Raw genomic sequence first — 115,343 nt, 5'->3', positions numbered from 1 at the left:
TCCGGATGCTGTCGTCGCGGGACACGGCTGAGGGTGCGACGGCCTCGCCGCGCGGGGTCCGTGCGGTCGCGGCGGTCGTCCGGGAGGCCGAGCCGGCGGTGATGGGCTCCACGACGATGCCCGCGGTGCGGCCGAGCACGCCGGCCGGGCAGTCGCTCTGCTCGGCGGGCTCGCCCAGGTAGACGGCCGGTCTGTCGAAGCGCAGGCATGCGTGCGGGTTCTCGGTCAGATCGACGATCCGCCATCCGGCGGGCACTTCGAGGCGGTAGCCGTGATAGGTCACGACTCGCGCGCTCCCGGGTGGGGAATCCGCCTGTGCGGAGCCGGGTGCTGCCAACGCGCCGAGAGCGGCGAGGACCGCCGACAGGGCTGTTCCTGCGCGGGCTCGCCACGGGATGGATGACGACATCGGGTTCTCTCCTGTTCGAAGGCGGGAGGGTGCGGGGCTGCGGGATCGGACCGACTCGGGCCGCGGCGGGCGCCCGCCCGTGGGCGGTGCCACCCGGTCGCGCTCCCGGAGGACGTCGCCGGCCCGGCGTCGCTCCGAGCCGGGACGGCCAGGTCAGGCCGCTGTCCGGGGGTGTCGAGGCCCGCCGTCGGCGGGAGGGGCCTCGCCGTGGTCGCGATGCCCGGCCGCGCGGCCGTCCCCTGGCGGGGCCGTGCCGACGGGATCCCTGCCTTCGGGCAGGGCGTGGCCCCAGCCGTGGCGTCCGTCCGCCCGGGCTTGCGCGGCCGTGGCCGGCACCCGGACAACGAAGCCATGCCCATGACAATCAATGGGGCGAGCGGGAGCGTAACGCCTCAGCACGGCGCCTCCGTCATGAGCCATCCTCGATTCCCCCGGCCGACTGGCTGAGGCGAGTCTGGCCCCGTCTCCGCCGCGTGTCCACACGGCCACCACCCGCCACAGGACCAGACCTCCGGCGCAACTCGCCTTCATCCGAACCACGCCCAGGAACCGGCCGGCTCGGTAGCCGCACCGCCCACCTTTCGGGCCCGACGGCGAAATGCCCCCTTCACCGGGCACCGCCCTCTTCACCGGCCCCCACGCGCTCCACCGCGCGCCGCGCACCTCACCGGGCACCGCACGGACCCGGCGGCGCCCGTCAGGCACAGTCCGGGCACAGACCTCGGTAGGTGATGTCGACCGAGCCCACGGCGAACCCGAACCGCTCCCCCTCGGGCAGGTCGCCGATGGCGTCACCCACCGGGTGGACGTCGCGGACCGCACCGCAACCGGAACACACCAGATGCTGGTGGGGGTGGTGCGCGTTCGGGTCGTAGCGCTTGGCCCGGCCCACGGTGGAGACCTCCAGCACCTCACCGAGCGCCACGAGCTCCCCCAGTGTGTTGTAGACGGTGGCGCGGGAGATCTCCGGCAGTCGCTCGGCGGCCCGCAGATGCACCTCGTCCGCGGTCAGGTGCACATGGTCACCGTCGAGGACCTCCGCCACGACACGCCGCTGCGAGGTCATCCGCCGGCCAGAGCCCCGCAGCCGCCGAAGGAGGTCGCTCATCCCGTCTCACCTGCTCCGTTTTCCGGGGGTGCACTGCCGGTCCGGGGAAGACCCGACGGCACAGCACCTCGGCCGTTATCACTTTTACGCACTTCTTGACTTGGACGAAGTCCATTGTAGGATCGTTCACGGCGACATCCAAGAGACAGGAAGAATCCGGTACGGCAGCAGAGACATGCGACGGGACACCGCCGGTCGAGCGCCGTCCGCGTGGCGCCCGCCCGGTACCGTCTGGTCCAGTGGCCCGCGAGGCGTTCGGGGCCCGCGACGGGACCCGGCAACAGCGTGCCTCTCCTGCGCGGCCCGACTTCTCCTCACCCGTTCAGCGCCCCCACGACCCGCCGGGTCCGGAAGGATTGCGATGCCCGAGAACCACGAGTCACACGTCTTCGACCCCGTCACGCCGGATTCGCCCGAGACGGCCGTCCCCGAGGTGCCCGAGGCCCAGGCGAGCGGCTGCCCCGTGGCCCACGGCCGCGCGCCGCACCCCACCCAGGGCGGCGGGAACCGCCAGTGGTGGCCGGACCGCCTCAACCTGAAGATCCTCGCCAAGAACCCCGCGGTGGCGAACCCGCTGGGCGGGGACTTCGACTACGCGGCCGCCTTCCAGGCACTCGACCTGCCTGCGGTGAAGCGTGACATCGCCGAGGTCCTCACCACCTCGCAGGACTGGTGGCCGGCCGACTTCGGCAACTACGGTCCGCTGATGATCCGGATGGCCTGGCACAGCGCCGGCACGTACCGCATCAGTGACGGCCGCGGTGGCGCGGGCGCAGGGCAGCAGCGCTTCGCCCCGCTGAACAGCTGGCCGGACAACGGCAACCTGGACAAGGCCCGTCGCCTGCTGTGGCCGGTCAAGAAGAAGTACGGCCAGGCACTCTCCTGGGCCGACCTGATGGTCCTCACCGGCAATGTCGCCCTGGAGACCATGGGCTTCAAGACCTTCGGCTTCGCCGGGGGCCGTGAGGACGTCTGGGAGTCGGAGGAGGACGTCTACTGGGGCCCGGAGACCACCTGGCTCGACGACGAGCGCTACACCGGCGACCGCGAGCTGGAGAACCCGCTCGGCGCGGTCCAGATGGGCCTGATCTACGTCAACCCCGAGGGCCCCAACGGCAACCCGGACCCGATCGCGGCCGCCCGCGACATCCGGGAGACCTTCCGCCGGATGGCGATGAACGACGAGGAGACGGTCGCCCTCATCGCCGGTGGCCACACCTTCGGCAAGACGCACGGCGCCGGCCCGGCCGAGAACGTCGGCGCGGACCCCGAGGGCGCCTCCATGGAGGAGCAGGGCCTCGGCTGGCGCAGCTCCTTCCGCACCGGCAAGGGCGGGGACTCCATCACCAGCGGCCTGGAGGTGACCTGGACGAGCACCCCGACCAAGTGGGGCAACGAGTTCTTCCACAACCTCTTCGCGTACGAGTACGAGCTGACGAAGTCCCCGGCCGGTGCCCACCAGTGGGTCGCCAAGGACGCCGAGGCCACCGTCCCGGACGCGCACGACCCGTCGAAGAAGCACAAGCCGCAGATGCTCACCACCGACCTGTCGCTGCGCTTCGACCCGGCCTACGAGCAGATCTCGCGCCGCTTCCACGAGAACCCGGCCGAGTTCGCCGACGCCTTCGCGCGGGCCTGGTACAAGCTCACGCACCGCGACATGGGACCGATCCAGCGCTACCTCGGCCCTGAGGTCCCCTCCGAGGTGCTGCTGTGGCAGGACCCGCTGCCGGCCCGCACCGGTGAGCCGCTGGACGCCGCGGAGACCGCCGCGCTCAAGGAGGAGATCCTGGCCACCGACCTGACGGTGGCTCAGCTCGTCTCGGCCGCCTGGGCCTCCGCCGCGTCCTTCCGCGGCAGCGACAAGCGCGGTGGCGCCAACGGCGCCCGGGTCGGCCTGGAGCCGCAGCGCGGCTGGGAGGCGAACGACCCGGACGAGCTGGCCCAGGTCCTGCGCGCCCTGGAAGGCATCCGGAGTTCCTTCAACTCCAAGGGCTCCAAGCAGGTCTCGCTCGCCGACCTGATCGTGCTCGCGGGTAACGCGGCCGTCGAGCAGGCGGCGAAGGACGCCGGCGTCGAGGTGCAGGTCCCGTTCACCCCGGGCCGGGTCGACGCCACGCAGGAGCAGACGGACATCGAGTCCTTCGCTGCCCTGGAACCCGCCTACGACGGCTTCCGCAACTACGTCGGCAAGGGCACCCGCCTTCCCGCCGAGTACCTGCTCCTCGACCGGGCCAACCTGCTGACGCTGAGTGCCCCGGAGACCACCGTCCTGGTCGGCGGCCTGCGCGTACTGGGCGCCAACTCCGGCGGCTCGAAGCACGGTGTCCTCACCGACCGGCCGGGCACGCTGACCAACGACTTCTTCGTGAACCTGCTCGACATGGGTATCACCTGGAAGTCGACGTCGTCGGCACAGGACGAGTTCGAGGCACGTGACGCGTCCGGCCAGGTCAAGTGGACCGGGACCCGCGCGGACCTGGTCTTCGGCTCGAACTCGGAGCTGCGCGCCCTGGCCGAGGTGTACGCGAGCGACGACGCCCGGCAGAAGTTCGTGACGGACTTCGTCGCCGCCTGGGCCAAGGTCATGGACCTCGACCGCTACGACGTGGGCCAGTCCACGCCGTCCTGACGTCCTGACGTCCTGACGTCCTGACGTCCCGCCGTTCACCGCACCGACCGTGCGGCACCGGGTGACGCCGGGCCGAAACCGCGCCGCCGGGTGCAGGGCATGAGCCCTGCACCCGGCGGCGTACCCGTTTCCGGCACCCAGCGGAGCGTCCCGGCACCCTCGGACGTCCCGCTGACGGCGCCCAGGTGCCCTCGGTTGCCCGGATCCCCCCGCACACCCCGAGCATTAGTCACATTTTCTTCACAAGCACTCCATCTGTTGATCACATTGGATAAGCTCCGGGCGCTCCATCCGCACCACTGAGGGGGGATTCCTCATGAGCTTCCGTCGCACCCTGTTCGCCGGCGCCGCAACAGCCGCCGTCGCCTCGCTCGGCCTCGCCGGGGCCGTCCCGGCGCAGGCTGCCGAGTACACCTCGGCGCTGAGGATCAAGGGCGTGCAGTACAACGCCCCCGGCAGCGATTCCAACAAGTGCTCCGGCGGGAACACCAGGAACGAGTACCTGACGATCAAGAACTACTCGAAGACGAAGTCGGTGAACCTGAAGGGCTACAAGGTCAGGGACGCCGTCGGCAACACCTTCACGTTCACCAACAGCCACACGCTGCAGCCCGGTGACTACGCCGCCCTGCGTGGAGGGCGCGGCACCGACTCGGACAGCGGCAACGTGGTCTACCGCCAGAACTGCAACTTCATCTGGAACAACGACAAGGACACCATCTACCTCTACAAGCCCACCGGCGACCGCGCCGACGTCCACTCCTACACGGAGAAGGCCGACGACCGGGACGGCAACGGTTACATCACCTACCACGGCTGACAGAGGCCGTCCCGGCAAGGGCGTTGCCGCCGTCCCGTGAGGGCCGGACGAGAACGGACGAGGGGGCGCCGCACGCGCCTGGAGAGATCCACGCGCGTGCGGCGCCCCGTGGGCCGTCCGCTCCGGTGACGGCGAGCCGCCCGGTCCGCCGGGCCTACGGGCCGGTGAAGGAGACCTCGGCCTCGGCGGAGCAGTGGTCCTTGCCCACGTCGCACAGCCGATAGGTGTACGAGGGGCGTCGGGGACCGGCGATCAGATCGGTGAAGCGCCCGGTGTTCGGCACCGTCGCCACCACCCGGCCGTCACGGACGACCTCGACCTGAGCGGTGGTTGCTCCGTTCCAGGCGAGGGCGGTCCGGCGCAGGAGGGATCCCTGGCCCGTGGCGGTCAGTTCGTAGCGCGCGCCGACCCGGACCTTGATCACGCGGCCCGGCGCCGTCTTGGAGCCGAAGTACGCGTAGTCGCCGCGCGGGTCGACGACGGCCGAGATGAGGGCGTCCTCCTTCTCGCCGAGGGCGGCATAGCCGGCTGACTCGAAGCGCTCCAGGTCGACCCTGACCACCCTTCCCGGCAGGCTCAGCGTCCCGAAGGCCGCGTAGCGTCCGGTGGGATCCATCACCGCCGAGAAGAACGCCCCACCGCCCGTGGGTGCCAGGACCCGGTCGCGGGCGAAGTCCTCCAGGTCGATGCGGATGATCCTTCCGCTGCTCCCCTCACCGGTGCCGAAGTAGGCGTACCGGTCGTCGGGGGCGATGACCGCCGAACGCAGGGGCCCCTCCCCGGTGGCGAGGGTGACCGACCCGGTCTCACTCATGGCCGCCAGGTCGACCTTGACGACGCGCCCCTGAGGGCTGGTGACGGTGCCCAGGTAGGCGTATTCGCCCTTGGAGTCGATGACTCCCGCGTCCAGGTAGTCCTCCCCCGGTCCGAGCGTGACCGCGCCGATCCGGGTGAATGTCGCCAGGTCCACCTTGACGAGGCGTCCAGGACTGGTGCCCGTGCCGAAGTAGGCGTACCGCCCCGCCGGGTCCATGAGTGCGGAACGGAGGTTGTCCTCCCCCTGGCCCAGGACGAGGATCCTGTTCAGGGTGAAGGTCTCCAGGTCGATGCGGACCACCCGGCCCGGGGACGCGGCGACGACGAAGTAGGCGTATCTCCCGGACGGGTCGATGACGGCGTCCTGGAGCATCTTCTGGCCGACGCCCACGGAGAGGGTGGCGACCCGCTTGAAGGTCTTCAGGTCGATCTTCGTGATGTAACCGGGCAGCGGATCCTGGGGGTTGTCGGTGCCGAAGTACGCGTAGCGGCCCTCGGGGTCGACCGCGGCGGCGTGCAGGCTCTTCTGCAGGCTCGAGGTGGTCAGACCGCCGGTGCGGGCGGGTGTCGGGGTGCCGCTTCCCCGCACCTTCACGGTGTGCGCCCATCCCGCCGCGTTGCTGCGGAGGGTGATCTTCCCTTCCTGGTCCCCCTGCGCGGTGGGCCGGAAGGATATGCCCAGCGTGCAGTGCTCCTTGCGGGCCAGAGTGAAGGGGTACCTGCCGCAGGTACCGGGATCGGAGACGAACGCCTGGTCGTGGTCCGTGAGGTGAAGCACCGTCACCGGCCGGCTGCCGAGGCTGGTGAGTGTGACCGTGACGGGGCCGCCCGTCGTTCCGATGGGTACGGCGCCGAAGGCGGCGTCGTCGGGTGTGACGGAGAGGACCCTGCCGGGGCGTGACGCCAGGGTGAGGTCGGCGGTCGTGTGCGCCGATTCACCGACGGACACATCCGCCTCTGCCGTGGTGTAGGCCGCCTCGGCCGCGGTCACGGTGTAGTCGCCGACCGTGGCGGTCATCGAGTAGCCGCCGTCCGCACCGGTCGTGGCCGGCAGTCCCACCGCTCCCGCCGGCGTGGTGAGCTGCACGGTGGCGCCTCCCACCGGCTCCCCCGTCCGCGCGTCGGTGACGGTGCCGCTCACCGTGCCCGTGGTGCCGCGCGGGGCCTTCTCGACAGCCGCGTAGGCGTCGAGACGCCCCTGCCCGTAGACGTTGTTGTTCCCCGGGGTGCCGCCGCAGGTGACATCGGGTGCGTCGACGGCCGTCTCGTCGAGGAGACGGCGGGTGGCGTCGATGTCCCGGCTGACGGCGGGGGCCGCCGACCACAGCAGCGCGATGGCGCCCGCCACATGCGGAGCGGCCATGGAGGTCCCGCTGGCGACGGCGTACTTGCCGCCCGGGTACGTGGAACGGATCGCGACGCCCGGCGCGGACACGTTCGGCTTGATCAGGTCGTCGCCGTTCTCCGAAGGGCCCCGGCTGGAGAACGAGGCGACGGCGCCCTCCGTGTCGAAGGCACCCACCCCGTAACTCTCCTCCATGTTGGCGGGGTTGGCATCGGTGCCGCACTCGGGTCCTTCGTTCCCGTTGGAGAAGACCGGGAAGATCCCGGCCGCGACCCACGCCTGCACGGTCTGCTCGAACCAGGGATCGTCGCCGGCGGCGGCGCTGCCCCACGAGTTGTTCACCACGTGCGGCCTGAGCTCGGGGCGCGGGTTCCTCCCCCTCGCATCGGTGGGCGCCAGCATGAACTGGCCGGCGGCCAGCAGGGCGCTCTGCGTGCAGGTGCTGGAGGAGCATCCCTTGGCGGCGATCCACTGTGCGCCGGGGGCGACACCGACGTGGTTGCCGGGGCCGCCGTCGCCGACCATGGTGCCGACGGTGTGCGTCCCGTGCCCCACGTTGTCACACGGAACGCTGGTGACGATTCCGCAACTGTGGGTGGGATCGAACCAGTTGTAGTCGTGGGTGAAGCTGCCGTCGGCGTTCGCCCCCCGGTACCTCTTCACCAGCGCGGGGTGGTCGAACTGGACTCCGGAGTCGATGCTGCCCACCACGATCCCCGTACCGGTGGCGTCGAAGTCCTTCCACGCCCTGGACGCGCCGATCCTGTCGACGCCCCACTCGACGTCGTCGACGGTCGGCTCGGCGTCGGTCTCCGGGAGCTCCGGGAGCGCGTACGTGCGGTCGCCGGTGACGCTCTCGACGCCCGGAAGCGCGGTGATCCGCTTCAGCAGCTCCGCGTCGCCCTTCACCCGCACGGCGTTGGCGATCCAGTAGGACTCGTATGTCGCGCCGGTGTCCTCGAGTACGTCGATGAGGGCGGACTGGCCCGCCCTCGCGGTCTCCTGGAGCCGGCTCCGCACCTCGCGGCCCTGGCGCGCCCGGTCCTTGATCTTCCCGGCGCTGCGGAGATCGGCCTTCCCACGCAGGTATACCCAGAAGGTCGAGCTGTCGCCGCCCTTCAGTTCGTCGGCCACCTCGCGCTCGACAGCGGGCGAGGAGAGGCTGCTCGCCGGGGCGGCGGAAGAAGCGTGGGCCGCCGCGGGCAGTCCGGCCGCGGCGAGCCCCGCGGCGAGAAGGAGCGCCCAGGCGCGCGGAAGGACGTGCCTGCGGGCGGCCGCTGCCGGTGTCCCCGTACCTGGTAGGCCTGGTCTCGGTCTCATGCAAGCGGACCCTTCCTCGTCGTGGGGTTGGTCGTCGCGCGGTCCTGCGGGTGGGCGCCGAAGCCGGCACGGCGGGCGGACGCGCGGGTGAGGCCGGCTCGGGGTGACACCGTCGTCGTACGCGGTCGCGCCCCGGATCGACGGGCACGGGCCGCGGCGCCGGCTTCGGACCGCCACCGCGGGCATCCGCGCGGCTCGACGACTGCCATCCTCAGCTCCGTGTCATGGCGGCGACAAGAGTCGACGATGGCGAGCGTGCGACATGTCGCACGCTCGCCTCGCGGAGCCCTGCAGCCAATCGGGGGAGTCACCCTCCCGCGGCGTCCTCCGCCTCCCAGCGCAGCAGGTCGGCCGGCTGGCACTCGAGCACCTCGCAGAGAGCGGCGAGCGTGGAGAAGCGCACCGCCTTGGCGCGTCCGTTCTTGAGTACCGCCAGGTTGGCCGGCGTGATCCCCACGCGTTCCGCGAGCTCCCCCACGGACATCTTCCGCCTGGCCAGCATCACGTCGATGCCGACGACGATCGGCATCAGATCACCTCGTCCAGCTCGGCCCGCATCCGCGTCGCCTCGGCATCGCGCGCGACGGCCTGGGAGAGGAGCATGCGCAGCACCAGCACGATGAGCGCGACGCCGAGGATGGCCAGGCCGATCCCGCCCATGATGACGGTGACGCCCGGGTCCTCCCGCTGGCCCGGCGCGTTGAGGATCGTGACCGTGAACCACACGAGGGCGACCGCCACGATCGCTCCGATCACGACGTCCACGTGCCGGAAGGCCGCGAACGAGAAGACGGTGCCGCGCCGCACCATGGTCACGAGCTTCCATACGCTGCACACGGCGACCTGGACCGCCAGGACGCCCAGGACCGTCACCACGCGCAGCGCGTCCAGCGGAAGCGCCCCTTCCTCCGGGTCGGTGGCCAGCGCCCACACCATCAGCACCTGCACGCCCGCACTTCCGGCGAGCACCACCGCGAGCACGACGCGTAGCGCGCGCACCGCAATTGTTCCCATGACCTGCCCTCCCATCGAATGGCGATGTAAATCTATCGAATTTCGATACCTTGGGCAAGGGTGGTCCGCTCCGGTGCTCGAACAGGGTCCTCCGTCGTGGCCGGACGTCCGCGCGCGGGGGCGTCAGCGCGATCGCGGCGGGTTCTGCCCGTCGAAGGCGAAGAGCGTGTTCCCGTCGGCGGCCACGACCAGGACGCGCCCCGCCACGGTCACTCGCGGGCTCGCCCCCTGTTCGCCCGTCAGCCCGTCGGCCCGCGGGTCCGTCGCCCACAGCCGTCGGCCGTCGTCGGGTGACAGGGCGACCACCCTGCCGGTGGCCGAGCTGAAGTACACCGCACCGGTGCCCGCGACGGGACCCGACGCGCCCTCCACCTCGGTCTGCCGCGACCACTTCTCCCGGCCGGTGGCCGGGTCGAGTGCCGCGACGGAGCCCGTCCGCCCGCTGACGTAGACGGTGCCGTCCGCCATGCCGGGCGTGCCGCCGTACGTCTTCGGCAGCCGGGACCGGGTGACCTCCCGCGAGGCGGGATCGACCCGCACCACCCCGTCGTAGCCGGTCAGGGCCGCGCCTTCCCTGTGCTCCTGGAGGAGTACGAGCCTGCCTCCGGCGGCGCCGACCGGGACGGCGGGGCCGTCGACCGCGACGGGCCCGCCCAGCTCCCCTGTGGCACGGTCGACCGTGCGGATCGTGGGGTGGCGCACCTCCAGGGCGTCCACCTCCGCGTCCGTCGCGCACATCGCGAGGAGCTGCGTGCCCATGGGGACGGGAGCACACTGCGACCCCGCGGGGAACGCCGTCCTCCAGGCCACGTCACCGCTGTGGGCCTCGCGTGCCTCGAAGCGGGAGTTCGCGGCGTCCACCGTCACGACGACGGAGCCCGTCACGACGGCGTCCCTGGTCAGCCCGGTGACCGCGGTCGACTGGGCGCCGGACGGCACCGACCAGAGCTCGCGGCCGGTGACCGCGTCGAGGGCGACCACCTCGGCGGGTGGGTCCTGCGGGGCGTCCTCGGCGGCGAAGCGGTACCCGAGCACCGTGTCCCGCGTCGCCCCGACCAGGTGCAGCCCCTGGACCGGGACACCGGGACTCTTCGCCGTCCACTCGGACGTGCCGTCCAGGGCGCTGATCCGTGTCGCGACGACACTCCCTCCGCCGCAGAAGAGGGCGTCCGCGCGGGCGACACAGCGCAGTTCGTCGGGGATGTCCTCCCGGCCGCCCTCGACGGTCCTGGCCCACGGCTCGAAACCGTCGGGGAGCGCGGGGCCCGGTGTCACGGCACTCTCCGCCTTGCCGCCTTCCCCGCCCTCCCCGACGCCACCCGCCTTCAGCACGGCGGCTCCCCCACCGATCATCGCCACCGCCACCACGGCCGCGAGCACGGGCCGCACGCCACCGCGCAGGCGGCGACGGGCCGGGGCACCCGGTCCGCTCGCCGCGGGCGCGGGAGGCGACACGGACATCCTGTCCCCGTCGGCGACGGGGACGGGGGGATCGCCGGGTGCCGGGGTGGGCGCCTCCGCGAGGTGCGGCTGGGTGGCCATGTCTCGCACCCGGCCCGGGCCGACACCGTTCGTCTCGGCCTCGCCGAGGTCGGCGGGCAGGTCTCTCAGCAGGACGAGGAGTTCGTCCGCCGAAGGACGCCCCTCGGGCTCCTTGTCCAGGCACAGATCGACGATCGCACGCAGGGCCGACGGCACCGCGCCCAACGACGGCTCCTCGTGCACGACCTGATAGGCCGTCATGTAAGGGCTGTCCGAATCGAAGGGGCCTCGGCCGGTCGCGGAGTACACCAGCAGCGTGCCCAGGGAGAAGACGTCGGACCGTGGCCCGACGCCTCGCGGCTCCTGCAGCTGCTCCGGTGACATGAAGGGCGGGGTGCCGATGACCCGGCCCGTCATCGTCAGTGTCTGCTGGTCGGCGGCGCGCGAGATGCCGAAGTCGATGACGCGCGGCCCCTCGGACGAGAGCACGACGTTCGAGGGCTTCAGATCCCGGTGGACGACCCCCGCCCGGTGGATGTCGCGCAGCGCCTCCGCCAGGCCGATGGCGAGGTTCCGCAGCTCGGCCCCGTCCAGCGGGCCGTCGGCGGCGATGCGCTGGGCGAGTGTGTCGCCCGGGATGAACGCCGTCGCCATCCAGGGCTGTCCGGCCTCGGGCGCGGCATCGACCACGGCGGCCGTGAAGGCACCGCTCACCCGCCTCGCCGCAGCCACCTCCTGCCGGAAACGGATGCGGAACTCGTCGTCCGCCGCGAACTGCTGGTGGATCAGCTTGATCGCGATGGGCCGTCCCGAATCCGTACGGGCCAGGAAGACCGTGCCCATGCCGCCCGTACCGAGCCGTGCCTCCAGCGGATAACCGCCGATCTCGACCGGATCGCCGACGCGCAGCGACACTTCCGACCTCCCGCCTCTGTCACCACGGGCCTTGCTGCCCTGCACACAACCTAGTGGCAGGGCGGCCCCGCCCGGTCAGGCGGGTGACCGGCGGCGACGGTTCCCGCCGCGCACACCCCCGGGCCGCGATCGTACGTGCGCGGCCCGGCGGCATGCCCGTGATGCCGGACGAGGAGCTGAGAGGCGCCTCGCACCCGGGGGCGGCACGGTCCGTGGCGTGAACGGCCTGCCCGGCGGAGCGTTCCCGTTCCCTCCTGCTCCCGCTCCTGCTCCTGCGGGCGATCCGGCCCGGAGCCGGCCGGCAGGTTCAGTCCCTCGCCCTCTTCAGCTCGCTGAAGGCGGTGACGGTGGAGAGAGCGGCGACACCGTCGTAGAGACGGGATGCCTCCTCCCCGGTGGGCACGGCGGTGAGGATCGGCCCGAAGAACCCGCGGGCGTCGCCGAACGCGACGACCGGGGTGCCCGACTCCTGACCGACCCGGGCCTGCCCTTCGTCGTGCGATGCCCGCACGGCCTCGTCCCACGCCCCGTCGTCAGCCGCTGCCGCCAGCCCGGCGGGGAGGCCCGCCGCGGTCAGCGCCTGCTGAACGGTGCGGTCGTCCCAGTCGCCCCCGTTGTCGTGCACACGGGTGCCCAGTTCGGTGTAGAGCGCGTCCACCGCCTCGTCGCCCCCGTCCGCGGCGGACGCGGCCAGTACGCGCAGCACGCGCGCCGCACGCCGGTGCGCCTCCCGGTACCTGCCCGGGACGTCGTCCCGGTCCTCGTTGAGGACGGCGAGGCTCATCAGCCGCCAGCTCACCTTCTCGTCCCGGGCAGCCGCCTCCGCCCTCAGCCAGCGCGAGGTGCGCCAGGTGAAGGGGCAGCTGGGGTCGAACCACATCGTCGCGCTCATGCTGATCGTGGGTCCTTCGTCTCGAAGCGTTCGTTCTCGGCCGTACGACGGTCGACGACCGGTCTACGGGGTGGTGTTCAGGAAGGCCGCCGCCTGACGGAGCGTCCCGGCGCGGGAGAGGAAGCGCTCCTCGACCGTGGCCCGTGCGGCCTTGCTCCAGCGGCTCCGCCCCGCCTCGTCCGTGAGCGACCTGAGGACCGTCCCCGCCCAGATGTCGTCGCCTTCGGTGTAGGGGGTGAGGAGGCCGTTGACGTCGTGGTCGATCTGTTCGCCGATGCCGTCGACATCGGCGCCGACGACCACGGCGCCGCGCCACATCGCTTCGGCCACGGTGAGTCCGAAGCTCTCCCGGACGCTGTTCTGCACCACTGTCCGGGCGTATCGGCGCAGCACGTTGAGCGCGAGGTCCTCACCGGTGCGCCGCAGCGGGCCGAACCGCCAGATGTGCACGCGTTCGCGTACCGGTGGCGCCATGGCCTGGCGGGCTCTCATCAGCCCTTCCCACACCTCGCGGTTGACCGGGTAGTTCTGCCGGTCGTCGATGTGCGGGCCGACGAGCAGGAGTTCCACGTCGGGTTCCTGCCGCGCGAGGCTCTCGAAGGCCCGTACGACGCCGAGTTGTCCCTTCAGCGGATCCCAGCGGGACACCTGGAGCACGAAGGGCGAGTCCGGTCCGCGCAGACCGCCGGTTCCCCGGTCGTCCAGGACCACGGCGGCGTCGTCGCCCGTGCCGGGCGGCCCGGAGGTACCGCGGGCCGCGTGGATGTCGGACCAGAGTGCGGCGTACGTCTCCTCCGGGAGGTCCAGGTTCTTGGACGACCGCGGGTCGATGCCCGGTGGGACGACGAGGAGCCTGCGGTCGTCCTCCCAGCCGGGCCAGACCATGCGCCTGTGGGGGAAGAGCAGGTGGTCCACGGCGTCGAGCTGGGGCCGGAGGAAGGAGATCGCTTCCTGGTCGATCATGTCCAGGTGCTCGGAGCCGACGTGGCAGCGCCAGGCGATCCTCGGCGTCACGGGACGGATCGCGGTGGCCAGGGTGAGCACCATGGGGTCGTGGAGGACCACCACGTCCGCTTCCCTGGCGGCGGCGACCACGGCATCGGTGTTCGCGGCGAGGAACTGCTCCACGCCGGCACGCACCCGGTCCTCGGGGAAGTCGCCCACCGGCACGCCGTAGAGCGCGTTGTGCAGGACGAACGCGGCGTCGTGCGCCTGGCCCAGGTCGTTGGCCGTGACCCATCGGGGACGCCATCCGGCCTCCGTCAGATAGGGCAGTTCACTGCGGACGACCTCGCTGACGCCGCCCAGCTTGTCCGTGGTGCTGACATGGAGGATGCGGGGTCCGTCGGGGTTCATACGTCGATCCTCTTCGGCTCGGAGTGCAGGACGTCAGGGGGGAAGGCCCTCTCGCAGCGGACGAAGCCCAGTCCACCGACCGCGACGCAGACGCCCAGCACCAGCCACAGGGCCTGGCTGTTCCACTGGAGGAGGGCGCCCACGACAGCGGGCCCTCCCACGCCGGAGACGGTCCACGACATCTGGAAGACGGACGAGTACCTGCCGCGCAAGGGCACAGGTGCGGCCTCCATCGACAGGGACTGGGCCGGTGGTCCCGCTGACATCTCCCCGACGGAGAAGAGCATCATCCCGACGAGCGCGAGCCCCGTCGCGACGGCCGGGGAGGCCCCCGCGTCCGCTCCCGCCAGCACGGCGAAGGCGAGCAGGAAGGCGCACGCCCCGGTCAGCACCGCCCGGGTGCGCCGCAGGGATGCCAGGGAACGCGAGACGGCCGTCTGGAACAGCACGGTCATCGCGGTGTTGACGGCGAACGCGACGGAGGGCACCCAGGTGGGCAGGCCCAGCGTGTCGACGAAGTAGACCGGCAGCACGACGCTCGGCAGCAGCCACGCCATGGTCAGCGCCGTGTGTGCCGCTGTCATCACGACGTACGGGCGGTCCGCCAGGACCACCCGCCACCCGCCGCGCCCGGTGGCCGCTCCCGCGTCGCGGGGCACGGGCCCGGCCGTCCCTTCCCCGGAGGTCCGCGGGGTCATGCGCAGCCTCAGGAACACCACGGCCGACAGGAACGACGCACCCACCGCGGCGGCGAGTATCCCCCGGAGGGTGCCGACGTCGCCGATCGCGAGGGCCGCGGCGGCGGTCATCGCGCCCAGGCCGAGGGCACCGCTCTTGAAGGCGTTGACGACGGCGAACCAGCGGTCCAGCGTCTCCCCCTCAGCCACCTGTCCGGCGATGAACACGGGCCAGCCGACCCAGTACAGACGCTGCGAGAAGGAGATGAACGCGACCGCCACCACCACCTGGAACCAGCCGTGGATGTCGACCAGTCCCAGATATCCCAGCCCGCAGCAGGCGTTGGCCAGCACCAGGGTCCGCTGGGCTCCCCACCGGTCCGCCACGCTGCCGGCCACCGGGTTCAGCACGAGGGCGACGAGGCCGCCCCCGGTCAGGATCAGACCGATCTGCGCCACCGGCAGATCGGTGCTGAGCGTGAGGTAGAGGAAGGTGAGGGGGTAGAAGGCCCCGGCGGCGACCGTGTCCACGAGCAGGACGCCGAGCATGATCTTCCGCTGCGGGGTGTCGGCCAGGGTTCTCCGGGTGGCCTCGGCCGTCATCCCGGGTCCTTCTCGGAGAAGGCGATCCGCACCTCGCCACCGATCCGGTGTGCTTCGGCCAGGAGGTCCCCGGACCAGCGGCCCCACAGTCCACGCAGCCTCGATGTGATCACCACGAGATCGGCGGAGTCCGTTTCGAGGGCGGTACGCAGTCCGATCGCGTGCACGGTTCCGACACCGTCCGGCTCGGCACCGTCCTGCCGCCGTTCGTCGAAGTCGACGAACGTGCACGCGTCGATGCCGTCGGCCGCGCCGAGGTCCCGGAGGCCACCGGCCCCCATCACCACCACCCGGGCCGGCCGGGCACCACCCGGCAGGGGTTCGGCCACCAGACCGGCCACCTCCCGGCTCACGTCGATGTCCCGGGCCTGCCCGGACCAGTCCAGCAGCCGCCGGTACTCGTGTTCCAGGGGCGGGTCGTAGTGGTTCCTCGAGTACATCGCCCCGTACAGCTCCATGACCGGACCGGGGTGTTTCTCCCACAGAGTCCAGGAGTTGGCGCAGTTGCTGCTGCGGTTGCCGTCGAGATCGCGCTCGTGCGGACTCTCCAGGGCCCACGCGTCCTGCGACATCACGATCCGCATGCCCCGCCGGTGGACGCGGAAGCCGAACTCCAGGTCCTCCCCGCCCCAGGACCGGAAGTCCTCGTCGAAGCCTCCGACCGCGTGGAAGTCCTCGGCGGGCAGTGACATGTTGAGCGCCCACACGTTCATCCAGGGTGCGGCCAGACGCCCCAGGTCGAAGCCGACCTCTTCCAGGTCGTCGTGACGCAGGTCCCGGAACTCGGGGTGATCGGCGTACTTGCGCACCACCTCCTCGGGCTGATGGCCGGTGATGGCCTCCGCGAGCCCCGGGAACGGCCGGTACGGGTTGTAGCCGTACGTGTACCCCAGGACGAGCCGGCCCGTGGCCCCGCCGTGCCGGTGTGCCGCGAGGTGCTCCTCGAGGAAGTCGGGACCGACCAGGGCCCCGGTGTCGAGGAAGACGAGCAGGGGTGCGCAGGCCGACCGGGCGCCGCCGTTGCGGACGGCGGCGGCCCGGAAGCCCAGGTCCTCCTGCTTGTACGAGACCATCCTCAGTCTTGAGGCGAACGAGTCGACCACTTCTGCGGTGTGGTCCGACGACCCGTCATCCGCGACGACGACCTCGAACCGTTCCGGCGCCAACCGCTGCCGTACGAGCCCTTGAAGTTGCTGCCGGAGGAGGTCGGCCCGATTGTAGGTCGGAATCACGACTGAAACCTGCGCATCGGGAAGTTGCGTCATCGCTTTCCTTAGCTGTGGGGGTCCGGGTCCGCTCAGGCGTGGGCGGGTGCCGACGGAAGGGGGCTCGCCGGCCCGAAGACTCCGTCGGGGTCCAGCCGCCTTCGTACGTCCAGGAGGGAACGGGCCGTTCCTTCGGCGATCCGACCGGGACGGTTCAGGTCGGCGGGATCGCTCGCGTAGTTGACGTAGTCGGCGTGCCCCTCCCCGCGGAGGGACCACGGACGGCACAGCCGGCTGACACCGCGGGCCCAGTCCCGCCGGGCGGCGTCCTGCGCGGGGTCCCGCCAGATCGCCATGGCCAGCACGGTGAACGCCGCGTCGCGGAAGGTGATGGTCCCGGGCACCTCGGCGTCGGGCACGGCACCGCCGAGCGGTGTGATGAGGACCGTGTCCTCGACGCCGTCCCCGCAGCCGCCGCGCATGTAGTGGTCGACGAGCCCGTCGGCCAGTTCCACGGGCAGCGCGGTGATCGAGGACGTCGTCCAGTAGTGCCGCAGCCCGAAGTCGGTCTCACCCAGCGAGGCCTGCATGGACAGGTAGGAGCGTGGACCGAAGTCCATGCCCGTCAGCGGCGCGCAGGCCATGATCCGCTCGATCCGCCGTACGGCCTTCTCGTCCGTACCGGAGTAGCAGATGTTGGCGACGACGGAGCGGGCGGCCGGATCTCCCCAGGGTTCGAGCATGAGCTGGCAGGTGAGCTCCGCCGGCGCGTCGTCCATCAGCTCGGCGAACGCCTCCATGACCCTGGCCGCATGGGGCAAGGGGTAGGCGAAGCGGCCTCCGTACACCTGCGACACGGGGGCGAGTGCGAAGGTGAACTCGTCCACCACCCCGAGGCCGTGCCCCGAACCGCGCAGCAGGGAGTTCAGCTCGGGGTCCCGCTCGGCATCGACCTGGCGCCGCATCCCGTCCCCTGTGACCATCCGGTAGGACTCCACCCGGTCGCAGGCCAGGCCCAGACTGCGCGTGAGGTAGCCGATCCCGCCCCCCAGGGTGAGCCCGGCGACACCTGTGGAGCCCACCGTGCCTCCGGTGGTGGCGAGTCCGTACCGCGCGGCGGCGGCATCGATGTCGTCCCAGGTCGCACCGCCCTGGACCCGGGCCACGGAGCGCACCGGATCGACCGTGACGCCCCGCATCAGCCTGAGGTCCAGGACGACTCCGCCGTCGTTCGAGCCCGCACCCGCGACGTTGTGTCCACCGCCACGCACGGTGACGGTCGTACCGGCCTCACGCGCGGCCAGGACGAGGGCGGTGATCTCGGCGCTGTCGGCCGGTGTGCAGATGACGGCGGGGCGGTGGTCGTGCATGCCGTTGAACAGCCGGCGCAGCGGGTCGTACCGGGGATCCTCCGCGGTGACGACCCGCTGGGGGCACGCCTCCTCCAGGAGCTTCACCACGGCCGGGTTCACGAAGCCGTCCCGTGTCCGAGGGCGATCCGGTGCCCGGCGAAGTCCACCTTCGTCCGGAGGTAGTAGTCGTTGAAGGGGTTGGCGTGGCAGCCGGTGGGCACGGTCTCGGCCACTCTGATCCCGTGTTCCGAGAGCTGCCGTTGTTTGTCGGGGTTGTTCGTCACGAGACGGATCTCGTCGTACCCGAGCGCGGACAGGACCGCGGCGGCGATGCCGTAGTCACGGGCGTCGTCGGGCAGGTTCAGTTTCCGGTTGGCCTCGAAGGTGTCGATGCCGGAGTCCTGCAGGACGTAGGCGTCCAGTTTGTTGTACAGGCCGATGCCTCGGCCCTCCTGCCTCAGGTAGAGGAGGATCCCGCCCTTCTCCGCGAACATCGCGAGGGATTCGGCGAGTTGGGGCCCGCAGTCACAGCGCAGTGATCCGAAGACGTCTCCGGTGAGGCATTCCGAGTGCAGGCGGACCAGCGGCAGCGGGCCGGGGTCCTCGAACACCACGGCGAGGGGCTCCTTGTCGACCGGTAAGTCGGCCGGCAGTCCTCGGAAGGAGTAGACGGTGGGAGATGCCTCCGACGCGTCCGGGAGCGCGATCGGGACCTTCACCGCGGTACGGACGGTCAGTGAGGGACGTTCCCGATCGCCTTTGACGGCATGGGTGAGCTGGGTCATCCGGGTTCCTTTCTCATGACGGACTACGTGGTGGCGCGAGCGGACGCGCACGTCGGCGCGTGCCCGCCGGTCGTCGACCGGAGGCACGAGGGATCTCGGGACGGTACGGGGGAGGCGGCGCCGGCACCGTGGGGTCAGCGCCGCCCGGCGAGGAACCGGGCTGCCGCCCGGCCCGTTCCACGGCACGCGGACGCCCGCCCGGACAGCGGGAAACCAGCCCGCCGGACGCCGGGCAGGCGCCGGTACACAGCGATGTGACTCAGGAACAGCGCGCGGAGCGGGGCACGTGACCGGTACTTCCCCCGCCACAGCCCCCAGGGGACCGAGGGGAGATCGCTACGCAGCGGCACATGCCCGTGACGACGCGCCCCGCGACGCGCCCGCACCGAGACCTACGGATACCGGGATGATCGTGATGTCGTGGTGTGGCCATGACAGCGCTCATTTCCCCCGTCGACGAGAAGAAGTGGCGTCGTTGCGGGACGCCACCGTCTGTTCGCATACCGATCACCCCCTGCCACCTGCGGTGCGGGAGCGCTCCCACGAAGAGTTGCATGACCGTTTGCCGCCGTCAACAAGGTCACTCCGGGGCCTCCCGTCGACCACCGGCCCGTCGGACCTCCAGGATCCGGAACGCAGCAGGTCACCGCCGCCCTCGCGGCAGGCTCACGAAACTCCGGCGAAACATGAGGCGAGCCGCGGGCCCCGGGGGACAGTGTTCCCGAAACAACGGATTCAGCGCAGATGCGAAGTGTCGTTGAAAACTCGCATGGATGCCTTCGACCCGGTGCAGGAGAGACCCGAGAAGGACGCCGGTGAGAGCTCCATGGCGAACAGCGACTCCCCCGGCGCCCCGAGCGCCGTCTGGATCAGCACCTTGATCGGGGTGACATGGCTGACCGCGAGAACGGTCCGGCCTCCGTACCGGGAGACCAGATCCTCCTTGACCCGGGCCAGTCGTCCCGCCACGTCGGCGAAACTCTCCGAACTCCCGGTGGGCGGCGTCCGGGCCGACGCGTGCCAGGCCGCCAGGTCATCGGGGAACCGGGACTCCACCTCCTCGTAGGTCAGCCCCTCCCAGTCCCCGAAGTCCGCCTCCCGCAGCCCTTCCTCGATCACCGGTTCCAGACCGAGACACCGGGATACCGCCGCCGCGGTCTCCCGGCAGCGCCGGAGCGGGGAACAGAGCACCACGTCGACACCGGCGCCCTCCAGCAGGGTGGCGGCCGCAGCGCGGTCCGCCTGCCACCTCCCCACGTCGGACAGCCCGGGGTCGGCACCCCCGCTCCCGGAGAAGCGCTTCTCGGGGGTCAGAACGGTCTCGCCGTGACGGAGCATCAGCAGCGTCGTCCGGGGCTCGGCACTCCCGCCCCGGGGGCTCCAGCCGCCCCCTCCCGAGAGGAGACGACCCGGCGCGATGGAGCCAACAGGGCCTGATGTGTTGGAAGTTGATGTCATCCGCTCAGGCTAAGGCGCGTCCGGCCGGCATACGGCACCGCCCGGGACGCCCCCTGCGGACCCTCGTGGATGCCAGATCCACGTGTCGCCGGACCCGCAGGCCACCGGCCGATGCGAGGGCTCTCTCCGGATCCGGACGGTGCGCGGGGACCCCTCCGGACCGCGACGCCTTACCCCGGGCCGGCACGCCCCACCCCGGACCGGCCCCTGCCACCGCGGCGCCCGACCGCACCTTCCGGCCAACTCTCCGGCCTAGATCTTTCGCCCAACTCCCATGCGTCACATGCCTGTTATCTTTCCGGTGCGCGACTCATCCCCCGACCGCGGAACGCGTCCCACCGGGCCGTGGACCAGGGCCCGGTGCGAGTCCTCACAGAAGGGGTGATCCGATGACGAGCCGCCCGTATGTCGTGCTGTCGGCCGCCATGAGCGTCGACGGCCACCTGGACGACGCCGGTGACCGCAGGCTGATGCTGTCCAACGCCGAGGACTTCGACCGGGTCGACGAGGTGCGGGCGGGCGCCGACGCGATCCTGGTCGGCGCGAGTACCCTTCGCCGCGACAATCCTCGCCTTCTGGTGAACAGCGAGCAGCGCCGGACCGCACGGGTGGCGCGCGGGCTGCCCGCACACCCCTTGAAGGTCACCGTCACCGCTTCCGGCCGCATCGACCCCGACCTCAGATTCTGGCGGCACGGGGACAGGAAGCTCGTCCTGACCGTGGACGGCTCGCTCGCGGAGGTCCGGAGGAAGCTGGACGGACTGGCCGAAGTGGTGAGCGTCGGGCCTGAGTTCGACTGGGGGCGGGCCCTGGACGAACTCGGCCGGCGGCGCGTCGAACGGCTCCTCGTCGAGGGCGGGGGCACGGTGCACACCCAGTTGATGGAGCAGGATCTCGCCGACGAACTCCACCTGGTCGTGGCCCCTCTGCTCGTCGGACAGGCCGGGGCGCCGAAGTTCCTCGGCCCTGCCCACTACCCGGGCGGACCCACCGCGCGCATGCGGCTGGTGGAGACGCGGGCCATCGGTGACGTCGTGCTGCTGCACTACGCGCCGAAGCAGCGGCAGCGGGCAGGCGGCCCTGACCGCGACCTCGATCTCCACTGGATGCGCAGGGCGATCGAGCTGGCGGCGAAGTGCCCTCCCTCGGAGGGTGCGTACTCCGTCGGCGCGGTGATCGTCGGCTCCGACGGCACCGAGCTCTCCCACGGGTACAGCCGCGAGGCCGATCCGCACGTACACGCGGAGGAGTCGGCGCTCGCGAAGCTGCCGCCGGGCGATCCGCGGCTGCGGACCGCGACGATCTACACCAGTCTGGAACCCTGCTCGCAGCGCCGGTCGCGTCCTCACCCGTGCGCCCGGCTGATCCTCGCCGCCGGCCTGCCGCGGGTCGTCACCGCCTGGCGCGAGCCCTCGCTGTTCGTGGACGACTGCGTCGGTGTCGAACAGCTCCGGGCGGCCGGTGTGACGGTGGTGGAGTTGCCGGAACTCGCCGAGGAGGCGGAATCGGTCAACGCCCATCTGTTCGGGACCGGCTGAACCGCGAACGCCGCCGCCCCTTCGGACTCGGGCCCGTCGCGATCGACTCCGCGCGCCGCGGACAGGAGGCGGGCCGCCCCGGAGCCCTGACCGAGGAGGCCCGCTGCCCACCGCTCACGCGCCGGCACCTCCGCGCGCCCGCGGCCCCGTCGCCCGGGGGAGGCCGGCCGGCGCGCCGGCCCGTACCGGTGCGGGTGCAGCGGAGGAGGAGGTGCTACCGGGCGGCGGTGGCCCTGGGCCGCAGGACCTCCGCGATCGACTCCTCGCGCCACCGCCGGAGCAGTTCGTGGAACGCGACGGCTCCATGGGGATACGCGCTCGCGGAGTTCGGCCGGCCGAGTCCTTCGCGGTTGTAGTAGCCAGGGGTGCATTCGGCGTGGAACCACTCGTGGTCCGCCGCCCCCTCGGCCAGGACGGCCAGCCAGGCGTCCTCGGCCTCCGGCGACGGTTCGAGAACGGCCCGCCCTGCCTCGGCGGCGGCGACGAGGGCGGCGGCGTGGACGGCCTGTTCGTCGAGTACGTGCGTGAAGTTGACGCTGCTGGCGTTGTGCAGGGACCCCATGTGGATCAGGTTCGGGAAGCCGTTGCCGGTGAACCCGTGCAGGGTCCTCGGCCCCTGTCGCGCCCACGTGTGCAACAACTGGGTACCGCCCCGCCCGTGGACGGGAAGCCTGCCGGACAGGATGCCGGAGACCCCGACGGAGAATCCCGTGGCGAAGATCAGGCAGTCGAGTTCGTACGTGCGGTCGCCGACGACCGCTCCGTGCTCGGTGACGCGCTCGATGCCATGGGTGTCGGCGGTGTCGACCAGCGAGACGTTGTCGCGGTTGAACGCCGCGTAGTACGTGTCGGAGAAGGTGGGGCGCTTGCAGGCGTACCGGTACCAGGGCTTGAGCTTCTCGGCCGTCCCGGGGTCCTCGACCGACCGCTCGACACGGGCGCGCAGCTCGCTCATCTTCACCGCGTCCGCCGCCTCGTACGCGGCTTCGAAGGAAGGTCCCTGCTCCTCACGGCGGAAGCTGGGCAACAGCTTCTCCAGGAGAGCCGCCGAGGCGGTCCAGCCGTCGGACACGAGATCGCGGGCGGCCTGCTCGCCGGAGACGATGCGCAGGAAGTTCTCGCGCCGTTCGTGGGCCCAGCCCTCGCGATCGGCGCCGACGTCCTCGGCCGTGGTCCGGCGATTCGCGCGCACGTCGACGCTCGAGGGCGTGCGCTGGAAGACGTAGACGTGCTCGGCGTCCTCGGCCAGCATCGGGATGGCCTGGACACCGGTGGCGCCGGTTCCGACGATTCCCACCCGCTTCCCCCGGAGGCCGGTCAGACCGCCCTCCGGGGTGCCGCCGGTGTAGGAGTAGTCCCAGCGCGAGGTGTGGAAGGTGTGGCCGCGGAAGGTCTCGATGCCCGGTATCCCGGGCAGCTTGGGCTCGGACATGGTCCCGGTCGAGGTGACGACGTACGTGGCGTGGAAGGCGTCGCCGCGGTCGGTGGCCACGATCCACTTCTCGGTCGCCTCGTCCCAGGTGAGCGAGGTGACGGCGGTGGAGAACAGGGCGTCGGGGTAGAGGTCGTACTTCCGCGCGATGCGCACGGCATGACGGCGGATCTCCTCGCCGGGGGCGTACTTCCACTCCGGCACGTACCCGGTCTCGTCGAGCATCGGCAGGTAGACGTGCGACTCGATGTCGCAGTGGATCCCCGGGTAGCGGTTCCAGTACCAGGTGCCGCCGAAGTCTCCGCCCTTGTCGACGATCCGTACACGTTCGACGCCCTGCTGCCGCATCCGCGCGCCCGCGAGGATGCCGCCGAATCCGCCACCGACCACGGCGACGTCGACCGAGTCCTTCAGCGGCTCGCGTCCGACCGTCTCCTCGGCGTACGGATCGGCGGCGTAGTAGCCGAAGTCCGCTTCCGCGGCACGGTACTGGCGGGCGCCGTCGGGGCGCACCCGCCGTTCGCGTTCATGGCTGTAGCGCTGCCTGAGGGCGTCGAGATCACCGGGTTCGGACAGGTGAGTGGTCGTCATGTGGGGGGGCTCACTCCATTCGTTCGGCCACTCCGGACCGAGCGGCCATCCGCTACGGTAGCAACAACCGGACACCACTGTCCGGTTGCTCCACGGGTGGCCCCCACCACACCCGCCGGGCACCTCCGCGCCCCGGGCGGACCAGGCCGGCCGGGGCATTGCGCAGACAGAGAAGAGTGATCCCCCCATGCGACGACTTCCGTTCCGGTCCCTCGCGGCTCTCGCCGCCGTCGGCACCATGGCCCTCACCGGATGCGGGACGGAGAGGAGCGGCCCGGCCGAGGGCACACCGGCCGCCGCGGGCGCGGGCAGGACCGTCCACGCCCACCAGGTCGTGCGGCTCACGAAGGTTCACCAGGAGACCGGGATGACCTTGCTCGAGGGCCCCACCTTCGACAGCGACGGCAAGCTGCTCGTCGTCGACGTCACCGCACCCGCGGGTGTACCGAAGCTGCTGCGCGTCGACGTGCGGAGGAGGACGTCGCAGGCCGTGTACACGGACGACCGGGGCGCCTACACCTCGGCACAGTCCAGCCCGTACGACGGCCGGCTGTACCTGACCGACTACGCCCACGGCGAGGTGGTCAGCCTGGCCCCGGACGGGAGCGACCCGAAGACCTTCTTCTCGGGCGAGGTCGACGGCGCGAGGATGAATCCCGACGACATCGCCTTCGACCAGGAGGGCAACCTGTACGTCAGCGACTCCAGGAGCCAGTCCCCCGGCGACTCGCGGGGCCGAGTGGTGCGGATCGAGCGCGACGGCGGGAAGGCCACCGTCGTCGCGGACCGGCTGGCCTCACCGAACGGCATCTCCTTCGACGAGGACTACCAGGGGCTCTGGGTGAGCGAGCTCACCCAGAACCGGATTTCCTACCTCCGCCTGGACGGGGCGGGGGCCATGACGTCCCGGCACACGGCGATCCGGGTGGACGGCGGGATCGCCCAGACCGACTCGATCGCCGTGGACGCGGACGGCAACCTCTACCAGGCGCTCCACGGACGAGCCGCCATGGCCGTGTACGGCCGGGACGGTGAGCGCCTGGCGACGGTCGAGATCCCGGCCGGCACCGAAGGGCTCGAATCGGCGACCAACGTGGCGATCACGCCCGGCGGGACCAAGGCGTACATGACCGTCAGCGGACCGGCCGGCGGCTACCTGTACACCTTCGACGCGCTCGCCGAGGGAACCCGGCAGTCCAACGGAGGCTGACCACCCGGCCCCGGCCCGGCTCGGGCGTGCCTGAGCGCTTCCGGCTCGGCTCGTCCCGGGCCCCGACCGAACCGTCCGGTCCCGGCGCGGACGAGGCCTGAGCCGCCTCAGCCCCGTTCAGCCGTCGGATGCCGGCCGCCGAAGGGGCGGACCGGCCCCACTTCGACGCCGAGGAGTCGCCATGCGGCCGCCGCCCGGCGTTCCCGCGATTCGCGTGCGGGGCCGCTGGTGGCGCCGGAGACCATGCCGACGGCGATCATGAGGTCGTCGCCCCCGCCCAGCCGGTGCCGCGCCGGCAGTGTTCGCCGCAGGGCGGCCTCCACCCTGGCCGACAGGACCCGGGCGTGGGCGAGCGTCGCCGCGTGGCCTGCCGCACCGTTGCTATGCAGCAGACCGAGGAAGGCGGCCGAATCCGTCAGGTGCCACGTCAGAACACCGAGGACGTCGGCGAGAAGAGCCCCTTCGGCCGCGGCCGCCTCCTCGACCTGTCGCACGTTCTCCTCCAGGACCGCGATCGCCACGGAGTCCCGGTCCGGGAAATGGCGGTACAGGACCCCCTGGCCGACCCCGGCGCGACGCGCGATCGAGGACAGCGGGGCGTACAGCCCCTGGGACGCGAAGATCTCCCGCGCGGCCGCGATCAGGGCCTCACGATTGCGCGCAGCCGCCTTCGGCCCGTCGTTCGCGGGCCGCCGCCCGGTGGGCACAAGGGGCTGAGTCATCCCGAAAGGGTACCGGGCCGGCCCCGACAACGACGGGTGCCAGGACCCGCGGGAGCCCCTCCGAACCGGCCCCTACGGCCTCCGCCTCCCACTCCGGGCCGGATGCCGAGCACACATCCTTCGGCGAGTGCGCTGCTCGCGGCCGGACGTGCGGGTTCCACTGCTCACCGACGCACCGCCGTTCCCGCTGAACCGCTCGGCCCGTCCGGTCGCTCCCCGGCCCGCCCCGGCCCGTGCCCGAGATCCGCGGCGGGAGGTGCGCCCGGCATGCGCCGATGCCGGCCGTCACGGGACCCTCGGGCCGTACGGGACCGATCCGCGCGCACCGGCACTCCGCACGGCGCCGACCTGCGGACACCACGGAACGTCACCCCTTGCCATCGCGGCTTTCCATGGTCCACGCTGTGCCGAGAGGTCTGGACCACCTGCCCTCTCCTCAGCCGTCCACCCCCGCACGCCGCCGTCCGGAGGCCCCCCATGGACACGCCCTCCCCCGTTCCTTCCCCCACATCCCCACCCGCCCCCGCCTCCGCGGGCCCGCCCCGCCGCGCTCTGGCCGCCGGCGCCGTCGGCAACTTCATCGAGTGGTACGAGTTCGGCGTATACGGCTACTTCGCCACCATCATCGCCGCCAACTTCTTCACCCCGGGCGGAGGCAGCGAAGCCGAAGGGCTCATCGCCACCTACGCCTCGTTCGCCCTGGCGTTCTTCTTCCGCCCCGTGGGTGCCGCGCTGTTCGGCCGGCTCGGGGATCGCATCGGCCGCAGGCCCACCTTGATCACCGTTCTGCTGCTGATGACGGGGGCCACGACCCTGATCGGGGTCCTCCCGACGTACGCGACGGTCGGCGCCCTGGCCCCGTGGCTGCTGACGCTCCTGAGGGTGGTCCAGGGGCTGTCGGCCGGTGGCGAGTTCGGTGGGGCGGTGGCGGTGATGACCGAGTTCGCACCACCCGGGCGCCGCGGTCTCTACGGTGCCTGGCAGTCCTTCACCGTGGCACTGGGCCTGCTCGCCGGGGCCGGAGTGGCAGCGATTCTCGCGACATCGCTGACGGAGGCGGCTCTCCACGACTGGGGCTGGCGCCTGCCGTTCCTGCTGACCCTGCCCATGGGTGCGGTGGCGCTGTGGCTGCGCCTGAAGCTCGACGAGACGCCGAGCTTCGTCAGGGAGTCCACGGACGCTCCGGCCGGACCCGTGCAGCGAACGGCTCCCGCACCGGCTCCGGCCGGTGAGACGGCGAAGGCGATCCTGCTGGGCGCCGGACGGCTGATGGGCTGGTCCGCGGCCGGCTACACCTTCCTCGTCGTCATGCCCTCCTACCTGCAGTCCGTCCTCGACGCCAGTTTCCAGCAGGCCCTGGTCGCGACCGTGCTCGCCAACGCCGGTTTCGCGGCTTCGATCCTCCCCGCGGGCCGGCTCAGCGACCGGGTCGGCCGGCGGGCGGTGATGCTGACCGGTGCCGTGGTGATCGCCGTACTGTCGCTGCCCTTGCTCAACCTGCTCCAGGACCCGGGTTCGTCCGCCGTGCTGCGTGGCGTCGCCGTGTTCCTCGCCGGCGCGGCGGTGGGCATGCTGGCCGGTCCCGGGCCCGCGATGCTGTCGGAGATGTTCCCGACCTCGGTGCGGTACACGGGCCTGGGGCTCGCGTACGCACTGTCCAACGCCGTGTTCTCCGGCTGCGCGGGCCTGATCATCACCGAGCTGGTGGACCGGACCGGGGACGCCGACGTCCCCGGCTACTACGCCGCCGCCACCTGTGCCGTCAGCGTCCTCGCACTGTGGACTCTGCGCGGCGACGACCACGCCCGCCCGCTCCGCGGCGCGGCTGCCACCTCCGACACCGAGGAGTCCCCCGAATGCGCGTGATCGGCCTGATGTCCGGCACCTCCTACGACGGCATCGACGCGGCAGCGGCGGACATCGAACGTGACGGTGACACCCTCGTCGTCCGTCCTCTGGGCATGGTCACCGACAGCTACACGGAGGAGTTGCGCACCGCTCTCGCCGCCGCCATGCCACCGGCGCCGACCACCCTGCGCGATGTGTGCGTGCTGGACACCGGGATCGGCCGGGCATTCGCCGAGGCAGCCGCCCGGGCCGACACGGAACTGTGCGGCGGGCGGGCCGAACTCGCCGTCTCCCACGGCCAGACCGTCTACCACTGGGTCGAAAAGGGCCAGGTCCACGGCACGCTCCAGATCGGACAGCCGGCGTGGATCGCCGAGCGGACGGGGCTGCCCGTCCTCGCCGACCTGCGGACCCGGGACGTGGCGGCCGGCGGGCAGGGGGCTCCGCTGGTCAGCATGGTGGACGCCCTCTGGCTGGCGGGGCGAGGGGGGACACCTGTCGCTCTCAACATCGGCGGCATCGCCAATGTGACGGCCGTCCGGGACGGCGCACACCTCGCCTTCGACACAGGCCCGGGCAACGCGCTGCTGGACGCCGCCGTCAGCCACGGCACCGGCGGGCGTCTCACCTACGACGCGGGCGGCGAGCTGGCCGCCCGCGGCCGGGTGCGGCCGGAGCTCCTGCGGACCCTGCTCGGTGAGCCGTACTACGGCCTCCCGGCACCCAAGACCACCGGCAAGGAGCTCTTCCACCTCCCCTACCTCCTCGACCGGCTGTCCGGTCACGGGCAGATTCCGCTGGAGGACGTGGCGGCGACGCTGACCCGGCTCACCGCGGTCACGGTGGCCGACGCGGTACGGGACCTGGGCGCGAGCGAGGTGATCGCCTCCGGCGGCGGGATCCTCAACCCGGAGCTGATGCGCGCGCTGCGCGAGGAACTCTCCGTGCCGGTGCGGACGTCGGACGAAGCCGGTCTGGCTTCCGCCTCGAAGGAAGCGCTCGCCTTCGCCGTGCTGGGCTGGCTCGGCGTCCACGGTCTGCCCGGCACCCTGCCGTCCTGCACCGGCGCCCGTCGGCCGGCCGTACTCGGGTCGCTCACTCCGGGCCTGCGCGGTTTCCCCGTCCTCGCGCAGGGCGGAGAGGCTCCGCGCTCCCTCCGCGTCGAGGGCGGCTGAGGAGATGCGCCGGGCGCGCTGTCGGCGGCGGGGCTGCCCGCAGCGGCAGCCCACGTCCGGCGGCAGCGTGACGCACCGGATCGGCCGGGGACGGATGTGCCGTGCCCCGCGGGCATGGCGCATCCCGGGGTGCGCGACCGGTCCACCCGTACACGGCATCGTGCGGCGGGCGGCGGCGGCCGGAGAGTGCCGGTGCTCAGGCCGGGCCCGGCCTCGCTCCGGCCGTCCCGCCCGCCACGGTCAGCAGGTCCACGACGAAGATCAGCGTCGATCCGGCGGGGATCGACGGGGAGGGTGACTGCTTGCCGTAGCCCAGGCGCGGCGGAACGATGATCTCGCGCCGGCCGCCGGGCCTCATCCCCCGCACCCCGCGGTCCATGCCTTTCACCACCTTGCCGCCGCCCACGGCGAACTTGTAGGGCCTGCCCCCGTCCCAGGAGGAGTCGAACTCCCTGCCTGACGCGAACGTGACACCTACGTAGTGGACTTGGACGACCCTTCCCGGCAGGGCCTCCGGTCCCTCCCCGACCACGAGATCGCGGATCGTCAGCTCGGTGGGCGCGGCAGCGCCCTCCGGGACCTCGACTCCAGGTTTCACCGGTTCGCTCATCACGTTCCCTTCGCTCGCCACCGGGGTTCCTCGCGAAGCCCGCCGGACACATGGGTCTCCCATGCGGCGACGATCACGCTACCGGCGGCGCCGGGGGCGTGCCGCCGGGCGGCGCCTCCGGCGTCAGGAACGGCTCACGAGCGCGGCGAGCGCGGCCCGGGTGGCGACGCCGGCCTTGCGGAGGACGCGGGAGACATGGGTCTCGACGGTGCGAGGGCTCAGGTAGAGCCTGGCGGCGATCGCCTGGTTGGTGAGGCCTTCGGCCACCAGACCGGCGACCTCCCGTTCCCGCGCGGTCAAGGAGGACAGCCACGACGGAGCCGTGGAGGTGGTGCGGAGTACGGACAGCCGTGTCATCTCCGCCAGACCGGTCAGCAGGCCCGCGCCTCCCGAGACCGCGAGCCGGTGCCCCTGCCTCCACATCGCCACGGCGCGCTCACCGGCCCCGGCGGCCTCCATCGCCGGGGCCGCCAGCAACAGGGACCTCGCCTCCCAGAACACCGCCCCCGAGCGCGCGCACAAGGCTGCCGCCTCGGCCAGGAGCGCCGCCGCCGTCGCTGCGTCGCCGTGGTGCAGTGCCAGCTGGGCCGCGCTCCGCATCGCGGAGGCACGCTGCACCGGCAGGCCGAGCCGCTCCGCCTCCCGGCCTGCCCGCTCGGACCATGCGGACGCCGCCGGGACGTCTCCGGTGGCGAGGGCGGCCGTGACGAGGAGTTCCGAGAAGAGGGGGCGCATCGAGGGTTGCAGGCCGCGCAGGTCGTCGCCTCCCGCCCGCAGGAGCGCGTCCCGGGCACGGTGTGGGTCGCCGCCGGTGAGCGCCGCGTAGCCGAGCATGCACCAGGCCATGGAGGCCCGCCAGTTGTCGCTCGCCCCCACTGCGGCGACGGCCTCCTCGGCGGTCGCCACGGCCCGGGGGTCACCGGGCGCCGACGAGGCGACGCACACCTGTGCCTTGTTGGCCAGGACGAAGGCGAGCAGTTCGGCACTGCCGACGCCGCGGGCGACGTCCTCCGCCTCGTCGGCCAGTTCGCAGGCCGACGGCAAGCGGCAGGTCTGGACCCGTACATGGGCCTTGCACAGCAGCAGGAGGGGCAGGAGATAGATCTGCCCACTGCGGCGGGCCACACCGAGACCCCGGTCGGCATGGCGCTCCGCGTCGGCGTAGCGGCCCAGGAACGCCTCGGCCCATCCCAGCCTGCCGAGCGGCTCGCAGAGCGCCGCGAGGTCGCCGTCGGGCAAGCCGTCCAGTATCGCCGCCGCCTGCTCCGCGCATGCGCTCGCGGCGGTCACGTCGCCTTCGTATGCCTCGCCGAACGCGGCGACCGCGAGCGCCGCCGCCTCACCGCGTTCGTCGCCGAGGAGACGGGCGTCCGCGAGCGTGCGCGCGACTTCGCCGCGCATCAGCGGATAGGAGGCGCTGTGGGGCGCGGACGAACTCAGCTCGATGCCGATCGACACCCGGTCGCGCGGCGACGGCTCCGGTGTCCTGTTCAGCTCACGGCGCAGCAGTGCGAGCGCCTCGGAGAATCTGCCGAGGTGGCGTTCCGTCAGCGCGCACAGCACGACGGCGGACGTCCTCACGCCGCTGTCCTCGGGACCCGCCGCGGCAATCACCCGGTGCAGCAGGTCACGGCTCTCCCGCAGCTCACCGGCGACCCCGAGTGCGCGGGCGCGCCACAGCATCAGGTCACGTCGCTCAGCGGCGTGTTCAGGGGTGTCGGGCAGGATCCGGAGTGCCGCGAGGAGCCAGTGTGCGCAGCTGGTCGGCGCCGTCGACGCGGTCTGCTCGGCGGCCTGCCTCAGCACCGCGTAGGCCTGGGGGTCCCACGTGGTGACCGATCGTTCGATGTGCTGCGCCCGGTCGGCCGCGGGCGCGCCGGTCCGGGCCAGTTCGGCGGCGGCGGCCCGGTGGATCGAGGCGCGCCGTCCGGGGGCGGTGGAATCGTGCACCAGGGTACGGATCACCGGGTGGCGCGGCACCATGCGGCCGCCGGGGCCGGGCCGTACGAGGTCACGTCGCGTCAGCGCTTCCAGGTCGTGGTCCAGCTCGGCGTCGGTGCGTCCCGTCACCTCCCGGATGACCGGGTGGACGGCCTGATCGCCGAGCAGTGCGATCACTTCGAGAGTGCGGCGCTGGGGCTGTGTCAGCGGTGCCAGTTCGTCGAGCAGCAAGGAGGCCAGACCGGTGGGGAGTTCACCGGCACCGGTGCCGGTCGCGGACGAGGCGGGCCTGCGCGCCGCGTCCTCGCGGTACGCGTGCAGGAGGGACAGGAAGTGGAGCGGGTTGCCCTCGCCCGCGGTGTGGAGGAGCGTGGCCCGGTCGTGCGGCAGATCGGGCGCGAGCCCTTCCACGCAGTCCCGTTCCGTGAGGGGAGCAAGAGGAATGCTGAGGACCGCCCCGGTACCGGCCCCGCGGGTGAGCGCCGCGGTCAGCGAGACCGGTGTCTGCCGGTCACGGCGGGCGGTGACGAGGACGACCGGACCGGGTACGGGGTGCCGGACGAGATGGCCGAGCAGTTCCACCGAGGCCGGGTCCGCCCAGTGCACATCGTCCAGCACCAGGACCAGGCCCCCGGACCGGCCGAGCCGCGCCAGCAGGGCCGCCACCGAACGGTGGAGGCCGAAGCGGTCGGTGGTGAGGGGAAGCGGGCCGGCGCTCCGTGGGCCGAGAACGGCGGACAGTGCCTCCGGCAGGTCCGTCGCGTGCGGTGGACGGTGGTCCAGATCGGCGAACGCGTCGGCGAAGGGATGGAACGGGAGGTGCCGCTCGTACTCGGCCGCGCGGCCGCGTAGAACCGTCGTCCCGCGGCGCCGCGCACCGATGACGAACTCCGCGATCAGCCGGCTCTTGCCGATGCCCGCCGCTCCGCTGATGTCGACGAGAGCCGGAGCGTCATGGCCCGGGCGGGCGATCGCCCTGTCGAGGAGCTCCAGTTCGGCCGTGCGGCCGACGAACGGACTTCCGCCCGCGCGACGGGCGACCGCATGGCCCGGTGCGTCCGCGGGTGTGTGCTCTCTGCCGAACTCCACAGCCCTGTGTATCACGTCGGGGCGGACATCCGTCCGGTGGTTCGTGCAGCCGCCGTGACGGGCGGATCTGCGCCGTCCCGCCCGCTCAGCCGAACAGCGCCTGCCAGATCGACACGAGGACGCCCGCGACGACTCCCAGGACGAGGGCGGCCATCTCGGCGACGATGAAGAGCAGGACGTAGTTGCCGTCGTGGCTCCACGTGGCGTCCCGCGCGGCGGCGCAGAAGGACAGCGTGAGGGCCAGGAACGGTCCGATGACGAAGCCCGTGACAGCGACCCACGTGCCCAGCGCGTTGCCGGACAGTTCATGGGCCCTGCCTCGCACCATCCGCACCTCCACCGTGCTGCCGGGACGGTGCGAAGCGGCCTTGTCCAGTGTCACCCGCCGCGCGGGCTCACCCGCCGCGCGCGGGGTGTACATGCCCTGGCAGTCGGTGCCGTCCTCGTAGCCCTCGATGTCGGTGACGGCGTAGCACGAGCTGATCGTCATGACGCCGTCCACGGGGCCGATGCCCAGGACGGCCGCGAGGTGGGGCCCCGGGAGCAGCCAGACCAGCCAGGCCCCCAACGCGATACTGACCACCGCTCCGGTCAGCGCCGTCCGGCGCGCCCACTTCTCCGATGCTCGCACCACTCGCCACCCTCCCCCGGAATGCGGCCGTCCCGGGAGCTCCGTGACGTTCGGCCCGCCCGGCCGGCACCACTCTCCTCCGCGGTCACCGTGCCGCGCATCCGTGGATTCCCTGACATCGCCTACGCGGCCGGGGTGGAGCGTCCGCGTGATCGGCCGTGATTCGCCCGGCCCGGCCGGGGTGCGGCACCTGCCGGGGGGCGGCGCCGCTGATCACTCGGCAGCGGGCGCCTCGAATGCGAGCCACGACGGATCGCCGATGTGTCTCCCGACGCGTGAGGCCGCGTCGCGGACCGCGGCGCCGCACCGGGCCACCAGGGCGTCGTTCCGGTCTCTCGCCGGGAACGCCAGTCCGATGCCGAGGATCTGGCCGGTTCCGGGGTCCCTCACCGCCGAAGCGGTCCCTGCGACGTCGAGCACGAACTCGTCGTGCGAGAAGGCCCATCCGCGCACCCTGATGTCGGCGAGCTGCCCGCACAACTCGGCCTGGTCGCGGGGCGCTTCACCGATCGGTTCGAATGTGGTGCCGACCCGGTCCAGCGCCTCGGCGTCGGTGAGGTGGGACAGCTGCGCCCGCCCCATCGAGGTGGCGTAGGCGGGCGCCCGCGTCCCGACGGGCGTGTAGGCCTGGAGGGTACCGGCCCGCCCGGTGCGCATGTGGATCACCAGCGACTCACTGCCGTCGAGCATGACGACGTAACCGGTGTAGCCGATCTCGTCGACCAGCTTCCCCAGTTCCTCCTCCAGGAGCATGCGCGCCGACCGTGCGGCACGGAAGTGGTAGGAGGCCTCCATGACAAGAGCTCCCGGGCGGTAGGCCCGCGTCACCGGATCGCGTTCCAGGAACTCCTGCTCCGCCATCAGCGACAAGGTCCGGGACACCGAACTCTTGGGCAGACCGAGCCCGTTGGCGATGTCCATGACGGTCAGGTCGCGACGCATCCGCGACATGAGCCGAAGGACATCCTTCGCTTTGACGAGTGAGCTCACAAGCCCTCCCCACCCCTTCGTTCCTTTGCGGACAACGCTCTCACGCGGCACGGACACCGTAAGTCAACCCTTGACATCCCGATCCTCCCTGGCCACTAATGTTCCAAGAAATAGATCTTGGTTGCATTTTTTGCAACTCCGAGGCCTGATCGTCCGGCACGGTCAGCGGCTTGAGGGAGAACCGAGTGACTGACCAGCGGGCAGAGACGCGGACGAGGCCGTCAGCCCCGTCGAGGCACCCACGCGCACTGGCACCGGGCAACCTGATGCTGTCGGTGGCGGTGAGCGTGTTCGGCGCCGTCGTCGGGATCCAGGTACTGACAAGCCTGGGAATCACCCCGAGCACCTCGCTCATCGGCGCGCTCGTCGCGATGACGCTGGCGCGCATACCCCTCGCCGTGTTCCGCCGATACCGGTCCGCGCACGTGCAGAACCTCGTGCAGACCAGCATCTCGTCGGCGACCTTCGGCGCAGCGAACAGCCTGTTCCTGCCGATCGGCATCCCCTTCCTGTTCGGGCTGCACGACATGGTCGTCCCGATGCTGATCGGCGTCTCCTGCGCACTGCTGTGGGACGCCTGGCTGCTCTACCGGATGTACGACACCCCCGCGTTCACCGCGTCCAACCCATGGCCGGTGGGCATCGCCGCGGCCGAGGCGATCAAGGCGGGGGACGAAGGTGGGCGGCGCGCCGCGATCCTCGGCGGCGGGCTCGTCACCGGTGTCCTCGGAGCATGGCTCTTCGCCCTTCCGATGTCGGCGTTCGGCGTCGCCATGATCGGCGGAGTGGGCGCGATGGTCGCCTTCGGCCTCGGACTGCTCACCGTTCGGTACGTCCCGAGCCTGACCGGCTGGGACCTCACCGCCGACTACGTACCGCACGGCATGATGATCGGCGCCGGCCTCGTCGCCCTCGTCCAGGTCGGTCTGCTCGTGCGCAGGGAGAGCCGTACCGCACGTGCCGTCACGTCCGAGGCCGCCACGGGGCCCGGGCACGGCGAGGCGCCCGCAGGTCCCGGGGCGGAAGGCGGCACCCCCGCGCCGGCTGTGGCGGTGAGCTCGCTCGGCCCCACTCTCGGGACCGGGGTACTGGGATACATGGTCATCGCTCTCGGCCTCGCCCTGGGCACGGGCATCGTGTCAGGCATGAGCGTGCCGATGCTGATCGGCTTCGTCCTGTACGCCGGCGTCGCGGCGCTGGTCCACGAGCTGCTGGTCGGCATCGCCGCGATGCATTCGGGGTGGTTCCCCGCGTTCGCGCTCGCCCTGATCACCCTGCTGCTCGGCATCCTCATCGGATTCCCGGCAGAGGCTCTGGTCGTGCTGTCCGGCTTCACGGCCGCGACGGGTCCGGCCTTCGCCGACATGGGCTACGACTTCAAGGCGGGGCACCTGCTGCGCGGCCGGGGGAGCGATCCCGCCTTCGAACTGGACGGCCGTCGCCAGCAGTTGATCGCAGGGATGATCGGCTTCGTGGTCGCGATAGCGGTGGTCCTCGCCTCGTACCGCGTGTTCTTCGACAACGGGCAGACCGCTCCCATCGACGCCGCGTACGTGGCCGCCATCAAGGCGGGCATCTCCTCGGACACCGCCTGGCACCTGCTGATGTGGGCCCTGCCCGGCGCACTCCTCCAGATCATCGGCGGCTCCCGCCGGCAGCTCGGCGTCCTGTTCGCCACGGGGCTCCTCATCTCCACCCCCGGCGCCGGCTGGATGGTCGTCGCCGGACTCCTCGTCCGCCTGGCCGTGACGCGCGTCCGCGGCCGGGACGCCAGGGAGAACCTCGAAGTCTTCGCCGGCGGCGTCATCGCCGGCGACGCGCTCTACGCCTTCGGGAACGGCGTCCATCGCGCCGCCGCTTCCTGAGCCCTCCCACCGCCTACCCGTTCAACGGGCATCCGTCCCTTCACCGGAGGTAGAAACATGAAACGCGATCTGACCCTCGCCGACGTCGAACCCGCCCTGATCGGTGGTGCCATCCTCGGAGGAGGAGGTGGCGGCATCGTGGAGACGGGCAGGGAGGCCGTCCGCGTCGCCATGGAGGTCGGGACCCCGCAGCTGTGGAGCCCCGACGAGTTCGCGGAGGACGATCTCACGGCCACCATCGCCCTGGTCGGCGCGCCGGCCGCGCCCGACCCGCTGGTCCTGCCGCGGCACATGCTGCGCACTCTGGAGCTCCTCCGTGAACAGCTTCCGGCGGGCCGGAAGCTGGCGGCGCTGCACTGCAACGAGAACGGCGCGTACACCACCTTCAACGGATGGCTGCACTCCGCGCTCACGGGTCTGCCGGTCATCGACTTCGCCTGCAACGGCCGCGCCCAGCCCACCAGCGTCATGGGCGGCATGGGCCTGCACCTGGTCGAGGACTTCCAGTCCCTGCAGGCGTTCGCCGGCGGGCACCCGGAGAACTACCTCGAGGGTGTGGTGACCGGCAGCCTGGAGAGCACCTCCTCCCTGGTCCGGCGGGCCTCCGTCGACGCGGGCGGCTGGATCGGCGTGGCCCGCAACCCGGTCACCGTCGGCTACGCGTTGGAGAACGGCGCGCCCGGCGCCATCAGCCAGGCGATCGAACTGGGCCGCGTCCACATCTCCGGCGGGGTCGAAGCGACCGCGAAGCACCTGGGCGGCCGGATCGTCGCCGAGGGACGCGTCAAGGACTACCGGTGCGTACAGTCGGGCGGCCGGGACTACGGACTGGTGGCGCTGGACGACGCCGAGGCGACGACCGTGCACTTCATCAACGAGTACATGGTCCTCGACCACGACGGCGCACGGATCTCCCGCTTCCCGGAGCTGATCATGACCTTCGCCGAGGACGGCCGTCCCGTCACCTCCGGTGAGATCGGCGTCGGCGACCGGATCACCGTGATGGTGGCGCCGGTGGAGAGCCTGATCCTGTCCAGGACGATGTTCATGCCCGATCTGTACGAACCCCTGGAGAAGGCCATGGGCTTCCGCTTCGCACCGGGCACGGAGGACCTCGTCGATGCCTGAGCGTCCGGACTTCGCACTCGATCCCGGCCGGACCCTCGCCTTCTGCCGCGACCTCTGGAACGACTCGCTCCTTGCGGAGCTTTCGGCGTTCATCGAGGTCCCGGCCCTCAGCCCCGCCTACGACGACGACTGGGAGCAGCGGGGGCTGCTCGACCGGACGGCGACCGATCTCGCGCGGTGGGCCCGTTCGACGCCGGTCAAGGGACTGACCGCGGAGGTCCTCCGGGAACCCGGCCGCACCCCCGTGGTGTACGTGGACATCCCTGGCACCGGAGAAGGCACCGCCCTCTTCTACGGCCACCTCGACAAGCAGCCCGGAGGCACGGGCTGGAGTGACGGGCACGGACCGTGGACACCGGTCTTCGACGGCACCCGACTGTACGGCCGCGGAGGTGCGGACGACGGCTACGCGGCGTACGCGGCGCTGGCGGCGGTGCTCGCGGTCGACGACCAGTCCGTACCCCGGCCGCGCTGCGTCGGCGTCTTCGAGACCGGGGAGGAGTCCGGCAGCCCGGACCTCGACCACTGGCTCGACGTGCTCTCGCCGCGCATCGGATCGGTGGATCTGCTGATGTGCCTGGACTCGGGCGCGGGTGACTACGACCGCCTGTGGCTGGTCACCTCTCTGCGCGGACACTGCAGCGGACGACTCGACATCCAGGTGCTCGACGACGGGGCGCACTCCGGCGACGCGGGCGGAGTCGTCCCCTCGTCCTTCCGCGTGCTGCGCATGCTGCTCGAACGTCTCGAGGACAGCGGAAGCGGACGGCTCCTTCCCCCGTCGTTCGGTGTCGCGATTCCGCCGGAGCGAAGGGCGCAGGCCGAAGAGGCAGGAGCGGTCCTCGGACAGCGTGTCGCCGAGCGCTTCTCCTGGCACGGTTCCGCCGGCCCGGTCGTCGACGACCCGGCCGAACTGCTGCTCAACCGGGCGTGGCGGCCGAGCCTCGCGATCACCGGCGCGGAGGGGCTGCCGCCCATCGCCGAGGCGGGGAACGTGCTGCGTCCGCACACGGGCGTCAAGCTCTCGCTCCGTCTGCCGCCGACCGTGTCCAGCAAGGCCGCCGTGCGCGAACTCCAGGCGCTCCTGGAAGCGGACCCGCCCTACGGCACACGGGTACGGTTCACACCCGACACCGTTCTCGCCGACGGATGGAACGCACGGACCATGCGGCCCTGGCTGCATGACGCACTCGATCAGGCGAGCCGAGACCACTACGACGGCGCCCGCCTCGCGATGATCGGCCAGGGCGGCACGATCCCGTTGATGGGGATCCTGCAGCAGCGCTATCCGGACGCCCAGGTCCTGGCCTGCGGTGTCCAGGGGCCGGGCACGAACGCGCACGGGCCGAACGAGTCACTCCATCTGCCCTACACGCACCGGCTCACGGCCAGCCTGGCATCCGTGCTTCCCGCGCTCTGCCGTCGGGCGGCGACGGATACGGCGCAAGGCGGGTAAGCCGGCGCGGGCGCGGGTCGCCGACAGCCGTGTCCCCGCCACCCCCACGCCTGCCGGTGTCGACAACCGCTCCCGTCGACGCCGGCAGGCGCATGCTGTCCGCCGTCATGCCGCATCCCCCGAGCGTGACGCGTCCGTCGGGACTGCGGCCATCGCGGGCCGGTGCCGCCCTCCGGCAAGGCGCCGTGACGGTGCGGCCTCCGAAGCCCTACGGCTTCGGGGCAGGCCCCGTGCTGCCTCGCGGCACGAGTTCCACCGGCAGGACGACGTGGCGCGCCCGGTCCGCCTCCGGGTCCTGGATCACGGCCCTGGCCAGTTCGGCCGCGGTGGAGCCCAGCCGGCGGGCCGGCTGGGCCAGGGTGGACAGGTCCCAGGCCCCCGCCATCGCGTGATCGTCGAAGCCGAGCACCGAGATCCGTTGCGGCACCGCCAGGTTGGCGCCGCGCAGCACGGTCAGCAGGCGGAAGGCGATGTCGTCGGTCTCGGCGAATATCGCCGTCGGCGGCTCCGGGAGGGACAGCAGGCGGCCGACCGCCGCGTCCAGGCTCGGCCCCTGCCACTGCGCGACCTGCCGGACCAGCTCGTCGTCGCGGGGAACGCCCGCCTCCGCCAGGGCGGCCCGGTACCCCTCGAGGCGGGCACGGCTGCTCCAGGCGAAGCCGGAGTCGTCCGCGGGCTCGATGTAGGCGATGCGGCGATGCCCGAGGTTCAGCAGGTGCCGGGTGCCGCGCAGGGCGGCCTCCGCGTCGTCCACGTAGACGCCGGCCCTGTCGTCCTCGTGCTGACTCACGAAGACCAGAGGCATGCCGAGGCCGTCCAGGCGCTCCCGCTCCTGGGGTGAGAGCGCGAAGCTGACGACGAGCAGCGCGTCCGCGTTGCGGCGGGCCGGCAGGCGGTCGAAGAACTGGGCACGCTGTTCGGCGGTGGTGACGCTGTACACGAGCATGTCCAGCCCCGCGGCGTTCAGTCCGGGTGCGAGGCCGGCGAGCACGGCGCCCAGGAACCAGGACTCCAGGTTGGGCACGAGGACCGCGACCCTGCCGGTGCGTCCGGTGACGAGGCTGGAGGCGCTCCGCGAGATCGCGAACGACAGCTCGCGTGCGGCCTGTTCGACGCGCTCACGGGTCTGCGGGGACACCGTCGACAGGCCGCGCAGGGTGCGCGAGACAGTCGAGGGCGACACCCCGGCCCGCTGTGCGACATCCGCCAGTGTGGCGCCCCGTTCACCAGTCATGGAGGGGACGCTAACACAGTGATCTTGCCACTCCGAGAGGCCTCATGGCATCGCTGTCATTCCTGCAATGCCTTATCTGCATCGGAAGAATCCATTGACACTGGATCTTGCAGCTCCCTAACGTGCTAGCGCTGTCATTCGGCAGCGCGAAAGGGGAGGAGCATGCCATGGCCCTGCACCGCAGAAGCCTGCTCGCGGGCGTCGGGAGCGCCGCCGCGGCGGGCCTGTTGTCCGGATGCGGAGGAGGGGATCTCGACGGTCTGCTGACGCAGGCGGCCACCGCACCGAGGAAGCCCGCCCGGCTGACCTGGTGGGTCTCCGAGATTCCCTCGCGTCGGGGAGCGGTCGTCGCGGACCTGATCATCCGGGCCTTCGAGCGACGCCACCCCCACCTCCGGGTCTCGAAGATCAACGCCCTGTCCACCTCGGACGGCAACCGGAGCGCCATCGCCACCCAGCTCGCCGGTGGTTCCCCCCAGCCCGACGTCTACCTGGGCGACACGACCTGGCCCGCGCAGTTCGGTCACGCCGCCCTCGCCCTGCCCGTGGACACGCTGCTGCCCGACGGCTTCTGGGACGCCTACCCGTCCGCGCTGCGGAGCAGTTCCACCTACCGGGGCGCGGAGTACGCGGTGCCGTTCTTCCTCGACAGCACCTACCTCTTCTACCGCAAGGACCTGTTGGTGAAGCACGGCCTGCGGGTGCCCCGCAGCTGGGAGGAGCTGCTGCACACGTCGCGTACGGTGCAGCGCGCCGGGGACGCGGCGGCGGGTTTCCTGTGGCAGGCGGCCGTGACGGAGTCGCTGACGGCGAACGTCACCGAGTTCCTCGCCGACGCGGGCGCCGGCATCCTGGACGGGCGGGGCAGGGCCGCCCTCGGTGGTGCGGGGGCCGAGCGGGCGTTCTCGCTGATGGCGGAGTTCACCAGCAGCGGGGTGACACCCCGGACCGTCACGTCCTACCAGGAGTCGGACTCACAGGACGCGTTCGTCAACGGACGCGGGCTGTTCCTGCGCAACTGGTCCTACGCGTGGGTGAACGCCTCCGCTGCCGGCGTCTCGCGCGTCGCGGGCAAGGTGGGTGTGGTGCCGCGTCCCGGCTTCGAGGGCACCGGCCGCGGTGGCGTCTCCTGCGCGGGCGGCTGGAGCAACTTCGTCAATCCCAGCTCCCAGGAGCTCGGCGCCGCGATGACGTTCGCACGGTTCTGCGCCGGTGAGGAGGTACAACGGCTCCTCGCCCGGGAGGCCGGTGTCATCCCGGCCATGAGCTCGGCGCTGACCGGACGTGAGGCGCGGGCGGCCGGCGATCCGACGGTGCTGCGGGCCGCCGAGGTGCGGCTCGTCTCCCGGCCCGTGCAGACCCCGCACTACCCGCAGGTCAGCAAGGCGCTCTACACACCGGCGAACGCGGTCGTCGGCGGCGACCTCTCGCCCGCGGCGGGGGTCCGTGCCGCGCAGGAGGGCCTTCGTACCGCTCTGGAAGGGAAAGCTCTGTGAGTTCCGCGCTGCAGTCGAAGGCACCGGCGGCGAACCGGGGCGGACATCCCGCCGCGCCGGGCCCCGAGGCCACCCGTCGGGACCCGTCGACGCCACCACCCCGCTCCGGCGCGCGCCGCCGCGCCCGCACCGGATGGCTCTTCGCCTCACCGGCGCTGCTGGTCGTCACCCTGGTGACGGTCTTCCCCGTGGCCTTCTCACTGGCCCTCTCCTTCTCCGACGTACGCCTGGAGTACGGCGGGATGCGCCTCGGCTCCCCCACCCCGGCGCACTACGAGGCTCTGCTGGGGAACCCCGAGTGGTACCACGCACTGGCGTTCACCCTGGGCTTCACGGCCGTCTCGGTCCTGCTGGAACTCGTCCTCGGCACTCTCGTGGCTCTGGTCCTGGAGCGGCTCGGCGCCGCCCGCGGCTGGCTCATCGCCGTACTCCTGCTGCCCTGGGCGCTGATCAACGTCGTCGCCGCCCAGCTGTGGTCGTACCTCTTCAACGGCACCTACGGCGCGGTGGGCTGGCTGTGCGAGCAGGTGTTCGGCACCCAGCCCGACATCCTTGGCCGGCCTGTCCCGGCGATGGCCGCGATGGTCGCGGTCGACGTCTGGAAGACCACGCCGTTCGTCGCCATCGTCGTGCTGGCGGGGCTCATGCTGATCCCGGCGGAGGTGTACGAGGCCGCCGAGATCGACGGCGCCGGGACGTGGACGACGTTCTGGCGGGTCACGCTGCCTCAGTTGAAGCCGATCGTGGCCATCGCGGTGCTCTTCCGCATCCTGCAGGCCTTCGGCATCTTCGACCTGCCGTTCGTCCTGACCCAGGGCGGGCCGGGCACGGCCACCCAGTCGGTGGCCATGCTCGGCTACCGGATCCTCTTCCAGGATCTCGACTTCGGCGGAGGCGCAGCCGTCGCCGTCTCCACCGCGGCCATCGTCATGGCCTGCTGTCTGTTGTTCCTGCGCGTCTTCCGCGCCCAGGCCGATGAGGAGGTCCAGGGATGAGCCGTCACACCCCCCGCCCCGGTGTCCGCCGGTACGTCAACGCCGTCAACGCCGGCGGTCTCCTGATCGCCGTGTGCGCCACCCTGCCGCTGCTGTGGATGGCGTCCGCCTCCTTCAAGGGCCCCGCCGAGATCAGCGCGACACCGCCCACGCTCCTTCCCAAGGAGCCGACACTCGACAACTACACGACGGCGTTCGTGCGCAACGGCATCGGCCACTACTTCCTCAACAGCGTCGTCGTCGCCTGCGTCTCGACCACCCTGATCCTGTCCCTGGCCTTCCTCGCCGGGTACGGCCTCGCCCGGTTCGCCCTGCGCGGCAGGGGCGCGATCATGACGGCGCTGCTGATGCTGTCGGTGTTCCCGCCGATCGCGCTGCTGGTGCCGCTGTTCCTGATGGAGCGGCAGGCCGGCCTGCTCAACAGCTACCCCGGCCTGGTCATCCCGTACGTCGCCCTCAACCTGCCGTTCGCGGTCTGGATCATGCGCAACTACCTCAGCAAGATCCCGCGCGAGCTGGAGGAGGCGGCGACCGTCGACGGCGCCGGCGCCCTGCGCACCGCACTGACGGTGATCCTGCCGCTGGCCCGGCCCGGCCTGTTCACCGCCGGCGTGTTCTCCTTCACCGCCACCTGGTCGGAGTTCCTGCTGGCACTCACGTTCAACGGCGTCGACGACCGGCGCACCGTGTCCGTGGGCATCGCCCTGTTCACCAGCCAGTACCAGGTCCCGTACGGGGTGATCTTCGCGGGGGCGATGGTGGCCACCGTGCCGATCGCCCTCCTGGTCCTGATCTTCCGCCGGTCCGTCGTCTCCGGCATGACCACGGGGGCGGTCAAGGGCTGACCCGCCCCGTCTCCTCATCCGCCTGCCCGCCCCACGACCGCGGCGCGGGCACCGCACGATCCAGAAAGGCCCTCACATGCCCCAGTACCCCCGCCCCGTCGGCACCACGGCCGACGCCGACTGGTGGCGGCAGGCCGTCGTCTACCAGGTCTACCCACGCAGCTTCGCCGACGCCGACGGTGACGGCATCGGCGACATCCGGGGCGTCACCTCCCGTCTCCCCTACCTCGCCGACCTGGGGGTGGACGCCGTCTGGCTGAGCCCCTTCTATCCGTCGGAACTGGCAGACGGCGGCTACGACGTCGCCGACTACCGCGATGTCGACCCCCGGCTGGGCACACTCGACGACTTCGACGCGATGGTCACCGAGGCCGACCGACTGGGCCTGCGGATCATGGTGGACATCGTCCCCAACCACTCCTCGGACCAGCACGTCTGGTTCCAGGAGGCACTGTCCGCGCCCCCGGGATCGCCCGCCCGCGCGCGCTACGTGTTCCGCGACGGCCGTGGCGAGCACGGTGAGCTCCCGCCCACCGACTGGCCCTCGAGCTTCGGCGGCCCGGCCTGGACCCGGGTCCCCGACGGCCAGTGGTACCTGCACCTCTACGCGCCCGAGCAGCCCGACTTCAACTGGGACGACCCCGAGGTCCGCGAGGACTTCCACACCACGCTGCGCTTCTGGTCGGACCGCGGGGTCGCGGGGTTCCGCGTGGACGTCGCCCACGGCCTCGCCAAGGACCTGGCCGAGCCGCTGCGCGACCTGGGCGACGCACTCAGCTACCAGCCGGACGAACTGCCCGACGACGGCAGCCACCCGCTGTGGGACAGAGACGCGGTGCACGACATCTACCGTGGCTGGCGGCAGGTGTTCGACGAGTACGAGCCGCCGCGCTTCGCGGTCGCCGAGGCATGGGTCCGCTCCTCGCGGCGCGCCCCGTACGCCTCCGCCGACGAACTCGGCCAGGCGTTCAACTTCGACTTCCTCAACACGGCCCTCGACGCGGGAGCGATGCGGGCCACCATCGACGCCGCGCTGGCCCACGCCCGCGAGGCCGGGGCCACCAGCACCTGGGTGCTGTCCAACCACGACGTGGTGCGCCACGCCTCGCGCTACGCGCTGCCCACAGGGGCCGGAAAGGCCGATCTCGAGGCGTGGCTCATGGCTGACGGCCGGGAACCGGTGGCCGACGGGGACCTGGGTCTGCGCAGGGCGCGCGCGGCGACCCTGCTGATGCTGGCGCTGCCCGGGTCCGCGTATGTCTACCAGGGCGAGGAACTGGGCCTGCCGGAGGTCGCCGACCTGCGCACGCAGGACCTCCAGGACCCGATCTGGGTGCGCAGCGGAGGACGCGTCAAGGGCCGTGACGGCTGCCGGGTACCGCTGCCGTGGACCCGTGACGGGGCGAACCACGGCTTCGGCTCCGGCGGTTCCTGGCTGCCGCAGCCCGCCGGCTGGGGCTCGTACGCCGCCGACGTCCAGGCCGGCGACAAGGACTCCGCCCTGGAGCTGTACCGCTCCGCGCTGCGCCTGCGCCGCGAACTGGTCGCGGACGAGGCACTGGAGTGGGCCTGCACCGGCGCGGACACCGAGCGGGGCCTGCTGCACTTCACCCGCGGCGGGGGCTGGCACATCCTGGCCAACCTCTCCGACGCGCCCGTACCGCTGCCGCAGGGCACCGTTCTCCTCTCCTCCGGCTCGCTGCCCCGGGACCTGCTGCCCGCGTGGACCACGGTCTGGATGCGGGCTTAGGGCAGGCGGCTGATGAGCGCACCAGGGGTGCCGACCGGACGCCATCGGTCGGCACCCCTGGTGCCTGCGCCGCCTACCGCGACTCGGAGGGGAGCCCCTGCCGCCAGCGCGCCGCGTCGATCCGGCCCGCGTACAGGGGGAGTTCGATCGCGGCCTGGCCTGCGGTGAAGGGGTCCCAGACACGGGTGAGCCCCGCAGTGCCGTGGGTGCGCACCCGGCGGGCCTCGCCCAGCTCCAGGACGTCCGTGACGACCTGTTCCGTGGCGGAGTCCGCTTCGGCGCGCACCCGCCCCTCGGGGTCGACCACGATGCTGCGGCCGATGCCGTCCGGCTGCGCGGCGTTGACGCTGGCCATGGCGACCTGGTTCACGATGGCGTTGGCCCGTGCCAGGACCAGTTCCTGGGCGCGGTCGACGGTCGGTGTGCGGACCAGGTTGAGGACCAGGTCGGCACCCTGCCACGCCAGGTGCCGGGTGACCTCGGGGAACCAGGCGTCGTAGCAGATGGACAGCCCCACGCGCCCGTATCCGTCCATGTCGAAGACCACGAACTCCGATCCGGACGCGGTGGTTTCGTAGGGCAGCCAGGGAAAGACCTTCCGGTACGAGGCGACGCGTTCGCCCCCGGGCGAGTACACGGGGGCGGTGTTGTAGATCAGGCCGTCGTCGCCACGCTCGTAGACACTGCCGGGCACGAGCCACACGCCGGCGTCGCGCGCGAGGCCGGCGAGGCGGGCGCCACGGGGTCCGTCCAGCGGCTCCGCGGCCGCCGTCATGACCGTCCCCGGGTCCTCGTCCGGCCGGTGGCCGCACAGGTGCAGTTCCGGGTAGACCAGCAGCCGGGCCCCCGGGTGGGTCCGGGCCGTGCGGCGCACATCCGCCTCGAACGCGTCGAGGCCGTCGTCGTCGGCGTGGTGGTGAGCGGCCGACTGGACGAGACAGATCGACAGGGGGCTGGTCATCGGCGGGAGGGCCTTCCGGGCTCGGGCGGTGTACGGGTGAGCCCGCACGAGCCAATCACCCCGGTGACCATGGGACAAGCCCTCTGTTTCCTGCGACAGCCACAGGAATAACCTGTGGGCTCGGCCGGAACCGTCACACCCGACACTCGGAGCAAGGCAGATCACATGACCCTCAATCAGCTGAAGGCCTTCGTGGAAGCGGAGCGGCTCGGGTCGTTCACGGCCGCCGCGCGGGTCATGGACATCGCCCAGGCATCCGCCTCGGAGCTGGTGCGCCGCCTGGAGGCGGAACTGGACACGGAGTTGTTCGTGCGGGGCAGCCGCACGCTCACCCTGACCTCGGCAGGACGGGAGCTGCTGCCCTACGCCCGGCAGTCCGTGGACGCCGCCGACAACGGCACACGGGCCGTGCACTCGCTCGGTTCGCTGGGCGGCGGCACCGCCACCTTCGGGGTCCTGCGCAACGCCGACTACTACCTGCTCTCCAACCTCGTCCAGCTGTTCCACGCCCGCTACCCGTCGGTGCGGGTGCGGCTCGTGGGGCAGAACTCCGCGGAGACCGCGGCCGCCGTGGCGGCCGGGCACATCGAGGCCGGCCTGGTCGTGCTCCCCGTCGACGACGAGGAGCTCCAGGTGACCCCGCTGCTGCGCGACGAGGTGTACTTCGTGAGCGCGCGCGAGGAGCGCGTCCGTACGCCGGTGACCATCGACGACTTCGCGCGGGCACCTCTGGTCCTTTACGACGCCCACTACGGCTGGCAGGACCCGACCCGGCGGCAGCTCGCCGAACGCGCCCAGTTCGCCGGGGTCCGCATCGAGCCGCTGATCGAACTCGAACACGTCGAGGCGGCCCTGAAACTGGTGGCCACCGGGGTGGGCGACACGATCGCCAGCCGGGCCGTGGTCGACAGCCCGGCCTTCCCCGCGGGGCTGCACAAGGCGCCCTTCGCCGACCCCCTGTACGACACCATCGCGCTGGTGCGGCGCCGGGGGCACCCGCTCTCCCGGGCCACGCGCGAACTGGTCCGCATCGCGGAGGACACCCTGCGCGAGATCCGCGTCGCACGCAGCCTCTGACGGCCCGCCCCCGCGCCCCCTGCGGGCGCCCCTGACCCGCTTGCACAGGACAACCCTGTGGATCGGACAGGAATCGCCCCTCTGGTCCTGTGGCACCGGCCGGTCTAGCGTCCTCACCATGCAGATCACGCACGACGAAGCACAGGCCCTCCCTCCCCTCAAGTGGCTCAAGAAGCCGTCCGTCGACGGCCCGCCCGCCCAGCGCGACCCCAAGGTCGTCGAGCGCGTCTCCGAGATGCTCAAGGAGATCGAGCTCAAGGGCATGGACGCCGTCCGCGCCTACGCCCAGGAGCTGGACGGCTGGTCCGGTGACCTCGAGGTCACCGCGGCGGAGTTGAAGAAGTCGGGGGACGCCCTGCCGCCGGACGTCCGCACCGCCCTGGAGATGGGCTACGAGCGCACCCACCGGTTCGCCGCCGCGCAGCGCGAGCACCTGACGGACTTCGAGATCGAGCTCGCCCCCGGCGTGCGGGGCGGCCAGCGGTACGTGCCGGTCTCCCGCGTCGGCGCGTACCTCCCGGCCGGCCGGTTCCCGCTGCTCGCCAGCGCGTTCATGACGGTCAACGTCGCGAAGACCGCGGGTGTCCCGACGGTGGTGGCGTGCACACCGCCGTCGGGTGAGCACGGCGCCCACCCGGCGGTGCTGTACGGCGCCTACCTCTCCCGCGCCGACCGGGTGTTCGCACTCGGCGGCGTCCAGGCGCTGGGCGCGATGGCCTTCGGGCTGCTGGGGGAGGCTCCGGTGGACATGCTGGTCGGCGCCGGCAACGCGTTCGTCACCGAGGCCAAGCGCCAGCTGTTCGGCCAGGTCGGCATCGACCTCCTGGCCGGCCCGTCCGAGGTCGCTGTCATCGCCGACGGGAGCGCCGACCCGGAGTGGGTGGCGGCGGACCTGCTGGGACAGGCCGAGCACGGCCCCAACTCCCCCGCCGCGCTGATCACCACCTCCGAGGCTACGGGGCAGGCCGTCATCGCCGAGATGGAGCGCCAGCTCGCCTCCCTCACCACCCGCGACATCGCGGGTCCGGCGTGGCGCGACTTCGGGTCCGTCATCGTGGTGGAGGACCGGGACGCCGCCGTCGCCGTGGCGGACGTCATCGCCCCCGAGCACCTCGAGATCCACACCGAGGACGACGACTTCTACCTGGAGAACCTCTCCAACTACGGCTCGCTGTTCATCGGGCAGTGGTCCACCGTCGCCTACTCGGACAAGGGCATCGCGGGTACCAACCACGTGCTGCCGACGGGCAAGACGGCGCGCTACAACGCCGGTCTGTCGGTCTCGCGCTTCCTCAAGCCGCTGACGTACCAGCGTGCCGCGAAGGAAGGCACGGCGGCGCTCGCCCCGGCCGTGGAGCGGATCTCCGCCTTCGAGGGTCTCGCGGCCCACGGTGCGACCGCGACGCTGCGCATCGACCGGATCGGCCGCACCTCCGGCGCGTTCGACTCGGTTCCCGCCGCCCTGCGCGAGCAGCTCTGACGCACACGCTCAGCACCGGGCCGGGGCCGGCTCCCGCCGCCCCGGCCCGCCCCCTCGCGGGGCCCGCGCCTCGCCCACGTCGCGGCGCGGGCTCCCCCCTCGTACGCGAGCGAAGGATCCCTCCATGCAACCCCCCTCGTCCGAGCGGGCCCCCACCGCGGGAGCCACGCTCACCCAGGGCCTGAAGGGCCGCCAGATCACGATGATCTCCATCGGCGGTGTGATCGGCGCCGGCCTCTTCGTCGGCTCGTCGGCCGCCGTGGCCTCGGCCGGACCGGCCGTGATCATCTCGTTCCTCCTGGCCGCCGCCCTGGTGGTGCTCGTCATGCAGATGCTCGGCGAGATGGCCGTCGCCAACCCGGACACGGGTTCGTTCTCCACGTACGCCGACCGGGCGCTCGGCCGCTGGGCGGGCTTCTCCATCGGCTGGCTGTACTGGTGGTTCTACATCCTCGTCATCCCGATCGAGGCGATCGCGGCCGGGGAGGTGGTCTCAGGGCTGACCTCGGTCCCCAGCTGGATCCCCGCGCTCGTGGTGATCCTGCTGCTCACCGGCAGCAACCTCCTGGCGGTGCGCAACTACGGCGAGTTCGAGTACTGGTTCTCGCTGATCAAGGTCGTCGCGATCGTGGCCTTCCTCGTCCTCGGGGTGCTCGCCGTGCTCGGACTGCTGCCCTCGTCCGACACCCACGGGGTGTCGAACCTGTGGAGCCACGGAGGTTTCGCGCCCAAGGGCGTCACGGCGATCCTGGCCGGCCTCCTCACCGCGATGTTCAGCTTCCAGGGAAGCGAGATCGTCACCATCGCGGCAGCCGAGTCCGAGGAGCCGCGCAGGAACATCAGGAAGGCTATCCGCGCGGTGGTCTGGCGCCTGGGTCTCTTCTACATCGGCTCGATCCTCGTCGTCGTCTGCCTCGTGCCCTGGAACGCCGAGGACCTCGCGGCCGGTTCCTACCAGGCCGTTCTGGACCGGATGAACATTCCCGGCGCCGCGCGGATCATGGACGTGGTGCTCGTCGTCGCGGTGTGCAGCTGCCTGAACTCCGCCGTGTACACGGCCTCGCGGATGATGTTCTCGCTGGCCGGGCGTGGTGACGCCCCCGCCGCCTTCGCCCGGACCTCGCCCCATGGAGTGCCCCGCAACGCGGTGCTCGCCTCCACGGTCGTCGGGATCGCCGCGGTGATCGCCAACTACCTGCTGCCGGAGGTGTTCTCCTACCTCATCGCCTCCAGCGGGGCGATCGCGCTGATGATGTACATGGTCATCGCGCTCACCCAGTACGCGGTGCGCCGCAAGGGCGGCCTGCCTGCCGAGGTCCGCATGTGGGGCTTCCCCTACCTGACGCTGGCCACCATCGCCTTCATCGCCGGGGTGCTGGTCCTGATGGCCGTACTGCCCGGGCACCGGCTGGAGCTGTGGCTCTCGCTCGGGCTCGCCGCCGTCCTGGCCGTCGTGGGCGTGGTGCGCCAGCGCCGCCTCGGAGCACCCGCCACCGCCGCCGGACCCGTGGGCGCGGCCTCCCGGCCGTGACCGTTCAGCGGGCCGTGGAGTGGGTGGCCCTGGGTACGAACTCGGTCGGCAGGACGAGGCGTTCGCCGGCCGGGTCGACCTCTCCGCCGATCCGGCGGACCAGCAACCGGGCCGCCTGGCAGGCGAGTTCCCGCAGGTCGTGGCGGACGGTGGTCAGCCGGAACACCTCCCAGGCCGCCATCGGCAGGTCGTCGAAGCCGATGACGGTGAGGTCGTCGGGGACCTTGACGCCTGCTGCCAGCGCGGCGTTGAGCACGCCGATGGCGACCACGTCGTTGCCGCAGAACACGGCGGTGGGCGGCTCCGCCGCCTCCAGCAGGGCGGGCAGCGCGGCGTAGCCGGTCTCGTACTCGAACGCGCCCCGTACCACCCGGTCCTCCGGCAGGCCGATGCCGGAGTCGGCCAGCGCGAGCCGGAATCCCAGTTCGCGCTCGCGGCCGGTCGTGGTGTTCGCCGCCCCGAAGACGCCCGCGATCCGACGGTGGCCGAGCGCGACGAGTTCCTTCGCGACGAGGCGCCCCCCACCCTCGTTGTCGACCACCGAGGCGAAGTCGCCCGGCCGGCCGGTGTCCCGGTTGAGGAAGACGTAGGGCATCCCGCGCCGCTCCAGCAGTGCGGGCAGGCGCGAGTCGGTGGTGGCCGTGGCGAGGACGACGCCGTCCAGGGACTGGTCCAGGAGGCGTTCCTCGGCGACCGCCTCGTCGGAGCGCTCGGTGAGCAGCATCATCCGGTAGCCCAGCTGCCGCAGTTCGTCGTGGAGCGGGGCGACGACGTGCGGGTAGAACGGGTTGGTCACGTCGGTCACGATGACGCCGACGCGCCGGGTGGCCCGCGTCGACAGGGTGCGGCCGGCTTCGCTGGGGACGTAGTTCAGCGCCTCGGCCGCCCGCCTGACCTTCTCGCGCGTGGCCCGGGACACACGGGGGTCGTCGCGCAGGGCGCGGGAGACCGTGGGCTGCGAGACGCCTGCGAGCCTCGCCACGTCGTGACTGGTGATCGCCAACACTCTCTCCTCGTCGACACCGCCCACGGCCGGGACCGGCCCCGCGAGCTCCTTCAGTATACGTATGCCGCACCGGGTTTCACCCTTCGCGTACGCCACTCAATGTGCTTTTCGCTCTTGACAAGCCGCACCCCTGGGGCCTGTCATAGCAATGCATACGTATTCCAACATGCTCCAGGGAGTCCCCATGCCCGATGTCGTCGTGTCCGCCCCCGAACTGGAGCAGCGCACCGTACGCCGCAGCGACTTCGTCTCCTGCAACCAGGCGTTCATCGACTGCCGCACCCCCGGCTCGGACCGGAAGGAGAACTACGCCATGATCGGGCCGGGCGTCTCGCAGTCCTCCGGCCAGTACGTCAACCTCCGGCTGCCGCACGGCTACAACATCGGTGCCGCGGCCATGCCGCACGGCATCACCAACAACCTGCACCTGCACTACACCGCCGAGGTGTTCGTCTGCACCGAGGGCGAGTACCTGCTGCGCTGGGGCGCCGACGGCAGCGAGGGCGAACTGCCGCTCAGGGCCGGCGACATCGTGTCCGTGCCCACCTGGATCTTCCGTGGTTTCACCAACACCGGACCTGACGACGGCTGGCTGTTCACCGTCCTGGGCATGGACCGCACCGGAGGCATCATCTGGGGCCCGTCCGTCCTGCGTGAGGCGGAGCAGCACGGCCTGTACCTCACCGCCGACAACCAACTGGTGGACACGGTCGCCGGGGACGCGCTTCCTCCGGAGTCCGAGCTGATCACGCCCATGGCGCAGGAGAGCATCGACCGGCTCCGCCACTACAGCACGGACCAGATGCGCCGCCGGGTCGCCGCGGCGGACGATCTCGTGTGGTCGCAGCGCCCCTTCCTCGACAGCGTCCTGTCGGGCGGTGGGGCGCGGCTGAGCTGCGTCATCGGCTACGGCATGACCGAGGACCCGCACCAGGAACCGCGTGTGTTCAACCCGCACGGCCACAACCTCGCCTGGCTGCGCGCCGAGCCCGGCCAGGGAGTGTCGGCCCACCGCCAGCACGAGACCCAGACCCTGATCGTCAAGGACGGCCTGTGGGAGGTCACCCTCAACCGCACCGACCCCGTCTCGGTACGCCTGGGCCCTCGCGACATGCTGTCGGTGCCGCAGGACGCCTGGCGCACCCTGCGCAACGTCGGCGACCAGGAGGGTGACCTGCTGGTGGTCAACTCGGGTGACGGCAGGGTCCGCCTGGAGTGGGACGAGGAGGTCCACAAGGCCGCCGCCGACGCGGGCCTGGGCATGGACCACAACGGATACGTCGCGCCCTACGCGCTGCTGCCCCGCTCCGCACGGCGCTGGTGACCGGCGTGCCGCTGCCCCTGGTCGTGGTCCCCGGCATGCTGTGCGACGCGAGCCTGTGGTCGGACGTGGTCTTCCCCGAGGGCCACACCGTCCACCACGTCGCGCTCGGCCGCCCGGACATCGGCGCACTCGCCGACGACGTCCTGACGGCGACGGAAGGCCCCTTCGTGCTGGTCGGGCTCAGCCTGGGCGCCATCGTCGGGTTCGAGGCGCTGCGCCGGGCCCCGGAGCGAGTGGCCGGGCTGTGCGTGATGGCGACGAACGCCGCCGGGCCCCGCCCGGAACAGCACGCGGCCTGGAGTGAGCTCGACGCCCTCGTCGCGGCCGGCCGGTTCACGGACGTGGTCGAGCGCACGCTGCCGGACATGTTCCCGGACCGCCGCCCGTCGGCGGCCGGCGCCGACCGCTACCGCCGCATGGCGTGGTCCGTGGGCCCCACCGCGGCGCGCTCCCAGCTCTCCGCCCAGGCCACGCGGCAGGACGCGTTCGCGGCACTGGGCACCGCGCGGTGCCCCGCCGTCGTCCTCTCGGGCGGCCGGGACACGCTGTGCCCGCCCGCCTTCCACCACTCCATCGCCAAGGCCCTGCCGCAGGCCCGAATCCGTGAGCTGCCCGACGCCGGGCACCTGGTGCCGTGGCAGCGCCCGGACGCCGTGTCCGCAGCGCTGCGCGAGGTGGTCGCGGCGGCCACCGCCCGGTGATCCCGGCCCCACCTCGCAGAGCCTTTCCGTCTTCCCCTGTCATCAGCGAGCCGAAGAGAGAAGTCGTCATGCCCCGATTCCTCAAGTCCCCTGTCCCCCGCGCCCAGGTGACCGCCGCCCGCGCGGACGTCACCGACCGGGTGCGCGCGATCCTCGACGACATCCGCGAGCGCGGCGACGAGGCGGTGCGCCAGTACTCGGAGAAGTTCGACAACTGGAGCCCGGAGTCGTTCCGCCTGTCGCCCGAGGAGATCGAGCGCATCGTCGCCGGTGTCCCGCGGCAGGCCCTGGACGACATCCGGTTCGTGCAGAAGCAGGTGCGCAACTTCGCCCAGGCCCAGCGGGACTCGTTGCTCGACGTCGAGATCGAGACGCTCCCCGGCGTCCGCCTCGGCCACCGGCACGTCCCCGTCTCCGCCGCCGGGGCGTACGTGCCGGGGGGCCGCTACCCGCTGACCGCGTCGGCCCATATGACCATCGTGACGGCCAAGGTCGCCGGCGTACCCCGCGTCGCCGCGTGCACGCCGCCCATCCGGGGCGAGATCCCGGCCGCCACGGTCGCGGCGATGCACCTCGCGGGCGCCGACGAGATCTACCTGCTGGGCGGCGTCCAGGCGGTCGCCGCGCTGGCGGTGGGCACCGAGTCCATCCCCGGCGTGCCGATGCTCGCCGGACCGGGCAACGCGTATGTGGCCGAGGCGAAGCGTCAGTTGTTCGGCGAGGTGGGCATCGACCTGTTCGCCGGGCCGACGGAGATCCTCGTCATCGCCGACGAGCAGGCGGACCCCTTCGTGGTCGCGGTCGACCTGCTCTCCCAGGCCGAGCACGGGCCGGACTCCCCCGCCGTGCTGGTCACCACCTCCGAGGAGCTCGGCCGCGAGGTCGAGCGGCACATCGAACGGCTGCTGCCCGGCATGCCGACGAAGGACTTCGCCGGGCCGGCCTGGCGCGACCACGGCGAGATCGTCGTGGCCGGCACCCTCGACGAGGCCTTCGAGATCGCCGACTCCTACGCGAGCGAACACGTGGAGGTGCTGACCCGGAATCCGCGCCAGGCCCTGGAGAAGATGCACGACTACGGCGCGCTCTTCCTCGGCGAGGGCACCTGCGTCAGCTACGGCGACAAGGTCATCGGCACCAACCACGTGCTGCCCACCCGCGGCGCGGCCCGCTACACCGGAGGTCTGTGGGTCGGCAAGTACCTCAAGACGGTCACGTACCAGGAGGTCACCGACACCGCGTCGTCCGCGCTGCTGGGCGAGGTGTGCGGGCGCGCCGCCCGCGTCGAGCTCTTCGAGGGGCACGCACGCTCGGGTGACGTACGGGCCGCGAAGTACGGCGACCGCGCCCTGCCGTGGAACGAGGAGGCGGGCGCATGAGCTCCCGTACCGCGGCGCCGCTCGCCGGGCGGACCGCTCTCGTCACCGGAGGCGGCAGCGGGCTGGGACGGGCCATCACCCGGTCCCTGGTGGCCGAGGGCGCCCGCGTGGTGATCACCGGACGTGACGTGGACGCCCTGAAGCGCACCTCCGACGAGCTCGGCCCCGGAACCGTCCTGCCCCGGGTGTGCGACGTGTCCCGCCCCGCGGACGTCGAGGCGCTGGCCGGGACGCTCGCGGACCAGGAGATCTCGATCCTGGTCAACAACGCCGGCATCGCGGGGCCCGTGGCGCCACTGACCGACATCTCGCCCGAGGAATGGGACGAGGTCTTCGACGTGAACGTCCGTGGCGTGTTCCTGATGTGCAGGGCGTTCCTGCCCGCGATGACCCGACGCGGCTCCGGTGACGTCATCAACGTCGCCTCCGTCTCGGGCAAGCGGCCGCTGCTGCGGCGTACCCCCTACTGCGCGTCCAAGATGGCGGTCATCGGCCTGACGGCGACGCTGGCGGGCGAGGTCGGCCCGGCAGGGGTGACGGTCAACTCCCTCTCACCAGGACCGGTTTCCGGGCCCCGCATGGAACGCAACTTCCGCCTGGAGGCCGAGCGTACGGGCACCAGCTACGCCGAGGCGGAGGAGGCGTTCGTCTCCCGTGCCGCACTCGGAAGGATGGTGACCGAGGACGAGGTCGGTGAGGCCGTGACGGCGATGCTCCGGATGCGCGGGCTCTGTGGCGCCGACATCGACCTGTCGGCGGGGATGGTGGCACGATGACGGTTCCTCGCACACCGCGCCGGAGTCTCAAACAGCGCCTGGCGGACGGCGAGTCGCTGCGTGGCGCGCTTCTGCGGCTGCCCTCGGAGACCCTGGTGGAGATGGCGGCCGTCGCCGGTCTGGACTACGTGGTCATCGACTGCGAGCACGGACCCGCGGACACGGCCCTGCTCCAGCAGCACATCATGGCGGCCGAGGCCCACGGGATCGACGTCCTCGTACGCGTGGGCACCGCGGAGCCCGCACTGGCGCTGCGCTCCCTCGACCTGGGCGCGGCCGGCCTGATCCACCCGCACGTGGACAGCGCCGAGGACGCCCGACGGGCGGTGGCCGCGAGCCACTACCCGCCCTGGGGCGAACGGGGGTTCGCCACGTACAGCAGGGCGGGCCGGTTCGGCACGGTCGGCGCGGCCGAGCATCTGGCCGCCTCCCGCGAGACGCTGGTGATCGTGATGATCGAGACGCGGCGCGCGTGCGCCGCCGCGGGGGAGATCGCCCGCACCGAGGGCGTCGACGCGGTCCTGGTGGGTCCCGCCGACCTGGCCGCGGACTGCGGCTTCCCTCCCCCGGAGGCCGTGGACAGCCTGGTCGGACAGGCGCACCGGGCAACCGCGGAGTGCGGGCGTACGGTGATGACGATCGTCCCGGGGCTCGACGCGGCGCGGTCCGCGGAGGACGCCGGCACCCGGCTGGTCGTCTTCAACATGGCCCAGGTGCTGATGGACACCATGGGGGCCCTCGCACGGCCCGAGGTGCCGGAACGGCCCCGCTGAACCCAGCACCCCCCGAGGCGCGAGGCCGTCGCACCCTCGGCCGTGTCCGGCGGCGACAGCGTCCCGAGGGGTACGCGCCACCCCGCCGCGTCCGGGCGGCCCGAGGCAGGCACCACCCCGGCCGGCTCCCGGGAGGCCCCGGGGGCGGCCCGGCCGCACTCGGGCGCGGCGTGCCGCGGGCCTCCTCCCGGGGGCGCTCCGCGATGCTCGCGGGCGCCCCCGGGCAGGCCTCCGGTTCCCCTGGCGCCACCCCTTGACGCCCTTGTCCGGGGACTCTAACGTTCACGCCTAGTTCATACGTATGCATTCCTCATTCGCCGCGCGATCGGAGCAGCCATGTCCTCTGCAGCGCCACCCCGCACAGCCCCTGCGCCCGCGCCCTCCGCGGCCCAGAAGCGGAGTGCGATCCGCCGTGCCATCGGCGCGGGCAGCATCGGAAATTTCGTCGAGCAGTTCGACTACGGCCTCTACGGCTACATGGCCCCGATCATGGCTCCCGCGTTCTTCCCCGAGAGCGACAGGACCGTGGCGGTGCTCGGCACCTACGCGATCATCGCCGTGGCGTGCCTGTTCCGCCCGCTCGGCGGGACCCTGCTGGGCCGCTGGGGCGACCGGGTGGGCCGCAGGAAGACACTGCTCTGGACCCTCGTCGCCATGGGCACGGCCACCGCCCTGGTCGCCGCCCTGCCCACCTACCACCAGGTCGGCATCCTCGCGCCGCTCCTGCTGCTGGTACTCCGGGTCGTACAGGGCACGGTGTCCGGCGGCGAGTACGTCGGTGCGGTGGCCTTCATCGTCGAGTGGGCCGAGCCCGACCGGAGGGCGTACTACACCTCGTACGCCTCGAACAGCTGCTTCGTCGGGACCCTCGCCGGCGCCGGGGTAGCGGCGCTGACCAGCTGGGTCTTCGACGGCCCCGCCCTGGACTCGTGGGGCTGGCGCGTGCCGTTCCTGCTGGCGATCCCGCTCAGCCTGGTCGGCCTGTGGATGCGCAGCCGCATCGCGGAGAGCCCGGAGTTCGTGCGGGCCACGGAGGACGGCACCGATGTCGTCGAGTCGCCGGTCCGCGAGGCCCTGCGCTCGCAGTGGCGCCCCATCCTGGTCTTCTGCGGCATCTCGATCATGTGCGCGATCCTGTCCTACACCTGGGTCACGTTCTATCCGCAGTACCTGACGGACTCGCTAGGCCTGCCCCGCTGGATGGGCCTGGCCTCCAACGCCATCTCGATAGCGGTCCTCATCCCCACCCTGCCGCTGGCCGGCAAGCTCTCCGACCGCATCGGCCGCAAGCCGATGCTGGTCACCGGCGCCATCGCCTGCATCGTCCTGGTCCCGCTGGCGTTCCGGGTCGGCGAGGCGGGCACCTTCGGAGCCGCGGTCGCCAGCCAGCTCATCTACCTGGTCCCGGAGTTCTTCCTCACCGGCATCGTCACGGTCTGCGCGGCCGAACTCTTCGCCACCCGTACGCGGTTCAGCGCCAGCGCCATCGCGTACAACAGCTCGTTCTCCATCTTCATGGGGATCACCCCGTTCGTCGCGACGCTGCTGGTCGACACCTTCGGCACGATCTACGCCGTCTGGGCCTACCTGGCCGTCGGCGCCGCCCTCGCCCTGGTCGTCGTGACCTGCTTCATGACGGAGACGTACCGGAGCCAGCTGGGCGCGGACAAGTTCCCCCGCCAGGGGGCACCGCGCCCCGCCTGATCCATGGCCGGCCCCCTTGCCCGGCGCCACCCCCATCAGCCAGTCTGTACATACGCATTCACATCACATTGGAACGGAAGCACCATGGCCCTGGACCCTGTCGCGTACCTCCCCTACGAGGACCCGGACGACTTCATCCGCGAGGTGACCGACCGCATCTGGGTCGAGCGCGACATCGACCACATCGTCGAGAACTACGAGCCCGACTCGATCGTGCACACCAGTCTCGGCACCGTCGTAGGCCGTGACGGTGTCATCGAGGGCAGCACGATGCGGATGGCCGCCGTGCCGGACCACATCGGGCAGGCCGAGGACGTGGTGTGGGAGGCCCGCGGGGACGACGCCTTCCTCAGCTCGCACCTGGTCTTCTCAGCCGACGAGCACCTCGCCGACGGCCGCAACATCCGTGTCCGCAAGCGCACGGTCGCCAACTGCCTCTACCGGCGCGGCCGTATGGTCGAGGAGTGGGTGGTGCGGGACGACCTCGCGGACTGCCTGCAACTGGGCGTCGACCCGGACGAGGCGGCACGCGGCCTCCAGTTCCAGGGCTACAGCGGTTCGATGACCGAGGAGCCGCCCAAGGACGTTCTCCTGGAGGGCGTCAGCGGCCCGCGGCCCGACGACTTCCGCCCCGAGTGCGAGATGGTGCTGGACTTCATCGACCAGGTCTGGTCGAAGCGCCGGCTCAACAAGGTCGACGACTTCATGGTGCGCGACCTCTTCCTGCACACCATCGGTGACCGCACGGTCATCCGCCCGGAGCGCTACCGGACCGACCTGCTCGAGATGGTCGGCCCCTTCCCCGACGCCCGCTTCGCCGTCCGGGACGTCCAGGCCCACCACTCCGAGCGGTACGCGGGCCTTCGTGTGGCCGTGACCTGGACCATGCACGGGACGTACCGCGGGATCCCCGCCTTCGGGCCGCTGACCGGTCAGCCGGTCACGGTGCTGGGCGTCTCGCAGTTCCTCATCCAGGGCGGCCGCATCGTGAAGGAGGTCCGGGTGTACGACGAGATCGCGCTGCGCGCCCAGATCAACGCAGGCCGGAGCGCAGGCGCCGACGTCGCGGCCAACATCTACTGACCGCACTGTTCTCACGGAACGCGCGCCGGCCCGGCGTGGCGCTTGAACCGAAGCCGCCGCGCCGGGCCGGCTCACACCCGCGTGCGCGCGCGGCGCGACGCCGCGGGCAACGCCCGAGCGGAGTGCGCAGCCCGTCCCGCCCGGACGGCCCGTCCCGCCCGGACGGCTCATGGCGCCGCGCTCGCGGGTGGGTTCCTCAACGCCGGGCGAAGTAGAGGGCGTTGTGAACGGTGTCCGGCAGATAGAGCACGTCCCGGCCGTCCGAGTCACGTCGCACCGCGAGCCGGTCCGCGCTCACCCCCGGCGCGACCGACTGCGCGGTCCAGGTCCCGTCTGCGGCCTGGGTCGCGGAGAAGACCCGGTCGGAGCCCGTGGTGGTCACGTAGTAGACCCGCTTGGTGTCCGTCCCGTCCCAGGTGATGCCGAGTGCGGCGGCGGTCTGTCCGCCGGCGTACACCGTCTTGCCGGTCCAGCCGCCGCCGCTCGGATAGGCGTAGTACACGCGGAAGTCACCGCCGCTGTCGGCCGAGCGGTAACGGTAGGCGATCTTCGGCGTGGAACCGTCGAGGGTGAGCTTGGCGCTCTGCACGGCGGGACCGGTGTAGGCGTTGTCGGCGCTCCACTCCTCGCCCGCGGTGAGGTCCTGGACGACGTCGGAGGTGGCGGGCGTGACCGGGGTGGTGACGGTCGTGCCCGCACTGTCCGCGAAGGTGCCGTCGGAGGGGTCGTAGGACAGATACGAGAGCTGGTGGCGGAACGCGGTCGCCGGCGCCTTCGCCCACTCGTAGAGGAGGTGGACGCGGCCGGAGGCGTCCACCGTCAGGTCGTCGGGGTACACGGAGCGGTACAGCGCGCTCGCGAAGGTCGCGACGACGCTCCAACGGGATCCGGCGTTGTCCCAGCGGTACAGCTTGCCGGGGCGCCGGTCGGAACCGGTCCCGACGCGGGCTGCCAGATACAGGTCGCCGTTGGGTGCTGTGGTGAGGACCGGGTAGGTGATGCCCTCGCCCTGATCGGGCAGTTCGGACGCGTGGTCGGTGACGTCGCCGCCCGGGGCGTCGGAACGGAAGTAGCGCCACGGATCGGCGTGCATCGAGGTGAAGACGTGCAGGCGGCCGCTGCCGTCGCGGGCGGCCGAGGGCTGGTTGTGGCCGTTGTCGTCGGGGAACTCGGCCTGCCGCCCGTCGCTGTTCAGCAGCGGCAGTCGGCTCCAGACCCCGTCCGGGTCCCGCCGGGCGATGGCGGGCCGGTGCGTCGCGGCCGTCGAACCCGGCTCGTCGAAGGCGAAGTAGGTGTACTGGCCGCGGCCCTTGTACGTGGCGACCGGCGTCCACCACGCGGCCTGGTTCGACGAGTCCATGGCGTACGGGACCTTCTCGATCACCGTCGCCGCGGCCGCCGCGGTCTGCGCGGTGCCTGCCCCGGCGGCGGGGGCGGGCAGGAGGAGAGCGGCCAGGGCTACGGCCGTGGCGGTGCAGCTGCGTACCGTGGGACGTCGCAAGATGAGCTCCTTCGCGGGTGCGTACGCGGTCGTGGGGAACGACGCGGGCGTGGGAGATGACGCGGGTGTCGGGAACGACGCGGGCGTGGAGGACTACGCGGGTCCGGGGTCCGGGGACGACGGCCATGTGGGGCGGCTCGGCGTGGTGATGACGCGGGTCCGCGGACGACGCGGCGTGGGCTGGGGGCGGCGCGGACGGCGGTGGCCCGGGCCCGGGAGGACGTGGCGTGCGGAGAGGGAGCGGGGTGCGGGGTGAGGCCCGGCGAGGTGTGCGGTGCTCGCCGGGCCCGGACCACGGCGCCCGGCCTCAGCGCTTGATGAGCGCGGCGACCTCCTCGCCCGCCTGCTTCATCGCGTCCTTCGGCTTCGCCGTGCCGACGAGGACGGCCTGTACCTGCTTGGCGACCGCCTCCTCGATCTGGGCGTTCTGCGCGAACTGCCAGAAGGGACTGCCGGTAGCCGTCTTGGTGATCTTCTCGGTCCACTCCGTGGTGAAAGTGTCCTTGGCGACCTCGGGGGCCGCCAGCCCCGCGGTGGTGGAGGGCGGCAGTGCACGCGCGGCGAAGTACTCGGAGGTGGTGGCCTTGTCGGTGGTGGTGTGCAGCGCGAACTCGGTCGCCGCGTCCTGGCCCCTGCCCTTCACGATCGCGATCACACCGCCCCACAGCAGCGCCTGCGGCGTGTCCCCGGCCTTGAGCACCGGACGCTCCATCGGCTGCATGGCGTCGGCCAGCGTCTTGTCCTTGGACTGGGCGGAGGTCACGCCCTTGCCGATGATCGCGTCGTCGTAGAAGGCGGCCTTGCCCTGCCCGAACAGGGCGCGCGCGTCGAAGCGGTCCACGTCGGCGGCGATCAGCTTCTCGTCGTGCAGCTTCTTGTACCAGGTGACCGCGTCGACCGAGGCGTCGTCGCCTATGGTGACCTTCCCGCCGTCGAGCAGCGTGCAGCCGAAGGTCTGCATCCACGGGAAGATGTCCTTGAGCTGCGCGACCTTCGTGGCGGCGGCATAGGGCACCACTCCCCCGCCGAGTCCCTTGAGTTCACGCAGGGCCGCCTCGAACTCCTCGACGGTGGAGGGGTGTTCCTTGATGCCGGCCTTCTCCAGGAGTTTGGAGTTGGCGATCACACCGATCGATCCGGTGTTCCACGGCAGGCCGTACTGCTTGCCGTCGTACATGCCGCTCTTCAGCGCGACGTCCGTGTAGCCGCCCTTGCCGGCCACCGTTCCGAGGTCGGCCAGCTTGCCCATCTGCGCGATCGCGGCGAGCCAGGCGATGTCGAGGTGCACCGCGCCCGTCGTCTGTCCGCCGCCCAGCTTGAGGGTGAGCTGGCTCAGGTACTCGTTGTAGGGGTAGGAGACCGCGCGGATCTTCGACTTCTCGGCCTTCTCCCATGCCGCGATGATCTTCTCGATCGAGGGCTTGGCGGCCTCCTCGTTGAGCGACCAGGAGGTGAAGTCGAAGTCCTTGGACTTCGTGTCGCCGCCGCCGGAGGTGGAGCCGGCGCCGGACGGCGCACAGGCGCCGAGCACACCGGCTCCCGCTGCACCGAGCGCGCCGATGCCGAGCATGCGCAGCGCGCCGCGGCGGCTGATGCCATTGGTGGTCATGATCTCTCCATGGGAGTGTGCGGGAGGAAGGGGAGGTGGGGGCGCGGGGTCAGCTCTTGACCGAGCCGGCGGTCATGCCGCCGACGAGGTAGCGCTGCAGGAACATGAAGGCGAGGATCACGGGAACCGACACCACGAGCGAGGCGGCCATCAACTGCGGCCAGGCGGTCTGGAATTCGCCGATGTAGGTGGAGACGAGCCCGGGAGGCAGGGTCTGCTTCTCCTTGTCTGCCAGGGTCAGCGCGAAGATGAAGTCGTTCCAGCCGCGTACGAAGGCGAAGAGCCCGGCGGCGATCATCCCCGGTGCGGCCAGCGGCGCCACGATGGAGTGCAGAGTCCGCCACCGGGACGCTCCGTCGATGGCCGCCGCCTCCAGGAGGGCGTCCGGGATGGTGTCGAAGATGCCTTTCAGCATCCATACGCACAGCGGCATCGTGAACGTGGTGAAGGAGAGCACCAGGGCGCTGTACGTGTTGAGCATGCCGAAGCTGGAGAACACGGTGTACAGCGTCACCAGCAGAAGCGCCTGGGGGAACATCTGGGAGGCCAGGACCAGGTGCATCAGCGACCGCCGCCCGCGGTAGCGGAACTTCGAGAAGGAGTAGCCCATGTACGTGGCGACGACCACGCTCAGCACGGCGGTGATCGACGCCACCATGAGCGAGTTGATCATGTAGGTGATCAGCTGGTCGTTCTCGGCCAGTGCCGTGAAGTTGGCGAGGGTGAGGTCGGTGGGTATCAGCTTCGGCGGGAACTGGAAGGTCGACTCCGGGGTGCTCAGCGCGGTGGCGAGCAGCCAGTAGACCGGCAGCAGGCCGAAGGCGCCGATGACGACGACCGCGCTCCAGGCGGCGATCCGCGAGCGAAGCAGGTCCTTGCGCGTACGGCGCCTGACACCGCGCCCGGCCCGCGCGGCGGAGGGCTGCGTCCGGTCGGCGGCGGACAGCGGGGTGGAGGTGGTGGAGGCCATCAGGCGTCGCCCTTCCGCTCGGTGATCCTGAGGTAGACGGCGACGAGGAGGAGCAGGAGCAGCATTTACAGTCCGCCCAGTGCGGTGGCCCGGCCGATGTCGAAGCCCTTGAACGCGGTCTGGTAGACGGCGGTCGCGAACGTCTCGGTGGTCCCGGCGGGCCCGCCGCCGGTGAGGACGTAGATGGTGTCGAAGTGCTGGAAGTTCCAGATGAACTCCAGCAGGAGCACGATCGAGGCGACACCGCGGACCTGCGGCCAGGTGACGGCGAAGAAGCGCCGGATCGAGCCCGCCCCGTCCATCGAGGCGGCCTCGTGCAGTTCCCTGGGGACGGTCTGCAGGCCTGCCAGGAGCATCACCATCATCCACGGGAAACTCGCCCAGGTCTTGGTGACGATCACGGCGAGCATCGCGGTGCCCGGCCGGCCGAGCCAGGCGACGGACTCGTCGATGATCCCGGTCTGCATGAGGACACCGTTCAGCACCCCGTAGTTGGCGTTGAAGATCCACATCCAGAGGAAGGAGACCACCACACCCGGGATCACCCAGGGGAAGAGGAACAGGCCGCGCAGGAAGCCGCTGCCCTTGAGTCCGGTGTTGAGGGCGAGCGCGAGTGCGAAGCCGATCACGAAGGGCACGAGCGTCGCACCCACGGTGAAGACCAGTGTCTGCTCGAGGATGGTGAGGAAGTCGCCGTCCAGCCAGTAGGCGAAGTTGTCGAGGCCGACGAACTCCCGGCCGGGAAGCCGCAGATCCTGCTTGAAGAAACCGGTGAACAGCGCCGACAGCAGCGGGTAGAAGATGATCGCCGCGAACAGGGCGAGACCCGGCGCGGTGAGCAGCAGGGCGAACGCACCGTTGGAAAGCCGTGCCCCGGTGCGCTCACGGGGCGGGGGCGCCTTCTGGGGAGGTGCGGCCGTACTCATGGGTCAGTCCTCTCAAGTGGTGACGGGAGCGCCGGAGCCCTGCGTGGACGTCGCCCCTGCTGCGATGAACACAAGTTGCAGCATGCGGGATCGTTCTCCATATCTCGCGATGACGTCAACCCTTTTCGTCGGTGAATCGCCGATTCTGTGCAGGGTCGGCGAACATGCCCCACCTGCCCCGAACTTGCGCAGCGACTCACGACGGCCAGGTCGGCTGCCGCAATCGGAACTTACAGTCAATCCCAGAGGTTGAACAGTGGTTGCACAATATGGATGTGATGTACGTTCAAGGCCGCCCTGCTGCGACGGGGAGTATCCGAGCGTCACACCAAGGAGGCCGCACCGTGCGGGAAGAAGAGGTCCATTACGACATCGCCGTGATCGGCGGCGGATTGGCGGGGACCTGCGCGGCCATCGCTGCGGCCCGGCTCGGCCGGCGCGTCGCCCTCGTCAACAACCGGCCCGTCCTGGGCGGCAACGCCAGCAGCGAGATCCGCGTGTGGGTCTGCGGCGCCACCGCGCACGGCGTGCACCGCTGGGCCCGGGAGACCGGGATCATGGGCGAGCTCTACACCGAGAACCAGTACCGCAACCCCGAGGGCAACCCCTACTACTGGGACCAGGTCGTCCTGGACGCCGTCCACGCGGAACCGAACATCGACCTCTACCTCAACACCGACGTACGCGAGGTCGACGCGTGCGGCCCCGACGACAGCCGCGAGGTGCGCTCCTGCACCGGGTGGATGATGGGCTCGGAACGCCGCATCACCTTCCACGCGCGCCAGTTCCTCGACTGCACCGGCGACGGCCTCGTCGGCCACCTTGCCGGTGCCCGCTACCGCGTCGGCCGTGAGGCGCGGACCGAGTTCGACGAGCCCTGGGCGCCGTCCGAGGCCGACGAGGCGCTGCTCGGCTCGACGATCCTCTTCCACACCCGGGACGCGGGCCGGCCGGTGAAGTTCGTACCGCCCTCCTACGCCAAGGACCTGTCGAGCACGCCCATCCTGCGCAACCGCATCCTGCGCACCGGCGACAACGGCTGTGACTACTGGTGGATCGAGTGGGGCGGCGAGCTCGACACCGTCCACGACAACGAACGCATCCGCGACGAACTCCAGGCCGTGGTCATGGGCGTCTGGGACCACATCAAGAACTCCGGCCAGTTCCCGGACGCGGCGGACCTCACCCTCGAATGGGTGGGGAGCCTTCCCGGCAAGCGCGAGTACCGCCGCTTCCTGGGCGATCACGTCCTCACCCAGCAGGACATCCTCCGGCAGCGCCAGTTCGAGGACCGGATCGCCTTCGGCGGCTGGTCCGTCGACCTCCACCCCGTACAGGGCATGTACGCCGAGGAGCCCGGCGCGCGCCAGCGGTACGCGGACGGCATCTTCCACATCCCCCTGCGCTCCCTCTACTCGGCGAACGTCACCAACCTGCACTTCGCCGGGCGCAACATCTCCGCCACCCACATCGCCTTCGGGGCCACCCGGGTCATGGCCACCTGCGCGACACTCGGCGAGGCCGCGGGAACCGCCGCGGCCCTGTGCGCCTCCGAGAACCTCACGCCGCGGGAACTCGCGACCAAGCACGTGGAACTGGTTCACCGCACCCTGCTGCGCCAGGACGCCTCCGTGATCGGCCTCGCCGACGCGGACCCGGGGAACCTGGCGCGTACGGCCCGCGTCACCGCCTCCTCCCACCTGGCCCGTCTGGCCGCCGAACCCACGCCGGAAGTGCCCGGTACCCCGTACCCCCTCACCCGTGACCTCGCGCTCCTGCTGCCTGTCGACCCCGCGCTCGACTCGGTCGACCTGCTCGTCCACGGCGCCCCGGACGAGTCGGCCCGAGAGCTCACCCTGGAACTGTGGGGCACGGAACGGGCCGAGAACGGGGTCCCGGCCGACCGTCTCCTCTCCACCACGGTCACCGTCCCGCCCGGCGGCCCCCACTGGGTCACGGCCCGCCTCGGCCACCGCCCCGAGACACCCCGCAACGTGATCCTCATCGTCCGGGCCTGCGCCGGCACCGCCCTGGTTCTCCTCCCCGAACGCACCGACGGCGTCCTGGCCCTGCGCAGGAAGGCCGAGGGGGACGCGGGTGTCGACCACGACATCCCGGAGGAGGACGGCCAACTGGTCCTGGAATGGCAGGCCCGCGGCCTGCGCCGGCAGACCTTCGCCTTCCGGGCGGCCCCCGACACCGGAGCCTTCCGCGCCGAACGTGCGGTGGGCGGATTCCAACGCCCCTACGGCGGGCCGAACATGTGGTCGTCCGCGCGGGGTGACGACGCCCGGTGGCTGCGTCTCGACTGGCCCACCGAGCAGGAGCTCACCGAGGTGCGCCTGGTGTTCGACGACGACGTCGACGAGTACCTCAACAACCTGCACCGCCACCGCACCCCGTACGAGGTCATGCCGGAGCTCGTACGCGACTACCGCGTCCAGAGCCGTGACGCCGCCGGCGCCTGGCACACGCTCCTGACGGTGACGGACAACCGGCGCCGCCACCGCGTGCACGCCCTGGAGGCCCCGGACGGCGGCCCCGTGCGCACCGCTGCGCTGAGGCTCGTGGTGGACGCGACGCACGGGGCCGGTCAGGCGCACGTGTTCGCCTTCAAGGCGTTCGGCTCGTAGGCGCGTCGCGAAGGTCCGGGCAGGACCGGAGCGACCCGGCCCGGACCTTCGCCGTGTGTGTCAGAGCGCGCCGAGCGCCTGGCTGATGGCGTCGGCGGCCTCGATGACCTCGCGCACGAGGGCGAGGCGCTGCCCATCGGCGTCGGCGCTCTCGGAGCGGTCCCCGAGCACCGAGGACGGACCCCAGAGGGAGATGGCGGCGACGATCTCCCCCGAGGCGTCACGTACCGGTGCGGCAAGGGACGCGCGGCCCAGCGCGCGCTCCTCGGCCTCGACGGCGTAGCCGGTGCGTCGGACGGTGTCGATCTCGGAGTCGAGGAGGTCGTGACTGGTGGTCGTGTACTCGGTGTGGGCTTCGAGCGGGTCCCCGAGCAGCTTGCGACGCTCCTTGGGGCCGAGGCCCGTGAGAAGGCACTTGCCGATGCTCGTGGCATGCAGCGGGGCGGTGTGTCCGGCCTGGGTGTAGGACTTGGGTGCGCGCGTGCCCTCGAAATTGCACAGGAACATCAGCTCACCGCCACGGCGTACGGCCGCATTGGCCCCGAGACCGGTCCGGGTGGCCAGACCCTGGAGCACCATGCGGGCGGCCCGGTGCACGGGGTGGCGGTTGGTGGCGGTGGCGGCCAGCGGGAGAAGGCCGAGGCTGAGACGGTAGAGGTTGCTCACCGGATCACGTTCGACCATGTCGAGGCGTTCCAGGGTGGACAGCAGGCGGGAGGTGGTCGAGGAGCCCAGCCCGGTGAGCTCGGCGACGTCGGAGACACGGAGTTCGGGCCGGCCGGAGTCGAGTGCGCGCAGCACCGAGACCGCTCGTTCGACGCTCTGGTTCGTCCCCGCATCAGTCGCCCGCGTAGCCATGACCCTCCTTGCTCTGCAAATGCCTTGCACATTCTGCATCAGCATATCGCGTGCGATCGAGACCCGTACCTGAATTCGTCGACCGTGGCGGTTGCGCGACGGGCCGCGGGCCGGACGCCGGAGGCGTCGCGGAACCACCAGGTCGCGGCGCGGGCACACCCGTGAGCGATTCGGCCTGGCGGATCCGGTCGTGCGGCAGCTGGTCAGGCGGTTGGACCCGGCGCCACGGGGTCCGTCCCCGACAGGAAGAGCCGCTGCGCCTCTTCAAGGGCCGCCGTCTCGGCCGGCTCGCCCGGGTGGTCGAAGTGGCCTGCCCTGAGAACCAGGAGTTGGCGCGGCCCGGCCAGTGCGTTGTACACCGCGAACTGTCCGGGCGGAGGCACATGGGGGTCGAACAGGGCGGCGGCCACGTGTACGGGGATCCGGATGTGCCGGGCCGCCGTCGCCGCGTCGAAGTAGGCCAGGACGTCCAGCACCGAGGGGTCGTCGGCGAACCGCGTGCGCACCGACTCCCCACTTCCCGTGCAGGGCAGTGTCACCCGGAGCGGATGGTTGCCGAAGGTCGGCACGGTCAGCCCTGCGGCCCGGAACCGGGCGTCCCAGGGGAGCGCGAGCGCGCCGATACCGCCGCCGAAGCTCGTCCCCAGGTACGTCAGGCGTCCGGCGGCCTCGGGCACCAGCAGCTGCAGTGCGGTGGCCGCGCACCAGACGTCCGCCACGCACCCACCGATGAGGTAAGACTCCCGGGCGCCTATGCCGTGCAGCACGTGCCCGGCCGACTTCGAGGGAACGCCCGGCAGCAGACTCCGGGTCCCGAGCCCGCGCAGACAGGGCCAGATGGTCGCGGTCCCGGGTGGGGACTGCCGCGGGTCAGGGGCCGCCCGGCCGCCGTATCCGTGTGTCGAGACGCACCCCTGGGTGACCTCGCCACCGGCGGGGACGGTCAGCCACCCGCCGACACGGACGCCGTCGACGGACATGTACGAGACGTCGGCGATCCGCACGCCGTCCACCGTGGTCCAGGGACCCTCGACCCGGGGCGCCGTGTCGACCCGCATCGCACGCGCGTGGCGCTCCCGCCAGAAGTCGGCGAAGTCGTGCGGGCTCTGCGGCGCCTTCACCGCGAGGAGGCTCGCCAAGTCGTGGCCGTGGGTGGGGTCGAAGGGGAAGTCGTGCGACGGCGGGCTGAGTTCGCCGAAATCCGTCGTGAGCGGATGGGTGGACAAGATCTCTCCTCGTTCGGTGTGCGTGACGACCAGCGGGTGTCCGGCAGGGTCGCTCCGCGCAACGTACGCGGCGCCCGGCCGGCCTGACTCGGCCGGGGCCCATGCCTACCACCTGCCGGGCCATCCGTGTCTGCTCCGCGTCTTCGAGGCTGCCCTGGTCGCACCGCCTACGGGCTGTCGAGACCCCGGCCGCCCCGTGGCAGGCTCGTGCCGCATGATCGATGAATTCGCGAAGGACAACCTGCACGGGAGACTGCGGTGGGACCGCGAGGCGCTGCCTCCGGAAACTCGACGGCTTGTCCGAGTACGACGCCCGCCGGCCTTTGACAGCGACCGGGACCAACGTGCTCGGCCTGGTCGAACACGTGGCCACGCGACCAGATCATCGGCTTCCACCGGCGCGTGGGAACACTCGGACGCCACGATCGACGAGCTTTCCCTCCACGCCCCGCCCACGTGCCGACGCCGCCGTCCTGTGCGGCGTGGCCTCGTTCGTGACCCCGTGCTGCCGACACCACAGGCCTCGACCGTTCCAGGAGTCGGCGGGTGACTCTCCTTCACTCCTCAGGCAACTCCGTGCTTGAGGCCCAGGCCGCCACGGAACCCCATGTCGTCAGGGCCCTCGGGCACCGATGCGTCCGGGCGCCAGCGGTCGACGGTCACCACGCCTGGCTCCAGCAGTTCCAGTCCCGTGAAGAATTCCTCGATCTGCTTCTGTGTGCGCAGCACCACGGGCTTGGAGACCTTGTTCTGCCGATAGAAGGCAGATGCCTCCGCGGCCCTGACGGGATCCGCGTCACCGCAGGCATGGGACACCGCGACGTACGAGCCGGCTGGAAGGGCGTCCACGAGCACCCGTAGGACCCCCGCCGGATCCTCGTCCTCGTCGAGGAAGTGCAGGATCGCGGCCAGGACCAGGCCCACCGGACGGGTCATGTCGAGCGTCTCGGTCACCTCGGGTGATTCCAGTATCGCTCGCGGGTCTCGCAGGTCGGCTTGCAGGTAGGTCGATCGGCCCTCGGGGGATATCGGGGTGAGCAGCGCCTCGGCGTGCCGCAGCACCACGGGGTCGTTGTCCACGTAGACGATGCGAGCCGAGGGCACCATGCCTTGCGCGATCTCGTGCAGATTGGGCCGGGTGGGGATACCGGTGCCGATGTCCAGGAACTGTGTGACACCGCCCTCTTTCACCATGTGCCGTACGGCGCGCGCCATCCATGCCCGGTTCTGCTGGGCGCTGCGCTGGATTTCCGGCCAGCGCAGGGCGATACCCTCCGCGACGGCTTGGTCCACCGGGTAGTTGTCCTTGCCACCGAGGAGGCTGTCGTAGACCCGCGCCGGGTGCGGCTTTCCCTCTTCGAACGATCCGTCGGGGGACACACGATCTCCTTCGCGCGATGGCACGTCCGGTTCACACACAACAACGCTCTGGCCAGAGCCACTTGAGCATACTGCGTCAAGCGCCCCCTGATCTTGCCGGCGAGCCGCAGCGCGCAGTGAGCGCCCGGTACCGGATGGCGTACCTCAAGTGATCCCCGTGAATGCCTCGGCCACCACCGACCGGCACGAAGGACGGTATCGATCAGGCCCGTCGCGGGGTCAAGCGGCTCGTTCGAGCTCCTGGAAGGCCTCGCGGGCCGTGGCGAGGAACGTCGGCACGGCGGGCCGCAGCTCCGCCCGGCGCAGCCAGGTCATCGTGATCTGGGTCTGCGAGACGCTGCCCGTCAGGGGCACCGCGGCCACTTCCCCGCGGGCGGCGGGTCCGGCCACCGCGATCTCGGGCAGCAGCGCGCAGCCCATGCCCGCGGAGGCGCACTGGCACAGGGCGGCCATGCTCGCGACCTGGGCGTCGATGACGGGCGCGTCCGGTCCCAGCGTGTGGATCAGCGTGTCGAGCATCTCTCGGAATCCGCACCCCTGCGGGGTGGCGAGGAACGACTCGCCGCGCAGGTCCTGGCCGACGACCCGGGCGTAGGAAGCGAGTCGGTGGTCGGTGGGCGCGACCACCATCAGCCGGTCCGTGGTGAGGGGCTCGCTCGCCAGGAGCTTGTCCTGGGGCGCCTGGCCGAAGGTGAGCGCGACGTCGATCTCGCCGCGCCGGACCCACTCGTAGAGCTGGCCGCGACCCCCCGCACGCAGCGTCACCTGGACGCGCGGGTGGAGCCGGCGGTAGCGGGCGAGGACGGCGGGCAGCCGGTGCGCGCACAGGGTCTCCAGGCCACCGATGGTCAACTGACCACCGGGCTGCCGGGCTTCGTCCTCCACGGCGGTGCGCGCCTCCTGGACGAGCAGGAGCATCTGGTCGGCGTACTCGACCAGCCGTTCACCGGCCGGAGTCAGCGACAGCTTGCGGTTGGTGCGGTCGAAGAGCTTGGCGCCGAGCTCGCCTTCCAGGGACTGGATCTGCTCGGTGACGCTGGACTGGGCGTAGTTGAGCTCCGCCGCGGCCCGCGTGAAGTTGAGTGTGCGCGCCACGGTCCGGAACGTCCGCAGGTGACGCAGTTCCACAACTCACGCCCTTCTGATCGGCTCTGCCGATGGTCGTCATCGGAAGTGCCCGCTTCTGCAACCGGTCTCGCACTGCCAGGATTTCAGGTACCGCCCCCTGCCCACAACCGGTCCCGGTGGTATCCCGTCCTGCCGTCATGCGGCTTCCGCTCGAGAACACCCCCGTACCTCCTTGGGAGGACAGCCATGTCCCGTCAGCCCGCCGGCCCCCCGAATGTCTCCCGTCCGTCTCCCGGCGCTCCGCCCGGCACCTCCCCCACCGCATCGAAGGGGCTCCTGCTGCTGGGGCTGTCGCTCGGTTACTTCATGGTGATGCTGGACACCACTGTCGTCACGGTGGCGCTACCCGCCATCGGTGAGGACCTCTCGGGCTCGCTCGCCGGACTGCAGTGGGTGTCCAACGGATACACGCTCACCTTCGCGGCCCTGTTGCTCACCGCCGGTGCGCTGTCCGACCGTTACGGCGGCCGGAAGGTCTTTCTGACGGGCCTGTGGCTGTTCGCCGTCTTCTCCGGCCTCTCGGCGGTGGCCACGTCCATGGGCGCGCTGATCGCCCTGCGGGCTCTGCTCGGTGTGGCGGGCGCACTGCTCCTGCCCACGTCACTGGCGATCATCGCGCACGCCTACACCGATCCGGCGGCCCGTGCGCGGGCCATGGGCGGCTGGGCGGCGATCAGCGGCGCCGCGCTGGCCGCGGGTCCGCTGGCCGGGGGTGTCCTCACCGACACGCTCGGGTGGCGGTCCATCTTCCTGCTCAACATCCCGGTCGGGATTGCCGGCATCGTCATCACGATGAAGTGCGCCCCGGTCAGCGCCCCCAAGCCGGCCAAGGGACTCGATCTGTCGGGCCAGACCAGTGCCGTTCTGGCCCTTGCCGGCCTGACGTACGCGCTCGTCGAGAGCCGGCCCAGGGGCTGGGGTGCCCCCGAAGTGCTGGGGGGATTGGCGGTGTTCGCGGTGTCCGGGGTTGTGTTCGTGCTTGCCGAGCGCCGCGAGGAGACCGCGGCCCACGCCCCGATGCTGCCGCTGGAGATGTTCCGCAACCGGACGCTGTCCGCCGGCCTGTTCGCCGGACTCCTGGTCAACTTCGGCCTCTCGGGCGTCCTGTTCGTCCTGTCGCTCCACTTCCAGGAGGCGCTCGACCACTCTGCCTTCACCGCGGGCCTGGCCTTCCTGCCGCTCACCCTGCCGACGGCCTTCAACCCGATCTTCACCGGCCGCCTCGTGGCCAGGATCGGCGCCCGCACGCCCGCCATCGCGGGCTTTCTGATGATGGGCGTCGGCGTCCTGATCCAGTCCGCCGCCACAGCGGACTCCGCCGTCTCGCTCGTCGCGATGTGCGTCGGCCTGCTGGTGCTGGGATTCGGTGTCTCCTTCTGCATTCCGCCGCTGATGACGGCAATCGTGGGGTCGGTGGCCAAGGAGCAGGCGGGTATCGCCTCGGGCGCGCTGAACTCCGCGCGTCAGACCGGTGCGGTCCTGGGCGTCGCCGTCCTGGGCGCGCTGATGGGCGGTGCGTCGTCGGCCGGCGACGGCACCCGGGTCGCGCTCGTGGCGGCCGGCCTCGTCCTGCTCGCCGGAGCGGGTGTGGTGGCCGCTTACATCGGCCGCGCCCCAAGGGACAGCGCCCCCTCGCGCTCTTGATCGGCCGGGGCAACAGCAGTCCGTCGGACTACGAACCCGGTGGCCCACTTCGCCGGCGAGGGAGCCGGGTCGAGTGGTTCGTAAGCCGGACGACGCAAAGGGTGAAGAGGAGCCCGCACCCACGACCACACATCGGCGGCGGAACAGGCGCGAGCGTGAATACCTGGTGCGGCCGCGCGACCGCCCCGGGCAGTTGTACAGCCGGAATTGGCCCGTACGGTCAGGCCTCCTCGACACCACCCAGGAACGACAACCTGACCTGACGGCCGACGTTGTCGACGTTCGTGTCCACCAAACTCCGTTAAGACTGCCCCGAGTCTACCCCCGTCGACGGTGGACGTTCGGATGGGTACCACGGGCCGTACCTCCAGATCCGCCCTCCCGGCGGAGTCCGGGAGTGGGACGCGGAACCAGCCTGCGTACGGTCGGCCAGCCGAGACGAGTTACTCAGCGCTCAGCTGGCCAGAGTGAACGCAGGCAGTCGGCATAATGCCTGATCACCGGCAGGCCTGCCGCGCACCACGGCCCGGCGTTCCGCCGCGCAGACACCCGCCACCTCCCGCACGGACTCGTCCAAGGCCGGAGACCCGCCGGAAACCCCCACCACCCGACCCGCTCCCTGACCTAGGATGAGCGAGATCATCTGCGGCCCGACGGGCTTCCGTTCCGCGTCAGCGGACTGAAGAGGACATGCCCCCACCCGCACGAGTTGCTTCGTGCTGCCTGGGGGCATTCCTTGCTGTTCCGCGAGTCCGCCGCGACCGTCGCCGCCCGCAACCTGGAAGGGACGCTGGCGCTGCACCTGATAGAGAACTTCCAGCACACGCACGGCTACCGCCCCGGCGCGTCAGAGGTGCGGTCCTGGGAGCGCAGTCTCCCCGCCCTCACCGGTGCGCTGCTCGACGCCGGACTCGACGACGTCGAGATGCTGATCGAGTACTCCCTCCCCCTGACCAGCAAGCGCGCCGACGTCATACTGGCCGGGGTCCACCCGTCCACTGGCGGGCCGTCGTACGTCGTGGTCGAACTCAAGCAGTGGAGCCAGGCATGGGCGGAGGAAGAAGACCCCCTGCTCTGCCGGATAGACGCCTACCCGCGCCCCGTCCTCAACCCGATCGAGCAGGTCCGCGGCTACTGCTCCTACCTGCTCTCGTTCAACGGTGCGCTGGAGCGGACACCGGAGGCGGTCGCCGGAGTGGCGTTCCTCCACAACGCGACGGAGTTCGGCATCAGCTCCCTGCGTGAGGTCCAGGAGGACCTGCAGGGCCGTATGTACACCGCCGAACAACGCGGCGCGTTCCTCGACTTCCTGCGTTCGCGGCTCGCGCCCAAGACCGGCGCAGGGGCCGCCGACCTGCTCGTCCAGGGCCGGACGCGCCCGTCGAAGCAACTGATGGCCGTCGCGGCAGCCGAGGTCCGCGACCGCGAGCAGTTCATCCTGCTCGACGAGCAGCGGATCGCCTACGAGCTGGTGCTGTCAGCGGTGCGCAAGGCCAAGCGATCAAACCACAAGCAGGTCGTCGTGGTGACCGGTGGCCCTGGTTCCGGCAAAAGCGTCATCGCGCTGTCGCTCCTCGGCGAGCTGTACCGGCGTGGCGACACCGCCCTGCACGCGACCGGTTCTGCGTCGTTCACCAAGACCATGCGCAAAGTCGCTGGCGCCCGGAAGCCCGAGGTGCAGAAACTGTTCATGTACTTCAACAGCTTCATGGGTGCCGAGCCGAACGACCTCGACGTCCTCATCTGCGACGAGGCCCACCGGCTCCGCAAGACGTCCGCCAACCGCTACACCAAGGCCGCCCTGCGCACCGACCGCCCGCAGGTGGCGGAACTCATCGACGCGGCCCGCGTGCCGGTGTTCCTGCTCGACCAACATCAAGTGGTGCGCCCCGGCGAGATGGGGACGGCGGAGCAGATCAAGGATGCTGCGGCCGCCCAAGGGCTCGACTGCATCGTGGTGGAACTGGACAGCCAGTTCCGCTGCGGCGGCAGCGAGGCCTACGTCAAGTGGGTCGCGAATCTGCTCGGCCTGGACGGCGACGAGCCGACTGTCTGGGAGCCGGACGACAAGGTGCAACTGCTGACCGCGGACAGCCCCCAGGAGCTGGAGGACTTCCTCGTCGCCCGCCGTAAGGAGGGCGAGGGGAAGAAGTACAGCGCGCGTATCGCCGCGGGATACTGCTGGAAGTGGACCACGAAGATCACCTCGGAGATGTCCGAGCTGCCCCGTGACGTCGTCATCGGCAATTGGTCGCGCCCCTGGAACGTACCCGGCGACCGGTCCCTCTTCGGTGCCCCGGCGGCGCCGCTCTGGGCCAACGATCCGGCCGGTTTCGGCCAGGTGGGCTGCGTGTACACAGCCCAGGGCTTCGAGTACGACTGGTCGGGCGTGATCATGGGACCGGACCTGGTCTGGCGGACCGACCGCTGGGTGGTGGACCGTACCGCTTCGAAGGACCCGATCTTCACCAAGGCCACCCCGGACTCCGAGGTCAACCGGCTCATCCGTAACACGTACAAGGTGCTGCTGACTCGCGGGATGGTCGGGACGATGATCTATTCCACAGACCCGGAGACCCGCGAGAAACTGCGTTCGCTCGTCCACCCGGGGACAGGGGTCAAGGCGCCCGTTCTCGCCTGATCCGGCGATTGCGGAAAGTATGGGGCTTGTGGGGCTGTTGCCGTACGTGCGCCATACGATCGGACGGCACCCGTGCCACCACCGCCCGCCGGAGAGTGAGATCCACCCACGGCCCAGCAGTCGCCTCTGCTCCGTGCTCGACCTGATCGAGAGTGTGTCCACCAAACTCCGCTAAGGCAACTCCAAGCTACCTGATGGCGCGTTCCACGTGATGCGTCTCGAAATGTGGCCACGCACATGGCCGTCGACATCGCCACAGGTCAGCACCGGTCTACGGACGTTCAGCCGCTTGGAGCGTTACGAACAGCCAGGAAGGCACTCCTGGCGAGCAGCAGCAGCAGCAAGATCTTCCAACAGCACATCTGCCACCAGCTCTTCGACGACGGCGATGTCGTGCTCCGCCATGGCTTCGGCCAACTCGGGATCCCACGGTGCTCCGGTGATGCGCCCCGGTCGAGGACCGTGCGCGTTGTGGACGATCGCGGATCGGTAGTCCGCCGCCGTCATGCGCCAGGGGTACGCACCTGTTTTCTCCATGACGTATGCGGCAATGCGGATGCCTTCGCCATCGAAGTCACCGTGGTAACGGAGAGCAGCGCCTTGGTCCGCGAGTAGGCGCAGGAGCTGGATAGCTGCGCCGTTGGGCCAGCCGGACGTGCAGACAAGCGGTGGGCAGTTGGAGCCGAAGCGGCGGAGGGCGAGAGCCAAGATACTGGGGTTCTCCACTACGTGGACGAGGAGTCGGGCAGGTGTGGCGGGCAGGGTGAGCTCGCCCGGGCTCCTGACGTGGGCGAGGGTCAGGCTGGCGGCCTGGCCCGCCTCGGTGCACAGGCGGGCCACACGGGCAAGAAGGCCGTCGCCGGCAGGGCGTAGTCCGCCGATGACGACGGTGGCGGACAGCTCGTCGTCGGCGACGCCGGCGCGGGTCCACAGGGCGCGGCGTTCCGCTGCGGACTGCGGTGGAGCGATGTCGTACTGAGTCGCCAGGGCACGCAGGACGAGGGTGGAGACGGGTGTGCCGTCGTCGAGAGCGTGCGCGTGGCCGTTGAGAACTCGGGCGGCAAAGACCGGAAGGGGTTCGGCCTGGCCGGGTAGTTCGGCGAGCACCTTGAGCGCGTCGGTGAGCAGCGTACGGGTGCGTTCCGCCGAGCCGCCGACCAGTCCTGCGGTTCGACAGGACGCAGCCCAGTCGGCGAGCACCGGCTGTGCCCGTACCGTGTCGTGACCAGCCAACCAGGTCCACAGCCCGGCGCGTTCGTCCTCCTGGCGGCGGCGTTCACCGGCTCTGTCGCCGAGTGGGCCGATGAGCTCGGCGACGACTTCTCGTACGTTGCGGCCGGAAAGTTCGGTGACTGCCTCCTCCAGGCGGGCCAGGGCGACGGAGGGCCGGGGGTCCGGCAGGTGGTCCAGACCGAGGAGGTCCGCGAGGGCTTCGCGCTGGGTCTCGTCCAGCAGTCCGAGGCGTACGCGTGTGACGGGGCGGCCGGAGGAGAGGCGGTCGTGGACCGTCTGCCAGACGGGATGGAGTTCGGGGCGGCGAAGGGTCGCGTCACCCGACGCGAGATGCTCCCGAGAGGTTGTCCCGCCGGACACGGGCTGGTCTCGCAAGGTCATCCTTCCTCCATTCCGGTGCCGTTCCAGACGAAGCGCGCGCTGGTGACAGCGTCGTCTCCGTCGGTCAGGAGTTGGTGGACGGCGATGCCGGGCAGTTCCCTGTAGTTTCCCCACTCGTGGTCGGAGGTGATCATGAGGTCCAGGTCGAGTGCGGTGAGCAGGGCGAAGACCTGTCCGCGGTTGACGGTGTCGACGCCGACGAAGACCTCGTCGAGGAGGATCGGGCGGGGGGCCAGGGGCACGTCCTCGTAGTGGGCGGCGACGGCGGCGAACAGGGGCAGGTGCAGTGCGATGGCTTTCTCCCCGCCGGAGAGCGCGCCGTGCAGCCGCTTGGTCAGGGGCTGCCAGCCGCTCCCGTCCGCCCGGTCGAGGCGGACGGTGAAGGTGTGCCAGGCGGTGTAGTCGAGCACCTCGCCGAGGTGCTCCTCCCAGCTCGCGGCCGTGTCGCTGCCCTTGGCCTCCTCGATGCGGGCACGGAAGAAGGCGTGCAGGGCCTCCCGGTCGGACTCGGTGACCCGACCGGGGTCCTTCAGGAGCAGCTGGCGGGCGGTGCGGGTGCTGTCGGGGAGGTCCGGGCGGACGTCCCAGACGAGCTGGACGGCGACGTTGGAGGCGGTACGGACCCGTTCCAGGTGCCCGTTCATGTGCGCGACGAGTTCGCCGGCCCGGCGGATGCGGGCGGCGAGGTGGCGGCGGATGTCACCGGTGAGGATCTGGTCGAAGAGGCGCCGTTCGGCGGTGCTGATGTCCTCGCGGCTGCGGTCGCGCTCCTGGGTGAGCGCGGCGAGCAGACCGGTCGCCCCCACGCGGACGCCCTCCAGGGTGGCGGTGAAGAGCTGGATGTCGTCGTCGGGCTCCAGCTCCAGGTCGGCGCGGACGCCGAGGTGGCGGCGGGCCTCGTGGACGGCTTCGGAGAGGCGGGTGGCGGCGTCGCCGAGGTGGCGCGGGGCGTGCGGGACCTGGGGCCACCGTGCCGCCATGGCGCGCGCGGCCTCCAGAGTGGCCTTGGTACCGTCCCCGGCGTCGAGTTCGGGTACGACGCCCGCGTCCTCGGCCAGACCCACCAGGCACAGGTGCCGGAACCGCCGCGCCGCGCCGCCGCGGGCCTCGGCTGCTTTCTCCTGCCGGTCGGCGTCCTGGCCGCTGGTGGCCCTCAGCTCTCCGATGCGGCCTTCCAGGCCCAGGAGGAGCTCGGCTGCCTGGCGGGCTTCCTTGCCGCAGCGGACCCGTTCGGCACGGGTCTCCGCAACGCGCGCGACGATCTGCCGGTAGTCCGCGCCGACCGTCTCCTCCACCGCCTTCAGGCGTGCCGTCATACCAGCCGCCTTCGCTTCCGCAGCGGCAGCGTCGGCGGTCTGCTTCTCCGCGCGAAGGCGTGACCGGTCCGCCCGTGCGGCCGTCTCACCAGCCCTTTCAGCGGCCGCGATCGCGTCGATGCGGGCGTCCGTCCAGGCATCGGCGAGGTCGCGGAAGCTCTCCACGTCGCGGCCGACTTCGCGCAGCCGGTCGCGGTCCGTGGGCAGTCCGTGTTCGGCGGCCCTGCGGCTCAGCGTGCGCAGCGCGCCGGCCACGTCACCCTCGCGTGCGGCCAGATGCTCGGTCGCGTCACGCACGGCGTCGTCCCGGGCGGCCACCTTCTCCTCGGCCCGGTCCCAGTCCCGTCGGCAGGCATCGAGTTCCCGGTGGTCGGGCCGGGCGGTGCGGTCCTCCGCCAGCCGGGCGGCGCGGGCGCCGAGTTCCCGCAGCCGGTCGGCGAGGGTGGCCAGGGAGGCGTCCTTCTCGGCGATCAGCTCGGTCAGTTCGGCGATCTCACGCTGCTTGGCCCGCTGCCGGGCGAGGGCTCCGATGTGGGCGGGCTCCGGCTTGCTCCAGGAACCCGTGGCCGGCGCGAGGCGCCAGGCGCCGTCGGAGGAGACTGCCGCAGGGTGACCGCCGGGCAGGGTGGTGCCATACGCGATGCCGGCGAGGATGCGGGTCACCGTGCCGACCGGTACGGGAATGTCCTCCTCGGGCCTCAGCACGTCCAGCAGGCCGGAGCCGGGGGCGGTCGTGGCGAGGCCGACCTCGACACGGGTGTCGTGCCCAGGAAGGGTGAGCCCTTCGGATGCGCTCACCCATGCGTCCAGGAGGCCCGACGCCTCCAGTGCCGCTTCCACCCCGGCCTGTACGGGGAGCGGGACGTCCTCGTGGAAGGCGATCAGCCGCCACAGCGGCGCGCCTGCCGCAGCCGTGCGGACGGTTGTGCGGGTGGGTGGAGCGACGGGCTGGAGATCGGTCTCGCCGCTGAGCTTGCGCCTCCGCGCGTCGAGCAGGTCACGTTCCTGTTCCAACCCCTGTTGCGCCGTGCGGACTCCGGCCCGCTCCGTGGTGATCTCCTGGTCCAGCGGTCGTGCGACCGTTTCGACCAGCTCGCGCACGTCTGCCTCGACGGCCGCCCTGGCGGCCAGTTCATCGAGGTCGGGGATGCACAGCTCCGTGCAGTCCCGGGCCCAGGCGAGCAGCCGCTCCACCTGGGCTGCCAGGGCTTCGTCCCAGGCGGCGGCGGTTGTGTCGCGTTGGGTGATCGCGTCCGCGAGCCGGGTTCGGGCCTCGTCAAGCAGGCCCTCGGCGGTACCCCGGTCGCGTACCGCCCGGTCGTGGGCGTCGATCGCGTCGGTGATGTCGGCGACCTGCTGCCGTCGGGCGGTGACCGCGCCCCGGAGCAGTCGGCGGGCGGCGGTGCCAGGAGCATCGGACCGCCTGCTCCCCGTCCTGTCCGGGGTGTTCGCCGACTCGTTACCGAGGGGCTTCACCTCCCCTTCCGTGTCCAACACCGTCTTCACCTCGTGGTGGATGGACTCCATGCCTGCGGCCCGGGCCGAGCGGTGTGCCTCGTCCGCGGTCGCGCGGGCGTGTTCGTCGCGCGAGCGGGCGTGTCCCGCGACCTCGTCGGCGTGCTTCCGGTCCTCCTCCGCCTCGGCCTCGGCGGACCGGGCGGCGGTACGCAGCTCCGCGGCGGCCGCGACCTGTTCCTCGGTGTCGCGGCGGAGCCGGTCGAGCTCCTCCCCCTTCTGGTAGGCGTCCCTCTCCCGAAGCCCTTCGACGATCTCGTCCAAGGCGTGCGCCCGTAGTTCCAGCTCCTCGCGCAGGGCCAGGGTGGAGGCGCGCTCCTCGCACGCCTTCTCGTACTCCTCGGCGCTGACGCGGGCGTCCCGGGTGAGGTCGTCCATCTCGGTGGTCGCAGAGATCAGCGCCGCCGCGCCGGCCCGCAGGACCCGACGAGCGTAGGCGCGCTGCCGGGAGGCAACGTTCTCGGCGGCCGTCACCTCGGCGTCGAGACGGTCGAGGTGGTCCCGCTGTCGGTCCAGGCGCTCGAAGCCCTCGGCGAGCTCGGTGATTTCTCCTTCGCCGAGCGGGGGCAGGGCCCGGGACAGCAGGGTGGACAGGAGGGAGGGGTCGAGCCGTTCGGACAGCTTGGGCTGGCGAAGCTGGAGCAAGGCGGAGAGCAGGGACTCGTACCGCTGCTCGCCCATGCCCGCGAAGAGTTCGCGCCGCACAGTGGTGCGGTAGTCGGTGGCCGCCGGATGTACCTCGCCGCGGTCGCGCAGGGCTTCGGTGAGGGCCGCCTTGGTCAGGGGCTGTCCGGTGTCGTTGACGAGGTGGACCCCGTCGGGGTGGGCAATCCGGGCGGTGGTGGTGAAGTAGTCGGCGTGCGCCGTGGTGGTGTGGACGCTCGCGTGCAGGCGGGCTCCGCAGCCGAACCAGTGCTCGGTGCCGTCGCCTCCGACGCGGCGGAACTCCATCCAGACATACCCGACACGGGTCTTTCCGGACGCTCCCTGGCCCAGCAGGTTCCAGTGCATCGTGCGCTCCGAACCGCCAAACGTGGAGAGGCGGTTGGGGCGGAGGCTGGCGTCGAAGAGAAAGGGGAGCAGCAGTTCCAGGGCCTTGGACTTGCCTGTACCGTTCTGACCGCGCAGCAGCAGGCGACCCTGGTGGAAGGTGAAGATCTCGTCGTAGTAGCGCCAGACGTTGAGAATGCCCGCGCGATGGGGCTGCCAGCGTCCGCGGCCGGTATCCGCCTCGTGAACGGGTGACGGTTCGATGGTCTCCTCGGGCCTTCGCTGGAGGGGGAGTTCCGTCACGCTCACTGCTTGTCTCCTTCTCCGGCGCTGCCGGCGGTGGTCACGGCTGGCGGATCGTTCTTCGGGGCTGGGCCGGTGGTCTCCGTCAGGCGGTAGCGGTACGCGGCCGGTCGCGCGACGACGCGGTCTCGGGCCCTGGCTGCCAGGCCGACGTCGAGCAGGATCCGTACGGCGTCGTCGGCAAGGCGGGCCGGGCCTTCCTCCGACTGGTACGCCTTGGCCCAGCCCGGGAAGCGGCGCAGCAGCTCTGCTCCGGCCTCGGCCAGCTGCTCGGGCAGCAGGCCTGCGGGCGTGGCGCAGAGCGGTGCGAGGAGGAGTAGCGCGGCAACTCGGGCTGTGGAGGTGTCGTCGGGGAAGCGGACGTCGGTGGCGATGGCGTCCGGGTCGACGAGGAGAAAGCCCTCCGCCCGTTCCTCCAGGAGGAAACCGGCCTGTTCGACAGAGCGGCGCAGGATCTGGCGGCCGGTCAAGGAAGTGACATAGGCGAGCTCGTCGTCGGCGAGATCGGTCCGGTAGAGCACGGGATCGTCGAAGAGGCGGCGCAGCACCGAATGGCGCAGCCGCAGGTTGCGCTGGGCGTCCGTGGTCGCGGCGGTCTCGGCGTGCGTATCGTCGGCAGAAGTGCTTCCGTAGCGGCGCTCCCTGACCAGACCGGCGAGGAGGTCCTCGAACCGCGCGGGCACCTCCTCCGGGGGCACGGCGAGCCGGGAGGCGCCGACCGGCGCGGCTGGAAGCCGCATGAGCAGCGTGGTGTCCACGCGGTAGAGGACCTTCGCCTGCGCGGAGTCGACGTACGTCTCGGTCATGCCGTCCACAGCACGCAGCACGTCGTACGACTCCAGCAGCTTCAGGACGTCGACGAACGCCATGCGCTCCGGCCGGTGGACCGGGTCGAACCCCGCAAGCGCGCGGTCGGTCGCCATGGCCTGGACGACGCGGTCGGCGAGCATGCCGATGGTCGTCATCGGCATCGACAGCAGCTCCGCGGCGGTCACGCACAGCAGGACGTACCGCCGGCGGTCGAACGGGGCCCGGCCGGAACGCGCCCGGCGAGCGGGGCGGGAGCCGTCGGGGTCGGTGCGGACCTTGGTGAGGCGGGCGTAGCCCCGGCGGGGCTCCACGACCAGATTCCAGCCGCAGGTGTAGTCGAACCAACGAGCCAGCGGGTCACGGCGGCGGCGCACCAGATCGAAGCCGGTCGGGTCGGCTGCCTCGGTGAGCAGCGGGCGGGCGAGAAGAAGGCGGATGGCGCGCGCGACCTCCTCGCGTTCGGCGGAGGCCAGTTGGTTGGCGAGGGTGCTCATCCTGCGGCCTCCCGCCCCGTGGCGGCGCCGACTGCCGGGAAGGCGACCGCCCCACCCACGGCCGTGACGTGGATGACGTAGTCCGGTCCTGCCATCGTCCCCTGCACGGTACGCAATACGGCGGTACGCCCGTCGGGGGGCGGCAACAGCACCACCTCCACCCGGCCGTCGCCGGTCGTGGCCCGTCGTCGGCCACCCGCGTCCGGCCGGGCGCCCAGCGCCCGGCCCAGCAGATCGAGGAGACGGTCGAAGGCCACGGGGTCGAGGGTGCTGAAGGAGGAGAGCCGTACCGGGCCGACCGTCTCGAGCTCCTGCCAGGCGCGTGCCAGCTCCGCTCGCTCCGCCCGGGCGCGCTCGGCGCGTGCCGCCCTGACCGCCGCAACGTCTCGCACCGTGGCCGTACGAGTGAAGCGTTCGGTCCGTCCGCTGGTCCTCAGCAGGGCCGACACCTGTACCGGCGGCGCCTCGCACCAGGAGTGGGACAAGGGGATCAGCTCCGGGTCCGGGTGGGCAAGGTGGGCATGGCGGGCCGGGCCGAGGCCGAAGGCGGCCGACCACAGCCGGTGCAGGTCCTCCTCGTCGGGAGCCGCCGCGAACCAGCGCGCGAGCTCCCGGAAGTCCTGTACGGCGCTGGAGGGGCGGCGCCGGGACTCGTTGATCCGCTCCAGCACCTGCAGGAGGGAGACGATGGCACGCCGGGCGATGTCGTGCAGCTGCTCGATCCGGGGGCGCGCGCCGTCGTCCGGCAGAAACCAGGCCCTCAACCCCGCCCAGCGCGCCCGCCGGCTCTCCAGCCAGCCGGCTGCCGGGTCCTCCCCCGGTGACGGAGGCAGCTCGGCACCGCGCAGGGCACGCTCACGCAGCACCGCGATGCCCCGCTCCTCCACGCGGACTACGGAGGCTGCCACCATCTCGCCGCGCCGGTCGAGATTGACCAGGAACTCCTGGAGATACGCGACGGTGGCGGCCTTCACCTCACGGAACACGTCCAGATCCACTCCTTCGGCGCGAAGGAGCCTCTGCAACTGGCCGTTGAAGGCCTTGGTGTTCTCCACCAGGCCCTCCAGATGGCCCTCCAGCTCCCGCAGGGTGCTGAAGATCCGCCGGTCGGCCACGGCAGGTTCGCCAGACAGGAGGGTCAGTTCGTCGAGCCGGTCGGCGATCGCCTCCAGCACCGCGGTCTGCAGCGCCCCCGTGGAGGCCAACACCTCCAGGGCGTGTCGCACCCCGGCGAGCGCGGCCTCTCCCCGGCGGGTCAGCGAGTAGTGCAGGTTGCGCCGCTCGTACTCCTCGGCCGTGCGGTAGTTCTGGGCGTGGTTGTGCACCACGTCGAGGAGTTCCCACTTCACCAGCCGTTTCAGCGTCTCGTGCAGTACCTCGTCCTCGAGATCCGCAACCCAGCCCACCGCACGCAGCCGCTCCCGCACGCCGTCGAGCCCGAGCGCGGTCTCCAGGTGCTCGCCGGCCACCCCGAAAGCCTCGAGCACGGCCCCGTTCAAGTCGGCCGCCTCCCCCGTGGTGAACCGGAACATCTCCGGCGGAACCCTGCGCATGCTGGTACGTCCCCTCCGCCGCCACCCCTGCGGCACTTCGGCGCCCACGTTAAGAGGTGATCCGAGATCACGTTCTCGAATCGCCGCCATCATTCTCATGGCAGTCACGGCCGAGGATTACTCCGTTGGCCCTCGACTCAGGAGCGTGGTCGTGGCGGGATGGGTGGTTCACTGCTCGGAGAAGTACGCAGGCGCGCGCACGCGCATGCTGGAGGCGATGCTGCGCAGCAGTGCGCTGCTGACCGGTGGCGTGCGTGCTTCGACGACGGCGACCGCATCACCGACCCAGGTGAAGTACTTGACGAAGCCGTACCTCGACCACCGCCACACTCCGGGGGCGATGGGGGTGCAGGCGGGTGCGGGCACCGGATACACGTTGGTGAGCGCCGCGCAGTGCGAGGGCGGCGTGAAGTTCGGCAGGCGAGGACCGACGACTACCTGGATGACCCGGTGGAGCTCCTCCATGGAGTCGGCTTGCCGGCCTGCGTCGACCGGGGCGATCCGGTAGTAGAAGGTGGGCTGGCTGCTGTGCGCCGTTCCACTGGTGCCGACGCCCTCCAGGTGGTAGCCGTCGGGCACATTGGGTGCCAGCAACGGCACGCCCGCATGGGCGAGTTCGGTGCTCTGATTGTGGTGGGCCAGCTGCGTGGAGGCGAGGGAGTCGAGCGGCATCAGCAGGACCAGGGCCAGGGCGGCGGCTGCTCGCGGCCACCGGGGCCGGCAGGACTGGGTGAACCATGCCGCGAGGGCGAACGCTCCCGCGCACAGGGCCGTCTGAAGGAGCAGGGTGCCGCTCGGCAGCCACCGCAACGAGTCCAGGCACCACAGCAGATAGCAGCCAATGCCGGTGCCCAGCAGCGCAGTCAGCCAGGCAGGCCGGACCGCGAGAAGCCGCAAGACCGGCCAGGTGAGGCCGAAGACCAGGACCGGCAGCAGAGAAAACCACCACAGGGCATAGCCGAGACAGCCGAAGCCCGGCGCGCTGCGGCACGCGCTGGAGTTCACCACCAACCACATCGACACCCCGGCAGCGGCCACCGCGACGACACCGGCCGCGGCGGCACGTGCCGCCCGCTTCGCCTGCCGCGCCCGTACAGCGCGCGGTTCGGTCACCGCACCACCCATCGCGTCCTCCCCCGGCCCTCGCAACGGGCCTCAGCGTGAGTTGGCCGGGACGCCGACGCCTGAGTAGGCGTACTCAGGCGTATGTGACTCAGCGACAACAGCCTGAAGGGCGTGCGCTCTCCTTCGGTGTGGGTCGATGGCGCCGTCGCGCTTGTTTCTCGGCGCGGCGACGGCCGCGCTCGCCTTCTGGCTGGGCTGGGGTGTGCTGTTCGCCGATGACGACTTCGGCTCACCGGGCCGCGTACGGCCCGTGCCCCCCGCCGCACCGCGTGAATCAGCGGAGGCGTGATGGAGGCCGGGAGCGGACTCCTGGAACTACAGCTGTGGATCGCCGCAGCCGTACACCTGCTCCTGGCCGGGTCGGCGACCGCCCTGTTCACCGGCATCGCCGTCGAACACCGCTGATTTCGCGTGCCGCCCTCTGTCGTCCCGGCGTCGCGTCAGGGACGAATCCTGCCCGGGGTGGTATCAGGGCCCAACCGATCGAAGACCGCGCCGTTACCGCGACGAGCGAAACAGCCGATCCCTGATCGTTCGCGTACACCTCCCGCCGCCCCGCCGTCCAGGCCGAGGCCCCAGCCGACGGGGAGCGTCATACCAATAGTGCTGTATTCCGATGGCCGGTCTACCGGTACCAGTCTCCGGTCGCCCGCAGGGCCTGTTCGATGTACTTGTCCAGACCATAGGAGACTAGGTATCGGCTGTCCGTCTCGTGGTCCCAGACAAAGACCTCGTCGCGCTGCGGAGTTCGAACGAAGGCGAACTGGTCGCCTCCCCCGTTGTCGCCGAAGAACATCAGCGGTTCGAATGACATGTACAGATCCGCGAAATCCCGGGCACTGCGGAACTCCGCGTTACTCTTCGCGATTCGCTCGGCACTCCACACGACGTCGAGACCGTAGCGTCCGCGCACGCCATCGCACTCTCGCAAGAGACTGGCCAGTTGCGCGGGTAGCGGCTGTCCGAGTGCGCTCTCGATCGCAGCCAGTTCCGCTTCGTCGGCCGGAGCACCGAGCTCAGCACCAGCCGTCGCCTCAAGGATCTGCTCACGCCACATCGAAGAATGCTCCCATACGCCGGAAGACTGGGAGATCGCCGCAGGTCTTGCCAGGCAATCCAGTCCAGCAACCCGGTCCTGCCTGCTTGCTCGGCCCTACCCCTGGCCCGCGGCCACGGTGCGTGCTTCGAGGTCGCGGTCCAGTCGGTGGCGGCGCGACGGCGCCACTGGACGACCGTGGTCGGGTGGAGGCCAAGCATCGGGCCGAGGACCGCGGGCGGCAGGTCTGCGGCGAGAGCCACCAGGGCGGTGGTCCGGGCGGGCCGGTCGGGAACGTCTTGGGCGGCCAGGCGTCGGCTGAGGGCGGCGGAGATGTGGGCGCCAAGCAGATGGCCGGGGAACAGGCAGCCGGCGCTGGTATTCGTGGCCCAGCCTTGGGGAACGGAGCGGTCGGCGAGGGTGGCCAAGAGGTCGGCCAGGGTGGTGGGCAGCACAATCGGGGGTCCGGCCCAGGAGGAGCAACGCCGTCCCGTCGTGGGTGCCCATGGCCGTGATGGGCAGGGCGGCGATGCGGGTGAGGTGCTGGCCGATCAGCAGGAGGATCGCGTCGGCGGCCCGGACCTCGACGTCGAGGCCGGTGTCGGTGAGGCGCTGGTGAGGAGGTCCCAGTGGGAGACCTCGTCGAGGCCGATCGGGTCGGCCTTCGGGCGGTGCGGCACGAATTCAAGGAGCACATGAACCGCGACCTCATCCCCGGCCCCGTACCCCGAAGCGACGCCCCCGGTCGGCGTCGCACCCTGAGAACACGAACCGTGGGCCTCCCCTTCTGGACGATTGGAAGTCGTGGTCCTGCCGTGGAGTCATTCGGCGACGTCGACTCCGTAGGACCGGGCGAGGCCCGCGAGAGCGTGGTCGTACCCCTGCCCGACCGCGCGAAGCCGCCACCCCTCGCCCCGGCGGTAGATCTCGGCGAGGACCATGGTGCGCTCAGTGGTGGCGGCGTCGAGGGTGGCAAGGGCGGTCGGGGCCTCGCCAATCCCGCGAGTGGCGACGACCTCCACCGCGCCGACGTCCGAGAATGTGGCGTCGCCGTCGATCGCCGCCGCGATCACGACCTTGGTCACCTCCAGGGGTAGCCGCTCCAGGTCGACGCCGACGGCTTGCTCCGTCGGGCCGTCCTTGGCGAGCCACACCGTGCCGTCAGGGTGTTCGGGCGCTCCGTAGAAGACGAAGTCCTCGTCTCCCGCGACTTGTTCCTGCGCGTCCAGCAGGAAGGCGACGACATCGACGTCGCATGCGGTGAGCTGCCCCCATGTGGCCGCCACAGTCCACGTCGCACCGGCTTCGGGCAGGTCGACGACCTCGCCCCGGACCAGGACTTCTGCCGTGTCCGGCGACTCGGCAACCAGGTCCTGATGTACGGAACCGGGTTCGGGGACAGGGGCCGTAGTGGGCGCGAGGAGCCAGTCGGCAGTGTGGAGCGGCAGGCCGAGCGAGGTAATGCGGCTCATGCGCCGGTCCAATTCCCCGCCGGGGAACAGCACGATGTCGGTGACTTTCGCCGAGAGGTTGACCGCTGCGGAGGCGCCGAGCTCGACGACCCGGACGCGCGCCGCCCCGGCTTCCTCGTGAGTGCCGCCCAGCACCAGGACCCGGCGCCCGGCGAGCGGTCGGTCCGCCCTGGCGGCACCGCTGCGTGGGACCGGCGTCGTGGTGCGCTGCGCGGGCAGGGCGGGCACAGGCTTGCGGGGCGCGGCAGCCGTCTCCCCCGGCGTCTCTGCGGCACGGCCTCGTCCGGCGACTGCGGCTCGAGCCGCGCCCTTGACCTGGCCGGGCCGCACCTCGTCCAGCAGCCGCAGATAAGTCACCTCGTCCACCAGGGGAACGCCTTCAGCAACGGCCCTGCGTAGTTTGGCGGTCCCCTGGCCAGGATCATTGGTGACCAGGAGGCTGGTCTGTCCGCTGACCGAAGTCATCGAGTTGAGGCCGGCCGCCACCGAGCAGGCGATCAGTTCCTCGCGGGACATCAGGGTTTCGCCGGTGACGGCGACCTTCATCCCCTGCACCAGACAGTCCCCCGCCCGGAACCGGCCGGGGTTCCGGTACGGACACGGGGTCTTCGGAACGAAGGGCTTGTAGTCCTGGCGCGGTGGGCAGGCCAGAAGCGGAAGGTCCAGGCCCAGACGTCCCGCGGCGTCCAGCGAGCCCTGCAGAATCCCTGTGAGCACCCGGACGTCGTCCTGCGCGTCGTGGGCTCGCTCCTGACGCACGCCGTAGTGCGCGGCAAGCGTTCCCAGCTTGAGATTCGGCGTCGCGGGCGCGATCAGCCTGTTGAGAGCCAAGGTGCACAGACGTCTGCTCACGGGCACCCACGAGCGGACCTGGGCGAACTCGTGGGCCAGGAAGTCGTAGTCGAACTGCGCGTTATGGGCGACAAGGACGCGACCGCTAAGCAGCGCGCCGACCTGCGGCGCGATCTCCTCGAAGGTGGGTGCGCCTGCCAGGCGCGCGCGAGTGAGCCCATGAACATGCACAGGCCCCGGGTCGCAGCCCGGGTTGAGGAGCGTGGAGAACTCGCCGGTCCGCCGGCCGTGTCCGTCCAGCGTGACGACCGCGAGGGACAGTACGCGGTCCCTTCCGGGCCTCAGCCCGGAAGTCTCCACGTCCACCAACGCCCAGTCGTGGAAATACTCGGGCAGCATGGGCCACTTCGGACTCGCTGACAGCAGGGCCATCTCGGGCTCCCCTCCCGGTGCGGCAAGCGGCACGCAGCCCTCTCGCGCTCATGGTCGATCGAGGGATCTTTCCACGCACAGGGCGCTCTTGCAGCGGATCTCGCCCAGAGGCTCCGCTACCGCTTGGGGCACACCGTCTCCAGCGAACCACTGAAGCCCAGTGGTCCACTTCGTCCGCCGAGGAGTTGGGCCGGTGGTCCGTCAGCGAGGCGGGCTGTACCTCCCAGAGACAACAGGGTCACACCACGACCACACATCGGCGGCGGAGCCGGGGAGAGCGTGAGTACTGGTACGGCCTCCCACCATGGCCCCTTGCAAGTGGTGCGGCCGGACCCCCGTACAGTCAGGCCTCGCCTACGCCGCCCAAGAACGACAACCGCACCTGCCGATTGTGATTCGACACGTTCGTGTCCACCAGACAGATGGACTGCCACGTCCCCAGTTCCACCTTCCCGCCGATCACCGGCAAGGTCGCGTGTGGCGGCACCAGGGCAGGGAGCACGTGGTCGCGGCCGTGGCCCGGGCTTCCGTGGCGGTGTTGCCAGCGGTCGTCGGCGGGGAGGAGGGTCCGCAGCGCGGCCAGGAGGTCGTCGTCGCTGCCGGCGCCGGTCTCCAGGACGGCGATCCCGGCCGTGGCATGAGGCACGAAGACGTTGAGCAGACCGTCCCGGCCACGAGCCGTACGGTCGAGGAACTGTGCGCAGTCCTGCGTCAGGTCCGTCACGGTTTCGGTCCGCCCGGTGCTGAGGCTGAGGACATGGGTGCTGAAGGTGTCGGCCATGGGGCCATTGTCCCGTCCGCCGCGAGGCTCGCCCACTCGCCTGTCGAGCCTTCCTCCGGCTGCCCGGCGTCGCGCCGCCCACCGCCGACCCGGTGATCACAGATCTCGCCCGGGAAGATCCGGAGCACCTCCACAGTTAGTGGAAGCGTGAACAACTTTGGGACGCGCGAACTGGACGTGGTCGTCATCGGTGCCGGGCAGGCCGGACTCTCCGCCGCCTACCACCTGCGGCGCACCGGCCTCCGGCCGAACCGCGACTTCGTGGTGCTCGACCACGCACCGGCCCCCGGCGGGGCCTGGCAGTACCGCTGGCCTTCGCTGACCTACGGCAAGGTGCACGGAATGCACGCGCTGCCCGGTATGGAACTGACCGGCGCGGACCCCGACCGGCCCTCCTCAGAGGTGATCTCCTCCTATTTCGACGCGTACGAGCAGCGGTTCAACCTCCTGGTGCACCGTCCGGTGGAGGTCGGCGCCGTACGTGAGGGTGACGGCGGGCGGCTGCGCGTCGAGACGTCCGAGGGTGTCTACTCACCCCGTGCCCTGATCAACGCCACCGGCACCTGGGACCGGCCGTTCTGGCCGCGTTACCCCGGGCTGGAGACCTTCCGGGGCCGCCAGTTGCACACGGTGGACTACCCGGGGCCGGCGGAGTTCGCCGGCCTCCGTGTGATGGTGGTCGGCGGTGGCGCCTCGGGCACCCAGCATCTGATGGAACTCGCGGGAACCGCGGCGGAGACGTTCTGGGTGACACGCCGGCCGCCGGTCTTCCGCGAGGGACCGTTCGGCGAGGAGCAGGGGCGGGCCGCCGTCGCGCTGGTGGAGGAGCGCGTACGCCGAGGACTGCCACCGCGCAGCGTGGTGAGTGTCACCGGGCTGCCGCTCAACGACGCCGTCCGGCGCGCCCGCGAGCAGGGAGTTCTGGACCGCCTGCCGATGTTCGACCGGATCACGGAGGACGGGGTGGCCTGGGCCGACGGGCGGACCGTCGACGTCGACGTGATCCTCTGGGCCACCGGCTTCCGAGCCGCCATCGACCATCTGACACCTCTGAGACTCCGCGAACCCGGGGGCGGAATCCGCGTCGAGGACACCCGGGCGGTACGCGACGGGCGGGTGCACCTCGTGGGGTACGGGCCGTCGGCGAGCACGATCGGCGCCAACCGGGCGGGCCGCGCGGCGGTCCGCCCGGTCACCCGCTTGCTGGAGAGCGTTCCGGCCTGAGCAGTCGGCCCCCGTGCCCCCCTCACCTCTGGGATCCCCCGGCCAGGTCCCTGCCACTGTCCACCGGAGTCCGAAGTCCACTACGTCGCGGCCCCGCTGCTACAGCGGATCACCGAAGCCCACGAACTGCCGGCGGACCGCAGGCATGGCCGGGGCGCCGTGTCCGTAACCGGCCGCGGCTGCGCTCCTGACGGGCCCCGAGGCCCACCTGTGACAGCTCTGCTGCTCGACGGAGCCGGAGGGCCGTCCCGGGTGCCGGATCCGACGCCACCGGAACCCCATCCGACCCTGAGGTCACACGAGCACACAGAACACACGAACAAGGGATCGGGTGTTCGCTCGAACGCGTGGCCGTCCCGGGATTGATTGCTCAACTGCCGCGCGGCAGTTGATGATTACTACACGCACACAGCGGGCTGCAGACCGCTACCGCGTAAGTCCCACACAGATGCACCACGCACTAGGAGAATGACAGATGAACTTCCTGACCAACCTGCTTGCCGGCATCGTCCACTTCGTGGGTTGGCTCGTCTGACCGTTCCTGCACCACGGCGCCGTCGCTCCCCGTCCCACGGGAGCGGCGGCGCCGCCGTGCGTTTCGGCGAAATCAGATCCGGGGGTCCCTGGGAGCGGGCCCGGCGAACGGTGGCCGAGAGGCGAAGGCCGGTTCCACGGTGACCGCTTCCACGAGCGCGGCCAGTGTGCGGCGGACCCGGGTGAGCGGGTGATCGGGGAACTCCTCGTCCCAGCGGGCGTGATCGGCGACGTGGAAGGGCAGGCCTCCCTGAACGTCGGGGGCGTAGGGGTGCGGCCGGAAGTACGCGTCGGGGCCGACTTTCGCCATCACGAGGGCTTCGCGCATCCCCGTCCTACCGCGTTCGGGAGCCTGGATCTTCACCACCGTGCTGCAGTCCCGCCGGGGAACCGTGTAGCTGCCTATGAAGACCTGGCCACTGGGCTGTTGCGGCAGGGGGACCTTGAGTATCTGCCGCAGCGCCGGCAGTCCTCCCAGCGTCTTCACCGACGCCTCGATGAGCCCGCCGCCCGCCTGTGCGGTCCAGTGGGTGAGTGTGGCGCGCAGTGCGGGTCCGTCGTCCAGGGAAGCCGGAAGGTCCGGCGGCAGAGCGAAGTAGTGCAACGACACCACGTCACCGTCGTTGCTCGTCCAGGCGTCGACGTTCTCGTCGCCGGTGTCCAACCTCTGGTATCCGGGGAGTTCGACCCCGAGCAGTGCCCTCATGAGGGGGATCATGCCGCACCGTCCGGGCGTCGCGTTCTTCGGGGAGGCACCTGCGGCCCGGGTCCGTGTGGGCGGGTCCGAGCGTACGGTGCGGGCGTCTCAGGTGGCGGTCGGTTCCAGGGAGCTGTCCCTGCGGATCAGCGCGGCGTAGCGGCCGTTCTCGGCGAGCAGTTCCTCGTGTGTGCCGCGTTCGGAGGCACGGCCTCGGTCCAGTACGACGATCTGGTCCGCGTCCCGGACGGTCGAGAGCCGGTGGGCGATGGTGAGTGTGGTGCGGCCCATGGACAGCGCGTCGATGGCCTGCTGGACCGCGTGTTCCGTGCGGGTGTCAAGTGCGCTGGTCGCCTCGTCGAGGATGAGCACGGGCGGGTCGCGCAGGATGGTCCGGGCGATGGCCAGTCGCTGCTTCTCGCCGCCGGAGAAGCGGTAGCCGCGTTCACCGACGAGCGTGTCGTACCCGTCGGGCAGTCCGGCGATGTGGTCGTGGATCTGCGCGGCGCGCGCCGCGGCCTCGATCTCCTTCTCGGTGGCGTCCGGCTTGGCGAACCGGAGGTTCTCGGCGACCGAGGCGTGGAAGAGGTAGGTCTCCTGCGAGACCACTCCGACCGCGCGGGCGAGAGTGTCGAAGTCGAGGTCCCGGACGTCGACCCCGTCGATGGTGACCCTGCCTCCGGTGACGTCGTAGAGCCGGGGCACGAGGTAGCTGAGCGTGGACTTGCCCGACCCCGTGGGGCCGACGACGGCGAGGCTGGTGCCGGCCGGCACGGTCACGTCGATACCACTGAGTGTGGGGCCGTTCTTCTCGTCGTAGCTGAAGGTGACGTCCTCGAAGGCGATCTCACCGCGGATCTTCTCCAGCCTGACCGGAATCTCGGGTTCGGTGATGTCCACGTCGAGATCGAGGTATTCGAAGATGCGCGCGAAGAGGGCGAGGGAGGTCTGCATCTGCACCCCCGTCGACATGAGGCTCACCGCCGGCCGGAACAGTCCCTGCTGGAGCGAGACGAAGGCCACGAGCGTACCGATGGAGACGGCGGTGGCCCCCGACTGGAGGGTGAGACCCGCTGCCCAGTAGATGACGGCCGGCATGGCGGCCATGACGATGCCGATCGTCGACATCCGCCAGCGCCCCGCCATGTTGGAGCGCACCTCCAGGTCGACCAGGCGCTCCGATTCCTCCGCGAACGCCTTGGTGAGCGAGTCGGAACGGCCCATCGTCCGGCCCAGCAGGATGCCGCTGACCGAGAGGGACTCGGTGACCGTGGCGGCCATCGCGGCCATCTGCTTCTGGCGCTGCGTGGTGATCTTCTTGCGCTCTCTGCCCACCCGGCGGCTGATCCAGACGAAGACGGGGAGCAGGAGCAGCGAGACGACGGTGAGACGCCAGTCCAGGGCCAGCATCGCGACCACGGTGGCGACGACGGAGGTGAGGTTGGAGACCAGGGATGTCGCGGTGGAGGTGACCGTGGCCTGCATCCCGCCGATGTCGTTGGCGATGCGGGACTGGACTTCGCCGGTGCGGGTGCGGGTGAAGAAGGCGAGCGGCATCCGCTGCAGCTGGGTGTAGACGGCGGTGCGCAGGTCGTGCATGACACGCTGGCCGACCGTCGTGGAGATCAGGGTCTGCAGGACTCCGAAGACGCTGTTCATCACGGCGGTGAGGACCATGCCGAGGGCCAGCAGCGTGAGCAGGCCGGTCCGCCCCTGCGGGATGGCGGTGTCCAGCACCTCGCGGAGCAGGAACGGTGAGGCCACCGACACCAGGGAGGATGCGCCGACGAGCAGGCCCACGACGGCGAGTCTGCCGCGGTAGGGCCGGAAGAGCCGGAGGATTCGGCGCAGCTCCGCGGGCGGCTGACCGGCTCCTGCGGGCGGGGGTGTCCAGGTGGGTTCGTCGGGTTTCATGGGCTCCTTCGCAAGCGTGCGGGGACCGAACCGGTCGTACGGCCCGGCCGCGGGTGACGGCCACGCTCCCGGGTCGGCGCCTGCAGGCCGCCGGCGGTTGCCGGCCGGCCGCGGGGCGGCGGACGTCGGACAGGGCTGCCGATTTTGAGAGCCTAGCTCATAGTTACCTCTGTTCACAATGAACTACGTCCTGATATTGTTCCCGTATGGACTCCCCCGACTCCGACGGCATGCTCGCCGAACAGTTGCTGCGGCTGACTCGCCGGCTTCAGCGCATCCAGAGCCGGCAGCTGGAGCCGATAGGCATCACCCCGGCCCAGTTCCGGCTGCTGCGCGCGACGGCGCATTACGACGGCCCTCCCCGGATGGCGGACCTGGCCGAGCGGCTGGACGTCGTCCCCCGCGCCGTGACGACCCTGGTCGACGGGCTGGAGGCGAGCGGGCGGGTGCGGCGCGCCCCGGATCCCGCCAACCGCCGGGTGGTCCGGATCGAGATCACCGAGGAGGGCAGGACGGTGCTCCGTTCGATGCGCGACGCGCGGAAGGCCGCCGCGGAGGAGATCCTGGCTCCGTTGACCGCCGAACAGCGCGAGGTGCTCGGCGGGCTGCTCACCGCTCTGGTCGACGGGATGCCGGAGCGCCGCCGCTGCTGAGACACCCGGTGCACCACCGCACCGGACCGTCGAGGGGATCTGACATGCCGCTGCTGAAGCCCGGATTCGACGCCCTGCAACCGGCCGCCGACCGGCCGGCGTCCCCCGATCGGGTGCCGGGCTCGAAGGCGTCCGGCTCGCCGGCCGCCCTGAGGGCGGGACTGACCGCTCTGCTCGGTCCGGAGAAGGTGCTGTGGAAGGTCTCCGACCTCGTGCGGTACGCCTCCGACGCCAGCCCCTACCGCTTCGTGCCGCAGATCGTGCTGCTGCCGGAGGATCTCGACGACATCTCGGCGATCCTCTCGTACGCCCACGGCAACGACCGCGACGTGGTCTTCCGGGCCGCCGGCACCAGTCTCAACGGCCAGGCGCAGGGAGAGGACATCCTCGTCGACGTGCGCAGGCACTGGACGGGTGTCGAGGTGCTGGACGGTGGCGTCCGGGCCCGGATCGGGCCCGGCACGACCGTGATGCGGGCGAACGCCACGCTCGCCCGGCACGGCCGCGTCCTGGGGCCCGATCCCGCCAGTGCCATCGCGTGCACCGTCGGAGGTGTCGTCGCGAACAACGCCTCGGGGATGACGGCGGGCACGACCAGGAACTCCTACCGCACGGTCTCCTCCCTGACCTTCGTCCTGCCGAGCGGCACGGTGGTGGACACCGGTGCGGCCGACGCCGACGAACTGCTCCGTCAGGCGGAACCGCGTCTCTGTGAGGAACTGCTCGCTCTCAAGGCGGAGATCGAGGCGGACGAGCGGCTCACCGCCCGCATCCGCGCCAAGTACGAGATCAAGAACACCAACGGATACCGCCTCGACGCGTTCCTCGACGGGGCGACGCCGGTGGAGATCCTGCGGGGCCTCATGGTCGGATCCGAGGGGACCTTCGGTTTCATCTCCGAGATCGTCTTCGACACCCTGCCTCTGGACCGGCACGTGTCATCGGCCCTGCTGTTCTTCCCGTCCCTCACGGCGGCCGCGGCCGCGGTTCCCGGGTTCAACGGGGCCGGGGCGACGGCCGTGGAGCTGATGGACGGCAACACCCTGCGCGCCTCCGTCCGGGTCGAGGGCGTCCCGGCCGACTGGGCGGGTCTCCCCCAGGGAACGACGGCGCTCCTGGTGGAGTTCCGGGCACCGGACGAGGAGGCGCTGGCCGGGTGCGAGCGGGCGGCCGCGTCCGTCGTCGCGGATCTCGATCTCGTGGTCCCGGTCGTCTCCGTCACCAACGAGTTCACCCGGGACGCGGCCACCGTCTCCGGTTACTGGAAGGCCCGCAAGGCGTTCGTCACCGCCGTCGGGGGCTCCCGCCCCTCGGGCACGACACTGATCACGGAGGACTTCGCCGTTCCGCCGTCCCGGCTGTCGGAGGCCTGCGAGGCGCTGCTCGCTCTCCAGGCCGTCCATGGCTTCGACGCGGCCGTGGCGGGGCACGCGGCGCACGGGAACCTGCATTTCCTGCTCGCCTTCGACGCGGCGAAGCCTGCCGACGTCGACCGGTACGCCGCGTTCATGGACGAGTTCTGCACACTCGTCGTCGACCGCTTCGACGGATCGCTGAAGGCGGAGCACGCCACCGGGCGCAATATCGCGCCGTTCCTGGAGCGGGAGTGGGGGCACACGGCGACGGAGCTGATGTGGCGCACCAAGCAGGCCATCGACCCCGACGGGGTGCTGGCCCCCCGGATCGTCCTCGACCGGGACCCGAGGGCTCATCTGCGCGGTCTCAAGACCATCCCCAAGGTCGAGCCGGTGGCCGACCCCTGCATCGAATGCGGCTTCTGCGAGCCGACCTGTCCCAGCGAAGACCTCACGACGACGCCGCGGCAGCGCATCGTGCTGCGCCGGGAGATGATGCGTCAGCCGGACGGCTCCCCGGTGGAGACGGCGCTTCTGGACGCCTACGGCTACGACGCGGTGGACACCTGCGCGGGAGACTCGACGTGCAAGCTCGCGTGTCCGGTCGGGATCGACACCGGCGCCATGATGAAGGACTTCCGGCATCTCCGGCACACCCCGCGCGAGGAGCGTGTCGCGGCGCTGACCGCGCGGCACTTCAAGGTCGTGGAGAGCGCCGCGCGACTCGCCCTGGGTGCGGCGGCCTTCGTCACACGCCATGCGGGCGACCGGCCGCTCGAAGCCGTGACCCGGCTCGCCCGCAAGGCCGTGAACCCGGATCTGGTGCCCGAATGGCTCCCGGAGACTCCGGGGGCCGCCTCCCGGGCCCTGCCGGCCACCTCCAGGGCCGGAGCGAGCGCCGTCTACTACCCGGCTTGTGTGAACCGCATCTTCGCCGGCCCTGACGAAGCGGGCACTCTCTCGCTCGCCGAGTCGGTCGTCTCCCTGTCCGCACGGGCGTCGAAGCCCGTATGGATTCCGGAGGACGTCGCCGGCACCTGCTGCGCGACAATCTGGCACTCGAAGGGGTACGACACCGCGAACGCGGTGATGGCGAACCGCGTCGTCGAAGCGGCCTGGGGGTGGACGGCCGGCGGTTCCCTGCCGCTGGTCGTCGACGCCTCGTCCTGCACGCTGGGACTCGCCCGAGAGGTCGTTCCCTACCTCACCGACGAGAACCGGGCGCTGCACGAGGAACTGACGGTGGTCGACTCGTTGGTCTGGGCGGCCGACGAGCTGCTCCCCCACCTGGCGGTGTTCCGCAAGCGGGATTCGGCCGTGCTGCATCCCACCTGCTCGATGGAGCACCTGGGCGACGTGGCGCATCTGCGCGCCCTTGCCGAGGCGTGCGCCGAATCCGTGGTGGTGCCCGACGACGCGGGCTGCTGCGGTTTCGCCGGTGACCGCGGCATGCTCCACAAGGAGCTCACCGACTCAGCGACCGCCAAGGAGGCTGCGGAGGTCAACACCCGGGAGCACGACGCCTATCTCTCGGCCAACCGTATGTGCGAGATCGGGATGGACCGCGCGACCGGCCGCCGCTACCGATCGGCCCTCATCGAACTCGAACGGGCGACCCGGCCCGCCCTCTGAACTCAGCACACGCGGTTCCACGCCCCCCCCTGGTGGGCCAGGGCACGCACTCGACGGGGCGCACCCCCGCGTCCCGGCCTGCCCGCGCCGTCCATGCACCGTCCCCGCCCCGTCCATGCGCCGTCCCCGCGCCGTCCTCCAATCGCCCCGGAGCACGCCGGTGGCCGGTGAGTTACCACGGAAGCGCGGCCGGCCGTCCCCCGGATACGCCCCCTTGCGGCATGCCGACGGCACTCGGCCCACGCGCGCGGCGGAACTGGGGCCCCACTCCGGCGGCACCCAGACCCACGCGCGCGAAGGAGGACGGGTGCCACACCGGCCCACACCGGCCCACGCCGGCGGCGGAATAATCGGTTGCCCATCTCCTGCGCCGGAAGCGAACCTTGGACGGTTTGGTCCCCCCAACTGTTCCAAGAGGTTCGTCACGAACCTCCGCATCCGATCCTTGGGACGTCATGCAGATTCGCGATCTTCCGTTTACGGATCCCGGCGATCCCGACGTACGGTCGGGCCCTCGATTTCTTCTCTGGCTCGGTCGGCGCCAGCTGACCGGTCAGCTCAGGTCCCTGGGCTGGGGGCTGCTCCACCAGTGCGCGCTCGCCGGCCTCCCGCTGGCGGTCGGCCTCGCCGTGCAGGCCGTCATCGACCGCTCCGGCAGGGATCTGACCAGGGCCGGAGTCCTTCTCGTCGTCCTGGGTGCGCTCATCGCGCTGGGCGACACCATGCTGCACCGCACCGCGGTGACCAACTGGATCACCGCGGCGTCCCGGGTCCAGCAGTTGCTGGCCCGCAGGACCGCCGAGTTGGGATCGGCCCTGACCCGGAGGGTCGCGGCCGGTGAGGTGGTCGCCGTGTCCACGGGCGACGTCGAGAAGATCGGCTGGTTCGTCGAGGCGCTGTCGCGCTTCCTCGCCTCTGCGACGGCACTCGTCCTGATCTGCATCGCGCTGGTGTTCTACCTGCCGTCGCTCGGTGTGCTGGTCGCGGTCGCGACTCCCGTGCTGGCCCTGGCCGTTCTGCCGCTGCTCCCCCGCGCCACCCGCCGGGCCGACCTGCAGCGGGCGAAGGCCGGCCGGGCCACCGAACTGGCCTCCGACACGGTGGCCGGGTTGCGCGTGCTGCGCGGGATCGGCGGCGAGGAGCTCTTCCTGAGCCGCTACCGGCGCGCCTCCCAGGAGGTCCGTGAGGCAGCGGTGCGCAGCGCCCGGATGTGGGCACTGATCTCCGCGATCCAGGTGTTCCTTCCGGGTGTCCTGCTCATCTCGCTGGTCTGGTACGGCGCGACGCTGGCCCGCGACGGGCGCATCGACGTCGGCCAGCTGGTGACCGTGTACAGCGCGGCGACCCTGATGCTCTACCCGCTCCGCACCGTCGAGGAGATCGCCATGGCGTACTCCTTCTCGCGGCCGTCCGCGAAGCGCGCTGTCCGGGTGCTGTCCCTGCGCCGGAATGCGGGTACCACGGCGGTGGACACGGCGAGTACCACGGCGACGGACACGGCGGGTACCGACGGGGTCGACACGGAGGTGCCCACCGGCGATCTGTACGACCCGGTGACGGGGCTGCTGGCGCCGCACGGCCTGTTCACCGCTGTCGTCTGCGGTGATCCCGACGAGGCCGGACGGCTGGCGGAACGCCTCGGTGGGCACTCCGGGCAGGACGAGGAGTCCGGCACGCTTCCGTCCGTGCTGCTGGGCGGGGTCCCGCTGGACGAGCTTCCGCTCGCCACGGCACGGACCGCGGTGCTCGTGCAGGACAAGGACCCGGTGCTGCTCTCGGGGACGCTGCGCGAGTTGCTGGACGTACCGTCCTCAGGGGCTGTGCGAGCCGGGGACGCTCTCGAAGCCGCGCGGTGCGGCGATGTGCTGGACGCTCTCGCACAGGCTTCGGCCGGCACCGACGGCGACCCCATGAACACCCGGATCACCGAGCGCGGCCGGTCGCTGTCCGGCGGTCAGCGGCAGCGGCTCGCACTGGCCCGGTCACTGGTCACCGACCCGGGGACGCTGGTGCTCGACGAACCGACGTCCGCCGTCGACTCGCACACCGAGGCCCATGTCGCGGCGGGCGTCGAGCGGCTGCGCCGGGGGCGTACGACGGTGGCGTTCGCCTCGTCCCCGCTGCTGCTGGATCTCGCCGACCGGGTCGTGCTTCTGCACGGGGGCACGGTCGTCGCGGCGGGAACACACCGCGAACTGCTGCGGAAGGAGCCGCGTTACGTGTCCGTCGTGACCCGCGAGACCGAGGACGGCGGCGCGGGACGGGCACCGCGGGACGGGCGCGGCACTCTTGACGGCCCACGGCCGATCCGTGCCGCCGAGGAAATCGAGGAGCGAGCATGATCGGCCTGGCACCGCCGCAGTACGACCCGGCCGCACCGGCGTCGGCCACGACCCTGCCGGTCGGTACGCCGACGACCGTACGGTCCTACGTGAAGGCCCTGCTGAGGCGCCACCGCAGAGCCTTCGTGGTCCTGATCGCCACCAACGCGGTCGCGGTGATCGCGTCGATCACCGGGCCGTACCTCCTCGGCGGGCTCGTCGAGGACCTCTCCGACGGAGTCACCGACCTCCATCTGGAGCGCACCGCCGGGGTGTTCGCGCTGGCACTGGTCGTGCAGGCCGTGTTCACCCGGATCATGCGGCTGCGCGGGGCGATGCTCGGTGAGGAGATGCTGGCCGACCTGCGGGAGGACTTCCTGGTGCGCTCGGTCAGGCTGCCCCCGGGTGTCCTCGAACGCGCGGGCACCGGCGATCTCCTGTCCAGGATCACGACGGACGTCGACCGGCTGGCCAACGCGATGCGGGAGGCCGTACCCCAGTTGGCGATCGGCGTCGTCTGGGTCGCACTCCTGCTCGGGGCGCTCACCGTCACCGCTCCGCCGCTGGCGCTCGCCGCCCTGATCGCCCTTCCGGTTCTGTTCGCCGGCTGCCGCTGGTACTTCCGGCGGGCGCCTTCGGCGTACCGCTCGGAGGCGGCCGGGTACGCGGCGGTCGCGGCGGCGCTCGCCGAGACGGTGGACGCCGGCCGGACCGTGGAGTCGCACCGGCTCGGCGCGCGCCGGGTCGCCCTGTCCGACCGCAGGGTCAAGGAGTGGACGGCCTGGGAGCGGTACACCCTCTTCCTGAGGTCGGTGCTCTTTCCCGTCATCAACACCACCTACGTGACGATCCTCGGCGCGGTGCTGCTCCTGGGCGGATGGTTCGTGATCGAGGGCTGGATCACCGTCGGGCAGCTGACGACGGGGGCGCTGCTGTCGCAGATGATGGTGGATCCCATCGGGCTGATCCTGCGGTGGTACGACGAGCTGCAGGTCGCCCAGGTATCCCTGGCGAGGCTCGTCGGCGTGCGGGAGATCGAGCCCGACGCCGGGGACGGGCAGGCGGGCCCCGAGGGGCGTGAGATGCGGGCCGAGGAGGTGCGGTTCGGGTACCAGGCAGGCGTGGACGTGCTGCACGACGTCTCCCTGCGCCTCTCGCCGGGCACCCGGCTCGCGCTGGTCGGGCCGTCGGGAGCGGGCAAGTCGACGCTCGGCCGGCTGCTCGCCGGAATCTATGCGCCCCGGGAGGGTTCCGTCTCGCTGGGCGGCGCGGAACTGTCCCGGATGACGGCGGAGCTGGTCCGCACGCAGGTGGCTCTGGTCAACCAGGAGCACCACGTCTTCGTGGGTTCGCTGCGGGACAACCTGCTGCTGGCCCGTACGGACGCCGGGGACGCCGAGCTGTGGGCGTCGCTCGCCGCGGTGGACGCGGATGACTGGGCCAGGGCGTTGGACGACGGCCTGGACACGGAGGTGGGCTCCGGGGGGCTGGCCCTCACTCCCGCGCAGGCTCAGCAGGTCGCCCTGGCACGCCTGGTCCTGGCGGACCCGCACACCCTGGTGCTGGACGAGGCGACGTCGCTGCTCGATCCGCGGGCGGCCCGGCATCTCGAGCGTTCACTGGCGCGGGTGCTGGACGGCCGTACGGTCGTGGCGATCGCTCACCGGCTGCACACCGCGCACGACGCGGACGTCATCGCGGTGGTCGAGGGCGGCCGCATCAGCGAACTGGGCAGCCACGACGAGCTGGTGACCGCCGGGGGTGCCTACGCGGCGCTGTGGCGCTCCTGGCACGGCTGAGCAGGGACGACCGGGTAGGCAACGGAAGTCACGGGGCCGGGTCCGCCGCCACAAGAGGCGGACTCGGCCCCCTGCGGTGAGGATGAGGGAGTGACTGGCTCCGGATACGGGGCAGGCGAGCGATGACCGCGTAAGCCCGAGAAGGGACGCACACCGTGGCACGACCCAGGATCCTCGTTGTCGGCGCCGGCTTTGCCGGGGTCGAGTGCGTGCGCCGGCTGGAGCGCAGCCTCGCCCCCGGCGAGGCGGACATCGCGCTCGTCACCCCGTTCTCGTACCAGCTGTACCTGCCACTCCTCCCCCAGGTCGCCTCCGGCGTGCTCACCCCGCAGTCGGTCGCGGTCTCGCTGCGCCGCAGCCGGCGCCACCGCACCCGGATCGTGCCCGGCGGGGCCATCGGTGTGGACACCAAGGCGAAGGTCTGCGTGGTCCGCATGATCACGGACGAGATCGTCAACGAACCGTACGACTACATCGTTCTCGCCGCCGGCAGCATCACCCGGACGTTCGACATCCCCGGGCTGGTCGACAACGCCAGGGGCATGAAGACCCTCGCGGAGGCGGCCTACATCAGGGACCACGTCATCTCCCAGCTGGATCTGGCCGACGCGAGCCACGACGAGGAGGAACGGGCGTCGCGGCTGCAGTTCGTGGTCGTGGGCGGCGGATACGCCGGTACGGAGACGGCGGCGTGCCTGCAGTTGCTGACCACCAACGCCGTCAAGCACTATCCCCGGCTGGATCCAAGGCTGATCAAGTGGCACCTGATCGACATCGCCCCGAAGCTGATGCCCGAACTGGGCGACAAGCTCGGGCGCAGCGCTCTCGAGATCCTGCGCAAGCGGGGCATCGAGGTCTCGCTGGGGGTGTCCGTCGCCGAGGCAGGGCCGGACAAGGTGACGTTCACCGACGGCCGGGTCCTGCCCTGCCGCACGCTGATCTGGACGGCCGGGGTCGCGGCGAGTCCGCTGGTCGCGACGCTGGAAGCCGAGACGGTACGCGGGCGTCTCGCCGTGACGCCGGAGATGTCGGTCCCGGGCGTCGACGGGGTGTTCGCCCTCGGCGACGCGGCAGCGGTGCCGGACCTGGCCAAGGGCGACGGCTCCATCTGCCCGCCGACCGCTCAGCACGCCATGCGCCAGGGCCGCAAGCTCGCGGACAACATCATCGCCTCGCTGCGCGGGCGTCCGCTGTCGCCCTACGTCCACAAGGACCTCGGCCTGGTCGTGGACCTCGGTGGCCGGGACGCGGTGTCCAAGCCCCTGGGCATCGAGCTGAGCGGGATGCCGGCCCAGGCCGCGGCGCGTGGTTACCACTGGGCGGCTCTGCGGACGAACGTCGCCAAGACCCGGGTCATGACCAACTGGCTGCTCAACGCGATCGCCGGTGACGACTTCGTGCGTACCGGGTTCCAGGCGCGCAAGCAGGCGACGCTGCGCGCGTTCGAGTACACCGACGCCTATCTCACGCCCGAGGAGATCCGGGCGCACACCGCGGGGGCGGACGCCCGCGGCTGACCGGTCTCTGCCCCGGCCCCCGCCCCGCCGGGCGGGGGCCGGGGCGTGTCCTCACACCCGCTCACACCCGGCGGGAGAGAACCGTGTCGACGGTATCCGCGTCGGCCGGCCGCTTGTCCTCGCGGTAGCGGAGCACCCGTGCGAAGCGGAGTGTCACACCCGCCGGGTAGCGGGTGGATGTCTGGAGGCCGTCGTAGGCGATCTCGACGACGAGCTCCGGGCGGACGGTCACCACGTGCCCGTCGTCGCCCGTGGACAGCTCCCGGAGGCGTTCGGTCTGCCAGGTGAGCATCGCGTCCGTGAGCCCTTTGAAGGTCTTGCCGAGCATGGCGAACGTGCCGTCGTCCCGGCGTGCGCCCAGGTGCAGGTTGGAGAGCTTCCCGGTGCGCCTGCCGTGGCCCCATTCGGCGGCCAGGACCACGAGGTCGAGGGTGTGCACGGGTTTCACCTTGAGCCAGGAGGCACCTCGCCGCCCCGCGCTGTACGCCGACGTGGCGCCCTTGGCCACGACACCCTCATGGCCGAGGGCGAGGGTGGCTTCGAAGAACGCCTCCGCGGCCGCGCGCTGCTCCCCGTCGTCGGCGTCCTCCACGACCACACGCCGTACGCGCATCGCTTCGGGGACCAGGGCGGCGAGCTCGCCGTGGCGTTCGGTGAGGGGGAGGTCGAGGAGTTCTCGTCCGTCCACGGAGAGCAGGTCGAAGAAGACGGGGACCACGGGGACGGCTCCGGCCGCTCCGGCGACGTCCCGGCGCGAGCCGAGGCGGCCCGCGGTCTCCTGGAACGGCCGGGGTCTGCCGTCCGCGCCGAGGCCGATCGCCTCGCCGTCGAGGATGAAGCGGTCGGCGCGGAAACCGGCGACGGCGGCGGCGATCTCCGGGACGCGGTCGGTGATGTCGTCGAGCGTGCGGGTGTAGACGCCTACCCGGGGGCCGTCGCGGTGCACCTGGACGCGGATGCCGTCCAGCTTCTCCTCGACGGCGCAGGGCCCCAGCCGGTCGACCGCATCGGCGACGGCGCGGGCCGAGTGCGCCAGCATGGGCTGCACGGGCCGGCCGACGGTGAGCCGGAAGGACGCGAGGGCCGCCGGTCCCTCGGCGAGCACCGCGCGTGCGACCGGTCCGAGCGCTCCGGCGAGCATGACCGCGCGCCGTACGTCGGCGGCGGGCGCGCCCGCGGCGTCGGCCAGGGCGTCGACCGCGAGGGCGTCCAGCGCTCCCTGGCGTACCTCTCCGGTGAGCAGTCCCCGCAGGAAGTGCTGTTCGTCCTCCGTGGCGGCGCCCAGGAGCCGCGCCAGCCGCTCCTTGCGGGCGGCCTGCGAGCCGGGCCCCTTCAGGGCGCCGATCGCCGTCAGCTCCGCGTCCGTCTCCGCCACCATGAGGGTGGGGGTCCCGGCGGGCGTCACGGGCCCGCGCAGCGCGCTCCAGCCGATCCCCAGCCGCCCCTGCGGGAGCCGGCCCGCGAGATACGGGATGACCACCGGGACGTCCTCGGGCTCCGCGTCCCGGAAGATTCCCGCCAGCAGGGCGGTCTTGCGGGACCGGGCCGAGGTCGCGGCCACTTCCAGGGACACGCGGGCGAGCCGGGCGAGCAGCATGGAGCCATGGTCCTACGGCGTCGGGCCGGACGCTCCCGGAGCAGGCCCCCGGTGGTCAGATGACGTTGAGCGCCGCCGCCGCGCCCACGCCTCCGAGGATCATGAAGGCGGGCATCAGCACCTTGATCTCCACCCAGCTGCCGGCCCGGAAGCGCATGGCCTTGGGCGGCCCGAGGGGGTACCAGCGCTTGCGTCCCAGCGGTATCGGCCACAGGATCGGGCAGCCGGAGACCGTCAGCGCGTCCCCGATGTCGTGGACGAGCGCGCCGAGGATGATCGGCAGGCCGAGCCAGAGGTACTCCTGGCCGGGCGCGTCGAAGAGCCAGTCGGCGCCGTGTCCCGGCTTGTCCAGCACTCCCGCGAGGATCCAGGCACTGGTCGCGCCGAGGAGCCAGACGAGGACGTCGCTGGAGACGCGTGCCGCGCGCCACAGGAGGCCCTCGACGGCGAGGACGAGGTGGACGAAGAGGATCGCGAGGACCGCCCACCGGCCTCCGGTGATCGCGGCGACCGACGCGGCCGCACCGCACAGCACCGCCCAGAGCCAGGTGTGGGTGAGGGTGCGGTGCCCGCCGGTCCTGCGCGGGTCGCCGGGGCTCTTGGTCGCCTTGTAGACCGCGTACGACAGTTTGTCGACGATCTCGCAGACGGCCTTGGAGACCGGGCCGAAGGCACGCGAGATGGTGGCCGACTTGTGGTCGAGGTCCGGGGCGAGTGCCGCCCCCGCGGTGATCAGGGCACCGACCACCAGGACGGGCCAGGGCATGGTGTGGCCCGCGGCGGCCGCCGCGGCGCCCACCCCCAGCCAGGCCGCCGCCCCGGACAGAGAGTGTGCCGGTCCCATCATGTGTGTTCGCGCCCCCATCGTCGTTCGGCCGTGCGATCAGGCCAGGCCCCCGTATGGCTGTGCGGGACAGCCGAGTTGAGTGGGAAGCGTATCGTCCGTGATCTTCACCCCGTCCGCCGGTTCCCGCATCCGGGCACGAGGCAGGCAAGATGGGGGCGTGACCCTTATCGATCAGCTCCCCCCGACCGCCGACCCGGACGCCCTCTTCGAGTCCTTCTCGTCATGGACCGAATCGCAGGGCATCACCCTCTATCCGGCTCAGGAGGAGGCGCTGATCGAGGTGGTCTCCGGGGCGAACGTGATCCTCTCCACCCCCACCGGTTCCGGAAAGAGCCTGGTCGCGGCCGGTGCGCACTTCACCGCCCTGGCCCAGGACAAGGTCACCTTCTACACCGCGCCGATCAAGGCGCTGGTGTCGGAGAAGTTCTTCGACCTGTGCAAGCTCTTCGGCACGGAGAACGTCGGCATGCTCACCGGCGACGCCTCGGTCAACGCCGACGCCCCGGTCATCTGCTGCACCGCCGAGGTCCTCGCGTCGATCGCGCTGCGCGACGGGAAGTACGCCGACATCGGCCAGGTCGTGATGGACGAGTTCCACTTCTACGCGGAGCCGGACCGCGGCTGGGCGTGGCAGATCCCGCTGCTGGAGCTGCCGCAGGCCCAGTTCGTCCTGATGTCGGCGACGCTCGGCGACGTCTCGATGTTCGAGAAGGACCTGACGCGGCGGACCGGCAGGCCGACGTCGGTGGTGCGTTCGGCGACCCGGCCGGTGCCGCTGAGTTACGAGTACCGGCTGACGCCGATCACCGAGACGCTGACCGAGCTCCTGGACACCCGGCAGTCGCCGGTCTACATCGTGCACTTCACCCAGGCGGCGGCGGTGGAGCGGGCGCAGTCGCTGATGAGCATCAACATGTGCTCGAAGGAGGAGAAGGAGAAGATCGCCGACCTGATCGGCAGCTTCCGCTTCACCACCAAGTTCGGCCAGAACCTCTCGCGCTACGTCCGCCACGGCATCGGGGTGCACCACGCGGGCATGCTGCCCAAGTACCGCCGCCTCGTGGAGAAGCTCGCCCAGGCGGGTCTGCTGAAGGTGATCTGCGGTACGGACACCCTGGGGGTCGGGGTCAACGTCCCGATCCGCACGGTGCTGTTCACCGCGCTGACCAAGTACGACGGCACCCGGGTGCGCACACTGCGAGCCCGGGAGTTCCACCAGATCGCGGGCCGCGCCGGGCGGGCCGGCTTCGACACCGCGGGCTTCGTCGTGGCGCAGGCCCCCGAGCACGTCATCGAGAACGAGAAGGCCGTCAAGAAGGCCGGCGACGACCCGAAGAAGAAGCGCAAGGTGGTCCGCAAGAAGGCCCCCGAGGGCTTCGTCGCCTGGTCGGAGACCACCTTCGACAAGCTGATCCAGTCCGAGCCGGAGCCTCTGACCTCGCGCTTCCGTGTGACGCACACGATGCTGCTCTCGGTCATCGCCCGTCCGGGCAACGCCTTCGAGGCGATGCGGCGGCTGCTGGAGGACAACCACGAGCCGCGCAGGGCGCAGCTGCGGCACATCCGCCGTGCGATCGCGATCTACCGTTCACTGCTCGACGGCGGCGTGGTGGAGCGGCTCGACACCCCCGACGCGGAGGGCCGGATCGTGCGGCTGACCGTCGACCTCCAGCAGGACTTCGCGCTCAACCAGCCGCTGTCCACGTTCGCGCTGGCCGCCTTCGACCTGCTGAACGCCGAATCCCCTTCGTACGCCCTGGACATGGTCTCCGTCGTCGAGTCGACGCTGGACGACCCGAGGCAGATCCTCGCCGCTCAGCAGAACAAGGCGCGCGGTGAGGCCGTCGGGCAGATGAAGGCGGACGGGGTCGAGTACGAGGAGCGCATGGAGCGGCTCCAGGAGGTCACGTATCCCAAGCCGCTGAGCGAGCTGCTGTGGCACGCGTACGACGTGTACCGCACCAGCCACCCGTGGGTCGGCGACCACCCGGTGTCGCCGAAGTCGGTGATCCGGGACATGTTCGAGCGGGCCATGACCTTCACCGAGTTCACCTCGAACTACGAGCTGGCCCGCACCGAGGGCATCGTGCTGCGCTATCTGGCGAGCGCGTACAAGGCCCTGGAGCACACCATCCCGGACGACCTGAAGTCCGAGGACCTGGAAGACCTGATCGCCTGGCTCGGCGAGATGGTGCGGCAGGTGGACTCCAGTCTGCTGGACGAGTGGGAGCAGCTGGCCAATCCGGAGGTGGAGACCGCCGAGCAGGCGCAGGAGCGGGCGGACGAGGTCAAGCCGGTCACGGCCAACGCCCGCGCCTTCCGGGTCCTGGTGCGCAACGCGATGTTCCGGCGGGTCGAGCTCGCGGCCCTGGACAGGGTGCGTGACCTGGGCGAGCTGGACGCCGAGTCGGGCTGGGACGAGGACGCGTGGGGCGAGGCCATGGACGCGTACTGGGACGAGCACGACGACCTGGGAACCGGCCCGGACGCCCGCGGCCCGAAGCTGCTGAAGATCGACGAGGACCCCGGGCACGGGCTGTGGCGGGTGTGGCAGGCCTTCGCCGACCCGGCCGGGGACCACGACTGGGGAATTCGTGCGGAGGTCGATCTCGCGGCCTCCGACGAGGAGGGCCGGGCCGTCGTCCGGGTCACGGCCGTGGGCCGGATGTGACGGCGCACCGGCCAGGAGAGTGGAGAAGAACCGCATGACGAACCCCGCCGACAGCCTGGTCGATCTGCTCGACCTGGAGCGGATCGAGGTCAACATCTTCCGTGGCCGCAGCCCCGAGGAGTCCCTGCAACGGGTCTTCGGCGGCCAGGTCGCGGGCCAGGCGCTGGTGGCCGCCGGGCGCACCACGGACGGGGACCGTCCGGTGCACTCGCTGCACGCGTACTTCCTGCGCCCGGGGCGCCCCGGCGTGCCGATCGTGTACGACGTGGAGCGGGTGCGGGACGGCCGCTCGTTCACCACGCGCCGGGTCACGGCGGTGCAGCAGGGCCGGACGATCTTCAATCTGACCGCGTCGTTCCACCGCCCCGAGGAGGCCGGGTTCGAGCACCAGCTCCCGCCGGCGCGCGTCGTGCCCGATCCGGACGAGCTGCCGACGGTGGCCGACGAGGTCCGGGAACACCTCGGCGGCCTGCCCGAGGCGCTGGAGCGGATGGCCCGGCGCCAGCCCTTCGACATCCGTTACGTCGACCGGCTGCGGTGGACCCGTGAGGAGATCCAGGACGCCGACCCGCGCAGCGCGGTGTGGATGCGGGCGGTCGGTCCGCTGGGCGACGACCCGCTCGTCCACACCTGCGCTCTGACGTACGCCAGCGACATGACCCTCCTGGACGCGGTGCGCATCCCCGTCGAGCCGCTGTGGGGTCCGCGCGGCTTCGACATGGCCTCGCTGGACCACGCGATGTGGTTCCACCGGCCGTTCCGGGCGGACGAGTGGTTCCTGTACGACCAGGAGTCGCCGATCGCCACGGGTGGCCGGGGGCTGGCCCGGGGCAGGATCTACGACCGCCAGGGGCAGCTCCTGGTGTCCGTGGTGCAGGAGGGGCTGTTCCGGCGGCTCGGCGGGGCCTGATCGTCCGGGGCGGTCTCAGCGGCGGCGCGTGGGACCGCGCGGGGCGGCGGGAGCGGTTCCGGCATCCCACGAGCCGCCCGGCGCCGTTCGTGCGCCCACGAGCCGTCCGGGGCGGTCCAGGGTGCCCGGGAGCCGCCGAGCCGTTTCAGGCGCCCGGGAGCGGGTCCTGTTCCACCTCGTGGCGGCGGTGGCGGATGTCCGGGCCGGGCGGGTGCAGGGCGGCGTCGCAGGCGGGGCCGAGCCCGGTCCGGCGTGACTCGGTGCTGGTGAGGGGGCGGCCGCACAGGGCGCACCGTACCGTGCGGCGGTCCGCGGGGCGCGGCGGCTCGGCGGGTGGTCCGGGGACGCCGGGGAGGGGCTCGGGGGACTCCACAGGTGCATCCTCTCAGGGGGCGCCCCGGGCGGGCTCCGCCGGGGAGGCGCCCGGGGCACCACGGGTGTGGTCCGCTCCGGCGCGCCGGTCGGCCGCTCGCCGGGTGGGGCGTGGGCAGCTGTGGGAGGGTATCGCTCCATGGCCGCCCATACCCGTCCGTTCCCGCGCGAAGGCCGCCGTCCGGTACACCCCTCACGGACCCGCCGGGGAGGCGTCGCGTGGACATGATCCATGTCCGGGCGGTCAGCCCGCACGATCTCACCGATCGGGTCGAGGAACTGCTTGCGGGTGACCCGTACGTCCTGAACCTGACCGTGCGGCGAGGTTCCGTGCACCGTCCGGACGGGGACGAGGTCTCCTGCGACGTGCTCACGGGCGCTGCGAACGCGGTGCTGCACTCCCTGCGCGAACTCGGGGTGGACGTGCGCGGGTCGCTCCTGGTGGAGCAGGTGGACCTGGCGTTCCCGGGGCGGGCGACCGATGCCGCGATGCGCGGACTGGGCAGGCTCGCACACGCCCCGGTGTGGGAGCAGGTGGAGGCGCGCATCCGCTCCGAAGGCAGGTACGCGCCGAGTTTCTACCTGTACCTGGTCGTCGCGGGCCTCATCGGCTCGGTCGGGATCGTCACCAACTCCCAGATCCTCATCGTGGGGGCCATGATCGTCGGCCCGGAGTACGGGGCGATCGTCGCCGTGGCCCTGGGCATCGACCGGGGCAACCGGGCCATGGTCCGCTCCGGCCTCCGCGCCCTGGGCGCGGGACTGCTGCTGACGATCGTCGTCACCTTCCTCTTCAGCCTGCTGATCCGTGCCTTCGGCCTGCAGTCGGCGGCGTTCGACCGGGGGCTGCGGCCTGTCTCCGACCTGATCAACACCCCCAACTTCTTCTCCTTCGCCGTCGCCGCGCTGGCAGGTGTGGTCGGCATCGTCTCGCTCACCGAGTCCCGCACGGGCGCGCTGCTCGGGGTCTTCATCTCCGTGACGACCATCCCGGCGGCTTCCGCCGTGAGCGTCTCGACGGCCTTCGCCAGCTGGACCGAGGCGTGGGGATCCCTCATCCAGTTGCTCGTCAACATCACCGTGCTCATCGTGGTGGGTGCGCTCGCGCTCAGGGGCCAGCGGGCGGTCTGGCGCCGGGTGGGGCAGGACGGGGCGGGCATCCGACCGCGTGCGTGACCGGGCTCCCGCCGCACCCGGGGGCTTCGGGCGGCCGGATCCCGCCCGGGCCGGGATGATGGGGACACGGGCCGGCCGGACGGCCCGGCGCACGTTCCGGGAGGTCCGTCATGGCCGAGGAATCCGCCTCACCGCTGCGCGCCGCACCGGGCGCGACACCCAGGGAACGGGCCGCGCTCGGCAAGGCGGCGCGCAAGAGGGCACCCCGGTCGGGTCACCGCGCGTACGAGGCTGCCGCGGGGCGGCCGGACCCTCTGGAGATCCTGGAGGCCCAGTCCGCGGCCCGGGTCCAGGAGCTCGTCCCGATCCGGTACGGGCGGATGACCGAGTCACCGTTCCGCTTCTATCGCGGGGCCGCGGCGGTCATGGCCTCGGATCTCGCCGGAACACCCGTATCCGGGATCCGCGCGCAACTGTGCGGTGACGCCCATCTGCTGAACTTCAGGCTGCTCGCCTCCCCCGAGCGCAATCTGCTCTTCGACATCAACGACTTCGACGAGACGCTGCCGGGCCCCTGGGAATGGGACGTCAAGCGCCTGTCGGCCAGCCTGGTCATCGCCGGGCGCGCCAACGGCTTCGGCCTCGGGGAACGGGCCGGCGTGGTCCGGGCCGCCGTGCGGTCGTACCGGGAGTCCATGTCGCGTTTCGCGGGCATGCGCAACCTGGAGCTCTGGTACACGAAGATCGAGGCCGGCCTCCTGGCGTCCCTGGCGGCCGACCGGCTCGCCCCACGGGGCCGCAGGCGCGTGGCCCGGGCCACGGCGAAGGCCCGGGGCCGGGACAGTCTGCAGGCGTTCGGCAAGCTCACCGAGGTGCACGGCGGGAGCGTACGGATCGCCGCCGACCCCCCACTGCTGGTACCTGTCCGCGACCTGCTGTCCGATGAGGAACGCCGGGTGCGGGAAGGGCAGTTCACGGACCTCATCCACCGCTACGGGCGCAGCCTGCCGTCGGACCGCAGGGCGCTGCTGGCCGACTACCGGCCGGTGGACATGGCACGCAAGGTCGTCGGGGTGGGAAGTGTCGGCACCCGGTGCTGGATCATCCTGCTGCTGGGACGGGACGGCGGCGATCCCCTCCTCCTCCAGGCCAAGGAGGCGGACACTTCGGTGCTGGCGCCGCACGCGGGGGCGAGCGCCTACCGCAACCAGGGCCGGCGGGTCGTGGCGGGCCAGCGGCTGATGCAGGCCGCCGGGGACATCTTCCTGGGATGGGAGCGGGTCGAGGGGATCGACGGGAAGGTCCGCGACTTCTACGTACGCCAGCTGCGCGACTGGAAGGGCATCGCCCGGCCTGAGCTGATGACACCTGTCGACATGTCCGCCTTCGGCGAGCTGTGCGGGACGACACTGGCCCGCGCGCACGCCCGGTCCGGCGACCGCATCGCCATCGCGGCGTATCTCGGCCGGAGCGACGTGTTCGACCGGGCGCTGGCGGAGTTCGCCGAGCTGTACGCCGACCAGAACGAGCGGGACCACCGGGCGCTGGTGCGCGCCGTGGCCGCGGGACGCCTGCCGGCGGTCGAGGACGGTCCCCGCCGGCGGGCCGGTTCACCGAACACCCCCACTGGTCACATCACCTGACATAGCAGCACATCGTGGTATCACCGTGGGGAACCGGTCGATGTGCGGAACCGACCGGGACCCGACCGCGAGGAGACCATGACCATGTCCGCCGAACCGGCCGCGGCGTCCGGCCCGGAGTCGCCGGATCCGCTCGCGGTGATCCGCTCCCGGGAGTACGTGGCCCACCTGGTCCTGGTGGCCGCACTCGGTGTGCCCATCTCCGCGGCGGCGTTCGGATTCCTGGCGCTCGTCCACGAGATCGAGTCCCTCACCTACACAGACCTGCCCCGTGCCCTCGGATTCGACGGGACACCGAACTGGTGGCCGGTGCCGCTGCTGGCCCTGTCGGGCCTGCTGACGGCACTGGCCATCCGCCACCTTCCGGGGACCGGCGGGCACAGACCGGCCGAGGGGATGGTGAGCACCGGAGCTCCGACGGCCGCCGAACTGCCGGGGGTCGCCCTTGCCGCGCTGGCCACACTCGGGCTCGGCGCGGTCCTCGGACCCGAGGCGCCGCTGATCGCCCTGGGCGGCGGGCTGGCCGCCTGCGCGGCACGGCTGGTCAAGCCGGGCATCGCGCCGAGGGCCGGCGCGCTGGTGGCGGCCGCCGGCAGCTTCGCCGCTGTCAGCGCCCTGCTGGGCTCACCACTGCTCGGCGCCTTCCTGCTGATGGAGGCCTCCGGCCTCGCCGGGATGATGCTCGGCCTCGTCCTCGTGCCCGGCCTGCTGGCCGCCGGCATCGGGTCGCTCATCTTCGTGGGCCTGGGGTCGTGGACCGGCCTGGGCACGTACTCGCTCGCCCTCCCGGACGTGCCCCACACCCCCCACCCCTCGCTCGCGGAGTTCGGCTGGGCCGTCCTCCTGGGGGCCGTGGCGGCCTTCGCCGGGACGGGCGTCAAGAGGCTGTCCCTGTCCCTCCAGGAACGGGTCGAGCGGCGCCGCGTCATCTGGACGGTGGCCATGGGACTGACGGTGGGTGCTCTCGCGTTCCTCTACGCCGAGAGCACGGGGAGGAACGCCTCCGAGGTGCTGTACTCCGGCCAGGACGACCTGGGTGGCCTGCTGGCCGGCGAGGCGGCCTACACGGTCGGGACGCTTCTGGTCCTGATCGCCTGCAAGGCGCTCGCCTACTCCGCCTCCCTCGGCGCGTTCCGGGGCGGCCCCATCTTCCCGGCGATGTTCCTGGGAGCGGCGGCCGGGCTGGTGCTCTCGCACCTGCCCGGCCTCCATGCCACGTCCGGCTTCGCGATGGGGATCGGCGCCATGTGCGTGGCCATGCTGCGACTGCCGATGACCTCGGTGCTGCTGGCCACGCTGCTGCTGGGGTCCTCGGGCGTCACCGTGATGCCGCTGGTCATCGTCTCGGTGGTGGTCTCCTACGTCCTGGTCCTCAGGCTCGAACGCCCTTCTGCGGTCCCGAGCACAGCGCCCAGATGACGAAGACGTTGACCGCGATGAGGACGAGGGACCAGAGGGGGTAGTACGGGAGCCACAGAAAGTTGGCGAGTGCGAGGAGCCCGGCGAGCACGACGCCGACGCCGCGCGCCCAGATCGCGCCGCTGAACACGGCGAAACCGGCGACCACGACCACGATGCCCAGGATGAGGTGGATCCACCCCCAGCCTGTCAGGCTGAACTGGAACGTGTAGTTCCGGGTCGAGACGAACAGGTCGTCCTCGGCGATGGCCGCGATGCCCTCGAAGATCGCCATGGCGCCGCCGAAGATCATCATCACGCCGGCGAACACGGTCCAGCCCGACGGGGCGCCCTTGCCGGACACCCCCTTGCCGGACGTTCCCCTGCCCGCCCCGGCGGGGTCATGGTCGCTGCGCGCCCCCGTCGTACTTCCAGACATGTCAGCCTCCTCGGCTCCCGTTCAACATCCGACCTGAGTCGAATGTTGCTTATGTACCGTTCAATAGCCTGACACGCCATCACCCCATCGGCGCGCGGAGAATCACCCCGGCACCCTCCGTCACGCGCTGCCGATCATCCTGTCCTGAGCCCTTCCCGCACCGAAACGCGAAAGGATCACCCCATGACCGAGATCGCCCAGGTGTCCGGCCCTGAGCTCGTCACGTACGCCGACGAGCTCGCCGCTCTGCTGATCGAGACGGTGGACGACGGGGCCTCTGTCGGCTTCCTCGCCCCGCTCGACCGGACGGCGGCCGCCGCCTGGTGGCGGGAGCGGGCGGCCGCCGTGGAGTCGGGCAGCCACCGGATCTGGGTCGCCCGGGACGACCAGCGGGTGGCGGGCACCATCAGCCTGGTCAGGCAGCCCATGCCCAACGCGCGCCACCGCGCGGAGATCGCCAAGCTCGTGGTGCGGCCTTCGGCGCGCGGCCGCGGGGTCGGCCGCGCGCTGCTCACCACCGCGGAACGGTCCGCCGCGGCGGAAGGGCTGACGCTGCTGGTCCTGGACACCGAGACCGGGAGTGACGCCGAACGGCTCTACCGTTCGGCGGGCTGGACCGCCTGCGGCTCCGTCCCGGACTACGCGGCGGACCCGTACGGCACGCTCAGGGCGACGACGTACTACTACCGGAGGCTGGGCCCCGCGGAGGCCTCGGGGCACGGGGCGCCACAATGAGGTCAAGGCAACGCCCAGGAGGAGACAGCACATGACACTGCACGACATCCCGCTCCGCACGCTCACCGGCGAACCGACCACGCTGGGCGCCTACGCGGGCTCAGCCGTCCTGGTGGTGAACGTCGCGTCCAAGTGCGGCCTCACTCCGCAGTACGCCGGCCTGGAGAGGCTCCAGAAGGAGTACGGGGAGCGGGGGTTCACCGTCCTCGGAGTGCCGTGCAACCAGTTCATGGGCCAGGAGCCCGGGAACGCGGAGGAGATCCGGACCTTCTGCTCGACGACCTACGGGGTCAGCTTCCCGCTGCTGGAGAAGACCGACGTCAACGGCGAGGGGCAGCACCCGCTCTACGCGGAGCTGACCCGGCTCGAGGACGCGGAGGGCGCGGCCGGTGACGTCCAGTGGAACTTCGAGAAGTTCCTGATCTCCCCGGCGGGCGAACCGGTCGCCCGGATCCGTCCGCGCACCGAGCCGGAGGACCCGGAGGTCGTGGCGGCCATCGAGGCGCAGCTGCCGCGCTGAGGACTGCAGCCGGGTACGGAAGCGGCCGGGGGGGGGGGGGGGGGGGGGGGGGGGGGGGCGCGCCCCCCCCCCCGCCCGGGGGGGGGGGGGCGGGGGGGGGCCGCCCGGGGGCGGTGGGGGGGGGGGGTCACCGCGAGCCCCCGCCCCCCCCCCGCGCCGCCCCCCCCCCC

The 115,343-nt window shown here is 71.4% G+C and carries 85 protein-coding genes and 2 pseudogenes (1 of these 87 running past the window's edge); 42 read left to right on the top strand and 45 right to left on the bottom strand.

The genetic code is table 11. From position 1 onward, the window contains the following. Positions 1–283, bottom strand: the start of a protein-coding gene (locus ACFXOA_RS07655) for a glycoside hydrolase domain-containing protein (protein ID WP_385023697.1). The gene continues 1,340 nt to the left of window position 1, outside the view; 283 of the gene's 1,623 nt are visible here — the first part of the coding sequence; the start codon lies at positions 281–283; the stop codon falls past the left edge of the window. Between the two features lie 823 nt (positions 284–1,106). Further along, the gene (locus ACFXOA_RS07650; protein WP_385023695.1) at positions 1,107–1,517 is read right to left on the bottom strand and encodes a Fur family transcriptional regulator; all 411 of its coding nucleotides are present in this window, start codon (positions 1,515–1,517) and stop codon (positions 1,107–1,109) included. A gap of 361 nt (positions 1,518–1,878) precedes the next feature. Here ACFXOA_RS07650 and katG point away from each other — a divergent pair, with 361 nt between their 5' ends. Continuing rightward, on the top strand, positions 1,879–4,149 hold the full coding sequence (gene katG, locus ACFXOA_RS07645) for a catalase/peroxidase HPI (RefSeq protein ID WP_385023693.1): 2,271 nt from the start codon (positions 1,879–1,881) through the stop codon (positions 4,147–4,149). A 316-nt stretch (positions 4,150–4,465) separates the two neighbouring features. Then, complete coding sequence (locus ACFXOA_RS07640; protein WP_385023691.1) at positions 4,466–4,969, top strand: lamin tail domain-containing protein; 504 nt, start codon at positions 4,466–4,468, stop codon at positions 4,967–4,969. Positions 4,970–5,123: 154 nt separating this feature from the next. Here ACFXOA_RS07640 and ACFXOA_RS07635 read toward each other — a convergent pair whose 3' ends face one another. From ACFXOA_RS07635 to ACFXOA_RS07585, 11 genes are all read right to left on the bottom strand, one after another. Continuing rightward, a complete protein-coding gene (locus ACFXOA_RS07635) occupies positions 5,124–8,450 on the bottom strand; it encodes a S8 family serine peptidase (RefSeq protein ID WP_385023689.1) in 3,327 nt (1,108 codons plus the stop codon). A gap of 307 nt (positions 8,451–8,757) precedes the next feature. Then, a complete protein-coding gene (locus tag ACFXOA_RS07630; protein WP_385023687.1) occupies positions 8,758–8,979 on the bottom strand; it encodes a helix-turn-helix domain-containing protein in 222 nt (73 codons plus the stop codon). After that, positions 8,979–9,464, bottom strand: a complete 486-nt coding sequence (locus ACFXOA_RS07625) for a DUF2975 domain-containing protein (RefSeq protein WP_385023685.1) — start codon at positions 9,462–9,464, stop codon at positions 8,979–8,981. Before ACFXOA_RS07625 ends, ACFXOA_RS07630 begins: the two co-directional genes overlap by 1 nt. Positions 9,465–9,587: 123 nt before the next feature. Beyond that, positions 9,588–11,861: a PQQ-binding-like beta-propeller repeat protein gene (locus tag ACFXOA_RS07620; protein WP_385023683.1), complete on the bottom strand. Its 2,274-nt coding sequence runs from the start codon at positions 11,859–11,861 to the stop codon at positions 9,588–9,590. Between the two features lie 307 nt (positions 11,862–12,168). Next, positions 12,169–12,753, bottom strand: coding sequence for a DsbA family protein (locus ACFXOA_RS07615; RefSeq protein ID WP_385023681.1), 585 nt, complete (start codon positions 12,751–12,753; stop codon positions 12,169–12,171). 63 nt (positions 12,754–12,816) lie between these two features. Continuing rightward, positions 12,817–14,109 carry a glycosyltransferase gene (locus ACFXOA_RS07610; RefSeq protein ID WP_385023679.1) on the bottom strand — a complete coding sequence of 431 codons (1,293 nt, stop codon included), beginning with the start codon at positions 14,107–14,109 and terminating at the stop codon, positions 12,817–12,819. Further along, positions 14,106–15,389, bottom strand: coding sequence for an MFS transporter (locus tag ACFXOA_RS07605; protein WP_385023677.1), 1,284 nt, complete (start codon positions 15,387–15,389; stop codon positions 14,106–14,108). The genes ACFXOA_RS07610 and ACFXOA_RS07605 overlap by 4 nt, the downstream gene beginning before the upstream one ends. Next, the gene (locus tag ACFXOA_RS07600; protein ID WP_385023675.1) at positions 15,386–16,621 is read right to left on the bottom strand and encodes a glycosyltransferase; all 1,236 of its coding nucleotides are present in this window, start codon (positions 16,619–16,621) and stop codon (positions 15,386–15,388) included. Before ACFXOA_RS07600 ends, ACFXOA_RS07605 begins: the two co-directional genes overlap by 4 nt. Before the next feature lie 65 nt (positions 16,622–16,686). Then, a complete protein-coding gene (locus tag ACFXOA_RS07595; RefSeq protein ID WP_385023673.1) occupies positions 16,687–18,066 on the bottom strand; it encodes an FAD-binding oxidoreductase in 1,380 nt (459 codons plus the stop codon). Next, complete coding sequence (gene ribA / locus ACFXOA_RS07590; protein ID WP_385023671.1) at positions 18,063–18,731, bottom strand: GTP cyclohydrolase II; 669 nt, start codon at positions 18,729–18,731, stop codon at positions 18,063–18,065. The genes ACFXOA_RS07595 and ribA overlap by 4 nt, the downstream gene beginning before the upstream one ends. Positions 18,732–19,466: 735 nt before the next feature. Beyond that, on the bottom strand, positions 19,467–20,069 hold the full coding sequence (locus ACFXOA_RS07585) for a histidine phosphatase family protein (RefSeq protein WP_385023669.1): 603 nt from the start codon (positions 20,067–20,069) through the stop codon (positions 19,467–19,469). 509 nt (positions 20,070–20,578) lie between these two features. On the opposite strand from ACFXOA_RS07585, the gene ACFXOA_RS07580 reads away from it, so the two are divergent. After that, entirely contained in the window at positions 20,579–21,727 is a 1,149-nt protein-coding gene (locus ACFXOA_RS07580; RefSeq protein ID WP_385023667.1) for a dihydrofolate reductase family protein, read from the top strand. Between the two features lie 214 nt (positions 21,728–21,941). Here the strand turns inward: ACFXOA_RS07580 and ACFXOA_RS07575 are convergent, their stop codons facing one another. Further along, complete coding sequence (locus ACFXOA_RS07575) at positions 21,942–23,750, bottom strand: flavin-containing monooxygenase (RefSeq protein ID WP_385023665.1); 1,809 nt, start codon at positions 23,748–23,750, stop codon at positions 21,942–21,944. A gap of 187 nt (positions 23,751–23,937) precedes the next feature. On the opposite strand from ACFXOA_RS07575, the gene ACFXOA_RS07570 reads away from it, so the two are divergent. Continuing rightward, entirely contained in the window at positions 23,938–24,960 is a 1,023-nt protein-coding gene (locus tag ACFXOA_RS07570; RefSeq protein WP_385023663.1) for an SMP-30/gluconolactonase/LRE family protein, read from the top strand. Between the two features lie 107 nt (positions 24,961–25,067). Here ACFXOA_RS07570 and ACFXOA_RS07565 read toward each other — a convergent pair whose 3' ends face one another. Next, positions 25,068–25,682, bottom strand: coding sequence for a TetR family transcriptional regulator (locus ACFXOA_RS07565; RefSeq protein ID WP_385023661.1), 615 nt, complete (start codon positions 25,680–25,682; stop codon positions 25,068–25,070). A 477-nt stretch (positions 25,683–26,159) separates the two neighbouring features. Here ACFXOA_RS07565 and ACFXOA_RS07560 point away from each other — a divergent pair, with 477 nt between their 5' ends. Together ACFXOA_RS07560 and ACFXOA_RS07555 are read left to right on the top strand one after the other, a co-directional pair. Further along, a complete protein-coding gene (locus ACFXOA_RS07560) occupies positions 26,160–27,548 on the top strand; it encodes an MFS transporter (protein WP_385023659.1) in 1,389 nt (462 codons plus the stop codon). Next, the gene (locus ACFXOA_RS07555) at positions 27,539–28,705 is read left to right on the top strand and encodes an anhydro-N-acetylmuramic acid kinase (RefSeq protein WP_385023657.1); all 1,167 of its coding nucleotides are present in this window, start codon (positions 27,539–27,541) and stop codon (positions 28,703–28,705) included. The genes ACFXOA_RS07560 and ACFXOA_RS07555 overlap by 10 nt, the downstream gene beginning before the upstream one ends. 196 nt (positions 28,706–28,901) lie before the next feature. Here ACFXOA_RS07555 and ACFXOA_RS07550 read toward each other — a convergent pair whose 3' ends face one another. The 4 genes from ACFXOA_RS07550 to ACFXOA_RS07535 all read right to left on the bottom strand — a co-directional run bounded on the left by ACFXOA_RS07550 (position 28,902) and on the right by ACFXOA_RS07535 (position 33,966). Then, complete coding sequence (locus tag ACFXOA_RS07550) at positions 28,902–29,315, bottom strand: FKBP-type peptidyl-prolyl cis-trans isomerase (RefSeq protein WP_385023655.1); 414 nt, start codon at positions 29,313–29,315, stop codon at positions 28,902–28,904. 123 nt (positions 29,316–29,438) lie between these two features. Beyond that, positions 29,439–32,345, bottom strand: a complete 2,907-nt coding sequence (locus ACFXOA_RS07545; protein ID WP_385023653.1) for an AAA family ATPase — start codon at positions 32,343–32,345, stop codon at positions 29,439–29,441. Between the two features lie 85 nt (positions 32,346–32,430). Then, complete coding sequence (locus ACFXOA_RS07540) at positions 32,431–32,979, bottom strand: hypothetical protein (RefSeq protein ID WP_385023651.1); 549 nt, start codon at positions 32,977–32,979, stop codon at positions 32,431–32,433. Between the two features lie 210 nt (positions 32,980–33,189). Next, positions 33,190–33,966, bottom strand: a complete 777-nt coding sequence (locus ACFXOA_RS07535; protein ID WP_385023649.1) for an IclR family transcriptional regulator — start codon at positions 33,964–33,966, stop codon at positions 33,190–33,192. 266 nt (positions 33,967–34,232) lie between these two features. On the opposite strand from ACFXOA_RS07535, the gene ACFXOA_RS07530 reads away from it, so the two are divergent. Genes ACFXOA_RS07530 through ACFXOA_RS07520 form a run of 3 tightly spaced genes read left to right on the top strand, consistent with a single transcriptional unit; the run spans position 34,233 to position 38,415 of the window. Beyond that, positions 34,233–35,831: an OPT/YSL family transporter gene (locus tag ACFXOA_RS07530; protein WP_385023812.1), complete on the top strand. Its 1,599-nt coding sequence runs from the start codon at positions 34,233–34,235 to the stop codon at positions 35,829–35,831. A 57-nt stretch (positions 35,832–35,888) separates the two neighbouring features. Continuing rightward, positions 35,889–36,959: a DUF917 family protein gene (locus tag ACFXOA_RS07525; protein WP_385023647.1), complete on the top strand. Its 1,071-nt coding sequence runs from the start codon at positions 35,889–35,891 to the stop codon at positions 36,957–36,959. Further along, on the top strand, positions 36,952–38,415 hold the full coding sequence (locus tag ACFXOA_RS07520; protein ID WP_385023645.1) for a M20/M25/M40 family metallo-hydrolase: 1,464 nt from the start codon (positions 36,952–36,954) through the stop codon (positions 38,413–38,415). Before ACFXOA_RS07525 ends, ACFXOA_RS07520 begins: the two co-directional genes overlap by 8 nt. A gap of 208 nt (positions 38,416–38,623) precedes the next feature. Here ACFXOA_RS07520 and ACFXOA_RS07515 read toward each other — a convergent pair whose 3' ends face one another. Continuing rightward, complete coding sequence (locus ACFXOA_RS07515) at positions 38,624–39,649, bottom strand: LacI family DNA-binding transcriptional regulator (RefSeq protein WP_385023643.1); 1,026 nt, start codon at positions 39,647–39,649, stop codon at positions 38,624–38,626. A 167-nt stretch (positions 39,650–39,816) separates the two neighbouring features. On the opposite strand from ACFXOA_RS07515, the gene ACFXOA_RS07510 reads away from it, so the two are divergent. The 4 genes from ACFXOA_RS07510 (at position 39,817) to ACFXOA_RS07495 (ending at position 44,735) form a co-directional block, all read left to right on the top strand. Continuing rightward, positions 39,817–41,145 (top strand): extracellular solute-binding protein, encoded by a 1,329-nt coding sequence (locus tag ACFXOA_RS07510; RefSeq protein ID WP_385023641.1) that lies wholly within the window; start codon positions 39,817–39,819, stop codon positions 41,143–41,145. Then, positions 41,142–42,140, top strand: a complete 999-nt coding sequence (locus ACFXOA_RS07505; RefSeq protein WP_385023639.1) for a carbohydrate ABC transporter permease — start codon at positions 41,142–41,144, stop codon at positions 42,138–42,140. Before ACFXOA_RS07510 ends, ACFXOA_RS07505 begins: the two co-directional genes overlap by 4 nt. After that, complete coding sequence (locus ACFXOA_RS07500) at positions 42,137–42,985, top strand: carbohydrate ABC transporter permease (RefSeq protein ID WP_385023637.1); 849 nt, start codon at positions 42,137–42,139, stop codon at positions 42,983–42,985. The genes ACFXOA_RS07505 and ACFXOA_RS07500 overlap by 4 nt, the downstream gene beginning before the upstream one ends. A 76-nt stretch (positions 42,986–43,061) precedes the next feature. Then, entirely contained in the window at positions 43,062–44,735 is a 1,674-nt protein-coding gene (locus ACFXOA_RS07495; RefSeq protein ID WP_385023635.1) for a glycoside hydrolase family 13 protein, read from the top strand. Between the two features lie 73 nt (positions 44,736–44,808). On the opposite strand, the gene ACFXOA_RS07490 is transcribed toward ACFXOA_RS07495, so the two are convergent. Next, on the bottom strand, positions 44,809–45,696 hold the full coding sequence (locus ACFXOA_RS07490; protein ID WP_385023633.1) for a carbon-nitrogen hydrolase family protein: 888 nt from the start codon (positions 45,694–45,696) through the stop codon (positions 44,809–44,811). A gap of 165 nt (positions 45,697–45,861) precedes the next feature. Between ACFXOA_RS07490 and ACFXOA_RS07485 the strand changes: the two genes are divergently transcribed. From ACFXOA_RS07485 to ACFXOA_RS07475, 3 genes are all read left to right on the top strand, one after another. Then, complete coding sequence (locus ACFXOA_RS07485) at positions 45,862–46,773, top strand: LysR family transcriptional regulator (RefSeq protein ID WP_385023631.1); 912 nt, start codon at positions 45,862–45,864, stop codon at positions 46,771–46,773. 118 nt (positions 46,774–46,891) lie between these two features. After that, positions 46,892–48,253 carry a histidinol dehydrogenase gene (hisD, locus tag ACFXOA_RS07480; RefSeq protein WP_385023629.1) on the top strand — a complete coding sequence of 454 codons (1,362 nt, stop codon included), beginning with the start codon at positions 46,892–46,894 and terminating at the stop codon, positions 48,251–48,253. A gap of 124 nt (positions 48,254–48,377) precedes the next feature. Continuing rightward, positions 48,378–49,784, top strand: coding sequence for an amino acid permease (locus tag ACFXOA_RS07475; protein ID WP_385023627.1), 1,407 nt, complete (start codon positions 48,378–48,380; stop codon positions 49,782–49,784). Positions 49,785–49,788: 4 nt separating this feature from the next. On the opposite strand, the gene ACFXOA_RS07470 is transcribed toward ACFXOA_RS07475, so the two are convergent. Beyond that, on the bottom strand, positions 49,789–50,787 hold the full coding sequence (locus tag ACFXOA_RS07470; RefSeq protein ID WP_385023625.1) for a LacI family DNA-binding transcriptional regulator: 999 nt from the start codon (positions 50,785–50,787) through the stop codon (positions 49,789–49,791). Positions 50,788–50,974: 187 nt separating this feature from the next. On the opposite strand from ACFXOA_RS07470, the gene ACFXOA_RS07465 reads away from it, so the two are divergent. The 7 genes from ACFXOA_RS07465 to ACFXOA_RS07435 all read left to right on the top strand — a co-directional run bounded on the left by ACFXOA_RS07465 (position 50,975) and on the right by ACFXOA_RS07435 (position 58,530). Beyond that, complete coding sequence (locus ACFXOA_RS07465; RefSeq protein ID WP_385023623.1) at positions 50,975–52,114, top strand: cupin domain-containing protein; 1,140 nt, start codon at positions 50,975–50,977, stop codon at positions 52,112–52,114. Positions 52,115–52,119: 5 nt separating this feature from the next. Further along, entirely contained in the window at positions 52,120–52,815 is a 696-nt protein-coding gene (locus tag ACFXOA_RS07460) for an alpha/beta fold hydrolase (protein WP_385023621.1), read from the top strand. A 68-nt stretch (positions 52,816–52,883) separates the two neighbouring features. Next, positions 52,884–54,194 carry a histidinol dehydrogenase gene (gene hisD, locus ACFXOA_RS07455; RefSeq protein WP_385023619.1) on the top strand — a complete coding sequence of 437 codons (1,311 nt, stop codon included), beginning with the start codon at positions 52,884–52,886 and terminating at the stop codon, positions 54,192–54,194. Then, positions 54,191–54,970 carry an SDR family NAD(P)-dependent oxidoreductase gene (locus ACFXOA_RS07450; protein WP_385023617.1) on the top strand — a complete coding sequence of 260 codons (780 nt, stop codon included), beginning with the start codon at positions 54,191–54,193 and terminating at the stop codon, positions 54,968–54,970. Before hisD (ACFXOA_RS07455) ends, ACFXOA_RS07450 begins: the two co-directional genes overlap by 4 nt. Then, the gene (locus ACFXOA_RS07445; protein ID WP_385023615.1) at positions 54,967–55,743 is read left to right on the top strand and encodes an HpcH/HpaI aldolase/citrate lyase family protein; all 777 of its coding nucleotides are present in this window, start codon (positions 54,967–54,969) and stop codon (positions 55,741–55,743) included. The genes ACFXOA_RS07450 and ACFXOA_RS07445 overlap by 4 nt, the downstream gene beginning before the upstream one ends. 336 nt (positions 55,744–56,079) lie before the next feature. Continuing rightward, positions 56,080–57,447: an MFS transporter gene (locus ACFXOA_RS07440; protein WP_385023613.1), complete on the top strand. Its 1,368-nt coding sequence runs from the start codon at positions 56,080–56,082 to the stop codon at positions 57,445–57,447. An 84-nt stretch (positions 57,448–57,531) separates the two neighbouring features. Continuing rightward, positions 57,532–58,530, top strand: a complete 999-nt coding sequence (locus ACFXOA_RS07435; protein WP_385023611.1) for an ester cyclase — start codon at positions 57,532–57,534, stop codon at positions 58,528–58,530. Positions 58,531–58,726: 196 nt separating this feature from the next. On the opposite strand, the gene ACFXOA_RS07430 is transcribed toward ACFXOA_RS07435, so the two are convergent. The 4 genes from ACFXOA_RS07430 to ACFXOA_RS07415 form a co-directional block, all read right to left on the bottom strand. After that, positions 58,727–60,031, bottom strand: coding sequence for a BNR-4 repeat-containing protein (locus tag ACFXOA_RS07430; RefSeq protein ID WP_385023609.1), 1,305 nt, complete (start codon positions 60,029–60,031; stop codon positions 58,727–58,729). Positions 60,032–60,338: 307 nt separating this feature from the next. Next, a complete protein-coding gene (locus tag ACFXOA_RS07425; RefSeq protein WP_385023607.1) occupies positions 60,339–61,640 on the bottom strand; it encodes an extracellular solute-binding protein in 1,302 nt (433 codons plus the stop codon). Between the two features lie 49 nt (positions 61,641–61,689). After that, positions 61,690–62,610, bottom strand: coding sequence for a carbohydrate ABC transporter permease (locus tag ACFXOA_RS07420; protein WP_385023605.1), 921 nt, complete (start codon positions 62,608–62,610; stop codon positions 61,690–61,692). 65 nt (positions 62,611–62,675) lie between these two features. Further along, positions 62,676–63,536, bottom strand: coding sequence for a carbohydrate ABC transporter permease (locus tag ACFXOA_RS07415; RefSeq protein ID WP_385023603.1), 861 nt, complete (start codon positions 63,534–63,536; stop codon positions 62,676–62,678). A gap of 344 nt (positions 63,537–63,880) precedes the next feature. Between ACFXOA_RS07415 and ACFXOA_RS07410 the strand changes: the two genes are divergently transcribed. Continuing rightward, complete coding sequence (locus tag ACFXOA_RS07410) at positions 63,881–66,169, top strand: FAD-dependent oxidoreductase (RefSeq protein ID WP_385023601.1); 2,289 nt, start codon at positions 63,881–63,883, stop codon at positions 66,167–66,169. A 60-nt stretch (positions 66,170–66,229) separates the two neighbouring features. Here the strand turns inward: ACFXOA_RS07410 and ACFXOA_RS07405 are convergent, their stop codons facing one another. Continuing rightward, positions 66,230–67,027 (bottom strand): IclR family transcriptional regulator, encoded by a 798-nt coding sequence (locus tag ACFXOA_RS07405; RefSeq protein ID WP_385023599.1) that lies wholly within the window; start codon positions 67,025–67,027, stop codon positions 66,230–66,232. Positions 67,028–67,230: 203 nt separating this feature from the next. After that, positions 67,231–68,253: an acetylxylan esterase gene (locus ACFXOA_RS07400; RefSeq protein WP_385023597.1), complete on the bottom strand. Its 1,023-nt coding sequence runs from the start codon at positions 68,251–68,253 to the stop codon at positions 67,231–67,233. 214 nt (positions 68,254–68,467) lie between these two features. On the opposite strand from ACFXOA_RS07400, the pseudogene ACFXOA_RS07395 reads away from it, so the two are divergent. Further along, positions 68,468–68,704 (top strand): annotated as a pseudogene (locus tag ACFXOA_RS07395) (DUF664 domain-containing protein); the annotation flags it as partial. Between the two features lie 113 nt (positions 68,705–68,817). Here ACFXOA_RS07395 and ACFXOA_RS07390 read toward each other — a convergent pair. Then, on the bottom strand, positions 68,818–69,633 hold the full coding sequence (locus tag ACFXOA_RS07390; protein WP_385023595.1) for an SAM-dependent methyltransferase: 816 nt from the start codon (positions 69,631–69,633) through the stop codon (positions 68,818–68,820). 219 nt (positions 69,634–69,852) lie between these two features. After that, entirely contained in the window at positions 69,853–70,761 is a 909-nt protein-coding gene (locus tag ACFXOA_RS07385; RefSeq protein ID WP_385023593.1) for a LysR family transcriptional regulator, read from the bottom strand. Positions 70,762–70,947: 186 nt separating this feature from the next. Here ACFXOA_RS07385 and ACFXOA_RS07380 point away from each other — a divergent pair, with 186 nt between their 5' ends. Together ACFXOA_RS07380 and ACFXOA_RS07375 are read left to right on the top strand one after the other, a co-directional pair. Beyond that, entirely contained in the window at positions 70,948–72,405 is a 1,458-nt protein-coding gene (locus ACFXOA_RS07380) for an MFS transporter (protein ID WP_385023591.1), read from the top strand. A 736-nt stretch (positions 72,406–73,141) separates the two neighbouring features. Further along, complete coding sequence (locus tag ACFXOA_RS07375) at positions 73,142–75,046, top strand: DNA/RNA helicase domain-containing protein (protein WP_385023589.1); 1,905 nt, start codon at positions 73,142–73,144, stop codon at positions 75,044–75,046. 297 nt (positions 75,047–75,343) lie between these two features. Here ACFXOA_RS07375 and ACFXOA_RS07370 read toward each other — a convergent pair whose 3' ends face one another. The 5 genes from ACFXOA_RS07370 to ACFXOA_RS07350 all read right to left on the bottom strand — a co-directional run bounded on the left by ACFXOA_RS07370 (position 75,344) and on the right by ACFXOA_RS07350 (position 84,766). Then, positions 75,344–76,660 (bottom strand): TIGR02679 family protein, encoded by a 1,317-nt coding sequence (locus ACFXOA_RS07370; protein WP_385023587.1) that lies wholly within the window; start codon positions 76,658–76,660, stop codon positions 75,344–75,346. After that, the gene (locus ACFXOA_RS07365; protein WP_385023585.1) at positions 76,657–80,790 is read right to left on the bottom strand and encodes a TIGR02680 family protein; all 4,134 of its coding nucleotides are present in this window, start codon (positions 80,788–80,790) and stop codon (positions 76,657–76,659) included. The genes ACFXOA_RS07370 and ACFXOA_RS07365 overlap by 4 nt, the downstream gene beginning before the upstream one ends. Further along, the gene (locus ACFXOA_RS07360) at positions 80,787–82,088 is read right to left on the bottom strand and encodes a TIGR02678 family protein (RefSeq protein ID WP_385023583.1); all 1,302 of its coding nucleotides are present in this window, start codon (positions 82,086–82,088) and stop codon (positions 80,787–80,789) included. The genes ACFXOA_RS07365 and ACFXOA_RS07360 overlap by 4 nt, the downstream gene beginning before the upstream one ends. After that, positions 82,085–83,641: a TIGR02677 family protein gene (locus ACFXOA_RS07355; RefSeq protein ID WP_385023581.1), complete on the bottom strand. Its 1,557-nt coding sequence runs from the start codon at positions 83,639–83,641 to the stop codon at positions 82,085–82,087. The genes ACFXOA_RS07360 and ACFXOA_RS07355 overlap by 4 nt, the downstream gene beginning before the upstream one ends. 168 nt (positions 83,642–83,809) lie before the next feature. Further along, entirely contained in the window at positions 83,810–84,766 is a 957-nt protein-coding gene (locus ACFXOA_RS07350; protein WP_385023579.1) for a hypothetical protein, read from the bottom strand. 136 nt (positions 84,767–84,902) lie between these two features. Between ACFXOA_RS07350 and ACFXOA_RS07345 the strand changes: the two genes are divergently transcribed. Further along, positions 84,903–85,055, top strand: coding sequence for a hypothetical protein (locus tag ACFXOA_RS07345; protein ID WP_385023577.1), 153 nt, complete (start codon positions 84,903–84,905; stop codon positions 85,053–85,055). A 195-nt stretch (positions 85,056–85,250) separates the two neighbouring features. Here ACFXOA_RS07345 and ACFXOA_RS07340 read toward each other — a convergent pair. Next, positions 85,251–85,346 (bottom strand): annotated as a pseudogene (locus ACFXOA_RS07340) (HNH endonuclease); the annotation flags it as partial. A gap of 45 nt (positions 85,347–85,391) precedes the next feature. Beyond that, positions 85,392–85,823, bottom strand: coding sequence for an SMI1/KNR4 family protein (locus ACFXOA_RS07335; protein WP_385023575.1), 432 nt, complete (start codon positions 85,821–85,823; stop codon positions 85,392–85,394). 420 nt (positions 85,824–86,243) lie between these two features. Here ACFXOA_RS07335 and ACFXOA_RS07330 point away from each other — a divergent pair, with 420 nt between their 5' ends. Then, positions 86,244–86,501, top strand: coding sequence for a hypothetical protein (locus ACFXOA_RS07330; RefSeq protein ID WP_385023573.1), 258 nt, complete (start codon positions 86,244–86,246; stop codon positions 86,499–86,501). Positions 86,502–86,623: 122 nt separating this feature from the next. Here ACFXOA_RS07330 and ACFXOA_RS07325 read toward each other — a convergent pair whose 3' ends face one another. Then, the gene (locus ACFXOA_RS07325; RefSeq protein WP_385023571.1) at positions 86,624–88,498 is read right to left on the bottom strand and encodes a TerD family protein; all 1,875 of its coding nucleotides are present in this window, start codon (positions 88,496–88,498) and stop codon (positions 86,624–86,626) included. A 343-nt stretch (positions 88,499–88,841) separates the two neighbouring features. Beyond that, positions 88,842–89,279, bottom strand: coding sequence for a secondary thiamine-phosphate synthase enzyme YjbQ (locus ACFXOA_RS07320; protein WP_385023569.1), 438 nt, complete (start codon positions 89,277–89,279; stop codon positions 88,842–88,844). A 147-nt stretch (positions 89,280–89,426) separates the two neighbouring features. Between ACFXOA_RS07320 and ACFXOA_RS07315 the strand changes: the two genes are divergently transcribed. After that, positions 89,427–90,503, top strand: coding sequence for an NAD(P)-binding domain-containing protein (locus ACFXOA_RS07315; RefSeq protein ID WP_385023567.1), 1,077 nt, complete (start codon positions 89,427–89,429; stop codon positions 90,501–90,503). 607 nt (positions 90,504–91,110) lie between these two features. Here ACFXOA_RS07315 and ACFXOA_RS07310 read toward each other — a convergent pair. Both ACFXOA_RS07310 and ACFXOA_RS07305 read right to left on the bottom strand, forming a co-directional pair. Next, complete coding sequence (locus ACFXOA_RS07310; RefSeq protein WP_385023565.1) at positions 91,111–91,743, bottom strand: hypothetical protein; 633 nt, start codon at positions 91,741–91,743, stop codon at positions 91,111–91,113. Between the two features lie 99 nt (positions 91,744–91,842). Beyond that, on the bottom strand, positions 91,843–93,648 hold the full coding sequence (locus tag ACFXOA_RS07305; RefSeq protein WP_385023563.1) for an ABC transporter ATP-binding protein: 1,806 nt from the start codon (positions 93,646–93,648) through the stop codon (positions 91,843–91,845). A gap of 206 nt (positions 93,649–93,854) precedes the next feature. Here ACFXOA_RS07305 and ACFXOA_RS07300 point away from each other — a divergent pair, with 206 nt between their 5' ends. From ACFXOA_RS07300 to ACFXOA_RS07280, 5 genes are all read left to right on the top strand, one after another. Next, positions 93,855–94,301: a MarR family winged helix-turn-helix transcriptional regulator gene (locus ACFXOA_RS07300; RefSeq protein ID WP_385023561.1), complete on the top strand. Its 447-nt coding sequence runs from the start codon at positions 93,855–93,857 to the stop codon at positions 94,299–94,301. Between the two features lie 44 nt (positions 94,302–94,345). Continuing rightward, positions 94,346–97,288, top strand: a complete 2,943-nt coding sequence (locus ACFXOA_RS07295; RefSeq protein ID WP_385023559.1) for an FAD-binding and (Fe-S)-binding domain-containing protein — start codon at positions 94,346–94,348, stop codon at positions 97,286–97,288. Between the two features lie 455 nt (positions 97,289–97,743). After that, the gene (locus ACFXOA_RS07290) at positions 97,744–99,630 is read left to right on the top strand and encodes an ABC transporter transmembrane domain-containing protein (RefSeq protein ID WP_385023557.1); all 1,887 of its coding nucleotides are present in this window, start codon (positions 97,744–97,746) and stop codon (positions 99,628–99,630) included. Further along, positions 99,627–101,408 (top strand): ABC transporter ATP-binding protein, encoded by a 1,782-nt coding sequence (locus ACFXOA_RS07285; RefSeq protein WP_385023555.1) that lies wholly within the window; start codon positions 99,627–99,629, stop codon positions 101,406–101,408. Before ACFXOA_RS07290 ends, ACFXOA_RS07285 begins: the two co-directional genes overlap by 4 nt. A gap of 155 nt (positions 101,409–101,563) precedes the next feature. Next, a complete protein-coding gene (locus tag ACFXOA_RS07280; protein ID WP_385023553.1) occupies positions 101,564–102,925 on the top strand; it encodes an NAD(P)/FAD-dependent oxidoreductase in 1,362 nt (453 codons plus the stop codon). A 61-nt stretch (positions 102,926–102,986) separates the two neighbouring features. Here ACFXOA_RS07280 and ACFXOA_RS07275 read toward each other — a convergent pair whose 3' ends face one another. Together ACFXOA_RS07275 and ACFXOA_RS07270 are read right to left on the bottom strand one after the other, a co-directional pair. Next, on the bottom strand, positions 102,987–104,522 hold the full coding sequence (locus tag ACFXOA_RS07275) for an ATP-dependent DNA ligase (RefSeq protein WP_385023551.1): 1,536 nt from the start codon (positions 104,520–104,522) through the stop codon (positions 102,987–102,989). A gap of 55 nt (positions 104,523–104,577) precedes the next feature. Then, positions 104,578–105,369 (bottom strand): metal-dependent hydrolase, encoded by a 792-nt coding sequence (locus tag ACFXOA_RS07270; RefSeq protein WP_385023549.1) that lies wholly within the window; start codon positions 105,367–105,369, stop codon positions 104,578–104,580. Positions 105,370–105,526: 157 nt separating this feature from the next. On the opposite strand from ACFXOA_RS07270, the gene ACFXOA_RS07265 reads away from it, so the two are divergent. Both ACFXOA_RS07265 and ACFXOA_RS07260 read left to right on the top strand, forming a co-directional pair. After that, positions 105,527–108,040, top strand: a complete 2,514-nt coding sequence (locus ACFXOA_RS07265) for a DEAD/DEAH box helicase (protein WP_385023547.1) — start codon at positions 105,527–105,529, stop codon at positions 108,038–108,040. A 34-nt stretch (positions 108,041–108,074) separates the two neighbouring features. Next, positions 108,075–108,950, top strand: a complete 876-nt coding sequence (locus ACFXOA_RS07260) for an acyl-CoA thioesterase (RefSeq protein ID WP_385023545.1) — start codon at positions 108,075–108,077, stop codon at positions 108,948–108,950. A gap of 145 nt (positions 108,951–109,095) precedes the next feature. On the opposite strand, the gene ACFXOA_RS07255 is transcribed toward ACFXOA_RS07260, so the two are convergent. Continuing rightward, a complete protein-coding gene (locus ACFXOA_RS07255) occupies positions 109,096–109,323 on the bottom strand; it encodes a DUF6011 domain-containing protein (RefSeq protein WP_385023543.1) in 228 nt (75 codons plus the stop codon). 218 nt (positions 109,324–109,541) lie between these two features. Here ACFXOA_RS07255 and ACFXOA_RS07250 point away from each other — a divergent pair, with 218 nt between their 5' ends. From ACFXOA_RS07250 to ACFXOA_RS07240, 3 genes are all read left to right on the top strand, one after another. Next, entirely contained in the window at positions 109,542–110,498 is a 957-nt protein-coding gene (locus ACFXOA_RS07250) for a DUF389 domain-containing protein (protein WP_385023541.1), read from the top strand. A gap of 110 nt (positions 110,499–110,608) precedes the next feature. Further along, entirely contained in the window at positions 110,609–112,081 is a 1,473-nt protein-coding gene (locus ACFXOA_RS07245; protein WP_385023539.1) for a DUF2252 domain-containing protein, read from the top strand. Between the two features lie 84 nt (positions 112,082–112,165). After that, a complete protein-coding gene (locus ACFXOA_RS07240) occupies positions 112,166–113,500 on the top strand; it encodes a chloride channel protein (RefSeq protein ID WP_385023537.1) in 1,335 nt (444 codons plus the stop codon). Here the strand turns inward: ACFXOA_RS07240 and ACFXOA_RS07235 are convergent. Next, complete coding sequence (locus tag ACFXOA_RS07235) at positions 113,454–113,918, bottom strand: hypothetical protein (RefSeq protein WP_385023535.1); 465 nt, start codon at positions 113,916–113,918, stop codon at positions 113,454–113,456. The two genes, ACFXOA_RS07240 and ACFXOA_RS07235, sit on opposite strands and share 47 nt — an antisense overlap. Positions 113,919–114,101: 183 nt before the next feature. Here ACFXOA_RS07235 and ACFXOA_RS07230 point away from each other — a divergent pair, with 183 nt between their 5' ends. Both ACFXOA_RS07230 and ACFXOA_RS07225 read left to right on the top strand, forming a co-directional pair. Continuing rightward, positions 114,102–114,653, top strand: a complete 552-nt coding sequence (locus tag ACFXOA_RS07230) for a GNAT family N-acetyltransferase (protein ID WP_385023533.1) — start codon at positions 114,102–114,104, stop codon at positions 114,651–114,653. Between the two features lie 31 nt (positions 114,654–114,684). Next, the gene (locus tag ACFXOA_RS07225) at positions 114,685–115,173 is read left to right on the top strand and encodes a glutathione peroxidase (protein ID WP_385023531.1); all 489 of its coding nucleotides are present in this window, start codon (positions 114,685–114,687) and stop codon (positions 115,171–115,173) included. Positions 115,174–115,343 lie beyond the last annotated feature (170 nt).

The sequence above is a fragment of the Streptomyces sp. NPDC059166 genome, from assembly GCF_042755185.1.
GTDB lineage: Bacteria > Actinomycetota > Actinomycetes > Streptomycetales > Streptomycetaceae > Streptomyces.
Note: the sequence above shows the minus strand (reverse complement) of the source record. Positions and strands in the feature narration are given on the sequence as shown.

Excerpts from the sequence above, each read along its gene's own strand:
- ACFXOA_RS07310 (WP_385023565.1), bottom strand. The coding sequence starts at position 91,743 with ATGAGGGCACTGCTCGGGGTCGAACTCCCCGGATACCAGAGGTTGGAC.
- ACFXOA_RS07345 (WP_385023577.1), top strand. The coding sequence starts at position 84,903 with ATGGCGCCGTCGCGCTTGTTTCTCGGCGCGGCGACGGCCGCGCTCGCC.
- ACFXOA_RS07615 (WP_385023681.1), bottom strand. The coding sequence starts at position 12,753 with ATGAGCGCGACGATGTGGTTCGACCCCAGCTGCCCCTTCACCTGGCGC.
- ACFXOA_RS07285 (WP_385023555.1), top strand. The coding sequence starts at position 99,627 with ATGATCGGCCTGGCACCGCCGCAGTACGACCCGGCCGCACCGGCGTCG.
- ACFXOA_RS07420 (WP_385023605.1), bottom strand. The coding sequence starts at position 62,610 with ATGGCCTCCACCACCTCCACCCCGCTGTCCGCCGCCGACCGGACGCAG.
- ACFXOA_RS07555 (WP_385023657.1), top strand. The coding sequence starts at position 27,539 with ATGCGCGTGATCGGCCTGATGTCCGGCACCTCCTACGACGGCATCGAC.
- ACFXOA_RS07485 (WP_385023631.1), top strand. The coding sequence starts at position 45,862 with ATGACCCTCAATCAGCTGAAGGCCTTCGTGGAAGCGGAGCGGCTCGGG.
- ACFXOA_RS07475 (WP_385023627.1), top strand. The coding sequence starts at position 48,378 with ATGCAACCCCCCTCGTCCGAGCGGGCCCCCACCGCGGGAGCCACGCTC.
- ACFXOA_RS07565 (WP_385023661.1), bottom strand. The coding sequence starts at position 25,682 with ATGACTCAGCCCCTTGTGCCCACCGGGCGGCGGCCCGCGAACGACGGG.
- ACFXOA_RS07635 (WP_385023689.1), bottom strand. The coding sequence starts at position 8,450 with ATGAGACCGAGACCAGGCCTACCAGGTACGGGGACACCGGCAGCGGCC.
- ACFXOA_RS07570 (WP_385023663.1), top strand. The coding sequence starts at position 23,938 with ATGCGACGACTTCCGTTCCGGTCCCTCGCGGCTCTCGCCGCCGTCGGC.
- ACFXOA_RS07500 (WP_385023637.1), top strand. The coding sequence starts at position 42,137 with ATGAGCCGTCACACCCCCCGCCCCGGTGTCCGCCGGTACGTCAACGCC.
- ACFXOA_RS07275 (WP_385023551.1), bottom strand. The coding sequence starts at position 104,522 with ATGCTGCTCGCCCGGCTCGCCCGCGTGTCCCTGGAAGTGGCCGCGACC.
- ACFXOA_RS07425 (WP_385023607.1), bottom strand. The coding sequence starts at position 61,640 with ATGACCACCAATGGCATCAGCCGCCGCGGCGCGCTGCGCATGCTCGGC.
- ACFXOA_RS07415 (WP_385023603.1), bottom strand. The coding sequence starts at position 63,536 with ATGAGTACGGCCGCACCTCCCCAGAAGGCGCCCCCGCCCCGTGAGCGC.
- ACFXOA_RS07610 (WP_385023679.1), bottom strand. The coding sequence starts at position 14,109 with ATGAACCCCGACGGACCCCGCATCCTCCATGTCAGCACCACGGACAAG.
- ACFXOA_RS07625 (WP_385023685.1), bottom strand. The coding sequence starts at position 9,464 with ATGGGAACAATTGCGGTGCGCGCGCTACGCGTCGTGCTCGCGGTGGTG.
- ACFXOA_RS07450 (WP_385023617.1), top strand. The coding sequence starts at position 54,191 with ATGAGCTCCCGTACCGCGGCGCCGCTCGCCGGGCGGACCGCTCTCGTC.
- ACFXOA_RS07290 (WP_385023557.1), top strand. The coding sequence starts at position 97,744 with ATGCAGATTCGCGATCTTCCGTTTACGGATCCCGGCGATCCCGACGTA.
- ACFXOA_RS07495 (WP_385023635.1), top strand. The coding sequence starts at position 43,062 with ATGCCCCAGTACCCCCGCCCCGTCGGCACCACGGCCGACGCCGACTGG.
- ACFXOA_RS07305 (WP_385023563.1), bottom strand. The coding sequence starts at position 93,648 with ATGAAACCCGACGAACCCACCTGGACACCCCCGCCCGCAGGAGCCGGT.
- ACFXOA_RS07225 (WP_385023531.1), top strand. The coding sequence starts at position 114,685 with ATGACACTGCACGACATCCCGCTCCGCACGCTCACCGGCGAACCGACC.
- ACFXOA_RS07650 (WP_385023695.1), bottom strand. The coding sequence starts at position 1,517 with ATGAGCGACCTCCTTCGGCGGCTGCGGGGCTCTGGCCGGCGGATGACC.
- ACFXOA_RS07465 (WP_385023623.1), top strand. The coding sequence starts at position 50,975 with ATGCCCGATGTCGTCGTGTCCGCCCCCGAACTGGAGCAGCGCACCGTA.
- ribA (WP_385023671.1), bottom strand. The coding sequence starts at position 18,731 with ATGACCCAGCTCACCCATGCCGTCAAAGGCGATCGGGAACGTCCCTCA.
- ACFXOA_RS07515 (WP_385023643.1), bottom strand. The coding sequence starts at position 39,649 with ATGACTGGTGAACGGGGCGCCACACTGGCGGATGTCGCACAGCGGGCC.
- ACFXOA_RS07445 (WP_385023615.1), top strand. The coding sequence starts at position 54,967 with ATGACGGTTCCTCGCACACCGCGCCGGAGTCTCAAACAGCGCCTGGCG.
- ACFXOA_RS07235 (WP_385023535.1), bottom strand. The coding sequence starts at position 113,918 with ATGTCTGGAAGTACGACGGGGGCGCGCAGCGACCATGACCCCGCCGGG.
- ACFXOA_RS07605 (WP_385023677.1), bottom strand. The coding sequence starts at position 15,389 with ATGACGGCCGAGGCCACCCGGAGAACCCTGGCCGACACCCCGCAGCGG.
- ACFXOA_RS07435 (WP_385023611.1), top strand. The coding sequence starts at position 57,532 with ATGGCCCTGGACCCTGTCGCGTACCTCCCCTACGAGGACCCGGACGAC.
- ACFXOA_RS07360 (WP_385023583.1), bottom strand. The coding sequence starts at position 82,088 with ATGAGCACCCTCGCCAACCAACTGGCCTCCGCCGAACGCGAGGAGGTC.
- ACFXOA_RS07325 (WP_385023571.1), bottom strand. The coding sequence starts at position 88,498 with ATGGCCCTGCTGTCAGCGAGTCCGAAGTGGCCCATGCTGCCCGAGTAT.
- ACFXOA_RS07560 (WP_385023659.1), top strand. The coding sequence starts at position 26,160 with ATGGACACGCCCTCCCCCGTTCCTTCCCCCACATCCCCACCCGCCCCC.
- ACFXOA_RS07370 (WP_385023587.1), bottom strand. The coding sequence starts at position 76,660 with ATGACCTTGCGAGACCAGCCCGTGTCCGGCGGGACAACCTCTCGGGAG.
- ACFXOA_RS07350 (WP_385023579.1), bottom strand. The coding sequence starts at position 84,766 with ATGGGTGGTGCGGTGACCGAACCGCGCGCTGTACGGGCGCGGCAGGCG.
- ACFXOA_RS07525 (WP_385023647.1), top strand. The coding sequence starts at position 35,889 with ATGAAACGCGATCTGACCCTCGCCGACGTCGAACCCGCCCTGATCGGT.
- ACFXOA_RS07510 (WP_385023641.1), top strand. The coding sequence starts at position 39,817 with ATGGCCCTGCACCGCAGAAGCCTGCTCGCGGGCGTCGGGAGCGCCGCC.
- ACFXOA_RS07260 (WP_385023545.1), top strand. The coding sequence starts at position 108,075 with ATGACGAACCCCGCCGACAGCCTGGTCGATCTGCTCGACCTGGAGCGG.
- ACFXOA_RS07580 (WP_385023667.1), top strand. The coding sequence starts at position 20,579 with ATGACGAGCCGCCCGTATGTCGTGCTGTCGGCCGCCATGAGCGTCGAC.
- ACFXOA_RS07520 (WP_385023645.1), top strand. The coding sequence starts at position 36,952 with ATGCCTGAGCGTCCGGACTTCGCACTCGATCCCGGCCGGACCCTCGCC.
- ACFXOA_RS07320 (WP_385023569.1), bottom strand. The coding sequence starts at position 89,279 with ATGGCCGACACCTTCAGCACCCATGTCCTCAGCCTCAGCACCGGGCGG.
- ACFXOA_RS07300 (WP_385023561.1), top strand. The coding sequence starts at position 93,855 with ATGGACTCCCCCGACTCCGACGGCATGCTCGCCGAACAGTTGCTGCGG.
- ACFXOA_RS07270 (WP_385023549.1), bottom strand. The coding sequence starts at position 105,369 with ATGATGGGACCGGCACACTCTCTGTCCGGGGCGGCGGCCTGGCTGGGG.
- ACFXOA_RS07630 (WP_385023687.1), bottom strand. The coding sequence starts at position 8,979 with ATGCCGATCGTCGTCGGCATCGACGTGATGCTGGCCAGGCGGAAGATG.
- ACFXOA_RS07380 (WP_385023591.1), top strand. The coding sequence starts at position 70,948 with ATGTCCCGTCAGCCCGCCGGCCCCCCGAATGTCTCCCGTCCGTCTCCC.
- hisD (WP_385023629.1), top strand. The coding sequence starts at position 46,892 with ATGCAGATCACGCACGACGAAGCACAGGCCCTCCCTCCCCTCAAGTGG.
- ACFXOA_RS07335 (WP_385023575.1), bottom strand. The coding sequence starts at position 85,823 with ATGTGGCGTGAGCAGATCCTTGAGGCGACGGCTGGTGCTGAGCTCGGT.
- ACFXOA_RS07245 (WP_385023539.1), top strand. The coding sequence starts at position 110,609 with ATGGCCGAGGAATCCGCCTCACCGCTGCGCGCCGCACCGGGCGCGACA.
- ACFXOA_RS07405 (WP_385023599.1), bottom strand. The coding sequence starts at position 67,027 with ATGGCTACGCGGGCGACTGATGCGGGGACGAACCAGAGCGTCGAACGA.
- ACFXOA_RS07575 (WP_385023665.1), bottom strand. The coding sequence starts at position 23,750 with ATGACGACCACTCACCTGTCCGAACCCGGTGATCTCGACGCCCTCAGG.
- ACFXOA_RS07640 (WP_385023691.1), top strand. The coding sequence starts at position 4,466 with ATGAGCTTCCGTCGCACCCTGTTCGCCGGCGCCGCAACAGCCGCCGTC.
- ACFXOA_RS07295 (WP_385023559.1), top strand. The coding sequence starts at position 94,346 with ATGCCGCTGCTGAAGCCCGGATTCGACGCCCTGCAACCGGCCGCCGAC.
- ACFXOA_RS07550 (WP_385023655.1), bottom strand. The coding sequence starts at position 29,315 with ATGAGCGAACCGGTGAAACCTGGAGTCGAGGTCCCGGAGGGCGCTGCC.
- katG (WP_385023693.1), top strand. The coding sequence starts at position 1,879 with ATGCCCGAGAACCACGAGTCACACGTCTTCGACCCCGTCACGCCGGAT.
- ACFXOA_RS07530 (WP_385023812.1), top strand. The coding sequence starts at position 34,233 with ATGCTGTCGGTGGCGGTGAGCGTGTTCGGCGCCGTCGTCGGGATCCAG.
- ACFXOA_RS07440 (WP_385023613.1), top strand. The coding sequence starts at position 56,080 with ATGTCCTCTGCAGCGCCACCCCGCACAGCCCCTGCGCCCGCGCCCTCC.
- ACFXOA_RS07355 (WP_385023581.1), bottom strand. The coding sequence starts at position 83,641 with ATGCGCAGGGTTCCGCCGGAGATGTTCCGGTTCACCACGGGGGAGGCG.
- ACFXOA_RS07240 (WP_385023537.1), top strand. The coding sequence starts at position 112,166 with ATGTCCGCCGAACCGGCCGCGGCGTCCGGCCCGGAGTCGCCGGATCCG.
- hisD (WP_385023619.1), top strand. The coding sequence starts at position 52,884 with ATGCCCCGATTCCTCAAGTCCCCTGTCCCCCGCGCCCAGGTGACCGCC.
- ACFXOA_RS07585 (WP_385023669.1), bottom strand. The coding sequence starts at position 20,069 with ATGCTCCGTCACGGCGAGACCGTTCTGACCCCCGAGAAGCGCTTCTCC.
- ACFXOA_RS07230 (WP_385023533.1), top strand. The coding sequence starts at position 114,102 with ATGACCGAGATCGCCCAGGTGTCCGGCCCTGAGCTCGTCACGTACGCC.
- ACFXOA_RS07490 (WP_385023633.1), bottom strand. The coding sequence starts at position 45,696 with ATGACCAGCCCCCTGTCGATCTGTCTCGTCCAGTCGGCCGCTCACCAC.